The sequence below is a fragment of the Allobosea sp. LjRoot237 genome (assembly GCF_964253285.1).
GTDB lineage: Bacteria > Pseudomonadota > Alphaproteobacteria > Rhizobiales > Beijerinckiaceae > Allobosea.
Genome location: NZ_CAXUQP020000001.1, coordinates 1118670 through 1229438, shown reverse-complemented (window position 1 = coordinate 1229438; position 110769 = coordinate 1118670). Strand labels below are relative to the sequence as shown.

Annotated in this window: 106 protein-coding genes (2 of these 106 running past the window's edge); 46 read left to right on the top strand and 60 right to left on the bottom strand. The window is 67.1% G+C overall.

Annotation, left to right across the window (positions count from 1 at the left end; all coding sequences use genetic code 11):
- The 5 genes from ACSQ24_RS05895 to ACSQ24_RS05875 all read right to left on the bottom strand — a co-directional run.
- On the bottom strand, positions 1-1700 hold the 5' portion of the coding sequence (locus ACSQ24_RS05895; RefSeq protein ID WP_436093786.1) for a methyl-accepting chemotaxis protein. It extends 271 nt beyond the left edge of the window; only the first 1700 of its 1971 coding nucleotides appear in the window; it begins with the start codon at positions 1698-1700; its stop codon lies off the left edge, out of view.
- A gap of 114 nt (positions 1701-1814) precedes the next feature.
- Positions 1815-2543, bottom strand: a complete 729-nt coding sequence (locus ACSQ24_RS05890; RefSeq protein WP_436093785.1) for a TetR/AcrR family transcriptional regulator — start codon at positions 2541-2543, stop codon at positions 1815-1817.
- Positions 2544-2735: 192 nt separating this feature from the next.
- The gene (gene proC, locus ACSQ24_RS05885; protein ID WP_436093784.1) at positions 2736-3551 is read right to left on the bottom strand and encodes a pyrroline-5-carboxylate reductase; all 816 of its coding nucleotides are present in this window, start codon (positions 3549-3551) and stop codon (positions 2736-2738) included.
- Positions 3552-3634: 83 nt separating this feature from the next.
- Entirely contained in the window at positions 3635-4141 is a 507-nt protein-coding gene (locus ACSQ24_RS05880; protein ID WP_110488800.1) for a YbjN domain-containing protein, read from the bottom strand.
- 288 nt (positions 4142-4429) lie between these two features.
- Positions 4430-4684 carry an accessory factor UbiK family protein gene (locus ACSQ24_RS05875; RefSeq protein WP_436093783.1) on the bottom strand — a complete coding sequence of 85 codons (255 nt, stop codon included), beginning with the start codon at positions 4682-4684 and terminating at the stop codon, positions 4430-4432.
- Positions 4685-4882: 198 nt separating this feature from the next.
- Between ACSQ24_RS05875 and ACSQ24_RS05870 the strand changes: the two genes are divergently transcribed.
- The 7 genes from ACSQ24_RS05870 (at position 4883) to pth (ending at position 11433) form a co-directional block, all read left to right on the top strand.
- A complete protein-coding gene (locus ACSQ24_RS05870) occupies positions 4883-5422 on the top strand; it encodes a hypothetical protein (protein ID WP_436093782.1) in 540 nt (179 codons plus the stop codon).
- A 213-nt stretch (positions 5423-5635) separates the two neighbouring features.
- Positions 5636-6580: a ribose-phosphate pyrophosphokinase gene (locus ACSQ24_RS05865; protein ID WP_284172832.1), complete on the top strand. Its 945-nt coding sequence runs from the start codon at positions 5636-5638 to the stop codon at positions 6578-6580.
- Between the two features lie 165 nt (positions 6581-6745).
- Positions 6746-7474 (top strand): 7-cyano-7-deazaguanine synthase QueC, encoded by a 729-nt coding sequence (queC, locus tag ACSQ24_RS05860; protein WP_436093781.1) that lies wholly within the window; start codon positions 6746-6748, stop codon positions 7472-7474.
- Entirely contained in the window at positions 7464-8027 is a 564-nt protein-coding gene (locus ACSQ24_RS05855) for a VUT family protein (protein WP_436093780.1), read from the top strand. Before queC ends, ACSQ24_RS05855 begins: the two co-directional genes overlap by 11 nt.
- A gap of 92 nt (positions 8028-8119) precedes the next feature.
- Positions 8120-9976 carry a putative bifunctional diguanylate cyclase/phosphodiesterase gene (locus ACSQ24_RS05850; RefSeq protein WP_436093779.1) on the top strand — a complete coding sequence of 619 codons (1857 nt, stop codon included), beginning with the start codon at positions 8120-8122 and terminating at the stop codon, positions 9974-9976.
- Between the two features lie 141 nt (positions 9977-10117).
- A complete protein-coding gene (locus ACSQ24_RS05845) occupies positions 10118-10735 on the top strand; it encodes a 50S ribosomal protein L25/general stress protein Ctc (RefSeq protein WP_436093778.1) in 618 nt (205 codons plus the stop codon).
- Positions 10736-10821: 86 nt separating this feature from the next.
- Positions 10822-11433, top strand: a complete 612-nt coding sequence (gene pth, locus ACSQ24_RS05840) for an aminoacyl-tRNA hydrolase (RefSeq protein ID WP_436093777.1) — start codon at positions 10822-10824, stop codon at positions 11431-11433.
- Positions 11434-11442: 9 nt separating this feature from the next.
- On the opposite strand, the gene ACSQ24_RS05835 is transcribed toward pth, so the two are convergent.
- Entirely contained in the window at positions 11443-12045 is a 603-nt protein-coding gene (locus tag ACSQ24_RS05835) for a hypothetical protein (protein ID WP_436093776.1), read from the bottom strand.
- Positions 12046-12244: 199 nt separating this feature from the next.
- Here ACSQ24_RS05835 and ychF point away from each other — a divergent pair, with 199 nt between their 5' ends.
- Together ychF and ACSQ24_RS05825 are read left to right on the top strand one after the other, a co-directional pair.
- Entirely contained in the window at positions 12245-13342 is a 1098-nt protein-coding gene (gene ychF, locus ACSQ24_RS05830; RefSeq protein ID WP_436093775.1) for a redox-regulated ATPase YchF, read from the top strand.
- A 130-nt stretch (positions 13343-13472) separates the two neighbouring features.
- A complete protein-coding gene (locus tag ACSQ24_RS05825; RefSeq protein ID WP_436093774.1) occupies positions 13473-14489 on the top strand; it encodes a MaoC family dehydratase in 1017 nt (338 codons plus the stop codon).
- Between the two features lie 11 nt (positions 14490-14500).
- Here the strand turns inward: ACSQ24_RS05825 and ACSQ24_RS05820 are convergent, their stop codons facing one another.
- The 10 genes from ACSQ24_RS05820 to ACSQ24_RS05775 form a co-directional block, all read right to left on the bottom strand.
- Positions 14501-15808, bottom strand: a complete 1308-nt coding sequence (locus tag ACSQ24_RS05820) for a diguanylate cyclase domain-containing protein (RefSeq protein ID WP_436093773.1) — start codon at positions 15806-15808, stop codon at positions 14501-14503.
- Between the two features lie 53 nt (positions 15809-15861).
- On the bottom strand, positions 15862-16506 hold the full coding sequence (locus ACSQ24_RS05815; RefSeq protein WP_436093772.1) for a class II aldolase/adducin family protein: 645 nt from the start codon (positions 16504-16506) through the stop codon (positions 15862-15864).
- Positions 16503-17612: an S-methyl-5-thioribose-1-phosphate isomerase gene (mtnA, locus tag ACSQ24_RS05810; RefSeq protein ID WP_436093771.1), complete on the bottom strand. Its 1110-nt coding sequence runs from the start codon at positions 17610-17612 to the stop codon at positions 16503-16505. The genes ACSQ24_RS05815 and mtnA overlap by 4 nt, the downstream gene beginning before the upstream one ends.
- A 4-nt stretch (positions 17613-17616) precedes the next feature.
- Complete coding sequence (locus tag ACSQ24_RS05805; RefSeq protein ID WP_126109306.1) at positions 17617-18162, bottom strand: adenine phosphoribosyltransferase; 546 nt, start codon at positions 18160-18162, stop codon at positions 17617-17619.
- Positions 18163-18369: 207 nt separating this feature from the next.
- On the bottom strand, positions 18370-18591 hold the full coding sequence (locus ACSQ24_RS05800; protein ID WP_436093770.1) for a hypothetical protein: 222 nt from the start codon (positions 18589-18591) through the stop codon (positions 18370-18372).
- Positions 18592-18679: 88 nt separating this feature from the next.
- Complete coding sequence (locus tag ACSQ24_RS05795; protein ID WP_436093769.1) at positions 18680-19555, bottom strand: S-methyl-5'-thioadenosine phosphorylase; 876 nt, start codon at positions 19553-19555, stop codon at positions 18680-18682.
- 150 nt (positions 19556-19705) lie between these two features.
- The gene (locus ACSQ24_RS05790) at positions 19706-20584 is read right to left on the bottom strand and encodes a cytochrome c1 (RefSeq protein WP_436093768.1); all 879 of its coding nucleotides are present in this window, start codon (positions 20582-20584) and stop codon (positions 19706-19708) included.
- A gap of 4 nt (positions 20585-20588) precedes the next feature.
- On the bottom strand, positions 20589-21860 hold the full coding sequence (locus tag ACSQ24_RS05785) for a cytochrome b (protein WP_436093767.1): 1272 nt from the start codon (positions 21858-21860) through the stop codon (positions 20589-20591).
- 57 nt (positions 21861-21917) lie between these two features.
- Positions 21918-22469 (bottom strand): ubiquinol-cytochrome c reductase iron-sulfur subunit, encoded by a 552-nt coding sequence (gene petA / locus ACSQ24_RS05780; protein WP_436093766.1) that lies wholly within the window; start codon positions 22467-22469, stop codon positions 21918-21920.
- A 192-nt stretch (positions 22470-22661) separates the two neighbouring features.
- Entirely contained in the window at positions 22662-24527 is a 1866-nt protein-coding gene (locus tag ACSQ24_RS05775; protein WP_436093765.1) for an ABC transporter ATP-binding protein, read from the bottom strand.
- A 355-nt stretch (positions 24528-24882) separates the two neighbouring features.
- Here ACSQ24_RS05775 and ACSQ24_RS05770 point away from each other — a divergent pair, with 355 nt between their 5' ends.
- From ACSQ24_RS05770 to ACSQ24_RS05750, 5 genes are all read left to right on the top strand, one after another.
- Complete coding sequence (locus ACSQ24_RS05770) at positions 24883-25341, top strand: RidA family protein (protein ID WP_436093764.1); 459 nt, start codon at positions 24883-24885, stop codon at positions 25339-25341.
- Positions 25342-25406: 65 nt separating this feature from the next.
- The gene (locus tag ACSQ24_RS05765; RefSeq protein WP_436093763.1) at positions 25407-26819 is read left to right on the top strand and encodes an aminotransferase class V-fold PLP-dependent enzyme; all 1413 of its coding nucleotides are present in this window, start codon (positions 25407-25409) and stop codon (positions 26817-26819) included.
- Between the two features lie 299 nt (positions 26820-27118).
- Positions 27119-27592 (top strand): tRNA (cytidine(34)-2'-O)-methyltransferase, encoded by a 474-nt coding sequence (locus ACSQ24_RS05760; protein ID WP_436097829.1) that lies wholly within the window; start codon positions 27119-27121, stop codon positions 27590-27592.
- Positions 27593-27605: 13 nt separating this feature from the next.
- Complete coding sequence (hemF, locus tag ACSQ24_RS05755) at positions 27606-28529, top strand: oxygen-dependent coproporphyrinogen oxidase (RefSeq protein ID WP_436093762.1); 924 nt, start codon at positions 27606-27608, stop codon at positions 28527-28529.
- Positions 28530-28543: 14 nt separating this feature from the next.
- Complete coding sequence (locus ACSQ24_RS05750) at positions 28544-28990, top strand: GNAT family N-acetyltransferase (protein WP_436093761.1); 447 nt, start codon at positions 28544-28546, stop codon at positions 28988-28990.
- 26 nt (positions 28991-29016) lie between these two features.
- On the opposite strand, the gene ACSQ24_RS05745 is transcribed toward ACSQ24_RS05750, so the two are convergent.
- The 4 genes from ACSQ24_RS05745 to ACSQ24_RS05730 form a co-directional block, all read right to left on the bottom strand.
- Positions 29017-30246, bottom strand: coding sequence for a CCA tRNA nucleotidyltransferase (locus tag ACSQ24_RS05745; RefSeq protein WP_436093760.1), 1230 nt, complete (start codon positions 30244-30246; stop codon positions 29017-29019).
- Positions 30243-30515: a DUF6111 family protein gene (locus tag ACSQ24_RS05740; RefSeq protein WP_436093759.1), complete on the bottom strand. Its 273-nt coding sequence runs from the start codon at positions 30513-30515 to the stop codon at positions 30243-30245. The genes ACSQ24_RS05745 and ACSQ24_RS05740 overlap by 4 nt, the downstream gene beginning before the upstream one ends.
- A 166-nt stretch (positions 30516-30681) precedes the next feature.
- Positions 30682-31350 carry a CoA pyrophosphatase gene (locus ACSQ24_RS05735; RefSeq protein ID WP_436093758.1) on the bottom strand — a complete coding sequence of 223 codons (669 nt, stop codon included), beginning with the start codon at positions 31348-31350 and terminating at the stop codon, positions 30682-30684.
- Positions 31350-31955, bottom strand: a complete 606-nt coding sequence (locus ACSQ24_RS05730) for a DUF1285 domain-containing protein (protein ID WP_436097828.1) — start codon at positions 31953-31955, stop codon at positions 31350-31352. The genes ACSQ24_RS05735 and ACSQ24_RS05730 overlap by 1 nt, the downstream gene beginning before the upstream one ends.
- 162 nt (positions 31956-32117) lie before the next feature.
- On the opposite strand from ACSQ24_RS05730, the gene ACSQ24_RS05725 reads away from it, so the two are divergent.
- From ACSQ24_RS05725 to ACSQ24_RS05710, 4 genes are all read left to right on the top strand, one after another.
- Complete coding sequence (locus tag ACSQ24_RS05725; RefSeq protein ID WP_436093757.1) at positions 32118-33134, top strand: AAA family ATPase; 1017 nt, start codon at positions 32118-32120, stop codon at positions 33132-33134.
- Between the two features lie 10 nt (positions 33135-33144).
- Positions 33145-34059: a DUF58 domain-containing protein gene (locus ACSQ24_RS05720; protein ID WP_436093756.1), complete on the top strand. Its 915-nt coding sequence runs from the start codon at positions 33145-33147 to the stop codon at positions 34057-34059.
- Positions 34060-34281: 222 nt separating this feature from the next.
- Positions 34282-37104, top strand: a complete 2823-nt coding sequence (locus ACSQ24_RS05715; RefSeq protein WP_436097827.1) for a DUF4159 domain-containing protein — start codon at positions 34282-34284, stop codon at positions 37102-37104.
- A 270-nt stretch (positions 37105-37374) separates the two neighbouring features.
- Entirely contained in the window at positions 37375-39462 is a 2088-nt protein-coding gene (locus ACSQ24_RS05710; protein WP_436093755.1) for a hypothetical protein, read from the top strand.
- A 121-nt stretch (positions 39463-39583) separates the two neighbouring features.
- On the opposite strand, the gene ACSQ24_RS05705 is transcribed toward ACSQ24_RS05710, so the two are convergent.
- The 5 genes from ACSQ24_RS05705 to ACSQ24_RS05685 all read right to left on the bottom strand — a co-directional run bounded on the left by ACSQ24_RS05705 (position 39584) and on the right by ACSQ24_RS05685 (position 43666).
- Complete coding sequence (locus ACSQ24_RS05705; protein ID WP_436093754.1) at positions 39584-40084, bottom strand: GNAT family N-acetyltransferase; 501 nt, start codon at positions 40082-40084, stop codon at positions 39584-39586.
- Between the two features lie 52 nt (positions 40085-40136).
- Positions 40137-40976 carry an SAM-dependent methyltransferase gene (locus ACSQ24_RS05700; protein ID WP_436093753.1) on the bottom strand — a complete coding sequence of 280 codons (840 nt, stop codon included), beginning with the start codon at positions 40974-40976 and terminating at the stop codon, positions 40137-40139.
- Positions 40973-42025, bottom strand: a complete 1053-nt coding sequence (locus ACSQ24_RS05695) for a glycosyltransferase family 4 protein (RefSeq protein ID WP_436093752.1) — start codon at positions 42023-42025, stop codon at positions 40973-40975. The genes ACSQ24_RS05700 and ACSQ24_RS05695 overlap by 4 nt, the downstream gene beginning before the upstream one ends.
- A 196-nt stretch (positions 42026-42221) precedes the next feature.
- Positions 42222-42623, bottom strand: a complete 402-nt coding sequence (locus tag ACSQ24_RS05690) for a 6-pyruvoyl trahydropterin synthase family protein (protein ID WP_436093751.1) — start codon at positions 42621-42623, stop codon at positions 42222-42224.
- A 50-nt stretch (positions 42624-42673) separates the two neighbouring features.
- Positions 42674-43666, bottom strand: coding sequence for a zinc-dependent alcohol dehydrogenase (locus ACSQ24_RS05685; RefSeq protein WP_436093750.1), 993 nt, complete (start codon positions 43664-43666; stop codon positions 42674-42676).
- A 56-nt stretch (positions 43667-43722) separates the two neighbouring features.
- On the opposite strand from ACSQ24_RS05685, the gene mdoH reads away from it, so the two are divergent.
- Together mdoH and ACSQ24_RS05675 are read left to right on the top strand one after the other, a co-directional pair.
- Positions 43723-45531: a glucans biosynthesis glucosyltransferase MdoH gene (gene mdoH / locus ACSQ24_RS05680; RefSeq protein WP_436093749.1), complete on the top strand. Its 1809-nt coding sequence runs from the start codon at positions 43723-43725 to the stop codon at positions 45529-45531.
- The gene (locus ACSQ24_RS05675) at positions 45528-46286 is read left to right on the top strand and encodes an FkbM family methyltransferase (RefSeq protein ID WP_436093748.1); all 759 of its coding nucleotides are present in this window, start codon (positions 45528-45530) and stop codon (positions 46284-46286) included. Before mdoH ends, ACSQ24_RS05675 begins: the two co-directional genes overlap by 4 nt.
- A gap of 28 nt (positions 46287-46314) precedes the next feature.
- Here the strand turns inward: ACSQ24_RS05675 and ACSQ24_RS05670 are convergent, their stop codons facing one another.
- On the bottom strand, positions 46315-46773 hold the full coding sequence (locus tag ACSQ24_RS05670; protein WP_436093747.1) for a DUF3237 domain-containing protein: 459 nt from the start codon (positions 46771-46773) through the stop codon (positions 46315-46317).
- 92 nt (positions 46774-46865) lie between these two features.
- Between ACSQ24_RS05670 and ACSQ24_RS05665 the strand changes: the two genes are divergently transcribed.
- The 7 genes from ACSQ24_RS05665 (at position 46866) to ACSQ24_RS05635 (ending at position 53086) form a co-directional block, all read left to right on the top strand.
- Positions 46866-47723 carry a LysR family transcriptional regulator gene (locus tag ACSQ24_RS05665; protein ID WP_436093746.1) on the top strand — a complete coding sequence of 286 codons (858 nt, stop codon included), beginning with the start codon at positions 46866-46868 and terminating at the stop codon, positions 47721-47723.
- A gap of 109 nt (positions 47724-47832) precedes the next feature.
- On the top strand, positions 47833-48123 hold the full coding sequence (locus tag ACSQ24_RS05660; RefSeq protein ID WP_436093745.1) for a hypothetical protein: 291 nt from the start codon (positions 47833-47835) through the stop codon (positions 48121-48123).
- Between the two features lie 28 nt (positions 48124-48151).
- The gene (locus tag ACSQ24_RS05655) at positions 48152-49135 is read left to right on the top strand and encodes a hypothetical protein (protein WP_436093744.1); all 984 of its coding nucleotides are present in this window, start codon (positions 48152-48154) and stop codon (positions 49133-49135) included.
- Between the two features lie 221 nt (positions 49136-49356).
- Positions 49357-50109, top strand: coding sequence for a sulfite exporter TauE/SafE family protein (locus ACSQ24_RS05650; RefSeq protein ID WP_436093743.1), 753 nt, complete (start codon positions 49357-49359; stop codon positions 50107-50109).
- Positions 50110-50214: 105 nt separating this feature from the next.
- Positions 50215-50994, top strand: coding sequence for a 2-oxo-tetronate isomerase (gene otnI / locus ACSQ24_RS05645; RefSeq protein WP_436093742.1), 780 nt, complete (start codon positions 50215-50217; stop codon positions 50992-50994).
- Positions 50991-51995, top strand: a complete 1005-nt coding sequence (locus ACSQ24_RS05640; RefSeq protein WP_436093741.1) for a glucokinase — start codon at positions 50991-50993, stop codon at positions 51993-51995. Before otnI ends, ACSQ24_RS05640 begins: the two co-directional genes overlap by 4 nt.
- A 44-nt stretch (positions 51996-52039) precedes the next feature.
- Positions 52040-53086, top strand: a complete 1047-nt coding sequence (locus ACSQ24_RS05635; RefSeq protein ID WP_436093740.1) for an acyltransferase family protein — start codon at positions 52040-52042, stop codon at positions 53084-53086.
- Between the two features lie 167 nt (positions 53087-53253).
- Here ACSQ24_RS05635 and ACSQ24_RS05630 read toward each other — a convergent pair whose 3' ends face one another.
- The gene (locus tag ACSQ24_RS05630; RefSeq protein ID WP_436093739.1) at positions 53254-53610 is read right to left on the bottom strand and encodes a hypothetical protein; all 357 of its coding nucleotides are present in this window, start codon (positions 53608-53610) and stop codon (positions 53254-53256) included.
- A 111-nt stretch (positions 53611-53721) separates the two neighbouring features.
- Here ACSQ24_RS05630 and ACSQ24_RS05625 point away from each other — a divergent pair, with 111 nt between their 5' ends.
- Positions 53722-55533, top strand: a complete 1812-nt coding sequence (locus ACSQ24_RS05625; RefSeq protein ID WP_436093738.1) for an ABC-F family ATP-binding cassette domain-containing protein — start codon at positions 53722-53724, stop codon at positions 55531-55533.
- A 322-nt stretch (positions 55534-55855) separates the two neighbouring features.
- The gene (locus tag ACSQ24_RS05620; protein WP_436093737.1) at positions 55856-56602 is read left to right on the top strand and encodes a glucose 1-dehydrogenase; all 747 of its coding nucleotides are present in this window, start codon (positions 55856-55858) and stop codon (positions 56600-56602) included.
- Positions 56603-56724: 122 nt separating this feature from the next.
- Here the strand turns inward: ACSQ24_RS05620 and ACSQ24_RS05615 are convergent, their stop codons facing one another.
- Entirely contained in the window at positions 56725-57624 is a 900-nt protein-coding gene (locus ACSQ24_RS05615; RefSeq protein WP_436093736.1) for a metallophosphoesterase family protein, read from the bottom strand.
- A 387-nt stretch (positions 57625-58011) separates the two neighbouring features.
- Here ACSQ24_RS05615 and ACSQ24_RS05610 point away from each other — a divergent pair, with 387 nt between their 5' ends.
- Positions 58012-58479: an NUDIX domain-containing protein gene (locus ACSQ24_RS05610; protein WP_436093735.1), complete on the top strand. Its 468-nt coding sequence runs from the start codon at positions 58012-58014 to the stop codon at positions 58477-58479.
- Between the two features lie 3 nt (positions 58480-58482).
- On the opposite strand, the gene ACSQ24_RS05605 is transcribed toward ACSQ24_RS05610, so the two are convergent.
- Complete coding sequence (locus ACSQ24_RS05605) at positions 58483-59067, bottom strand: cytochrome b (protein ID WP_436093734.1); 585 nt, start codon at positions 59065-59067, stop codon at positions 58483-58485.
- A 261-nt stretch (positions 59068-59328) separates the two neighbouring features.
- Here ACSQ24_RS05605 and ribA point away from each other — a divergent pair, with 261 nt between their 5' ends.
- Together ribA and ACSQ24_RS05595 are read left to right on the top strand one after the other, a co-directional pair.
- Positions 59329-60456, top strand: a complete 1128-nt coding sequence (gene ribA / locus ACSQ24_RS05600) for a GTP cyclohydrolase II RibA (protein ID WP_436093733.1) — start codon at positions 59329-59331, stop codon at positions 60454-60456.
- Between the two features lie 249 nt (positions 60457-60705).
- A complete protein-coding gene (locus ACSQ24_RS05595) occupies positions 60706-63069 on the top strand; it encodes a hypothetical protein (RefSeq protein WP_436093732.1) in 2364 nt (787 codons plus the stop codon).
- 112 nt (positions 63070-63181) lie between these two features.
- On the opposite strand, the gene ACSQ24_RS05590 is transcribed toward ACSQ24_RS05595, so the two are convergent.
- The 4 genes from ACSQ24_RS05590 to ACSQ24_RS05575 form a co-directional block, all read right to left on the bottom strand.
- On the bottom strand, positions 63182-64042 hold the full coding sequence (locus ACSQ24_RS05590) for a TIGR01459 family HAD-type hydrolase (RefSeq protein WP_436093731.1): 861 nt from the start codon (positions 64040-64042) through the stop codon (positions 63182-63184).
- Positions 64039-64971 (bottom strand): sugar kinase, encoded by a 933-nt coding sequence (locus ACSQ24_RS05585; protein WP_436093730.1) that lies wholly within the window; start codon positions 64969-64971, stop codon positions 64039-64041. The genes ACSQ24_RS05590 and ACSQ24_RS05585 overlap by 4 nt, the downstream gene beginning before the upstream one ends.
- 90 nt (positions 64972-65061) lie before the next feature.
- On the bottom strand, positions 65062-66309 hold the full coding sequence (locus tag ACSQ24_RS05580) for a hypothetical protein (RefSeq protein WP_436093729.1): 1248 nt from the start codon (positions 66307-66309) through the stop codon (positions 65062-65064).
- Positions 66310-66395: 86 nt separating this feature from the next.
- Positions 66396-66968: a DUF1134 domain-containing protein gene (locus tag ACSQ24_RS05575; RefSeq protein ID WP_436093728.1), complete on the bottom strand. Its 573-nt coding sequence runs from the start codon at positions 66966-66968 to the stop codon at positions 66396-66398.
- A gap of 320 nt (positions 66969-67288) precedes the next feature.
- Here ACSQ24_RS05575 and ACSQ24_RS05570 point away from each other — a divergent pair, with 320 nt between their 5' ends.
- Entirely contained in the window at positions 67289-67669 is a 381-nt protein-coding gene (locus ACSQ24_RS05570; RefSeq protein ID WP_436093727.1) for a YHS domain-containing (seleno)protein, read from the top strand.
- 22 nt (positions 67670-67691) lie between these two features.
- On the opposite strand, the gene ACSQ24_RS05565 is transcribed toward ACSQ24_RS05570, so the two are convergent.
- Positions 67692-68534 (bottom strand): 3'(2'),5'-bisphosphate nucleotidase CysQ family protein, encoded by an 843-nt coding sequence (locus ACSQ24_RS05565; RefSeq protein ID WP_436093726.1) that lies wholly within the window; start codon positions 68532-68534, stop codon positions 67692-67694.
- A gap of 274 nt (positions 68535-68808) precedes the next feature.
- Here ACSQ24_RS05565 and chpT point away from each other — a divergent pair, with 274 nt between their 5' ends.
- From chpT to ACSQ24_RS05535, 6 genes are all read left to right on the top strand, one after another.
- Positions 68809-69447: a histidine phosphotransferase ChpT gene (chpT, locus tag ACSQ24_RS05560; RefSeq protein WP_436093725.1), complete on the top strand. Its 639-nt coding sequence runs from the start codon at positions 68809-68811 to the stop codon at positions 69445-69447.
- Positions 69448-69570: 123 nt separating this feature from the next.
- Entirely contained in the window at positions 69571-72186 is a 2616-nt protein-coding gene (locus ACSQ24_RS05555) for a chemotaxis protein CheW (RefSeq protein ID WP_436093724.1), read from the top strand.
- On the top strand, positions 72183-72686 hold the full coding sequence (locus ACSQ24_RS05550) for a chemotaxis protein CheW (RefSeq protein WP_436093723.1): 504 nt from the start codon (positions 72183-72185) through the stop codon (positions 72684-72686). Before ACSQ24_RS05555 ends, ACSQ24_RS05550 begins: the two co-directional genes overlap by 4 nt.
- 29 nt (positions 72687-72715) lie before the next feature.
- Positions 72716-73081 (top strand): response regulator, encoded by a 366-nt coding sequence (locus tag ACSQ24_RS05545; protein WP_110488743.1) that lies wholly within the window; start codon positions 72716-72718, stop codon positions 73079-73081.
- A gap of 47 nt (positions 73082-73128) precedes the next feature.
- A complete protein-coding gene (gene cheB / locus ACSQ24_RS05540; protein WP_436093722.1) occupies positions 73129-74247 on the top strand; it encodes a chemotaxis-specific protein-glutamate methyltransferase CheB in 1119 nt (372 codons plus the stop codon).
- Entirely contained in the window at positions 74244-75140 is an 897-nt protein-coding gene (locus ACSQ24_RS05535; RefSeq protein ID WP_436093721.1) for a CheR family methyltransferase, read from the top strand. Before cheB ends, ACSQ24_RS05535 begins: the two co-directional genes overlap by 4 nt.
- 153 nt (positions 75141-75293) lie before the next feature.
- Here the strand turns inward: ACSQ24_RS05535 and ctrA are convergent, their stop codons facing one another.
- On the bottom strand, positions 75294-75995 hold the full coding sequence (ctrA, locus tag ACSQ24_RS05530; protein ID WP_114829414.1) for a response regulator transcription factor CtrA: 702 nt from the start codon (positions 75993-75995) through the stop codon (positions 75294-75296).
- Between the two features lie 389 nt (positions 75996-76384).
- Between ctrA and fliI the strand changes: the two genes are divergently transcribed.
- The gene (gene fliI, locus ACSQ24_RS05525) at positions 76385-77677 is read left to right on the top strand and encodes a flagellar protein export ATPase FliI (protein ID WP_436097826.1); all 1293 of its coding nucleotides are present in this window, start codon (positions 76385-76387) and stop codon (positions 77675-77677) included.
- Between the two features lie 5 nt (positions 77678-77682).
- Here the strand turns inward: fliI and ACSQ24_RS05520 are convergent, their stop codons facing one another.
- A complete protein-coding gene (locus ACSQ24_RS05520) occupies positions 77683-78246 on the bottom strand; it encodes a TlpA disulfide reductase family protein (RefSeq protein ID WP_436093720.1) in 564 nt (187 codons plus the stop codon).
- A gap of 128 nt (positions 78247-78374) precedes the next feature.
- Positions 78375-79523: an MFS transporter gene (locus ACSQ24_RS05515; protein WP_436093719.1), complete on the bottom strand. Its 1149-nt coding sequence runs from the start codon at positions 79521-79523 to the stop codon at positions 78375-78377.
- A gap of 404 nt (positions 79524-79927) precedes the next feature.
- On the opposite strand from ACSQ24_RS05515, the gene fliJ reads away from it, so the two are divergent.
- Positions 79928-80332, top strand: a complete 405-nt coding sequence (fliJ, locus tag ACSQ24_RS05510; RefSeq protein WP_436093718.1) for a flagellar export protein FliJ — start codon at positions 79928-79930, stop codon at positions 80330-80332.
- A gap of 10 nt (positions 80333-80342) precedes the next feature.
- Here the strand turns inward: fliJ and ACSQ24_RS05505 are convergent, their stop codons facing one another.
- The 4 genes from ACSQ24_RS05505 to ACSQ24_RS05490 all read right to left on the bottom strand — a co-directional run bounded on the left by ACSQ24_RS05505 (position 80343) and on the right by ACSQ24_RS05490 (position 83059).
- Complete coding sequence (locus tag ACSQ24_RS05505; RefSeq protein ID WP_436093717.1) at positions 80343-80957, bottom strand: GNAT family N-acetyltransferase; 615 nt, start codon at positions 80955-80957, stop codon at positions 80343-80345.
- 66 nt (positions 80958-81023) lie between these two features.
- On the bottom strand, positions 81024-81707 hold the full coding sequence (locus ACSQ24_RS05500; RefSeq protein ID WP_436093716.1) for a TetR/AcrR family transcriptional regulator: 684 nt from the start codon (positions 81705-81707) through the stop codon (positions 81024-81026).
- Positions 81708-81987: 280 nt separating this feature from the next.
- Entirely contained in the window at positions 81988-82203 is a 216-nt protein-coding gene (locus ACSQ24_RS05495; RefSeq protein WP_436093715.1) for a hypothetical protein, read from the bottom strand.
- A 58-nt stretch (positions 82204-82261) separates the two neighbouring features.
- Entirely contained in the window at positions 82262-83059 is a 798-nt protein-coding gene (locus ACSQ24_RS05490; RefSeq protein ID WP_436093714.1) for an NAD(P)H-dependent oxidoreductase, read from the bottom strand.
- Between the two features lie 93 nt (positions 83060-83152).
- On the opposite strand from ACSQ24_RS05490, the gene ACSQ24_RS05485 reads away from it, so the two are divergent.
- Entirely contained in the window at positions 83153-84073 is a 921-nt protein-coding gene (locus ACSQ24_RS05485; RefSeq protein WP_436093713.1) for a LysR family transcriptional regulator, read from the top strand.
- A gap of 7 nt (positions 84074-84080) precedes the next feature.
- Here ACSQ24_RS05485 and gpmI read toward each other — a convergent pair whose 3' ends face one another.
- Positions 84081-85595: a 2,3-bisphosphoglycerate-independent phosphoglycerate mutase gene (gene gpmI / locus ACSQ24_RS05480; RefSeq protein WP_436093712.1), complete on the bottom strand. Its 1515-nt coding sequence runs from the start codon at positions 85593-85595 to the stop codon at positions 84081-84083.
- Between the two features lie 232 nt (positions 85596-85827).
- Here gpmI and ACSQ24_RS05475 point away from each other — a divergent pair, with 232 nt between their 5' ends.
- Positions 85828-86571, top strand: a complete 744-nt coding sequence (locus ACSQ24_RS05475) for a haloacid dehalogenase type II (RefSeq protein WP_436093711.1) — start codon at positions 85828-85830, stop codon at positions 86569-86571.
- Between the two features lie 22 nt (positions 86572-86593).
- On the top strand, positions 86594-87280 hold the full coding sequence (locus tag ACSQ24_RS05470) for a glutathione S-transferase family protein (protein ID WP_436093710.1): 687 nt from the start codon (positions 86594-86596) through the stop codon (positions 87278-87280).
- A 152-nt stretch (positions 87281-87432) separates the two neighbouring features.
- Here ACSQ24_RS05470 and ACSQ24_RS05465 read toward each other — a convergent pair whose 3' ends face one another.
- Positions 87433-88200, bottom strand: coding sequence for a glucose 1-dehydrogenase (locus tag ACSQ24_RS05465; RefSeq protein WP_436093709.1), 768 nt, complete (start codon positions 88198-88200; stop codon positions 87433-87435).
- 122 nt (positions 88201-88322) lie between these two features.
- On the opposite strand from ACSQ24_RS05465, the gene ACSQ24_RS05460 reads away from it, so the two are divergent.
- Positions 88323-89360: an L-idonate 5-dehydrogenase gene (locus ACSQ24_RS05460; RefSeq protein ID WP_436093708.1), complete on the top strand. Its 1038-nt coding sequence runs from the start codon at positions 88323-88325 to the stop codon at positions 89358-89360.
- A 121-nt stretch (positions 89361-89481) separates the two neighbouring features.
- Here the strand turns inward: ACSQ24_RS05460 and ACSQ24_RS05455 are convergent, their stop codons facing one another.
- Both ACSQ24_RS05455 and ACSQ24_RS05450 read right to left on the bottom strand, forming a co-directional pair.
- Positions 89482-91233, bottom strand: coding sequence for a sensor domain-containing diguanylate cyclase (locus tag ACSQ24_RS05455; protein WP_436093707.1), 1752 nt, complete (start codon positions 91231-91233; stop codon positions 89482-89484).
- A 325-nt stretch (positions 91234-91558) separates the two neighbouring features.
- On the bottom strand, positions 91559-93232 hold the full coding sequence (locus ACSQ24_RS05450; RefSeq protein WP_436093706.1) for a formate--tetrahydrofolate ligase: 1674 nt from the start codon (positions 93230-93232) through the stop codon (positions 91559-91561).
- Between the two features lie 229 nt (positions 93233-93461).
- On the opposite strand from ACSQ24_RS05450, the gene ACSQ24_RS05445 reads away from it, so the two are divergent.
- On the top strand, positions 93462-94058 hold the full coding sequence (locus tag ACSQ24_RS05445; protein ID WP_436093705.1) for an intradiol ring-cleavage dioxygenase: 597 nt from the start codon (positions 93462-93464) through the stop codon (positions 94056-94058).
- A gap of 3 nt (positions 94059-94061) precedes the next feature.
- Here the strand turns inward: ACSQ24_RS05445 and ACSQ24_RS05440 are convergent, their stop codons facing one another.
- From ACSQ24_RS05440 to tolA, 15 genes are all read right to left on the bottom strand, one after another.
- Positions 94062-96044: a hypothetical protein gene (locus ACSQ24_RS05440; protein ID WP_436093704.1), complete on the bottom strand. Its 1983-nt coding sequence runs from the start codon at positions 96042-96044 to the stop codon at positions 94062-94064.
- A gap of 92 nt (positions 96045-96136) precedes the next feature.
- The gene (locus ACSQ24_RS05435) at positions 96137-97378 is read right to left on the bottom strand and encodes an RNA polymerase sigma factor (protein WP_436093703.1); all 1242 of its coding nucleotides are present in this window, start codon (positions 97376-97378) and stop codon (positions 96137-96139) included.
- Positions 97371-97742: a YciI family protein gene (locus tag ACSQ24_RS05430; RefSeq protein WP_436093702.1), complete on the bottom strand. Its 372-nt coding sequence runs from the start codon at positions 97740-97742 to the stop codon at positions 97371-97373. Before ACSQ24_RS05430 ends, ACSQ24_RS05435 begins: the two co-directional genes overlap by 8 nt.
- A gap of 110 nt (positions 97743-97852) precedes the next feature.
- On the bottom strand, positions 97853-98266 hold the full coding sequence (locus tag ACSQ24_RS05425; RefSeq protein WP_436093701.1) for a low affinity iron permease family protein: 414 nt from the start codon (positions 98264-98266) through the stop codon (positions 97853-97855).
- 76 nt (positions 98267-98342) lie between these two features.
- Entirely contained in the window at positions 98343-99455 is a 1113-nt protein-coding gene (locus tag ACSQ24_RS05420; protein ID WP_436093700.1) for an S-(hydroxymethyl)glutathione dehydrogenase/class III alcohol dehydrogenase, read from the bottom strand.
- A gap of 31 nt (positions 99456-99486) precedes the next feature.
- Positions 99487-99762 (bottom strand): metal-sensing transcriptional repressor, encoded by a 276-nt coding sequence (locus tag ACSQ24_RS05415; RefSeq protein ID WP_436093699.1) that lies wholly within the window; start codon positions 99760-99762, stop codon positions 99487-99489.
- A gap of 83 nt (positions 99763-99845) precedes the next feature.
- A complete protein-coding gene (locus ACSQ24_RS05410) occupies positions 99846-100742 on the bottom strand; it encodes a hypothetical protein (protein ID WP_436093698.1) in 897 nt (298 codons plus the stop codon).
- 304 nt (positions 100743-101046) lie between these two features.
- Positions 101047-101907, bottom strand: coding sequence for an outer membrane protein (locus ACSQ24_RS05405; RefSeq protein ID WP_436093697.1), 861 nt, complete (start codon positions 101905-101907; stop codon positions 101047-101049).
- Between the two features lie 162 nt (positions 101908-102069).
- Positions 102070-103413: a phosphoglucosamine mutase gene (glmM, locus tag ACSQ24_RS05400; RefSeq protein ID WP_436093696.1), complete on the bottom strand. Its 1344-nt coding sequence runs from the start codon at positions 103411-103413 to the stop codon at positions 102070-102072.
- Between the two features lie 199 nt (positions 103414-103612).
- A complete protein-coding gene (gene ftsH, locus ACSQ24_RS05395; RefSeq protein WP_436093695.1) occupies positions 103613-105544 on the bottom strand; it encodes an ATP-dependent zinc metalloprotease FtsH in 1932 nt (643 codons plus the stop codon).
- Between the two features lie 111 nt (positions 105545-105655).
- Positions 105656-106714 carry a tRNA lysidine(34) synthetase TilS gene (gene tilS, locus ACSQ24_RS05390; RefSeq protein WP_436093694.1) on the bottom strand — a complete coding sequence of 353 codons (1059 nt, stop codon included), beginning with the start codon at positions 106712-106714 and terminating at the stop codon, positions 105656-105658.
- Positions 106711-107646: a tol-pal system protein YbgF gene (gene ybgF, locus ACSQ24_RS05385; protein WP_436093693.1), complete on the bottom strand. Its 936-nt coding sequence runs from the start codon at positions 107644-107646 to the stop codon at positions 106711-106713. The genes tilS and ybgF overlap by 4 nt, the downstream gene beginning before the upstream one ends.
- A 129-nt stretch (positions 107647-107775) precedes the next feature.
- Entirely contained in the window at positions 107776-108276 is a 501-nt protein-coding gene (pal, locus tag ACSQ24_RS05380; RefSeq protein WP_436093692.1) for a peptidoglycan-associated lipoprotein Pal, read from the bottom strand.
- Positions 108277-108453: 177 nt separating this feature from the next.
- On the bottom strand, positions 108454-109812 hold the full coding sequence (gene tolB / locus ACSQ24_RS05375) for a Tol-Pal system beta propeller repeat protein TolB (RefSeq protein WP_436097825.1): 1359 nt from the start codon (positions 109810-109812) through the stop codon (positions 108454-108456).
- A 5-nt stretch (positions 109813-109817) separates the two neighbouring features.
- Positions 109818-110769 carry the 3' portion of a cell envelope integrity protein TolA gene (tolA, locus tag ACSQ24_RS05370; RefSeq protein ID WP_436093691.1) on the bottom strand. 170 nt of this gene lie beyond the right edge of the window, so the window shows 952 of its 1122 coding nt (coding positions 171-1122); its start codon lies beyond the right edge, outside the window; it ends in the stop codon at positions 109818-109820.

The window sequence follows — 110769 nt, the reverse complement described above, 5'->3', positions numbered from 1 at the left end:
ATCTCGTTGACCGCGGTGTTGACCTCCTGCAGCCCGGTCGCCTGCTCCTGCGCGGCCAAGGCGATCTCGGCGACCAGCGAGGTGGCCCGGGTGATCTCGCCGGACATCCGCTCCAGCGCCGTTCCGGTCTGCCCGACCAACGCGACGCCCTTCTCGACCTCGATCGAGGAAGCCGTGATCAGCCCCTTGATCTCCTTGGCCGCGTCGGCCGAGCGCTGGGCGAGCGCGCGGACCTCGGAGGCGACGACCGCGAAGCCCTTGCCGGCATCGCCGGCTCGGGCCGCCTCGACCGAGGCGTTGAGCGCGAGCAGGTTGGTCTGGAAGGCGATCTCGTCGATGACACCGACGATCTGCGAGATCTCGTCGGAGGATTTCTCGATGCCGCTCATGGCGGCGACGGCCTCACGGACGATCTGGCCCGACTGCTCGGCTTCGCCCTTGACCTGGGTCGTCGCATGGCTCGCCTGGCGCGCGCCCTCGGCGGTCTGGCGCACGGTCGCGGTCAGCTGGTCGAGCGCGGTCGCGGTCTCCTCGACCGAGGAGGCCTGCTGCTCGGTACGGCTGGCGAGGTCGTCGGCCGCCTGGCTGATCTCGCCCGCGCCCGCCTTCATGCTTTCCGTATTTGTCGCGATCTGACGCATCGTCTCTTCGAGATGCGCCATCGCGGCGTTGAAGTCGTCCTTGAGCTTGGCGTATTCGGCGCTGAACGCAGCCTCGATCCGGTAGGTCAGGTCGCCCTCGGTCAGGCGCTCGAGCCCGGCGCCGAGTGCATCGACGACGACGGCCTGCTTCTTCGCCTCCTCGCCGCGCTGCGCCTCGTTGAGGCTCCGCTGCGTATCGGCTGCCCGGCGCTGCTCGCCGGCATCAGCTTCGGCCTGGGCCTTCTCGGCCTCGACCTGCTCCTTCATCAGCGCCGCGTCGCGGAAGACCACGAGCGCACGAGCCATGCTGCCGACCTCGTCCTGGCGTTCCTGATAGGCGATCGGGGCCTTGAGGTCGCCGGCTGCCAGCGCGCTCATATTGCCGGCGATCGCGTGCAACATCCCGGAGGCGCGGCGGCTCAGCACGACGACGAGACCGAGCAGCAGCAGCGCCAGAGGCACCAGCACGATCGCGACATCCTTGATCATGCCGTAGAAGGCCGCGTCGACGGCGTGGACGTGCATGCCGGTGCCGATCGCCCACTGCCATTTCGGCACGCCGGCCACATAGGAGATCTTCAGCGAGGGATCCTTGTCGCCAATCTTCACCCAGATGTAGTCGGCGAAACCAGCGCCCTTCAGCCGCGCGGTGTCGGTCAGTTCCTTGACGAAGAGCTTGCCGGTCGGGTCCTTGAGCGCCGACATGTCGGTGCCGACCAGCTTCGCGTTCGCATGGGCGATGTTGGTGCCGTCATAGCGGATGACGAAGAAGTAGTTGCCGTCGTCGAAGCGGGCATTGGCAATCGCATCGAGCGCGAGCTTCTGCGCGTCGGCGTCCTTGAGCTCGCCCTTCTCCACCTTCGCCACATAGGCGTTCACTGTGGAGGCGGCGGCCTCGACCGCATTCTTCACCTCAGCCCGCTTGAGGTCGAGCATGTCGATGCGTGCCTGCCGAAGCGTCACGGCAACACTCGCGATCGCGACGACCGCGGCCAGGATCGCGACCAGCCCGAACGAGCGGCTGATCGACAGCGCAGTAAGCTTCTTCAACAATGACATGAGCGCCCCTCACGAACGTGATTCCTCACATTCGTCAGAAGCGGCTAATACTCGCTTAACGCTGCCACGATTTTGCCGCAATCTCTGGTTGCCAGTGACAACCAGAGATTGTCGTCAGATCGCCGGCGCGTAGTCGTCGCTCTCCTCGCCGCTCATGCGCTCGCGCCGCGGCGTGCGCCGGACGCCCGAGCAGAGCGAGCGGGCAAGCCCGCGCAGTGGCGCCGTCAGCCGGTGGACGTCCTCGACGCGCGCCATGATCTGGCCTGCCGTCTTCAGCTCGCGGTCGAGCTTCGCCATCGTGCGCGAGAGCTCGGGTTCGTCGTCCTCGAGCCAGGTGTCGAGCACGCGCGCCATCAGCAACGTCGCGCCGCGGACACGGACGGAGCCGAGGTCGTCCTCGGTCGGGATTCCAGCCGAAGCGAGCAGATAGCGCCAGGAATTCATGGAGTTGCGCCCGAGCGCGGCGAGCGCCAAAGGCTGGCGCCGCAGATGCGGCATCAACGCCTTCAGGCCGGCCTTGTAGGGTGCAAGCGCATCGAGCCGGCGCATCACCAAGTCGAAGACCCGTTCCTTATAGGATTCCTCCATCAAATCTTCGGAGCTGCCGGCGAGGACTGCATCGTCGAGAATGCGGCCGAGGCCGCCGAGGATCGCGAGCTTGGAGGGGAAGAGCCCGCGCAGCTCGGCGAGGCTGATGCCGGCTTCGCGGGCGATCGCCGGCAGTTCGATCTCGTCCCAGCCTTGTGTCGCGGCCAACCGGAACAGCGCATCGACCACGGCGCGCCGCGGATCTGGCTTCGCGGCGGGTTTGTCAGCTTCGGGTGAAACGGGTTTGCGCGCCATCGGGGTCTCTCCTGTCGCGAGCTGCTAGAGCAGGATGCGAAAAAGTGGGAACCGGCTTTTTCGCAAGAATCCTGCTCTAACTTTTTGATAAGAGACGGATTCCGACTTCAGATAGCATCGCTTTACGATGTCATCTGAAGTCATCCGGCTCTAGAGAAGCTAGGCCTTGCACGGGCTGGTTGAAAGGCCGTCTCAGCCGGAAAGCTCCTCGGCGCGGCGTTTGGCGGCAGCGACCGCGCGTCGCATCAGCGGCGCGAGGCCGTTATCGGCCATCAACACCTCCAGCGCTGCAGCGGTCGTGCCGCCGGGCGAGGTCACGTTCTGGCGCAGCGTCGCCGGCGGCAAAGGCGACTGGAACAGCATCTCGCCCGCGCCTTCGACGGTGGCGCGTGCCAACCGCTCGGCGAGGTCGGCAGGCAGGCCGGCGGCGGTGCCAGCCGCGGCCAGGCATTCGACCATGTTGAAGACATAGGCCGGCCCGGAGCCCGAGACGGCGGTGACGGCGTCGATCAGCCCTTCATCCGAGAGCCATTCGACTTTGCCGACACCGGCAAGCAGTGCATCCGCCAGCTGCCGCTGCCCCTCGCTGACGCCCTGCCCCGCCGCAGCAGCGGTGACGCCACGCCTGACCGCGGCCGGCAGGTTCGGCATGGCGCGGATGATCGCACTGGCATTGGGCAGGCGAGCCGAGAGATCGCCGAGTGTCTTGCCGGCGAGGATCGAGATCAGGAGCGTCTTCGGGCCGATCAGCGCCTGGACGGACGGTGCGGCCGTGTCGAGCATCTGCGGCTTGGTCGCCAGCACGACCACCTCGGCGGCAGCTGGCGCAGGTGGGTTGACTGTCATGCCCTCGGCCGCGGCAAGGGCTTGCATGTCGTCCGAGATATGCGGGTCGATCAGCGTGATCCCCGCCCCTTTCACGCCGATGCGCAGCCAGCCCTCGAGCATGGCGCCACCCATCTTGCCGGCACCGACGAGGGTGAGGGTTTGCGGAAGCGGGCTGGGCATGGCGTCTCTCCGGTCGATGCGCGGTTACGCACGGACCTGAACCGCCAAGCGCGGCCCGGGTCAAGCCCGGGCCCCGCCGGGCTTCACGCTTCGCCGACCGTCTCCAGCAGCGCGCCTTCGAGTGCCTCTCGCGCGCTCTTGCCGGCCCAGACCACGAACTGGAAGGCCTGGTAATAGCGCTCGCAGGCGTCGATCGCCGCCTTGATCAGCCCGGCGGCCTGCTCCTCGGTCGGCTCGGCTCCCCCGGAAAGCAGCAGCGCATGGCGATACATCACCACGTTCTCGCGGCTCCAGAGGTCGAAGTGCCCGAGCCAGAGCTGCTCGTTGACGAGGCTGACAAGGTTCATGACCTCGTTGCGCCGTCGATCCGGCACCTTGAGGTCGAAGGCGCAGGCGATGTGGAGCGACTCCACTTCCGAGAGCCAGGTGATCGCGACATGATAGTCGGCCCAACCGCCGGTGACGGAGACGGAGAGCTCGTCATCGCTGTCGCGATCGAAGCTCCAATCGTTCAGCGAGGCGAGGCGTTCGATGAGGTCGAGGGGATTGGAGGGGCGTTCGGTTTCGGTATCCAGGTCAAGGTCCATCATGCCCAAGGTCCAACAGCCGGCATCTGACCTTCAAGGCAGGCGCGGCTTGTCTGAGAACGGGTACACGGCGACTGGAAAAGCGTAAGGCACACAACCCGACAAGAAAGCCGCTAAGCGGCCTCCATTCCGTCGAACCACCCCTAAGGCAGGGCCGAACGACGAATCACCTCTCTTCATCGACGATAGCGCAGGCCGGTTAACCCGCCCACAACGCGATGCAGGCTCTGCGGATTCGGACGTCGGCTCAATCCCTCCGTGCGACTGTCCACAGCGCGCACCGGAATGACCTCACTCTTTTGCCGCGCGCGCCTCGAGCGCCGCCAGCCGGGCCGCGAGCTTGTCGTTCTCCTCGCGCGCCAGCAGCGCCATCTCGCGCACCGCCTCGAATTCCTCACGCGTCACCACATCGAGATCGCGCAGCAGCCGCTCAATCTGGGTCTTGACCACGGTCTCGACCTCGCGACGCACGCCCTGCGCCGCGCCGGCCGCATCGGTCGCCAGCCGGGCGATGTCATCGAGGATACGGTTGGACGTGCTGACCATCGAAGCTCTCCGGCGGGCGCCCCATGCGCCTGCCGGAGATATGGCGAAGGAGCGTCCACAGCGCAATCACCGTGGCACGACGGGCTCGTCTTTGCCCTCGCCTGCCCTATCTGGACCTGACCGATCGTTGCGCCTACAACGAGCGCCGCAGGGAAGACCAGCAATCCGAGCCCAAACAAAAGGGCGGGAGGCGTCACAATGTCGGTTCGTTCTTACGGCCTCGTTCTGGGGCCGCTCGTCGCGCTTGCGCTCGCAGGCTGCCAGGAAACCACCACCGTGGCGCGGCCGCGCGTCGATGCGCCGGGCGTCCCGGTCTCAGTGCAGAGCATCTCGGGCGCGCCCGACCAGGTGACGGCGCATTTCGCCGGCCTGCTCGGCGAGGCAGCGGCCGAGCGCAAGATGGAGATCGTCCCCGGCGACAAGCCAGCCCGCTTCCGGGTGCGCGGCTATCTTACCGCCCAGCCGACCGAGGACGGACAAACCGCCCTCGCTTTCGTCTGGGACGTCTATGACGAGAGCAAGAAGCGGGCGCAGCGCGTCCAGGGCGAGAGCCTCGGCCGCCGCGGCGGCAGCTCCGATCCCTGGGCCGGCATCGACCAGACCATCGTCGCCAAGGCCGCGTCCGAATCGGCCGACGCGATCGCGAGTTTCCTGACCACGGCACCGGTGCCCGAGCCGAAGCCTGAAGCAAAGAGCAAGACGCGCACCGCCCAGGCAGCTCCCGACAAGAAACGCTAGAAGTCCGGCTCCCGGCACAGGCACGCCTTCGGCGTCGAACGCGCCGCAGATGTCCCGCGCAACGTGCATCGCCTCCGGTGCAGTGCAGCATTTGCATGGGGACGCCGCGCCTCCTCGGTCGACTCGGCGTCATCACGCTGTTATGAGCCCTTCGAAACTGAGCCGCCCCCGCTCGGACGGCTCGCCTTGACCCGCGTTTCTGGTGCGCCCGGCATGCCCTCTACCTTCAAAGTCGTCGCCGGCAATTCCAACCGCGCCCTCGCCGAAGCCATCTGCGGCCATCTCGACGTCCCACTCGCCCGGGCCCAGGTCCGGCGCTTCGCCGACATGGAGATCTTCGTCGAGATCCAGGAGAACGTCCGCGGACAGGATGTCTTCATCATCCAGTCGACCTCGTTCCCGACCAATGACCACCTGATGGAGCTGCTGATCATCACCGATGCGCTGCGCCGCTCCTCGGCGAGACGCATCACGGCGGTGATCCCCTATTTCGGCTATGCCCGACAGGACCGGCGCGCCTCAGGCCGTACCCCGATCTCGGCCAAGCTCGTCGCCAACCTGATCACCCATGCCGGTGTCGACCGCGTGCTGACGCTCGACCTGCACGCCGGCCAGATCCAGGGCTTCTTCGATATCCCGACCGACAACCTGTTCGGCGCCCCGCTGATGGCGCGCGACATCAAGGACCGGCTCGACTGGAAGAACGCCATGGTCGTCTCACCGGACGTCGGCGGCGTCGTTAGGGCGCGCGCGCTCGCCAAGCGCATCGACGCCCAGCTCGCCATCGTCGACAAGCGCCGCGACCGGCCGGGCGAATCCGAGGTGATGAACATCATCGGTTCGGTCGAGGGCCGCTCCTGCATCCTGCTCGACGATATCGTCGATTCCGGTGGCACGCTGGTGAACGCCGCCGAGGCCCTGCTCGATCAGGGCGCCAAGGAGGTCTACGCCTATATCACCCATGGCGTTCTCTCGGGCGGCGCCGTGGCGCGCATCGCCTCCTCCAAGCTGAAAGAGCTGGTGATCACCGACTCGATCATGCCGACCGAGGCGGTGAAGGTCGCGCGCAACATCCGCGTCATCTCGATCGCCGGGCTGATGGGCGAGGCGATCGAGCGCACGGCGAGCGAGTCGAGCGTCTCCAGCCTGTTCGACTGAGCGACGGAGGCCCTCTGCCGTGATGTCATGGCTCGGAAACGCGCCGTCATCCCGGGCGGCCGAAGGTCGACCCGGGATCCATCGTAGAACTCCGCGCTCTACGATGGATCCCGGAGCTCCGCTGCGCTGCGTCCGGGATGACGCCGCTGTGTTGGCTGAACTCACATGAACGAAACCCGCGCCCTCGTCCTCTTCTCAGGCGGCCAGGATTCCACCGTCGCCCTGGCCTGGGCGCTGGAGCGCTTCGCCGCCGTCGAGACCGTCGGCTTCGACTACGGCCAGCGCCATCGCATCGAGCTTGCCTGCCGCGAAACGATCCGGATCAGGCTTCCCGGGTTGTCATCGGTCTATGCCGAACGGCTGGGGCCGGATCATCTTCTCGATCTCAAGACGCTCGGCGCGATCTCGGACACCGCGCTCACCAGCGAAAGCGAGATCGCCTTCACTGATGCCGGCCTGCCGACGACCTTCGTTCCCGGCCGCAACCTGATCTTCCTGACCTTCGCGGCGGCGCTGGCCTACCGCCGCGATTGCAAGCACATCGTGCTCGGCGTCTGCGAGACCGATTACTCCGGCTATCCCGACTGCCGCGACGACACGATCAAGGCGATGCAGGTCGCCCTTGGTCTCGGGCTCGACCGCCGGTTCGTGCTGCACACGCCGCTGATGTGGCGCGACAAGGCCCAGACCTTCGCCCTGGCCAAGGAGTTGGGCGGCGAGGCGTTGCTCGACCTTGTGGTCGAGGAGAGCCATAGCTGCTATCTCGGCGATCGAACGAAACGGCATGCCTGGGGCTATGGCTGCGGCCATTGCCCGGCCTGCGACTTGCGAGCCAGGGGCTTTGCGGCCTATGAGACCGCGCCGAACGACAGCGGACCGAACCATGACGATTGATCGGCAACGCCGTATAGAGGGCCTCATCGCCCTCGCCCTCTTCACCCTCACCATCCCGCTCGCCAACTGGCTGATCGGCAATGTCGGCACGGTCTGCGTGCCGGGTGGCCCCTGCCTCGTCCCGGTCGCTCCCGGGATCAAGGCACCGAGCGGCGTGCTGATGGTCGGGCTCGCGCTCGTCCTGCGCGACATCGTCCAGCGTCGCCTCGGACCACTGGCAGGCCTCGGCGCGATCGCGATCGGCGCCCTGATCTCCGGGCTGCTGGCGCCGCCCGCCATCGTCCTGGCCTCGACGGCCGCCTTCCTGCTCTCCGAACTCGCCGACTTTGCGATCTATACCCCGCTCCAGCGCCGTAATTTCGTCGCCGCCGTCGCTGCCTCGAGCGTTTTCGGCCTCGTGGTCGACAGCTTCGTCTTCCTCTGGCTCGCTTTCGGCAGCCTCGACTTCCTGACCGGCCAGATCATCGGCAAGGCCTGGATGGTGCTGCTCGCGCTGCCGCTGATGCATTTACTGCGTCGGCGTGACGAGCGGATCGGGCTCGCTCCCGCCTGAAGACTGCAAAAGCCGACAATTCGATCTAAGGGCGAAACTGCGGTTTCACGCCCCTGCGGCATGATGGCGCCTCCCGTCCGCCGAGTGCCACGATGCGCCGTCACGATTCCGTCGAGCGTCTGCAATCCCTGCAAAACGCCATCCTGGAATCGATCGCGCGCGGTGAGGAACTGGCGGCGATCATGACGACGCTCTGCGAGCAGGTCGAAGTGCTCGCGCCTGGCGTAGTCTGCTCCGTCGTCGCCATCGACGACGCGTTCAGGCTGCGCCCGCTTGCTGCCCCCAGCCTGCCGCATTCCTATGGCGAGGCGATCAACGGCATACCGATCGGCCCGCACGTCGGCTCCTGCGGGACGGCGATCTATCGCAAGCATCCGGTCGAGGTGACCAACATCGCCACCGACCCGCATTGGGAAGATTATCGCGAACTCGTCCTGCCGCTCGGCCTGCGCGCCTGCTGGTCGAGCCCGATCGCAGCGCGCGACGGCCGGGTCGTCGGCAGCTTCGCCTTCTATTATCGCGAGCCGCGCGGCGCGACGCCGTTCGAGCGCCGGATCGTCGAGACCTGCGTCCATCTCTGCGCCATCGCGATCGAGCACGAGGAGGTCAATGCCCGTAATCACCGCCTCGCCTATTTCGATACGCTGACCGGGCTGCCGAACCGGGCCCGCTTCAACGAGGCGATCGCCAAGGCAACGAGCCGGTCCCGGCCCGGCTTCGGGCTGATGTTGATCGACATCGATCACCTCAAGGCGATCAACGATACGATGGGTCATGCCGTCGGCGACTTGCTGATCGAAGCCGTCGGCTCGCGGCTTGCTGCGGTGGCGCCAGATGGAACGGCATTCAGGATCGGCGGCGATGAATTCGCCGTCCTCCTGCCCGGCTGCGACAAGGCCGGGCCATTGCGCGGCGTGGCCAGCGCTATCCTCGGCGCAATGCAGGGGCCGCTCGACTGCGAGGGGACGACCATCGTCCCCAGCGTCACGATCGGCGGGGCCATCGCCGGGGAAGACGGCGCCGACAGCGTCACCTTGCGCCAGAATGCCGACTTCGCGCTCTACCACGCCAAGGAAACCCGGCGCGGTGGCTATGTCCGTTTCAAGGACGGCCTGCGCACCGCGATGACCCGCCGGATCCAGACGGTCCGAACCGTGGACGAGGCGCTGAGCGCAGGGCGCCTCATACCCTACTATCAGCCCGTCATCCGGCTCGACACCGGCGAGATCACCGGTTTGGAGGCCCTGGCGCGACTGCGTCTCGACGACGGCCGTGTCGTGGCGGCCGGCGAATTCCAGGATGCCCTGCTCGACCCCAAGCTAGCCTATCGCATCTCGGGCCAGATGCTGGCCGCGATCACGGTCGACATGGCGCAATGGCTGCGCGAGGGCCTGCCCATCCGCTATGTCGGCATCAACGTCACCTCCGCCGACTTCCAGAAGGGCGACCTTGTTCAACGCATCGTCAGGGCTTTCGAGCGGGTGCAGATTCCACTGGAGCATCTGGTCGTCGAGATCACCGAGCAGGTGATCATGGGCGGACGCCGCGACGGCGTCGCGCGCACCATGGCGGCCTTGCGCGAACGCGGCATCATGGTCGCGCTCGACGACTTTGGCACCGGTTTCGCCTCGCTCACCCATTTGCTCGACTTCCCGGTCGACGCGATCAAGATCGACCGTTCCTTCGTCGGGAGCATCGATGGCGGAAAGAGAAGCGCTGCGATCGTCGAGGCGCTCATCGGCATCGCAGGCCGGCTCGGCATGCGGCTCGTGGCGGAAGGCATCGAGACCGAGAGCCAGGCACGGCGCCTGGCCACGATGGGTTGCCCGCTCGGCCAAGGCTATCACTATTCACGGCCGATGCCGGCCGAAGCGGTCGCCGCCTTCGTTCGCAGCTTCGCGCGCCCGGCGCCAGTCGCCATCTCGCATTCGGCCGCCACGGCGGCCTGAATCGGCCTGCGGGCTTGAGATTGTCCGCGGTTTCGCCTATGAGCCTGCTCGCGTCCCACTGACACCCTTGGAGGCAGGGACGCGAACCGCAATGGCCGCCCGCTGGCGGCCATGTCTTTTAAAAAGCTAAGGATCAAACACATGACCGCCGTGAAGCAGATTCAGGCTTCGGCGCGCGCCCAGGTCGGCAAGGGGGCCGCCCGGGAAGTTCGTCGCCAGGGCCTCACTCCCGCCGTGATCTATGGCGCGGGCGAAACGCCCCTGGCCATCGCGCTCGATGCCAACAAGACCCGCCAGATGATCTACGCTGGTCACTTCCTGACGACGCTGTTCGAGATCGACGTCGACGGCAAGAAGACGCGCGTCATCCCGCGCGACTACCAGCTCGACCCGGTCAAGGATTTCCCGATCCATGTCGACTTCCTGCGCATCGCTGCCGGCCAGACCATCAAGGTCGAGGTTCCGCTGCACGTCGTCGGCCAGGAGCAGTCGCCGGGCCTGAAGAGCGGCGGCACCCTCCAGATCGTCGAGCACTCGCTCGAGATCGAAGTCGCCCCCGAGAGCATCCCCGAATTCATCGAGGTCTCGGTTGCCGGCCTCGAGGTTGGTGATACGCTCCACAGCGACGCGCTCAAGCTGCCGGCGGGCGTCAGCCTGACCTCGACGAAGGATCGGACCCTGGTCACGATCATTCCGCCGACGGTCGAGGCCGAGGAGCCTGCCGCTGCCGAGGGCGAAGCCGAAGCCGCCAAGGCCTGAGCTTTACGTTCCCCGCGGAACGAACGCTTGCAGACGGCCGGGCATGCCCGGCCGTTTTGCTATGACAACCGGTGCGGAACCGAACGATGCTGATCTTCGCCGGCCTCGGCAATCCGGGCTCACGCTACGCCCGCAACCGCCACAATATCGGCTTCATGGCGGTCGCGGCGATCACTCGCGCCGCCCGTGCAGCGCCTTGGCGTGCTCGCTTTCAGAGTCATGCCTGCGAGGCGACGATCGGCGGCGAAAAGGTGCTGCTGCTCATGCCACAGACCTACATGAACGAATCCGGCCGTGCGATCGGCGAAGCCGCGCGCTTCTTCAAGGTCGCGCCGGCCGACGTCATCGTCTTCCATGACGAACTCGACCTGCCGCCGGCCAAGTTGCGGGTGAAGCTCGGCGGCGGCAATGCCGGCCATAACGGCCTGCGCTCGACCACCGCTGCGATCGGCAACGAGTATCGTCGCGTGCGGATGGGCATCGGCCATCCCGGCGACAAGGCACTTGTCCACCCCTATGTGCTGAACGATTTCGGCAAGGCTGAGGAGGCCTGGGTCGAGGATCTCTGCACCGCCTGCGCCGACAATGCGGCCCTGCTCGCCGCCCATGACGATGCCGGCTTCCAGAACAAGGTCCACCTGTTCATGGAAGCACGCGGCCACGGCGCCGTGAAGCGCCTCGGCGAGAAGGCGGATTAGGGCTCGCTCTCAGAGCGGCAGCTGCGCGCCCTGCTTGGCGATCGTGACACGGCTGCTGCGCAGGCTGCCATCGGCCTGCCGGCTCGCGGTCATCGCCACCTGCGCCCCGGCGACGAGGTCGCCCGCCTGTGCCGGCGCCGCCATCATGATGTTCGCCTCGGGCGGGATCGCGATCTTCTGCTCGCCGCCGGGATAGGTCAGCGTGACGCTGCCGCCTTCGACCTGCGAGACCGTCTCGGCCACCGTCGCGTTCGTCATCGTCGAATCCGGCAGGACGCCCCAGGGCTTGTGGCCCTCGCCCGTGCCTCGCATCGCCTCGGGAAAAATGAAGACCTGCACGGCCATGAGCGCACCACCGGCTTGCGGCCGGGCGCCGACGCCGATGAAGCTTCCCGTCTTGATATCCGTCATCGAGGCCTTGACCACGGCACCGATGGAATAATTGGGCGCGAGGGCGACCGTCATCACCGCACCCTCCGGCGTCTTGACGGTCAGGGACTGGCCTTCGAGACGTTCGACCGTGCCGCGGACACGGGTCTGCGGCGTCTGCGCCTGTGCACCGGCTGCGAGGACCATGACGAAGCCGATCAGGGCGAGCGAGGCGAGGCGCATCAAGCAGCTCCGGTTGTCGATCTTTCTGTCGTGCTTCACTCGTGCCCGCTGACGAATCGCGCCGCCATGCACTTTCGCGTGATCCGCGCTCGCGCCCGCCATCTTGTCTTTTGCTGCTCCGCACCCAATAAGGCCGGGGAGAACCGAGAGATCTTCCGCGGAGGCCGCAGCCGGCCCGCGATGCACTGGACGAGCAAGCATGGGCTTCAAATGCGGTATCGCCGGCCTGCCGAATGTCGGCAAGTCGACCCTCTTCAACGCGCTGACGCAGACGGCGGCCGCGCAGGCGGCGAACTATCCGTTCTGCACGATCGAGCCGAATGTCGGTGACGTCGCCGTGCCCGACGATCGGCTGGAGAAGCTCGCCGCGATCGCCGGCTCGAAGGAGATCATCCCGACACGGCTGACCTTCGTCGACATCGCCGGGCTCGTCCGCGGCGCCTCCCGCGGCGAGGGCCTCGGCAACCAGTTCCTCGCCAATATCCGCGAATGCGACGCCATCGCCCATGTCGTGCGCTGCTTCGAGGACGGCGACATCACCCATGTCGAGGGCAAGATCTCGCCGATCGACGATATCGAGACGATCGAGACCGAGCTGATGCTCGCCGATCTCGACAGCCTCGAGAAGCGCGTCCTGCCGCTGGAGAAGAAGGCGAAGTCCGGCGACAAGGAAGCCAAGGAACTGGCCGACCTGATGAACCGCTGCCTCGTGCTGCTGCGCGAGGGCAAGCCGGCCCGCCTCGTCAAGGTCGCGGCCGACGAGCGCCGCGCCTTCGAGACGCTCGGCCTGCTCTCCTCCAAGCCCGTGCTCTATGTCTGCAATGTCGAGGAAGCCAGCGCCGACAAGGGCAACGCCTTCTCCGAGCAGGTCAAGGCTCGCGCTGCCGAGGAAGGCGCGGTCGCCGTCGTCGTCTCGGCCAAGATCGAGAGCGAGATCGCCGTGCTGCCGGCGGCGGAGCAGACCGATTATCTCGAAGCCGTCGGCCTCGAAGAGCCCGGCCTCAATCGGGTGATCCGCGCCGGCTATGCGCTGCTCCACCTCGTCACCTATTTCACCGTCGGCCCGAAGGAGGCCCGCGCCTGGACGATCGAGAAGGGTACCAAGGGCCCTGCCGCCGCCGGCGTGATCCATACCGATTTCGAGAAGGGCTATATCCGCGCCGAGACGATCGCCTATGACGACTACATCGCCAACAAGGGCGAGAGCGGTGCGCGCGAGGCCGGCAAATTCCGGCTCGAAGGCAAGGAATACGTCGTCGCCGATGGCGACGTGCTGCATTTCCGCTTCGCCAACTGAGCCAGCACCACCGGAGCGGAACCCGCTCCGGCGCTATGCGTGGGCGGCTTTCGGAGTTTGCGCGTTTTCCGCTCGATCATCAGCGATCCCGCGAGCAGGATGCGCGCCCGAGCAATGAGATGGGCTACCGATGCTCTATTTCGAGGACTTCGTCGCCGGCTCCGTGACCGAGTATGGCGCGCTTCCCATCTCGCAGGACGAGATCATCGCCTACGCCGGGCGTTTCGACGCGCAGGACTTCCACATCGATCCCGACAAGGCCAAGGCGAGCTTCGTCGGCACGCTGATCGCGTCGGGCTGGCACAGCTGCGCCCTGCTGATGCGGCTGGCAGCCGAAGCCTTCTTCCTCGACTCGACCTCGATGGGCTCGCCCGGCGTCGAGGAGGTCAAATGGCTGCGGCCGGTCAAGCCGGGTGACGTGCTGACGCTGCGCTGGACGGTCAGCGAGACCAAGGAGTCGCGCTCCAGATCTGAAATGGGACTCGTCAAGTTCCGCTTCGAGCTGCTGAACCAGCGTGGCCAGCCGGTGGTCGAACAGAACAACTGGGTGATGTTCGGCCGCCGCGGCTCCGGCTTCGAGGCGGCAGGCGGTGACTGGCTCGGGCATTCGGTGAGTTACGAGCCACCACACGCGACCGTCACTGTCGAGCCGCCCGCTCTGCCGACCGCCCCGCCTGGCTTCTTCGACGAGCTGACGATCGGCGAGACCTATGAGCTCGGCAGCCTCGTCTTCACGCCGGAAGAGATCGTCGCCTTCGCCCGCTCCTTCGATCCACAGCCCTTCCACATGGACGAGGAGGCGGCGCGCAAGAGCTCCTTCGGCAGCCTCTGCGCCTCCGGCTGGCATACGGCGGCCGGCTGGATGGCGGCGATGGTCAGCCACCGCCGCCGCCAGGAGGCCGCGCTCGCGCCGGCCGCAGCGCCCCGGCTTGGCCCCTCGCCCGGTTTCAAGAATCTACGCTGGCTGAAGCCGGTCTATGCCGGCGACCGCATCACCTATCATTCGGCCGTCGCCGACAAGCGCCCAAGCCTCTCGCGTCCAGATTGGGGCCTGTTCTTCCACCACAACACCGGCGTCAACCAGAACGGCGAGACGGTCTTCAGCTTCGACGGCTGCGTCTTCATCGAGCGCAAGAACCGGATTTGAGGTAGCGCCGATCAGCCGGCGACACGCCGCGAAGCCGCCGGCGGGCTCGCCATCTCGATGCGGTCGCGGCCATTGCGCTTGGCGGCATAGAGCGCCTCGTCGGCACGAGCGTGGAGGCTCTTGCCGTCCAACGGTCCTTCTCCTGCGCAAAGTCCGATCGAGACAGTCACCCCTGTCAGTTCGCCATGAAGCAGGCGCCACGGCACCCGCCGCAAGGCACGGCGGATGGTCGTCGCCGCCTCCCTGGCCGCCTCGATCGGCGTGTCGCCGAGCAGGACACCGAACTCCTCGCCGCCGACCCGGGCAACCAGCGCCGAAGCCGACGTGATCTGAGCCGCAATGACTTCGGCAATGGCCTTGAGGCAGGCATCACCGACGAGATGGCCGAAACGATCGTTGATCGCCTTGAAGTGATCGGCATCGATCATCAGCAGCGAGAGCGGCTCTGGTCGGGCCGACGCATCGGCCAGTCGCGCAATAAAGCGGCGGTGATTGGCAAGGCCGGTCAGCCCGTCCGTCTCGGCGAGCTCAGCCAGCGCCACATTGGCCCGGCGCAGGGCCTCCTGCGCCTCCAGCAGCTCGTTCTGCTGGCGCTTGGCGGCTGTGATGTCGGCATGGGTGAAGAAGCTGACGCCGCCGGTGCTGTGCCGCGCGATCAGCCGGAGCCAGCGCTGGCCCGGCAACTCGATCTCGAAGGGCACGCCGTCATAGCGCAGGCCGTTGCTGATCGCCGCCCGCCAGGCGCCGGCCGGCGAGGCTTCGCGCCAGCACCAGGCGATGATCTCGTCCAATGTGCGGCCGACCACCGGCGTGCCTTTCGGCAGATCATAGAGCCGCCGGAACGCGTTGTTGGCGGCGATCACCCGCTCCTTCGCATCCAGAATGCTGGCGCCGTCCGGGATGAAGCGGAGCGCGTCCATGACCGGCAGCACCAGCTCGGGGGCGGTTTCGGAATGGCTCTCGACATCCAGCCGTTGCCACAGCCGCACGCGGCCGCCATCCGGCGCCCGCAGTGAGGACGCGCGCAGCTTGCGGCCGTTATGGATGAATTCGAAGGGTTGGGTCTGGTTCTCGTGGCGCGTCACGCCTTCTGCGACGTGTCGCGCAATCTCCGGCATCTCTTCCGGCGAGAGACGGCGCTGATAGAACCGCACCAGATTGTCCGCATAGGGCTCGCCGACGTAGATTTCGCCTTCGTCCTCAGGGAAGAGTTGCAGGAAGGTCTGGTTCCAGCACAGAGCCCTCATCTGCTCATCGTATTCGCAAACGCCTATACCGAGGGCGTCGAGCGAATCGAGCAGATAGCGCGAGAGCTTCATCCCGCCGTCATTAGACGAGAGCCGTTAACAACCGGTGAGATCGGCCTTTAAGATCAGCCGACCTTTCCGTAACCCGCGAACCTGGCCGAAACACGCTCCATCTCGGCCGCGTCGAGAATGATCGGCTCGAGCCCGGAGGCCAGCAAGTCGAGATACTGCCCGGCGAGATTCTCGACCTCGGCGACGATGGTATGCGCGCCGGCGAGCGTCGCGCCGAGCGCGATCACGCCGTGATTGGCGAGCAGCACCGCCTTGCGGCCATCCAGCGCCCTGACGGCGTTCGCTGCCAGCTCCGGCGAGCCGAAGGTCGCGTAATCGGCGCAGCGGACATCAGCACCGCCGCACAGCGCGATCATGTAATGGAAGGCCGGGATGCCACGACGCGCGCAGGACAGCGCCGTGGCGCGCGGCGAATGCGTATGGACGATCGCCTGCGCATCCGGGCGCGCTTTATAGATCTCGACATGGAACGGCCATTCCGAGGACGGCTTGCGCTCGCCCGAGAGCATCGTGCCGTCGAGCGACAGATGGATCAGATCCTCCGGCTTCGTCTTCGCATAAGGCAGCCCCGACGGCGTGATCAGCAGCCCGCCTTCGAAACGGGCCGAGACATTGCCCGATTTCGACGGGCAGAAGCCGGCACGGTCGATCGCTTGCGCGACCTCGACGATCTCCTGCCGCAACGCCTGCTCGTTCATGCCGCCTGTCCCTGCACGAGATCTGGAAAGAGCCGGGCCAAGCCCTCGCGGCTCGCCGGCGCGATACCGCGCTCAGTGATCAGGCCGGTGACAAGCCGCGCCGGTGTCACGTCGAAGGCCGGATTGCAGGCCGGGCTACCAGGTGCAGTGACCTGGAAAAAACCGGTGCGACCATCTTCGCTCTGGCCGAACAGATGCGTGACCTCGCGTTGGCTGCGCTCCTCGATCGGAATCTCCTTCTGCCCGTCCCGCAGCGTCCAGTCGATCGTCGGCGACGGCAGCGCCACATAGAACGGCACCTCGTTGTCCCTGGCCGCCAGCGCCTTGAGATAGGTGCCGATCTTGTTGGCGACGTCGCCGCTCGCCGTGGTGCGGTCGGTACCGACAATCACCATGTCGACCTGGCCGTGCTGCATCAGGTGGCCGCCGGCATTGTCGACGATCACGGCATGCGGCACGCCATGACTGCCGAGCTCATAAGCCGTCAGCGCTGCGCCCTGGTTGCGCGGCCGGGTTTCATCGACCCAGACATGGACGGGGATGCCGGCATCATGCGCGAGGTAGATCGGCGCCAGCGCCGTGCCCCAGTCGACGGTGGCGAGCCAGCCGGCATTGCAATGGGTCAGGATGTTGACCGGTTCGCCCGCCGGCTTCTTCGCCGCGATCTCGCGGATCACGCCGAGCCCGTGCTCGCCGATGGCACGGCAGAGCGCGACATCCTCGTCGCAGATCGCCGCCGCTTCGGCATAGGCTGCCGCGACCCGTTCGGCTTCCGGCAGGTCGATCAGGCGGCGTCGCATTCTGGTCAGCGCCCAGTGCAGATTGACCGCGGTCGGCCGGGTCGCGCCGAGCAGCGTCAGCGCCTGCTCAAGCGCCGCATCCGAGGCATCGACCCGCAGCGCCAGCGCTACGCCATAGGCCGCCGTCGCGCCGATCAGCGGCGCGCCGCGCACCGTCATGTGGCGGATGGCATGGGCCGCCTCCTCGGCGGTCGCGAGCCTCACCGTCTCGAAATGGAAGGGCAGTCGCGTCTGGTCGATGACGCGCACGCCCCAGCCGTCTTCGTCGAGCCAAATGGTCCGATAATGCCGCCCGTGGATCTTCATGGCGTCAATGTCCAGCGAAGGAGACCAGCGTGCGCACCGGCACGCCGAGCCGCCTGATCTTGTCGGCACCGCCGAGATCCGGCAGGTCGATGATGAAGCAGGCGGCAACCACCTCGGCACCAAGCGAGGAGAGCAGCTTCACCGCCGCCTCCGCCGTACCGCCGGTGGCGACGAGGTCATCGACCAGCAGGACGCGCTCGCCGCGCGAGACAGCATCCTTGTGCACCTCGATCTCGTCGGCGCCGTATTCGAGCGAATACGGCATGCCGACCGTCTCATGCGGCAACTTGCCCTTCTTGCGCACCGGTACGAAGCCGGCCGAGAGCTGATGCGCCACGGCGCCGCCGAGGATGAAGCCGCGTGCCTCGATGCCGGCGATCTTGGCGATCTTCAGCCCGGCGAAGGGCTGGACCAGCTCGTCCACCGCCCGGCGGAAGGCGCGCGCATCGCCGAGCAGCGTGGTGATGTCACGGAACTGGATGCCGGGCGCCGGATAATCGGGAATCGTCCGGATCGCATTCTTCAGATCGGCGAGCGCACTGCGGTCCATGACATCGTCCATCGGCTAAGGCGCTCCCTCTTAGCGTATGGCGCAGCCGGCGGGAACGGCGCTGCGGACCGGGCAGTGCCGCCTGCTCAGCAGCTAGAGCCCGTTCCGATCAGCTTGCATAGCAAGCCGATCGGTAAAACGGTCTCTAAACTCAAAGTGAGAGACGGATTCACCGATCAGGTTGAAACAACCTGATCGGATCCGGCTCTAGTCGCGCCAGTAGCGGCGCGGCGCGCGCCACTCACGCTCGTCGCGATAGATCCGGCGCTCATAGACGCGCCGGCGGCCGCGATCATCGTCGCGGATGATGGTGTCGACGCGGGTGTGAACGCCATTGGACGAATTCGAGCTCGAATTCGACGAGGTGTTGCCGGCGAAGGCCGGGCCGGCGGCGCAAAGAGCGATGAAAGCCAGGGTGAGCGATCGCATCGGTCAGCTCCGTGGTTGGCATCGAGAGGCGCCATATGCCGCCCTTGAGCCTGAACGTCGGCTGACCGCCTCCGTTCCTTCGAGGCCATCAGACTTTCAGCACCCTCCCAGCCACTGCATCGAGCTTGGCCATGAGCTTGGGCTCGCGGAACTCCGGCGCAGTCACCATCGCGAAGTCGAGCGCGTTGTGCGAACCGGCTGGGCAAGGCTCGCGCTCGCGCGGGAAGTCGGCGGCGAGCCGAGCCACCAGCCGGCGCGCCTTGTCGGCATTGGCGTGCAGCACGGCGATGACAGAGGCGACGTCGACCGCGCCATGCTCCTCGTGCCAGCAGTCGTAGTCGGTGACCATCGCGACGGTGGCGTAGGTGATCTCGGCCTCGCGTGCGAGCTTGGCCTCCGGCATCGCCGTCATGCCGATCAGGTCGTAGCCGAGCCCCTTATAGGTCAGCGATTCCGCCAGCGTCGAGAACTGCGGCCCCTCCATGGTGACGAGCGTGCCACCTTGCACGAAAGGCAGATCCTCCGCCGTCGCCGCCGCCGCAATCCGCTCCTGCAATCGGGGCCCGACCGGATGCGCCACCGAGACATGGGCGACGCAGCCCTTGCCGAAGAAGGAGCTGGCGCGGCCGGAGGTGCGGTCGACGAACTGGTCGACCAGCACGAACAGGCCGGGGTAGAGCTCGGCCTTGTAGGAGCCGCAGGCCGAGAGCGAGACGAGGTCGGTGACCCCTGCCCGCTTCAGCACGTCGATATTGGCGCGGTAATTGATCTCGGAGGGCGGGATCGCATGACCGCGGCCATGACGCGGCAGGAAGACGATTCTGGTCTCCCCCATCCGGCCGATCCGCAGCACGTCGGAGGGCTCGCCCCAGGGGCTCTCGATCCGCTCTTCGCGCAGATCGCTGAGCCCCGGCAGGTCGTAGATGCCGGAGCCGCCGATGATGCCCAGAACCGCTTCAGCCATGTCGCCTGCCCTCGAAAGCTTTCCCGGCCAAGGATCAGAAGTTTGTGACGCCTGCGCAACCGCGGACGGCTGCAGCACACGCTGATCCACAGCCTTGGCCGCAAACGAAAAGGGCCCCGTTTCCGGGGCCCCTTCTGATTTCAATTCTGCTCAGTGCACCGAGGCGTGGTCGGGCAGGCGCGACCAGATCTTCTTCTTGGTGAAGTAGAGCAGGCCGGCGAAGAGCGCGAGGAAGAGCATGACCTGCAGGCCCATGCGCTTGCGTGCCTCGAGATGCGGCTCCGCCATCCACATCATGAAGGCGGTGACGTCCTTGGCGTATTGATCGACCGTCTCGGGCGCCTGCGGCTTGCCGTCTGCCGCCTTCGGATACTCGACCTGGCCATCATTGAGCGGCTTCGGCATCGCGATCAGATGGCCAGACATGTATTCGTTGTAGTTCTGGCCGGGCAGCAGCGCCGGGAACCCTTGCGGCGGATCCTTGTAGCCGGTCAGGAGCGCGTGGATATAGTCCGGCCCGTTCTCCTGATACTGCGTGAAGATGTCGAAGATGAACCAGGGGAAACCGCGCTCATAGGTGCGCGCCTTGGCCAGCACCGACATGTCGACCGGATAGGCCCCACCATTGGCCGCGCGCGCCGCCAGCTCGTTCGGGAAGGGCGACGGGAAACGATCGGCCGGGCGGCCGGGACGCTCGAACATCTCGCCCGCATCGTTGGGGCCGTCTTTGATCTGATAGGTCGCGGCCAGCGCAGCCACCTGGCCGCGCGAGAATTCCGGCCCGCCGGGCTCGGCAAGATTGCGGAACGCGACCAGGCTGGCGCCATGGCAGGCGGCGCAGACCTCTTTGTAGATCTTGAAGCCACGCTGCAATTGCGCGCGGTCGAACGTGCCGAACGGGCCGGCGAACGACCAGCTCACGCGCGGCGGCTTCGGCGCGCCTTCAGCGGCCAGAACCGGCGAGGCAGCAGCGATGGCGAGGCCGGTGACGAGGCCCGTCAGGGCGCGGCGAAACGAGGTGGTCTTCATCTCGTCAACCCTTGACGTTCGGTTCGGAAGCGGTGGCGTGGGCCAGGCGGGCGCCCGAGCCGCCGAGCACCGAGTCGGCAATGGAGGTCGGCAGCTGCGCCGGCTTTTCGAAAATGCCGATCAGTGCCAGCGCCGCGAAGAAGCCGAAATACAGCACGGTCAGGATGCGCGAGATGGTGACATAGGGCTCGTCGGCCGGCATGGCGCCGAGATAGCCGAGCCCGATGCAGACCAGCACGAACATCCAGAAGAACTGACGCGCGATCGGCCGATAGGTCATCGACTTGACCTTGGAGGTGTCGATCCAGGGCAGGAAGGCGAGGATCACGATCGCGCCGCCCATGGCGAGCACGCCGCCGAGCTTGTCGGGGATGGCGCGCAGGATCGCGTAGAACGGCAGGAAGTACCATTCCGGCACGATATGGGCAGGCGTCGCCGCCGGGTTGGCCGGAATGTAGTTGTCGGCATGCCCCATGAAATTCGGCTGGTAGAACACGAACCAGGCGAAGACCAGCATGAAGCAGACCATGCCGAACAGGTCCTTGATGGTCGCATAGGGGGTGAACGGCACGGTGTCCTTGCGGACGTCCTTCACCTCGACGCCGGTCGGATTGTTCTGGCCGACATGGTGCAGCGCCCAGATGTGCAGCCCGACGACGCCGGCGATCATGAACGGCAGCAGGAAGTGCAGCGAGAAGAAGCGGTTCAGCGTCGGGTTGTCGACCGAATAGCCGCCCCACAGGAAGGTGACGATCGTCTCGCCGATCACCGGCAGCGCCGAGAACAGGTTGGTGATGACGGTCGCGCCCCAGAACGACATCTGGCCCCAGGGCAGGACGTAGCCCATGAAAGCGGTCGCCATCATCAGGAGGAAGATGATGACGCCGAGGATCCACAGCACCTCGCGCGGCGCCTTGTACGAGCCGTAATAGAGGCCGCGGAAGATGTGGACGTAGACCGCGACGAAGAACATCGAGGCGCCGTTGGAGTGCAGATAGCGCAGCAGCCAACCGAAGTTCACGTCGCGCATGATGTGCTCGACGGAGTTGAACGCCATCGTCGAATTCGGCGTGTAGTGCATCGCCAGGATCACGCCGGTGATGATCTGCGCCACCAGCATGAATGCCAGGATGCCGCCGAAGGTCCAGAGATAGTTGAGGTTGCGCGGCACCGGATAGGAGATCGCCGAATCGTGCACCAGCCGCACGATCGGCAGGCGCGCATCGAGCCAGCGCTCGATCCCCGTCTTCGGTTGGTAGGTGCTGTGACCGCTCATGCTGCTCGCCTCAAGCTCTCTCAAATCCGCCGATGCCGTCTTCGCCTGCTTGGAGGCTCAGCCGATCTTGATCTTGGTGTCCGCGGTGAACGCATAGGGCGGCACCGGCAGGTTCAGCGGCGCAGGACCCTTGCGGATGCGGCCGGAGGAATCGTAGTGCGAGCCGTGGCAGGGGCAGAACCAGCCGTCGAACTCGCCCTTCGGCTCGCCGGGTGCACTGCCCAGCGGCACGCAGCCGAGATGGGTGCAGCTGCCATAGACCACGAGATACTTTTCGTGGCCGGCCTTGGTGCGCTGCTGGTCGGTCTGCGGATCGCGCAGCGTCGCGATGTTGACGGCGAGCGCCTCGTCGATCTCCTTCTTGGTGCGGTTGCGCACGAAGATCAGCTTGCCGCGCCAGAACAGCTTGATCGCCTGGCCTTCCGCGATCGGGGTAAGGTCGAGATCGATCGGCGCGCCGGCAGCAACGGTCTGCGCATCAGGCGCCAGCTGGCCAACCAACGGCAGCAGCAGCGAACCGGCACCGACCACGCCGACCGCGGCAGTGGTCAGGAACAGAAAATCGCGGCGGGTGGGTTCGGTGCCAGTCGTCTCTGTCGCGTGCGCCACGATCCAGTTCCCTGCTCGGCTGCCGGCCTGGCCGGCTCAATCAAAATCACGCGCCCTCATAGGAGCGCGGGCGCAGAGCCACCTTCCGGCGGCGCGTCGCCTGCCGCGCTCTTTGGCATGCAGTTTTGACGAAGTCTACTGTTCCCCGTGCCGCAGCCCACCGCATCGCAGCAAGGCCGCCGTGCGGTGGGCTCAGGCCGGAATCCTGTCGCTGTCGGCGAGCGCCAGGAAGCCACCAGACTGCCGCGCCCACAGCCTTGCGTAGAGGCCTTGGCGCCGCACCAGCTCGTCATGGCTGCCCATGTCGACGATCCGTCCCTTGTCGAGCACGATCAGCCGGTCGAGTGCAGCGATGGTCGAGAGCCGGTGCGCGATCGCGATCACGGTCTTGCCTTCCATCAATGTGGAAAGCTGCGCCTGGATCTCGGCTTCGACCTCCGAATCGAGCGCCGAAGTCGCCTCGTCGAGGATCAGGATCGGCGCGTCCTTGAGCAGGACCCGTGCGATCGCAATGCGCTGGCGCTGGCCGCCGGAGAGCTTGACGCCGCGCTCGCCGACGCGCGAATCGAAGCCCTTGCGCCCGTCCTGGTCACTGAGGCCGAGGACGAACTCATGTGCGGAGGCACGCATGGCCGCCGCCGCGATGTCATCCTGGGTCGCGCCGATGCGGCCATAGGCGATGTTGTCGCCGATCGAGCGGTGCAGCAGCGAATTGTCCTGCGTCACCATGCCGATCTGACTGCGCAGCGATTCCTGCGTCACCCGGGCGATGTCCTGCCCGTCGATCAGGATGCGGCCCGAATCGAGCGGATAGAGCCGCAGCAAAAGGTTGACCAACGTCGACTTGCCGGCCCCGGAGGGGCCGACCAGCCCGATCTTCTCGCCCGGCCTGATCTCGAGGTCGAGGTCCTCGAACAGCCCCAATGGCCGGCCGTAGTTGAACCGGACATGCTCGAAGCGGACGCCGCCCTGCGCGACCTTGAGCGGCACCGCGTCGGCTGCGTCAGGCAGATCATGCGGCTTGGCGATCGTCTCCATGCTCTCCTGCACCGAGCCGATATTCTCGAAGACGCCGCGCACCAGATGGATCAGCCAGCTCGACATCTGCACGAGGCGCAAGACGAGCCCGATCGCAGCGGCGACCGCACCCGGCGTCATCTCGCCTTGACTCCACAGATGCAGGCAAAGCCAGGCCGTCGCCACGACGAGCAGGCTGTTCATCGTCTGCAGGATGACGCTGACGCCGGTGATCAGCCGCGACAGGCTGAGGAAGGAGGCGTTCCAGCGCGTCAGTGCGTCTCGCACCGCCGAGCGCTCGGCATCGGCGCGGGCGAAGAGCTTGACGGTCAGGATGTTGGTGTAAGCGTCGACGATCCGGCCCGTCGTGCTCGATCGACCGAGCGAATTCGCCTCCGAGCGCTTCTTGGCCCGCGGCACGAAATAGATCAGCAGCACGACATAGGCCGCGAGCCAGACGATCACCGGCATGGCGAGCCAGATGCTGGTCGAGCCGAAAAAGCCGAGCGCGACCGAGGCGAAAATCAGCGCGTACCAGAGATCGTCGATGACCTCGATCGTCGCGCCGCGGATCGCCTGGCCGGCCTGGATCACCCGCGATGAGAGCCGGCCGGCGAAGTCGTTCTGGAAATAGGAGAGCGCGTGGCCGAGCGTGTAGACATGGTTGCGCCAGCGGATCTGGTTGGTGATCTGCGGCACCACCACCTGGTCGACGATGGCGTGATTGGCGAAATAGATCAGCGGCCTGAACACCGTGACGAGGATGGCCGCACCGATCAGCAGCCCGCCATGCTCGCTGAAGACCTGCTCCGGCGAGTTCTTCGCCAGCAGGTCAACGAACCAGCCGACCATCAGATACATCGCCGCCTCGATGCCGGAAAAGCCGAGGCCGGTCAGCATGATCAGGGCCATCCAGCCCTTCACGCCCTTGATGTGGTGCCACATGAAGCGGAACACGCCGGTCGGCGGCGTCTTGCGCTCGTCGAACGGCGCGAAGACGTCGATGCGGCTTTCAAGAAAACGGAAGAGCGGGGCAAACATGAAGGGGCCGCCCTCCTCGGATCGGTCGATACCGATATGGGGCGCATCGCGCGCCGTGGCCAGAGCTTGTGGCGCCTTCCGGTCAGGTCATGACAGCAGCGCATGGCGAATGGGAAATTGGCGGTCGGAAGGCCGCGGGTCGCGGATCGTTCAGGCACTCGCGCAGGCAATGCGGGAAAGTAGAATAAAATTCTACTTAGACGAGTATTTTTAGAATAATGTTACCGACAGTCGTACAACAAAGGAATGACTACTTCCGCATGGCGGAGTGCACACCTGCCTCCTTGCCTGCGTGCTCCGGCCCCGCCGAGCATGCCTCCACGCCGTGCGTGACAGCGGCGCTTTGGAGGCGACAATGACCAAGATGCTTTGCGGGCTCGCTCTGGCGGGCGCGCTTGCCCTGCCGATTTCCGTGCAGGCCCAGACCACCGGCAAGACGGTGATCGCGACGCCGAACGCCCCTGAGGCGATCGGCCCCTATTCGCAGGCGATCAAGGCCGGAAACACGGTGTTCCTGGCCGGACAGATCCCGATCGACCCGAAGACCAAGCAGCTGATGAAGGATGCCAGCATCGAGGATCAGACCAAGCTCGTCCTCGACAATCTCAAGGCGGTGCTGGAAGCCGACGGCCTGACGATGGACAACATCGTCTCGACGAGTGTTTTCATGAAGGACCTCAACGAGTTCGGCAAGATGAACGAGGTCTATGCCACCTATTTCAAGACCGCTCCCCCGGCGCGCGCCACGGTCGAGGTCGCCCGCCTTCCGAGGGATGTGAAGGTCGAGATCGGCGCCATCGCCGTCCGCCCCTGAGCTGCCGCGCCACTCGGCAGCTCACCACCCGACAAGAGGATTCCTCGCAACCATGGAGTAGGCCCATGCAAGCCTCGGACGAGAAGACACTCGCTTTCGACCCGAACCGCCGCGCCTTTATCGGCGCCCTCGCTTCCTCCGCCGCCTTCGCCGGTTCGCTGGCGAGCTTCGTGCCGACCGGCGCCAGCGCTCAGGCGCCGGCGGCCGCAGCCCTCGCCAATGACGCAGCCTTCTGGACGGATGTCCGCAAGCTCTTCGATCAGAAGTCCGGCGTCCGCTACATGAACATCGGCACGGCAGGCTCCATGCCTGTCGAAACGCAAGCCTTCCTCGACGCCGAGACCCGCCGGCACGCCCGAGAGTCGATGAGCGGCTACGGCAATTATCTGCCGCAGCGCCAGGCGCTGGCGAAGAGCTTCGGCTGCGACGCCGACGAGATCGTCATGTCGGGCAACACCTCGGACGGCATGTGCCACGCCTTGCTCGGCATGGTCTGGCGCCCGGGCGACGAGATCGTCACCACCAACCACGAGCACTCCGGCGGCAACGCACCGATGGCGCTGTTGCAGGATCGCTATGGCGTGGTGATCAAGCGCGTCATCCTGCCGGTCGGCAACAAGCAGAAGGCGGAGGACTACGTCGAATTGTTCTCGGCCGCGATCGGGCCGCGCACCAAGGCGCTGGTCTTCTCGGCGCCGACCTACAAGACCGGCACCCTGCTGCCGGTCAAGATGCTGGCCAAGCTCGCCCAGGACAAAGGCATCGTCAGCATCTGCGACGCCGCGCACCTACCGGGCATGATCAACATCAACATGCGCGACCTCGGCGTCGATTTCCTGGCCGGCGCCGGCCACAAATGGCAGTGCGGGCCGCTCGGAACCGGCATCCTCTATGTCCGCAACAAGGTGCTGCCGCAGTTCAACCCGCTGCCGCTGCCGGACTATTTCCCGGTCGTAACCAGCGCCTATCCGGCGTCGGGCGGCCTGCCCCCGCGCACCAGGACGGCAAAGGAAACCGACGACCTCGCGGCGCGCATCCAGAGCACCGGCAGCCGCAATGCACCCGTCTACCTGGCGCTCGCCAAATCGGTCGAGATCTGGGACCGGATCGGGCGCGACAAGATCGCGACCTACACGGTCGGCATGGCGCAGCATCTCAAGGAGAAGATCGCGGCGAAATGGGGCGTCGACTCCCTCTATTCGCCGAAGGACGATCCGCGCCTGGTCTGTGCGCTGACCGCCTTCAACCCGTTCCGCAATCCCGAGCATATCAAGGACAAGGCCAAGTCCGACGCCTTCGTGAAGCGGATGCTCGACGAATACGGCTTCGTCATCCGCAACTCGAACTTCCCGATCGCCGGCCAGAAGGACGAGCATTACGGCGTGCGCGTCTCGACCCATCTGTGGAGCAACATGGGCGATGTCGACCAGCTCGTCGACGCCATGTGGGAGCTCGCCGGCAAGATGCACTCGGTCTGATGCGTAATCCGCCTGCCGATCCGAGCTTCGAGTCGGCAGCAGCGCAATCACTTAAAAGCGGCGTTCATCCCCTTCCCCCCGCTTGCGGTGGGGAAGGGTTAGGGATGGGGGGCCGCAAAGCAGGGCTCGACAGTTCTTCAACGTGGAGCCAAGCGGCACTGCCCCCCACCCCAACCCTCCCCACCGCAAGCGGGGGGAGGGCTTGAGCCCGCCTCATAGTGCGAGAAAGCTTTCAAGCGATTGCGCCGGCAGGCGGCGAAGCTTGACGATGGCGGGCGAGGCGCAGCATGACGCTCGCCATGCTGCGCCTCGCCCTCTACCAGCCCGACATCCCGCAGAACGCCGGCACGATGATCCGCCTGGCCGCCTGCCTCGGCGTCGCCGTCGACATCGTCGAGCCCGCCGCCTTCGACGTCTCCGACCGCAATTTCCGCCGCTCCGGCATGGACTATCTCGAGCGGGCAGCGGTGGCGCGCCACGACAGCTTCCGCGCCTTCGAGGCCTGGCGGCGGCAGGCCGGCCACCGCCTCGTCCTCGCCGAAACCGACGGCGCCATCGCCCACACCGATTTCGCCTTCCAGCCCGGCGACATTGTCATGGTCGGGCGCGAGAGCGCCGGTGTGCCACCGGACGTCTACGCTGCGGCCGAAGCCAGCGTGCACATCCCGATGCGCCGCGATTTGCGCTCGCTCAATGTCGCCATGGCAGCGGCGATGGTCGTGGGCGAGGCGCTGCGTCAGCTTGGCGCCTATCCCGGGCCGGCCGATATCTGACAAAGAGGCCGCCATGACCGGACAAGCCACCGAGACCGCCGCCTTCGATCCCGCTATCGTCGAAGCGCTGAAGCCGCGTACGAGCGCCTGGTTCGAGAGCCTGCGCGACCGCATCTGCGCCTCCTTTGAGCAGATCGAAGACGAGGCGAGGGGGCCTTTCCCGCCCGAAACCGACAAGCCCGGCCGCTTCGTGCGCACGCCCTGGCAGCGCACCAACCATGACGGCGCTTCGGGTGGCGGCGGCGTCATGTCGCTGATGTCGGGGCGGGTCTTCGAGAAGGTCGGCGTCCACGTCTCGACCGTGCATGGCAGCTTCGCGCCGGAATTCGCCGCGCAAATCCCAGGCGCCGCCGAGGACCCGCGCTTCCACGCCACCGGCATCTCGCTGATCGCCCATCCCTGGAACCCGCACGCGCCGACCGTGCACATGAACACCCGCTTTGTCGTCACGACAAAACCCTGGTTCGGCGGCGGCGCCGACCTGACCCCGGTGCTTGACCGCCGGCGTTCGCAAGACGATCCCGATACGCTCGCCTTCCACGCCGCGATGCGCACGCCCTGCGAAGCCCATGCCGGCATCGCCGACTATCAGCGCTTCAAGACCTGGTGCGACGAATATTTTTTCCTCAAGCACCGCAATGAGCCGCGCGGCATCGGCGGCATCTTCTACGACTATCTCTGGTCGGGCGATCCGGACGCCGACCTCGCCTTCACCCGAGCTGTCGGCGAGGCCTTCCTCGACATCTATCCGCGCATCCTGCGCGCCAACCTGGCGAAATCCTGGACGGAAGCCGAGCGCCATGAGCAGCAGGTCCGTCGCGGCCGCTATGTCGAATTCAACCTGCTCTACGACCGCGGCACGATCTTCGGCCTGAAGACCGGCGGCAATGTCGCCTCGATCCTGTCCTCGATGCCGCCGACGGTGCGCTGGCCGTGAGGCCTTGGATTCGCATGCGGCGCGAGCTGGCGGTGCACGTCCCGGCGCCGGTCTGGCCTGCGGGATATCGCCTCGCACCGTTCGCTATCGCCGACCTGCCGGCGCTTCACGCGTTGCTCGCCCTCGGCTACAGCCTCGGCGGCGGTCGCGTCCCTCCGTTCGAGGACTGGCGGGCTGCCCTTCTGGTTGACAGCGGTTTCGATCCGGCACTGGTCTTCGTCGCCCAGGACGCCAGGGGCGCCGTCGCCGCGATCTGCCTGTGCTGGAGCTCCGCCTTCATCAAGGACCTGGTGGTCCACCCCTCAGTGCGGCGGCTGGGTCTCGGGGAGGCTCTCCTGCGACAGGCTTTCCTCGCCTTCGCCGCCCGCGGCGCCGATGCCGTGGATCTCAAGGTCGAGATCGACAACCCGACCGGAGCAAGACGGCTTTACGAACGTGCGGGGATGAAAGAGGTCGCCTGACCGCCGGCTGTTCGAAGACCTTCGGGTCAGCCATTCGCTCCCGCCGCGGCCTCGCCCAGCATCCGCAACTGCACCTCCCGCCCGGCCGGACATCCGGCCTCGATCCAGGCCTCCCGCGCCATCTCGAGCGCTTGCCCAACCCTCGGGCCGGCGCCGACGCCGAGCGCCAGCACATCCTTGCCGGTCAGCAGGAAGGGCGGCGTCCGCGCCAGCTCGGCGATCAGCGCTTGAGTATCAGCCGATCTGCCGGCCGTCCCCAGCAGCGCCAGTCCCCCTGCGACCGCGTCGGTTCCGATGCGGTGAGCCAGGCGACGCAGGCGCGCGATCTCCTGCGGCACTCCGCTTCCCGACAACGCCTCCAGCGCTGTGGCGATACCGGAAATCCGCTCGAACTCGGCATTGGAGAGCCGCAACCGCTCGCGCAGCCTGAGCGCATCCTCATTGGTCACGACCGCCAATGCCGCCAGCCGGAAGGCAGGATACACGCGCTCCCCCGGCCCATCGGCGATCGCAGCGAAGCGCGAGAGGCGGGGCACGCCGCCGATCACCGGCATCAGCAGCCCGGCGCCTGCCATCGCTTGCAGCGTATGTGTGGCACGCGGCGCAACGAGCAACTTGCGAAGCTCCGTCCAGATCCGCTCGCGCGACAGCCCCTCCAGCCCCGCACGGCCTGCGATGCAGGCATCGAGGGCTCTGGGGTCCGGCTCGCCTACGCCATACCGTGCATGGAAGCGGAAGAAACGCAGGATGCGCAAGTAGTCCTCGGCGATCCGCTCGCTTGCCGCGCCGATGAAGCGCACCTGCCTTGCCGCGAGATCGGCGAGCCCGTCGGCATAATCGTGCAACACGCCTGCGGCATCGAGCCCGAGCGCATTGATGGTGAAATCGCGCCGCAGCGCGTCCTCGCGGAAGTCGCGGCCGAAGGCGACGACGGCATGGCGGCCGTCGGTCTCGACATCGCGGCGCAGCGTCGTGACCTCGAAGGGCGCGCCGTCGATCACGACGGTGACGGTACCATGCTCGACCCCGGTCGGGATCGCCTTGAAACCGGCAGCGCGCGCCCGCCGCATCGTCTCGTCGGGCAGGCAGGTCGTCGCGAGATCGATATCCGCGACCGGCTCGCCGAGCAGCGCATTGCGCACGGCGCCGCCGACGATGCGGGCCTCCTCTCCATCACGGTTCAGCGCGGAAAGAAGCGCTGCGACATCAGCCCGCGCCAGCAATGCGGCGAGATGCTGCCGCTCGATTCCGGTCATGGCTTCGGCCGGTCCTCGAAATAGCCGGGAACCAGCCGGCCGTTCTCGACATGCGGCGGCACGAAGGCGCCGGTATGCCGCTGCGCCACCGAGCCAGCATAGATGAAGGAGACGATGCCGAGCACGAGCCCGGTCACCGACAGCCAGAACACATGGCCACTCCAATGGTCGACATCGAACGGATTGCGCCGCCGGATCACGAGATAGCCCGCGAACAGGCAGAACGGCAGGACGAAGAGCAGGAACTCCTCGATCAGCGTGCGCAGCATCGGGCCAGTCCAATCCGTCCAGTCTGAGTGTCCGCTCTAGAATTCGTCAGGGCGTGGCGAGACTGGGATTTTTCGAGCATCGGAGCGCAGCGTACGGAGGTACGTGAGCACCGAGGCGCAGAACAATGCCAGTCGCAGTCCGCCATCACGAATTCCCGAACGGACACTAGCCGGTGAGCCGCTCGTAGAGATTGCGGATCATGCCGGCCGTCGCTCCCCAGATATAGCGATCGCCATGCGGCATCGCATAGTAGGTGCGGTAGCGTCCCCTGAATTCGCGGCCATGGCGCTGGTGGTTGGCCGGGTCGAGCAGGAAGGCGAGCGGCGTCTCGAAGGCCTCGTCGACCTCGTGCGGGTTGATCGTCAGCGCTAGCGGCGGCTCGACCAGCCCGACCACCGGCGTGACGCGATAGCCGGTGCCGGTGAGATAGGCGTCGAGATAGCCGACCGTCCGGACCTTGTCGGGCGCAAGCCCGATCTCCTCCTCTGCCTCGCGCAGCGCCGCAACCAGCGGCGAGCCGTCGGTGGCATCGATGCGTCCGCCCGGAAAGGCGATCTGAGCAGAGTGGCTGCGCAGCGCCGCGGCGCGCAGGGTCAGGAGCACAGTCGGTCCGTCCGGGTGCAGCACGATCGGGATCAGCACCGCCGCCTCGATTGCGTTCGCTTCGTCGGGGATATCAGTCGGCTCGGGCTGGAGGTCGTGGTCACCGCGCGGCCGCGCGATCAGGTCGCCGAGGGCTGGCGGCTCGGTCCGAAGGCTGCGGAGCAGCAGCGCCTCAAGGTCGCCGCCGTTCCAGAACGCCGTCTCGGCAAGCCGCTTCGCCGGATGCTGCATCACAGTCCCTCGATCTCGCTGGCCGGCGCGACGATGTGGAAGGCACCGCCGGCCATAACGCCGAACTGCGGCTCCCCGTCGCCGTCGCGTATCTCGCCGAGCGCCAGGAGATCATAGGTCAGCGCCCGCGTGAGCCGGGCCCAGAGCCCGCGCCGGACATGCACATAGGGCTTCACCCCCTCGTTTGCAGCCCTGGCGAAACGCAGAGCGTTGTCCGGCCCGACCGTCACCAGATCGTCGGTCCGGGTCCGGAAGGCGATGCTGCGCCTATCCCCCTCACCTTCCACGGCCATCTCGACCGCCTGGAGCGGCGCGTCCTCGACCTTGATCCCGACCTTCTCGACCGGGGTCACGAGAAAGTAATCGTCGCCTTCGCGCTTCAGCACCGAGGAGAACAGCTTGACCAGCGCCGGCCGGCCGATCGGCGTGCCCAAATAAAACCAGGTGCCATCGGCAGCGATACGCATGTCGAGATCGCCGCAAAAGGACGGATTCCAGCGCTCGACCGGCGGCAAGCCGCGTGAAGGACCGGTCCCGAGCGCGCTCAGCAGGCGATTCATCGCGCCACCCGCCTCGGTCGTCACCTCACCTCGCGCTTTCGTCATCGGCATGCCGGTTGCATCGCTCTCTCGCCTTGAACTCTACATAATCGTGAAGCGGACTGTTGTGCACCGCCTGCCTCTGCCCCTTGAGCATGTTCCGCGCGAGGGTCAGAGTCTGGAATCGGACAGGAAGGCCGCGCAACGGCGCGGCTGAAGGAGATCGACATGGTGGCGCAAGCCCGTGATGCCAACGCCCCGATCAACCTCGACACCGGCGTGGTCGAGGCAGCCGAGACGGCCCTGGCCGCCATCGGCGCCGCCCGCACCGAGATCGGCCAGGTCATCTTCGGCCAGCAGAAGGTCGTCGATCTCTCGCTGATCACCTTGCTCGCCGGCGGCCACGGCCTGCTCGTCGGCGTGCCCGGCCTCGCCAAGACCAAACTGGTCGAGGCGATGGGCACCGTGCTCGGCCTCTCGGCCCGCCGCGTCCAGTTCACGCCCGATTTGATGCCATCAGACATCCTCGGCTCCGAGGTGCTCGACGAGAGCGAGGGCGGCAAGCGCCATTTCCGCTTCATCAAGGGCCCGGTCTTCGCCCAATTGCTGATGGCGGACGAGATCAACCGCGCTTCGCCCCGCACCCAGTCGGCCCTGCTGCAGGCGATGCAGGAGCATCACGTCACCGTCGCCGGCGAGCGTCACGACCTGCCGGCGCCCTTCCATGTCCTCGCTACCCAGAACCCGATCGAGCAGGAAGGCACCTATCCGCTGCCGGAAGCCCAGCTCGACCGCTTCCTGCTTGAGATCGACGTCGGCTATCCCGACCGCGAGGCCGAGCGCCGCATCCTGCTCGAGACCACCGGCGCCGCCGAGCACAAGCCGGTGCAGGCGATGACGGCCGAGACCCTGATGTCGACGCAGCGCCTGGTGCGCCGCCTGCCGGTCGGCGAGGCCGTTGTCGATTCGATCCTCGATCTCGTCCGCTCTGCCCGCCCCGGCGACGGCGAGAAGGCGATCACCGACAAGCTCGCCTGGGGCCCCGGCCCGCGCGCCAGCCAGGCGCTGACGCTCGCCGCCCGCGCCCGTGCCCTCGTCGAGGGCCGGCTCGCCCCCTCGGTCGACGATGTCGCCGCGCTCGCAGCGCCGGTCCTCAAGCACCGCATCGCGCTGACCTTCGCCGCCCGCGCCGATGGCGAGACGGTCGAGGGCATCGTCGCCAAGCTGGTGGAGCGCCTGGGTTGAGGAAAAGCTGATGCTGCGCACGCGCGTCCTCGGCCAAGCTGAACGCCAGCCGGGACAGCCGGTCCTCAAGGCTTCCCTTGATCTCGCCGCGCGACTGCCTCGGCTGGTGCTGGAGGCGCGGCGGGTCTCGGCGAGCGTGCACGGCATCCATGGCCGTCGGCGCTCCGGCCCCGGCGAGACCTTCTGGCAATATCGGCCGCTGGTCACGGGCGAGGCCGCCTCGCGCATCGACTGGCGCCGCTCGGCCCGCGACGGCCACCTTTTCGTACGCGAGCGCGAATGGGAGGCCTCGCACGCGATCTGGCTCTGGATCGACCGCTCGGCCTCGATGGGCTTTGCCTCCTCGCTCGCGCTGGCGAGCAAGGTCGATCGCGCGCTGATCGCCGGCTTCGCGTTGGCCGAAGCGCTGGTCGAGGCCGGCGAGCGCGTCGGCCATCTCGGCCTGACCCGTCCGATGGCCTCGCGCCGCATCGTCGAATTGCTGGCGCAGGCGATCCTGGCCGATCGCCGCAATGGCGAGGCCGACCTGCCGCCGGCAGAGCCGCTGCCGCGCCTCGCCGACGCGATCCTGATCACTGACGGACTGACGCCGGTCGCAGCGCTGGCCAAGCGCATTGCCACGCTGGCGAGCAGCGGCGCCAAGGGCCATATCCTTCTGATCGCCGACCCGATCGAGGAGACCTTCCCCTTCTCCGGACAGGCCGAATTGTTCGACCTGGAGGATGGCCTCTCGCTGCGGGTCGGTGATGCCGGCAAATGGGGCGAGGATTATCGCGAGCGGCTTCAGGCTCATCGCGACGCCATCCGCGAGGCCTGCCGCCATGCCGGCTGGACGTTGACCCTGCACCGCACCGACCGCCCGGCGAGCGAGGGGGTCCTGCGCATCGCCAGCCTGATCGCCGCCTCGCGCGGCGTTGGGAGCTAGTCCGATGTCGGTCCTGAGCACTGCGCATGCGGTTCTTCCCTTCTCCCCTTGCGGGAGAAGGTGGCCCGAAGGGTCGGATGAGGGGTCGCGCAGGTCTGGAAAGCTTCGGAGAACGCAGCGGCGCACCAGCGACCTGCGTCGTGCGACCCCTCACCCTAACCCTCTCCCGCAAGGGGAGAGGGGATATCGCGCGCCATCCCCGCGAAAGGATGCGAGCCGATGCTGAGCTCTCTCCCGATCGCCTTCTCCGCGCCGCTGGCCCTGATCGCGCTGGCCGTCCTGCCCGTGCTCTGGCTGATCCTGCGGGTGACGCCGCCGCGGCCGAAGCGGATCGATTTCCCGCCGCTCAAGATCATGCGCGACCTGATCCCGCAGCGCGAGACGCCGGCGCATACGCCCTGGTGGCTGCTGGCGCTGCGCATGGCGGTGGCGGCACTGGCGATCCTCGCCGTCGCCGGCCCGGTCTGGAATCCGGTACGCGACGCCGCAGCCCTGCGCGGCCCGCTGCTGCTGCTGGTCGACAACGGTTTTGGCGCGGCGACCGACTGGACCGAGCGCCAGGCCATCGCCGAGAGCCGCATCGCCGCGGCCACCCGCGAGGGCCGGCCCGTCGCCGTCGTCGGCCTCGCCGAGGCACCAGCCGAGATCGCGCTGTCGCAGCCGCAGGGCGCGCTCGAACGCCTGCGCGCCCTCGCCCTCCAGCCGCACGCGCCCGATCGCGGCGCCCATCTCCAGCGCCTCGAAGCCTTCTGGCGCGCCCAGCCCCAGGCCGAGACGGTCTGGGTCGCCGACGGGCTCGGCATTGGTGGCGGCGATGCCGAGTTCCTTGCCCGGCTGAAGCAGGAAGCCGGCGCCAATCGGCTCTCGATCCATGCCGGCCCGGCCGACCAGCGTGCGCTCACCACGCCCGAAAATCTCGCCGGCGCGCTGACCGTCAAGGTGCTGCGCCCGACAACGAATGCCGCGGCAAGTGGCCAGGTCCGCGCGCTCGACCTCAAGGGCCTGCCGCTCGGCGATGCGCCCTTCGTCTTCGGCGGCAACGAGCTCGCGACCACCGCGCGGCTGACCTTGCCGATCGAAGTCCGCAACGCCGTCTCCCGGCTCGAGATCACCGGTGAGCGCAGCGCCGGTGCCGTCGCTTTGCTCGATGACCGCGCCAAGCGCCGGCGCGTCGGCATCGTCTCCGGCGCCACCGCCGACACCGCCCAGCCGCTGCTGTCGCCGACCTATTACGTCTCGCGCGCGCTCTCGCCCTTCGCCGAGATCCGCGAGCCCCGCTCCGGCTCGACCGACCCTGTCGGCGAGCTTCTGGCGCAGAACCTCTCCGTCCTCGTCCTCGCCGATATCGGCGCGCTCGACAGCGACACTGCGGCCAAGGTGTCAGCTTTCGTCGAACGCGGCGGCGTGCTGCTGCGCTTTGCCGGCGCGCGGCTCGCCGCCGCCTCGGACGAACTGACTCCGGTGCGCCTGCGCCGTGGCGGCCGCACCCTCGGCGGCGGCCTCTCCTGGGAGACGCCGCGCAAGCTCGCGCCCTTCACCCGCGAGAGCCCGTTCTTCGGCTCGTCCCTGGCCGAGGACGTCCGCGTCACCCGCCAGATCCTGGCCGAGCCGGAGCCTGACCTCGCCCGCAAGACCTGGGCGGCACTGGAGGACGGCACGCCGGTCGTCACCGGCGAGCGGCGCGGCGACGGCGTTCTCGCCATGGTCCATGTCACCGCCGACACCACCTGGTCGAACTTGCCGCTCTCTGGCCTCTTCGTCGACATGCTGCGCAAGGTCGTCGCCATGTCCGGCACCAGCGCGACCGAGGGACAAGGCGGCGAGGTCAGGGTCGAGACCCTCTCGCCGACGCGCGTGCTCGATGGCCAGGGCGCCTTCCGCAGCCCGCCGGCGACCGCGCAGCCCGTGGCGCGCAACTTCGCCGGGCGTGCCACGCTCGCCCATCCGCCGGGCATCTACGGCCCGACTGACGGCGCCATGGCGGTCAATACGCTGGCTCCTGCCGACACGCTGACCGCGCTCGATCTCGCCGCGCTCGGCGCAACCGTGCTGCCGATCGACCAGCCGGTCGCCCGCGATATCCGCCCGCAGCTCCTGGTTCTCGCGCTGATTTTGCTCGTCGCCGATACGCTGGCGACGCTCTGGCTCGGTGGCCGGATGAATCTCGCCCGCTTCCGCCGGGCGGCACCGGCGGCATTCGTCTTCGCCATTGCCCTCGCAGCGCTACCTGTCCCGGACACGGCGCAAGCGCAGCAGCCGGCGCCCCCTGCTCCGCCGGCCGATCAGCGTCCCCCGGTGACCCGCGATATCGTCACGGCCGCGAGCGCGACCCGGCTTGCCTATGTCGTCACCGGCGACAGGGGGGTCGACGACATGTCCAAGGCTGGCATGGCCGGCCTCAACATCGTGCTCGGCGCCCGCACCGCGCTGGAGCCGGGCGAGGCAGCCGGTGTCGACGTCGCCCGCGACGAACTCGCCATGTACCCGATCCTCTATTGGCCGGTTGTCGCCGGCCGGCCGATCCCCCCGGCCGAGACGCTGCGCAAGCTCGAAGCCTATATGAAGGGCGGCGGGCTGGTGATCTTCGACACCCGCGACGCGATGAGCTCCCGGCCCGGCGGTGGCACCACGCCGGAGGGCGACCAGCTCCGCCGCATGCTGCAGACGCTCGATATTCCCGAGCTCGAGCCGATCCCGCGCGACCACGTCCTGACCAAGACCTTCTACATCCTCGACGGCTTCATCGGCCGCTATGACACCGGCACAACCTGGGTCGAGGTCTTGCCCCCCGCCACCGAGGATGGCCGCCGCCCGGCCCGCGCCGGCGACAACGTCTCGCCGATCGTGATCACCTCGAACGATCTCGCCGCCGCCTGGGCTGTTGGGCGGCGAGGCGAGGCGCTCGTGCCGATGTCCGGCTCCGATCCGCGCCAGCGCGAGATGGCGCTGCGCGCTGGCGTCAACCTCGTGATGTACGCGCTGACCGGCAACTACAAGGCTGATCAGGTCCATGTCCCGGCCCTGCTGGAGAGGTTGGGGCAGTGATGGTACTTCGCTTGAAAGCCGGAAGCGGTGGCCTGTCCTCTCCCCCCTTGTGGGCGAGAGCTAGAGAGGGGGGTATGCCACCCTCGCCATATGCCCAGCTTGGCGCGGAAAGGGTTGCGCATGCGATACCCCCCTCCCAACCCTCCCCCACAAGGGGGGAGGGCTCCCGCGCCCCGACCAATGCAGGCCGATCTTTCGTGCAATTCTCCTGGAGGGAATTCGCTCGCTCCATGACCAGATTCAGGTGTCTGGCAAGAGGATCCTGAACCCATGTGGAGCCTGACCTTCGCCCCGCTCGTCCCGCTGCCGCTGCTGATCGGCCTCGCCGTTCTGGCCGCGGTCGCTGCCGGCATGGCGCTGGTCTTGGCCGGGCGCAGCGCGATCCTGCGCGCGCTGGCGCTCGCCGTGCTCGCCGTCGCTTTGGCCGACCCGTCGCTCGTCTTCGAGGATCGCGAGCCGGTCAAGGACGTCGTCGCCGTCGTCGTCGACAAGTCCGCCTCCAACCGCCTCGCCGATCGCGCCCAGCAGACACAAGCCGCCCAGGCCGAGGTCGAGCGGCAATTGCGCGGCATTTCCGGCGTCGAGACGCGGACGATCGAGGTCACCGACCAGCAGGGCGCCGGCGACGGCACCCGGCTGTTCGAGGCGCTCGCTTCCGGTCTCGCCGACGTGCCGTCCGAGCGCGTCGCCGGAGCGATCCTGCTGACCGACGGCCTTGCCCATGACGCCCCCGCCACGGCCGAGGCGCTCGGCCTGCGAGCGCCACTGCATGTGCTGACCACCGGCCGCGAGCGCGAGATCGACCGGCGCATCGTGCTGGTCGATTCGCCGCGCTTCGGCATCGTCGGCAAGGAGCAGAACGTCCGCCTGCGGGTCGTCGACAAGGGCGGTCCCGGCCGCGCCGCGATCACGGTGCGCCGCGACGGCGAGATCATCGCCCGGCGCGAGGCGATCACCGGCGAGACGATCCAGGTTCCCGTCCGCATCGATCGCGGCGGCCCGAACGTGATCGAGATCGAGGCGGCGCCGATCGCCGACGAATTGACGCTCGCCAACAACCGCGCCGTCATCACCATCGAAGGCGTCCGCGACAAGCTGCGTGTGCTGCTGGTCTCCGGCGAGCCACATCCGGGCGAGCGTACCTGGCGCAACCTGCTCAAGGCCGACGCCAATGTCGACCTCGTCCATTTCACCATCCTGCGCCCGCCGGAGAAGCAGGACGGCACGCCGATCAACGAGCTCTCGCTGATCGCCTTCCCGACGCGCGAGCTGTTCCAGGTCAAGATCAAGGATTTCGACCTGATCATCTTCGACCGCTACGCCAACCAGTCGATCCTGCCGCTGGTCTATTTCGACAACATCGTCCGCTATGTCCGCGATGGCGGCGCGCTCTTGATCGCGGCCGGGCCGGAATATTCCGGCGCGCAGTCGCTGGCACGGACCCCGCTCGGCCAGATCCTGCCGGCACAGCCCGATGGCAGCGTCATCGACGAGGCCTATCGCGCCCGCGTCAGCGAGCCGGGCAAGCGCCACCCCGTCACCCGCGACCTGCCGGGCTCTGAGACCGAGCCGCCGCGCTGGGGCGAATGGCTGCGCCTGGTCGGCGCCCGCGCCCGCTCGGGCTCGACCGTGATGACCGGCCCCGGCGAGCGCCCGCTCCTCCTGCTGGCGCGAGAGCAGAAGGGCCGTGTCGCGCTCTTCCTCTCCGACCATGCCTGGCTCTGGGCTCGCGGCTTCCGCGATGGTGGCCCGCATCTCGACCTGCTGCGTCGACTCGGCCACTGGCTGATGAAGGAGCCTGACCTCGAGGAAGAGGCGCTGCGCGCCTCGGCACGCGGCCGCAACATCGAGATCGAACGCCAGACGCTCGGCGATAACCCGGCACCCGCGATCATAACGGCGCCCGATGGTTCGACCCGCACCGTGCCCTTCGAGGCTGGCCGCCCCGGCCTCTTCGTCGCCCGCACGGCGGCGAGCGAGTTCGGCCTGCACAAGATCACCACCGAGAATCTCACCGCCTTCGCCAGCATCGGCCCGGAGAACCCGCGCGAGCTGATGGAGGTGGTCAGCGACCCCGGCAAGCTCCAGGCGCTGGCTGAGGCGACCGGCGGCTCCTCGCGCCGGATCGGCCAGGAGAACGGTTCGGGCGTCACCATCCCGCGCATCGTGCCGGTCCGCTCTGGGCGGCAGTTCGCCGGCGCCGACTGGATCGGCCTGCGTATCAGCGATTCCGGCATCGTCCGCGGCGTCTCGATCTCGCCGCTCTTCGTCGGGCTGATCGGACTCGCCATCCTCTTCGGTGCGCTAATCGCTGGCTGGATCGGCGAGAGCGGGCGCAGGTTCAAGCGCGAGGCGTAGATATCCTCGTCATGCTCGGGCTTGACCCGAGCAACTCAGGCCGGAGGAGGCTCCGGTCCGCGCCTTCTCGTCAGGAGATTCTCGGGTCTACGCTTCGCTTCGCCCGAGAATGACGCCCTGGTCAGCGCAGCGCCGTAACCGCGCCACTGCGCTGCGCCAGCACACCCGCGCTGAGCTCCAACGCCAGGAAGCGCCCCGGATCGGCCGGGCCGGGCAGGGCGAGCTGGCCCGGCCTCACCGGCTTGAAGCCGAAGCGGGCGTAATAGGGCGCGTCACCGACCAGCAGGATCAGCTCGTGGCCATGCTCGCGCGCCGCCTCGATCGCGGCGTTCATCAGCGCTGCCCCGATCCCCCGGCCTTCGAAGGCGGGATCGACCGTCAGCGGGCCGAGCATCAACGCTGGCGCGCCACCGGCCAGGATCGGCGTCACCCGGACCGCGCCGACCAGGAAGGTGCCGACATGGCTGGCAAAGGACAGCGCCGGATCGGGCGGCGCACCCTCACGCAGACGGAAGGCCGTGCGCGCAAAGCGTCCCGGCCCGAAGGCGCGCTCGTGCAGGCGTTCGATCGCCGCGGCGTCACCAGGCAATTCCTGGCGGATGGTGAGGGGAAGCGAAGTCATGGTCGGGATCGCGGCATGGCCGAATTCGGCGCGAATGGCAATGGCGCCGGCTTCAGACCGGCCTTGCCCAAAGGTCCTGATGGCCGACGCGGACGGAGGCAGCGCTGCGCTTGGCCTCCAGCCAGCCCGCGATCGCCTCCGGCGCGACATGCCCGGTCTCGGCCACGGCGGCAGCGATCCCGGCCGCCAGCTCGCGGATCAGATCGGGCTGGCCTGCTCCGAGCTGCCACGGGCTTTCACCGACCGTAACTGCTGTACCAGCCTTGCGGAAAGCCTGCGCCAACGCTTCGGTGGCATCGGGCCCAGCCGCCGGGCCGAAGCCCTTATCGCTGCGCTGGTGATGGTGGAAGGCGGCCAGCATGCGCTGGTCGTCGGCATGCGTCGGCTCCCAGCTCTCGCGCCCGTCATAGGTCAGCACGGTGTAGAGCGGCAGCCGCATGCTGACGAGCGAAGCGGCGAAACGTTCGAGCCAGCGGGCCGAGGCGAGATCGAACAGCGCCGCAGCCGTGACCAGGTCCGGCTGCCAGCCGAGCACCCATTCGAGCTCCTTGTTCAGGTCCGCCTGCCGGAAATCCACCGTCAGCGTCTTGTCGTCCTTGCGCAGGACGAGCTCCTCGCCCTGCTCCTGCGCCGCGTCCGCCCATTCGGCGAGCTTGCGCCGCGCGACGGACAAGAGGCGCGAATCGGCGTCGACCAGCGTCCAGTGCTGGCGGACAGGCAGCGCGCTATAGCTGCCGCGCAGGTTCGAGCCGGCACCGCAACCGAGATCGACGACCGCTAGCGATTGCCGCCCGGCGAAGGTGGAGCCGACCGCGGCGAGCACCTGCGGATTGCGCGCAGCATGGTCGGCCGGTTCGCGCAGAGCGAGCCAATCGGGGGAAAATCCGCTCATGGAATAACCTTCGCACAAACTTCGGCGACGATCGTCGCAGTCCGCCGCCAGCGCGGCAATGCGCCGGCCGCATGCCAGGCCGCGTCGGCACGGCGTCGACGCTCATCCCTATCATCGAACAACTGTGCCAGCCCGGCGCGCAAGGCCGCCACATCGCCCGGAGGCACCTTCAGCGCAGCTTCGTTCGGCGCCGTCTCGGCCGCGGCTCCGCCGGTCGTGCACAGGATCGGTAGGCCGCGCGCCAATGCCTCGGTCAGCACCATGCCATAGCCCTCGAACAGCGAGGGCATGACGAAGAGATCAGCCTTGGCATAGGCAGCGTCGAGCTCCGCCTGCCCGAGCGCACCGGCAAGCCTGATCCGCCCGGATAGCCCGGTGGCGGCGATCTGCGCCTTCAGGGCAGCCGCGGTGGCAGGAGCGCGGTCATCCGCGCCAACGATGGTGAGACGCCACGGCTTGTCAGCCAGTCCCGCCAGCGCCGCGATCAGAACGTCATAGCCCTTGCGCGGCACGAGCGAGCCGACCGCCAGCAGTTCGACCATCTCGCCACCACCGGAGCCGGCCGCCTGCGCCGCCGGATCGACGCCGGGCTCGGCCACGGTGATCCGCTCCGCCGGCACGGCGAAGTCGACGGCGAGCAACCGCTTGGTCGTCTCGCTGGTCACGACGACCGCAGCCGCATAGCGCAGGGCGGCGGTCTCGCGCCTGACGAACTCCGCCGCCTGCGCCGGTGACAGTCCCGTCTCCAGCCCGAGCGGATGATGCACCAACGCGACGACGCGTCCGGCGAGCCCGGCTGCGATGCTCTCCGGAAAGGCGCCATAGGCGAGGCCGTCGATCAGCAGCACGCTGTCATAGGGCTGCGACAGGATCGCCCGGCCGGTCTCGGCGAGATCAGTCTCGCTCGGATTCGGAAAGCCTCTCGGCAGCGGCAAATGCCGTGCCGCAACGCCCATCTCGCACCATTCCGCCAGGAGCCGCCGATCGTAAACGTAGCCGCCAGTCGGCAGCGACAGATCGCCTGGAATGGCGAAGACGATCTCGCTCACGACCTTTCGCCCAGACCAAGCGCGATGCAAAGCCCTCCCCCCTTGCGGGGGAGGGTTGGGAGGGGGGTGACTGGGTGAGCGGCGTCGAGACTTCGCCAACAATCAGCCGCACGGCTGACTACCCCCCTCTCCAACTCTCCCCCACAAGGGGGGAGAGGGTAGGTCGAGCCATCCGACGCTTCTACCCGACCGGATATCACGCGAGCGCGCCCTCATAGCTCGCCCGTGCCAGGTCGGTCTCGTGAAGCGTCACTCGAATCTTGGCGAGATCGGTGGCATCGGCGCCAAGCTTGCCGGAGCGGGCCGCGGCCGCCATCGCGTCGAAGATGTATTTGCAGAGGAATTCGGTGGTGGTCAGCACGCTCTCGAACTGCGGCAGGGCATCGAGGTTCTGGTAGTTCAGCGGCTTCAGCGTCTGGTTCAGCACGGAGAGCGCCGCGCCGATATCGACCACCACGTTCTGGCGGGTCAGGTTCTCGCGGAAGAAGGCGACGTCGACGACGAAGGTCGCGCCGTGCATCGCCTGCGCCGGGCCGAAGAACGGATCGGGCAGCGAATGGCCGATCATGATGCGATCGCGGACTTCGACGGAAAACATGGACGGTCTCCTTCAGCGCGCGCAGTCTTGGCGAAGGCCGGTGCGCGACGTCAATAGCGCAGAACCGCCGTCAGCCCTGCGCCGGCGAACAGCGCCGGCAATCGCGCAGGCGCATCCTTGAACGCGATCTCGTCGGTGATCAGCGCATCGAGCCGTGCGTCGGCGAGCAGCGCCAAGGCGGCATTGGCACGTCGCGCATAGTCGAAACGCACCCGCCGCGACGGCGAGACCTGCCCGACCTGCGAGGAGACGAGTTGCAGGCGCCGGGCATGGAAAGCGCCGCCAAGCGGTGCCGCCACATTGCCCTCGCCATACCAGCTCAGCTCGACGATCCGTGCTTCGAAGCCGGCTGCGCCGATCGCCGTGGCAAGGCCGCCGGCGCTGGCGCTGGCATGGAAGACGAGGTCGGCATCCTGCGGGCAGTTCGGCGGCAGCGCGAACCGGCAGCCCAGCGCCTGCGCGAGCCCCGCTCTGCTCTCGTCGAGATCGACCAGCGTCACCTCCGCACCCGGCAGCTTCGCCGCGATGAAGGCAGTGAGCAGGCCGAGCACGCCGCCGCCGACCACGACGATGCGATCGGCCGGGCCGGAGCCGGCATCCCAATGCGCATTGAGCGCGGTTTCCATGTTCGCGGCGAGCACGGCGCGCCTTGCCGGAATGCCTTCGGGCACCACGGCCACGCGGCCCGCCGCGACGACGAAGCGGTCCTGATGCGGGTGCAGGCAGAACACTCGCTTGCCGAGCAGCTCGGCCGGCCCCGCATCCACCATGCCGACGGCGCAGTAGCCGTATTTCACCGGAAACGGGAACGCGCCCTGCTGAAAGGGAGCACGCATGCGCTCATATTCGCTCTCGGGCACGCGGCCTTCGAAGACCAGCCGCTCGGTGCCGCGGCTGATGCCGCTCCAGAGCGTGCGGACAAGGCAGTCGCCCGGCCCCCGCTCCGGCAGTTCTTCGGTGTTCAGGACGCATTCACGCGCGGCGGCATACCAGAGCGCGGTCGCCTGCGCGCTTGCTTCGTTTGCAATTGCCGGCTTTACCACGCATCGCCCTCCGCGCCGTTCCCCGCCAGCCTTGTGAGCCCATGACGGAAACCGCCATGAACCAGCGTCCCGCTCCGACCACGTTCCAGGCGGCGGCGCAAGAGGACACCCGGCTGACGCCGGCTGGGCTGCAGTCGTTTCGGGCCTTGCGGACGCGGCGCTGGCTCGTCGCAACCCTGAACCTCGTCACGCTGGCGGCACTGCTCTACGGCCTGTCGCGTGTGCTCGCAGCCGGCGGCTGGAGCCTTGCCGATATCGCGATCTTCATCGCCTTCCTGTTCGGCGCGCCCTGGACCGTGCTCGGCTTCTGGAACGCCGTGATCGGACTCTGGCTCCTGCATGGCACTCAGGATGGGCTCGATCAGGTCGCGCCCTTCGCTGCCGCCGGAGAGGCCGACACACCGCTCACAATCCGCACCGCCGTGCTGATGACGCTGCGCAACGAGAACCCGGCCCGCGCCTTCGCGCGACTGCGCGTCGTCAAGGACAGCGTCAACGCCACCGGCGAGGGCGGCTGGTTCGATTACTTCGTGCTTTCCGACACGAATGACCCCGCGGTCGCGGCGCAGGAAGAGGCGCTTGCCGCACAGCTCACGCGCGATGCAGGCGAGGATTGCACCGTCGTCTACCGCCGCCGCAGCGACAATGCCGGCTACAAGGCCGGCAATGTCCGCGATTTCTGCGAACGCTGGGGCGACCGCTACGAATTGATGCTGCCGCTCGACGCCGACAGCGTCATGTCCGGCGACGCCATCGTGAAGCTCGCCCGGATGATGCAGGCCTATCCGAAGCTCGGCATCCTGCAGAGCCTCGTCGTGGGCATGCCGAGCAAGTCGGCCTTCGCCCGCATCTTCCAGTTCGGCATGCGCCACGGCATGCGGCCCTACACCATGGGCTCGGCCTGGTGGATCGGCGAATGCGGCCCGTTCTGGGGCCACAATGCCATGGTCCGGATCGCGCCCTTCCGCGATCACTGCCATCTGCCGGTCGTGCCCGGCGGGCCGCCACTCGGCGGGCCGATCATGAGCCACGACCAGGTCGAGGCGACATTGATGCGCCGCGCCGGCTACGAGGTCCGCGTGCTGCCGGTCGAGGCGGGCAGCTGGGAAGAGAACCCGCCGACCATGCTCGAATTCGCCCGACGCGACCTGCGCTGGTGCCTCGGCAATCTGCAGTACCTGAAAATACTCGATATCCCGGGCCTCAAGGCGATGAGCCGCTTCCAGCTCGCCTGGGCGATCCTGATGTTCATCGGCCTGCCGGCCTGGACGCTGATGATCGCGCTCTTGCCGTTGAAGGTGCTGGAGGATCGCGCCGTCGCCGATTACCCCGCCGGCTTCGCGGCCTTCCTCTATGTGCTGTTCTTCGCGATGTATCTCTCGCCGAAGCTCGCCGGCTTCGCCGATATCCTGCTGACCAAGGGGGGCACGCAGCGCTATGGCGGCAGCTTGCGCTTCGTCGTCTCCTCGCTGATCGAGATCGTCTTCGCCTTCCTGCAGGGCGCGGTCTCGACCTTCCGGACCACGCTGTTCATGATCGGCCTCGCCTTCGGCAAGGCCAGGATCGGCTGGAACGGCCAGACGCGCGATGCCCACGCGCTCTCCTTCGCCACCGCTTTCGCCGGGCTCTGGCCGCATCTACTCTTCGGTCTCTACATCTTCGGCACGCTCGCCGAGCTCTCGCCGACCGTGCTGATCTGGTCGCTGCCGCTGACCGCCGGCTATGTGCTGGCCATCCCCTTCGCCATGCTGACCGCCGCGCCGGCGCTGGGCGCCCTCTTCGTCCGCTCGGGCCTCTGCGGCGTCCCCGAGGATTTCGACCCGCCGGCCGAGATCGTCGCGATCCAGGGCGGCGGCGCCCGATGAAGCCGGTCGCCTACCCGAAGGGCACCGCGAAGAGCCTTGGGCGCTCGCTGCGCGTCTACCATGGCGACCATGTCCGCAAGGTCGCCATGGATTCGCTTTACGCCCGCTTCCTGCGCCCCGGCGATCTTGCCTTCGACATCGGCGCCCATGTCGGCGACCGCATCTCCTCCTTCCGCCGGCTCGGCGCCCGCGTTGTCGCCCTCGAGCCGCAGCCCGGCCCGGCCAGGGCGCTGCGCCTGATCCATGGCCGCGATCCGAAAGTGACGCTGGTCGAGGCGGCCTGCGGCGACAGCGTGGGCACCGCGACGCTCCGGATCAACAGCGCCAACCCCACGGTCTCGACGCTTTCCGGCGAGTTCGTCGATGCGGCACAGGGCCAGGATGGCTGGCGCGAGCAGGTCTGGGACCGCGAGCTCACCGTGCCCTGCACCACGCTCGACGCACTGATCGGCCAACACGGCCTGCCCGCTTTCATCAAGATCGACGTCGAGGGCTTCGAGGCGCATGTCCTCGCCGGCCTCAGCCAGACGCCGCCCGCCCTCTCCTTCGAGTTCACCACGATCCAGCGCAATGTCGCGCAGGCGTGCCTCGATCGGCTCGCCGCGCTCAGCCCGTACCGCTTCAACGTCGCGCTGGGGGAGAGCCAGGCATTGGTCTTTTCGGAGCCGGTCGAAGCGGAAGCCATGCACAGCCATCTCCGCGACCTCCCGCACGAGGCGAATTCCGGCGACGTCTACGCGGTCATGCAAGCCTGATACACGGCCTGCGGACAGGGATGGGCAGTCAGAGAACCTCGAAGACCTCGTATTCGACGCCACCTGGACAGCGACCACCTTTTGCAACGGCGACAATGCCGTTGAGCCATCCATGTGCAGGTGCGGCGGTTTCGAAATAGGGCGTCGTGCGCAGATAGTATTCGGAGGCATCGACCGCTTCACCGCGTGCCAAACGCTCGGCCACCACCTGCGACGCCCGCCTGACACCGCGATAGGTCATGAGGATGAGGCCGCCGTCATCAGCGACCAGAAGAAGCCTGACATCCTGCTGGGATGTCCCGTCGGCGCGAGCGAGCAGGAGATCGGAGCCGGCCAGCGGCGATACCTCTCCTCTCAGCCGCTCACCGTCGAAACGCCCGCCCGAGACCGGGAAGATGCGCCGGCCGCCAGCCGGCGTCTGCCCCAGCTCCAGCGTCGGATGAAGCGAGATGAAGAGCGTAAACAGATGCTGCGATTGCAGGGCCACGGCAGACCTCCTAATTTTCGGCCCAACACTGCTCCCGAGCGCTCCCTCTCCAAAACGCGCTTTGCTTGTCGTCACCACAAGAGAAACTAGCCATGCGGCCCTCCCTGGAGTCTCTGCGGGTCCTGGAAACATGCGTCTCGGCCGGCAGCTTCGCGCGCGCGGCCGAACGCCTGTTTCTGACGCCGGCAGCGGTCAGCCTGCGCATTCGCACCCTGGAACGCGAACTCGCTCAGCCGCTCTTCGTGCGCGTCGGCCGGCGAGTCATCCCGACGGAGGCTGCCACCAAGCTGGCCAACCGGGTTCGAGAGGCGTTGGCCGATGTCAGCGAGGCGCTCGGCGAGTTTCGGGCTGCCCTGCCGCCGCTCAGGGTCACGGCGCCGCCGACATTCGCGTCGCGCTGGCTTGCGCAGCGGCTGGCGCGCTATCCCACGCCGGGAGCTCTCGGCATCGAGCTCGACGTCTCGACGGATATACGTGACCCGGACGCATTCGATGTCGTCATCAGAACGGGTCGCGGCGGATGGGCCGGGCATGAGGAGTACGCGCTCTCTCCCGTGGAAGTGACGCCCATGTTGGCGCCCTCCCTGCTCGGGACGCGGACCCTTTCCACGCCCGGTGCACTGGCCGGCTTCGAGCTCTTGCCGCACCGCGACTGGGAGCGCTGGTTTACCGAGGCCCAGGGCGAAGTACCGGCTGACCTGCGCTTTGCCGCGGTCAACTATCCGACGCATGAGTTGAACGCCAACGCCGCGCTGACCGGCGCCGGCGTGGCGCTGCTGTCACCCTCGTTGTTTCAGCCGCTCTTGCGCGCCGGCCTGCTGATCGCGCCGTTCGCTTGTGTGCTGAGCGGGCCGGCCTGGCATTTTGCGCTGATGCGCGCGAACGACCCCCGCCCGGGCCCGCGGCATTTCTGTACGTGGCTTTGCGAGCAGGCGCGCCAAGTCGCATAATCCAGACCCCGCGTAGCGGCCGGACGAGAGCAACTGGCGGTGTCCGGCGCGGCGCCCCACCGCCCCTGCCGCTCATACACAGGTGCCAATTCGCCCAGAGGATCCGCAGATGCCGCTGACGCAAGGGCTGCGGCGCGAGCAGCGGCACGATCGTCCGCGCTCGCAATCGCCCGAAGATCAGGATTTCGCCGAGTGCGGGATGGACGACGCCGATCAAGGTCATCAGCACGCCGGCGGCCAAAAGCTGCATCTGCATCGACGACCACCCCGCATCACGCCATGCCGATATGAGCGTGCTTTCATCGATCGCGGAAGCGGCGCCGTTGTCGCGCTTTCATCCCGCGCCGGTCGGCTCTATGACGCAGCTCAGCCTGCGTTCATCTCGCCCGGCCCAGGCTGATCGCGAACCCGCCTGCTCAAGGATGGCCATGCTCAGTCTCGCCCGCCCGCTCGCTTTGTCGTTCGCCCTGCTCGTCTCCTCCATCGCGGCCCATGCCGCCGGCGACGTTGCCGTCGAGATCAGGAACGAGTCTGAGCAGGTCGCCTGCGCCGAGAAGGACAACGTCAGCATCAAGGCGATCTCGCCCGAGGTCCGGCGCTTCCGCATCGAGGCGGCGCACCCGGCCTATATCGCCGGCCTGCTGCGCGACAACTGGGACGCCGACTGGACCGATTGCGACATGACCGGCGATCCGGTCTTCAAGGCACCGGTGCCGCCGCAGCGCATCACCTTCTACGAGAGCATCGAGTACTGGCTCGTCGGCTACACCTTTGAGAGCTTCTGGCGCCCGGCTGAGACGACCTTCCGGGTCGGCGACCGCGTCGAGAAAGGCCTGCATCTCGTCCAGCTCTGGAAGCTCGGCAAGACCGGCTCCTACGAGGTGCTCGTCGTCTATCCGCAGGATGGCTACTGGCGTGTCCGGCCGCTGCCGCCGCAGCAATTGTCGGCCGCTGCCTATGGCTCCTCCTTCCTGTTCGGACCGGTCGAACAGGACGGCGCGCGGCCGGTGGTGAACATCAAGGAGATCGCGTTCGATCCCAAGACGCTCTCCTTCAAGCTCGCCTTCAAGGACGGTTCCTCCGGGACGCTCAAGCTCGACAGCGTCGACGAGAACCGCATGGTGCTCGACGCCGTGCTCGACAAACCGGTCACCGGCGGCAAGGCCTTCGCCGCGCTGCGCTCGATGTACGTCACCGAGTTCAACAACGACGTCGCCCGCATCGCCATCCGCGAGCCCGGCGCCAAGGGCTGGCGCGAGGAGGCGCTGATGCCCTTCACCGGCGGCAAGGCGACCGATGTCTGGATGGGCCGCACCACCCATTCGCGCCACAACACCTCCTCGCCCGACATGGTCTTCCGCAACTTCTCCAGGGATCCGAACCCGCCGGCCAAGCCGGAAGCGAAGAAGTAGTCTTCCGCCCCTATCGCTGGCCGCTGTTCCCTTCTCCCCTTGCGGGAGAAGGTGGCCCGCAAGGGTCGGATGAGGGGTCGCGCAGGTCTGGAAAGCTCCGGGAACGTCGCGGTGGGCTTACGGCAACGTCGCGAGCCCCCTCATCCCAACCTTCTCCCGCAAGGGGAGAAGGGGTTCCCGCGCACCTGTCCCGTCAGTTAGCGTCAGCTAGAAGCCTGTTCATGGACACCTCCACCATCATCACCCTCGCACTGGGCGCCGCTCTCGCCGGCTTCGTGCAGGGACTGTCCGGCTTTGCCTTCAGCCTCGTCGCCATGTCGGTCTGGGCCTGGACGCTCGATCCGAAGCTCGCAGCCGTCATGGCCGTGTTCGGCGGCCTGACCGGCCAGAGCATCGCAGCGCTGACCGTGCGCCGCGGCTTCGATCTCGCCCGGCTCTGGCCTTTCCTGCTCGGCGGCCTCGCCGGCATCCCGGTCGGCGTCCTGCTGCTGCCGCTGGTCGACGCCAACCTGTTCAAGCTCGGGCTCGGCATCCTGCTGGTGACGTGGTGCCCGATCATGCTGTTCGCCCCGCATCTGCCGCCGGTCCGCGCCGGCGGGCGCCTGGCGGATGGCGCGATCGGCCTCATAGGAGGCATCATGGGCGGCTTCGGCGGCTTCACTGGGGTGCTGCCGACGCTGTGGTGCAGCTTGCGCCGCATGGACAAGGACGTGCAGCGCTCCATCGTCCAGAACTTCAACCTGACGATGATCGCCGCCACCATGCTGGGCTATGTGCTGGCCGGAAACGTCACGCGCCCGATGTGGCCCGCCTTCGCCATCGTCGCGCCGGCGATGCTGATCCCCTCGCTGCTCGGCGGGCGGCTCTATATCGGGCTCAGCGAGCAGGCCTTCCGCCGCATCGTGCTGAGCCTGCTGACATTGTCCGGCGTCGCGTTGCTGGCTTCGTCGCTGCCGCGCCTGCTCGGCGCCTGATGGAGTGCCGGAGTTCGGAACGTCCTGCGCCCACGCAGGTTACCAATGACGTGCCCACCCGAACGGGCTAGCTTGCCGTCCACAATCTGACTGACGAGACTGCCCATGCCGCGTTTTGCCGCCAATCTCTCGATGATGTTCCACGAGTGGGATTTCCTCGACCGCTTCAAGGCGGCCTCCGAGGCCGGCTTCGAGGCGGTGGAATTCCTCTTCCCCTACGAGCACGCGCCGGAGAAGGTCGGTCTCGCGCTCGCCGGCGGCGAGCTCGAGCAGGCGCTGTTCAACCTGCCGCCGGGCGACTGGAACAATGGCGAGCGCGGCATGGCCGCCCTGCCCGGCCGCGAGGAGGAGTTCCGCAAGGGGATCGAGACCGCACTGGCCTATGTCCACGAGACCGGCGTCAAGCGCCTGCACATGATGGCGGGTCACGCCGATCCGAACGATCCGGCGGCGCAGCAGGCCTATCGCGCCTCGCTCGTCTATGCCGCCGACAAGCTCGGCGAACATGGCGTTGACCTCTTGCTCGAGCCGATCAACGGCAAGGACATGCCGGGCTACTTCCTCAGCGATTTCGACCAGGCGGCGGCCTATGTCCGCGAATCCGGCCGGCCGAACGTCAAGCTGCAGTTCGACATGTATCATTGCGAGCTGATCCACGGCGATGTCGGCACCCGCCTCGAGGCGCTCTACCCGCTGATCGGTCATGTCCAGATCGCCAATGCCGAGGGACGGCACGAGCCCGACGGCACGCGGCCCGACTACCCCGCGCTGTTCGCCCAGCTCGATTCGCTCGGCTATGCCGGCTTCGTTGGCTGCGAATACCGCCCGCGCGGCGGCACGCTCGAAGGCCTCGGCTGGTTCTCGCCGTGGAAGAAGCACGCGTGAGCGGCTCGAGATTCCCCCATCCGGTCCTCGTCGCCGATATCGGCGGCACCAATAGCCGGCTCTCGCTGGTACAGACGCCCGGCGCGCTGCACGAGCCGCTGGCGCGGATCAGCACCGGCGCGCATCCGACGCCCGAGGCGGCGCTCGGCGCGGTGCTCTCGACGCTGACGGTGAAGCCACGCTCGGCCATCCTCGCCGTCGCCGGCCCACTCGACGGCCGCAAGGCGCAACTCACCAATGCCAGCTGGCATTTCGACGGCCCGGTGCTCGGCCGCGCGCTCGGCTTCGAGCAGGGTTTGCTGGTCAATGATTTCGAGGCACTTGCCGCCTCTCTGGCCGTGCTCAGGGATAGCGACCTGGTCAATCTCGTCCGCGGCCAGCCGGAGCCGGAAGGCCCGCGTCTCGTGCTGGGTCCGGGCACCGGATTTGGCGCCGCCGCCCTGCTGAGGCGTGGCGAGACCGGCATGCTGGTGCCGACCGAATCCGGCCATATCGGCATCGGCCCCGAGGACCCGACCGAGGTGAAGCTCTGGCCGGCCCTGGCCGAGGGCTTACCGCGCGTCACCGTCGAGGAACTGCTCAGCGGCAGCGGCCTCATCCGCTTCCACCGGGCCATCATGCGCCAATCCGATGTGGCGGAGCCCGATGTCAGCGCCGCCGACGTCTCCGCACTCGCCCTCGACGGCAATCCCGCGGCACTGATGGCGGTGGTCTGCTTCTGGCGGCTGCTGGGACGCGTCGCCGGCGACCTTGCGCTCGGCTTCAAGGCGACGGGCGGGGTCTACCTCGCCGGCGGCATCGCCCCGCGCATCCTGCCGCTCGCCGACAAGGCGACGATCCACGCCGTCTTTGCCGGCAAGCCGCCGGTCGAGGATCTCGCCGCCCGCTTCGCCCTCAACGTCATCACCTGCGACGACCCGGCCGAACAGGGGTTAGCCGCCATTGCCGCGGCGCCGGCGCGCTTCGGCCTCGACGATCCCGCGCGCTTGTGGTTTGGCTGAGCGCAGCCGCGCTCACCCGACCTCTTTCGAAGACGATTCCCGCCTTGCCCCAGCTCTACGGCATTCAGGTCCTGCGCGCGCTCGCGGCGCTGATGGTCGCTGTCCATCACGTCCAGGGCGATGCCGGCTTCCTCGCGGCAAAGGCCGGGATCGCCTTCACGCCCTCGCAGGCCTTACCCTGGACCGCCGGCGTCGACCTGTTCTTCGTCATCTCCGGCTTCATCATGGTGCACTCTTCGGCGGGGCTGTTCGACCGACCGGGCGGGGCGCGATTGTTCATCGCCCGGCGCATCGCGCGGATCGTGCCGCTCTACTGGGCCGCGACCGCTCTCTTCCTTGCGGTGCTCCTCGTCTCGCCTGCGCTAGTGAACTCCGGAGTTCCAAGTTTCGCGCAGATCGCCGCTTCCTACCTGTTCTGGCCGATGCCGAACGCGGCAAACCAGCTTCAGCCGATCTACTCGCTCGGCTGGACGCTGAATTACGAGATGCTGTTCTACGTCCTATTCGGCGCCGCCCTGCTCGCCCCCGGACGGCTGGTCGTGCCGCTGGTTACCGTGATGCTCGCCGGGCTGGTCGCAGCACAGGCCTTCGCCGGGCCGTTGCCCCTGCCCTTCGGCTTCTGGGGCCAGCCGATCGTGCTCGAATTCGCCGCCGGCATGGCGGTCGGCCTGCTCCGCCGCAATGGCCTCAGGCTCGATGGCCGCCTGCGCTGGCTGATGGTGGCCGCCGGGATCGCACTGCTTGTGCTCGCCTCCGGCGATGGCTGGGCCCAGACCCCCTGGGGCGCCGTTGCCCTGCGCGGGCCGGCGGCGCTGCTCCTGGTTTCGGCCGCGGCCTGCGGCCGCAACGTCACTGCCCCTTCGGCGCTGGTGCGCTCGCTTGCCCTCCTGGGCGATGCTTCCTACGCGCTCTATCTCGTCCACCCCTTCGCCATGCGGGCGCTGCGCGAGGTCTTCGCCCGGCTCGCCCCAAGCGCGACCGGCTTGTTCATCGTGCTGGCGCTGGTGGCGGCCGTACTCGCGGCTCTCGCGGTCTATCACTGGTTCGAGCGGCCGATGACGAAGGCGGTGCGGCGGATGTTGCGGGCCTGAGTGAGGCGTCCCCTTCCCTTCTCCCCTTGCGGGAGAAGGTGGCCCGCAGGGCCGGATGAGGGGTCGCGCAGGTCTGGAGAGTTTTGGAAGACGCGCGTACGATCAGCGTCGCGAGACCCCTCACCCTAGCCCTCTCCCGCAAGAGGAGAGGGAACAGGTCGCGCCCACTACTTCTTCAGCCGCATCCCCTTCAGGGACTGCCCGACCACGCCACCATCGCGCCGGCGCTGGGGCCGTTTGGCGACGATCGTCTCGACATGTTCGACCTGCGGGAAATAGCCGCGCTCCAGTACTTCGAGCGTGTACTCCTCATAGGTCAAGCCGAGCGCCTCGGCCCGTTCCTGACGCCTGAGCGCGATCTCGCGCGGCTTCTTCCAGGCTTTGCGATGGGCGAAACGCCAGTCGAAAGACCGGCCGATCTCGCTTTTGTCGGTTGCCGGCTTGCGCTTCTTTTCTTCCAGCGGCGGGCCGCCATTGTCGCCGATGCGGGCGGTACGGGGCTTGCGCAGAGCCGGCTGCCTCATGAACATCATCCACTATGAGATACAAATCGCATCTCATAGTGGATCAGCTCGCGCCACCCGGCAAGGCCCTGCAGGGTGACAGGCGCGCCGCCGCAGTCTATCCCGCGCTCCATGGCTCCTCTCCTTCATCTTCGCGACGTCGCGCTCACCTTCGGCGGCCAGCCCTTGCTGGAGGGCGCGGAAATTGCCATCTCGGCCGGCGAGCGGGTCTGCCTGGTCGGCCGCAACGGCTCCGGCAAGTCGACCCTGCTCAAGATCGCGGCCGGGCTGGTCGAGCCCGATAGCGCCGAGCGCTTCGTCCAGCCGGGCGCGACCATCCGCTATCTGCCGCAGGAGCCCGACTTCTCCGGCTACAAGACCTCGCTCGCCTATGTCGAGGCGGGGCTCGGCCCCGGCGACGATGCCTATCGCGCGCAGTATCTGATCGAGGAACTCGGCCTGACCGGCGAGGAAGACCCCGCCAGCATGTCGGGCGGCGAATCGCGCCGCGCCGCACTCGCACGCGTGCTCGCGCCCGAGCCCGACATCCTGCTGCTCGACGAGCCGACCAACCATCTCGACCTCCCGGTGATCGAATGGCTCGAGCAGGAGCTGAAATCCTTGCGCTCGGCCATGGTGCTGATCAGCCACGACCGCCGCTTCCTGAGCTCGCTCTCGCGCGCCACGATCTGGCTCGACCGCGGTGTGACCCGGCGCGTCGAGCGCGGCTTCGGCGAGTTCGAGGCCTGGCGCGACGAGGTCCTCGCCCAAGAGGAACTCGACCGCCACAAGCTCGATCGCAAGATCGCCCGCGAGGAGGACTGGTTGCGCTACGGCGTCAGCGCAAGGCGCACCCGCAACCAGCGCAGGCTCGGCGAGTTGCATGGCCTGCGCGAGCAGCGCCGCACCGCCCGCCAGGCCGTCGGCTCCGTCCGACTCGAAGCGAGCGAGGCGCAGGCCTCGGGCAAGCTGGTAATCGAGGCCGTCGACGTCGCCAAGGCCTATGACGGCCGGCCGGTGGTCAAGGACTTCTCGCTGCGCGTCGCGCGCGGCGACTGCATCGGCATCGTCGGCCCCAACGGCGCCGGCAAGACGACGCTGATCAACCTGCTCACCGGCGCGCTCAAGCCCGACTCAGGGAAGGTCAAGCTCGGCGCAACGCTCGAAATGGTGACGCTCGACCAGCGCCGTGAAAGCCTCGATCCGGCGACCCCGCTCGGTGACGCGCTGACCGGCGGCGGCTCCGACCAGGTCATGGTCGGCGGCACGCCGCGCCACGTCATCAGCTACATGAAGGACTTCCTGTTCCAGCCGATCCAGCGCGGCACCGCGGTCGGCGCGCTCTCCGGCGGCGAGCGCGGCCGGCTGATGCTGGCCCGCGCTCTCGCCAAGCCATCCAACCTCCTGGTGCTCGACGAACCCACCAACGATCTCGACATCGAGACGCTCGATTTGCTGCAGGAGCTGCTCGCCGACTATGCCGGCACCGTCCTGCTCGTCAGCCATGACCGCGACTTCCTCGACAGGGTCGTCTCGTCGACCCTGATCTCGGATGGCGACGGCGTCTGGACCGAGTTTGCCGGCGGCTATTCCGACATGCTGGCCCAGCGTGGGCGCGGCGTCGGCGCCAAGGCCCGCGCCGTTCCGGTGAAGGCCGCCGCAGCGGAGCCGCAGAAGCTCACCTCAGCGGCGGGCGCGGCCAGCTCCAGGCGCAAGCTTTCCTTCAACGAGCAGCATGCGCTGAAGACCCTGCCGCAGCAGCTCGAAAAACTGCAGGCCGAAGCCGGCAAGCTCAACGCGGCACTGGCCGGGGATCTCTATACCCGCGATCCCAAGCTCTTCGCCAAGGCGACGGCAAGACTCGACGAAGTCACGCGCGAGATCGCGCAGACCGAGGAGCGCTGGCTCGAGCTCGAGATGCTGCGCGAGGAGATCGAGGCGTAAAGCGCGGGGAACCCCTCTCCCGGATGGGAGAGGGGCGGGGGTGAGGGACCGCCGCTGATTATTGAAGCGATGCAGGGCCGCTGTACCTTCTATGGATAGGGCAGGCCCTCATCCCTGCCCTTCTCCCACACGGGAGAAGGGTTCCTCGCGCCCTTCATTGCGCCGTCTCGTCCTGAGATTTTCTCGGGTCTGCGCTTCGCTTCGCCCGAGAATGACGCTGCCGCCCATACAATTCCGCTATCCGGCCAATCGCGAAAGCGTATTTATCTCGGCCGCCAAATCGCCCCACAGTCATCCGGCACAAAGCATCCGAGGGAACACCATGAGACTGAAGGGCAAGACCGCGCTGATCACCGGCGCGGCGCAAGGGTTCGGCCTCGGCATCGCCGAGACCTTCGTGCGCGAGGGCGCCCGCGTCGCCGTGCTCGACATCAACGGCGATAAGGCAAAGGAAGCGGCGAGAGCGATCGGCCGCAAGGCCTTCGCGGTCGCCTGCGACGTCGGCAAGGGCAAGAGCGTCGACAGCGCCGTGGCGAAGGTGATCGCGCGCTTCGGCCGGCTCGACATCGTCGTCAACAATGCCGGCATCAGCCATCGCAACCAGCCGATGCTCGATGTCAGCGAGGCCGAGTTCGACCGCGTCTTCGACGTCAACGTCAAGTCGATCTACCTGATGGCCAAGGCGACGGTGCCGCATTTCCGCGAGCATGGCGGCGGCGTCATCCTCAATATCGGCTCGACCGCGGGCGTCCGGCCCCGCCCCGGGCTGACCTGGTACAACGGCTCGAAGGGCGCCGCGAACCTGCTCTCGAAGTCGATGGCGGTCGAGCTTGCGCCGGACCGCATCCGCGTCAATGCCATCGCCCCGGTCGCCGGCGAGACGCCGCTGCTTGCGACCTTCATGGGCGAGGACACGCCGGAGAAGCGCAAGGCCTTCACCGCGACGATCCCCTGGGGCCGCTTCTCGACGCCGCAGGACATCGCCAACGCGGCGCTGTTCCTGTGCTCGGACGAGTCGGAGATGGTGACCGGCTCGGTGCTGGCGGTCGACGGCGGCCGCTGCGTCTGACGGCTCGAACAGGCGTCATGCTCGGGCTTGACCCGAGCATCTCAGGCAGGATGAGGCTCCAAACTGCGCCTTCTCGTCCTGAGATTCTCGGGTCTGCGCTTCGCTCCGCCCGAGAATGACGCTCAGACCATTCCCCCGCCCGTCAGCGGCAGCAGCTGCAACTGCTTGACCGTGCCGTCGAGATCGAAGGCACGGCGCTCCAGGCTGATGATCGGGGCCGTCGGCGGCCCCTCGATGCGCAGGAGATGCCAGCAGGCGAGCTCGCCATGGTCGCCGCGCGGGCCGATCGAGGCCGAGGGCACGCCGACGATCGGCACGTCATGATCGAGGCCAGGCCGCCAGGCCAGCGAGAAGCGGTGGTTGTGGCCGTGCAGGACGAGCTCGGCCCCGGCCCGGCGCAGCATCGCCTCGAAGGCATCGGCGTCGAGCAGTTCGCGTGTGCGCCGCGCGCCGCCGACATAGGGCGGATGGTGGATCAGTACGACGCGGATCAGCCCCTCGGCCTTGGCCCGCGCCAGCAGTTTCTCGGTCGCGGCGATCTGGGCCGAGCCGACGCGCCCGGTCGCCATCAGCGGCATAGTCGGGATGCCGGTGTTCATCCCGATCAGCGCGACCGGCCCTCGCTTGCGATACCAGGGATAGCCGGCCTCGCCACCGTCACTGGCGCACCAGGGCGCAAGTTCGCGCGCCAGCGCCGAAAGCGACGAGCGCGCATAGCAATCGTGATTGCCCGGCACGAAGCTGACGGTGTCGCGTGGGCCGAGCGTGTCGAGGAAGGAGAGCGCCGTCTTGAACTCGGTCGGCAGGCCGATATGAGAGACATCGCCGGTGCAGGCGATATGGTCGGGCTTCTGCGCCAGGATATCGGCGACGATCAGCCCGAGGATTTCCATGTCATGCGCATGGCGGCGTTTGCGTCGCCAGTTGACATAGCCCGTCGCGCGCTTGCCGATCAGCTCGCGCAGCGAGAACTTGGTCAGCGGCCCGAGATGCGGGTCGGAGAGATGCGCGAGCGTGAACACGCTCCAGCGCTTGCCTGCAACGCCCGCGCCGCGTCAAGCGCGACGGCGGCAACGGGCGAAGATGACGCAGCCTGAAAGGCTCAGTTGGCCGAGCCCATCAGCTCCGAGACGATGCGCGGATCGGTCAGGGTGACGGCCGGCTTCCAGACGAAGCGGGGCTTGGCGTTCAAACGGGCAGTGATGAAGGCGAGAAGCATGACAATTCCCCAGCGGTGATGCGAAGTTTGTAGCCCTCATTTAAGGCGCGTTTGTGTTATAGCGAGAGGCAGAATGGAGCTCTGATATGCACATACTGCATGAGCAGGTAATCCGACACCGGGACTTGCCTAAATCGTGAGCAACGAGGATGGATCCGGCCCGCGCGCCGGCACGACGGGAATAGAGCGGGTGCCGCAATCCCTCCGGCGCCTGGCCGGCCGCGGCCTGCACCTCTATTTCCGCCTGCGCCGCGGCATGACCCTCGGCGTGCGCGCCGCCGTGCTGAGCGAAGCCGGCGAAGTCCTGCTGGTGCGCCACACCTACACGCCCGGCTGGCACTTGCCCGGCGGCGGCGTCGAGCCCAACGAGACCTTGGCCGACGCGCTCGCCAAGGAACTGCAAGAGGAAGCGAACATCGCGCTGACCGCTCCAGCCGTGCTGCACGGCGTCTTCCTCAACCGCCATGTCTCCGACCGCGACCATGTCGCCGTCTTCGTCGTACGTACCTTCACGCAGACGGCAGTGAAGCAGCCCGATCGCGAGATCGCCGAGGCGTGCTTCTTCCCGCTCTCGGCCTTGCCGGACAAGACCACGCCCGGCACCCGCCGGCGGCTGGCGGAGATCATCGGCGGGATGGCACCGCCGGCGGAATGGTAAGCGCTATCTCAGCCCGGGCAGCATCCGGCGCAGCACCCCGTCCTTGCGGATGAAGTAATGAAAAAGCGCGGCCGCAATATGCCCGCAGACCAAAAGCGCCAGCAGGATGGCGAGCCAGCCATGGACGAAGAGCACGCGCTTGGCAGCCTCTTCATTTGGCGCGGCCAGCGCTGGCAGGTTGAACAGGTTGAACAGCGTCAGCGATGGAAACAGCGAGATGCCGATCCAACCGAGCAGCGGCACGATCAGCAGCAAGCCGTATAGAGCCCAGTGCACGATGTGCGAGCCGGCCTTCTGCCACCATTCGAGGGTCGGCTCGTCCGGCGGCGCGCCATGCACCAGCCGGTAGATCAATCGGCCGGCGCTGAGCCAGAGCACGAGGAAGCCGGTCAGCTTGTGCGTGGAATAGAGCGCATCGGTCAGGCCGTCCCAGATGTTGAGCGTGTTGCCGCGATAAGTCATGGCGAGCCCGAGCGGGACCATCACGAAGACCGCCGCGGCCGTGATCCAGTGCAGGGACCGCGCCATCAGGCTGTAGGCGTCGGCGCGTCCCGCGCTGGTCGTCACCTGGTCATGTCCCCGCGTCATGTCGCTTCGGCGCTCCCAATCACCATATTAGGCCAGGGCCCGCTGCTGCGACTATTCATCTGGTGTTCAATCTCGCGCTTTTATAGGCCAGTCTGCAATCCGCTGACGATAAGGTGGATTGCAGGCACTATCCTGGGAACCACGCAGAAACGGGCACGTTGTAGGAACGCGATATTGCATCGGATGCATCCGTCCGGGTGAGACGCGCGTAACAAGCACACTTCCTCCGCCGCTTTCGGGCGCAATCTGACGGACTTTCCGATGCCTCAGTCGCGTACGCTTTTCGGCCGACCGGGTGAAACCGATCTGGTCACCGTCGACCGCGCTCTCGCCGAGTTCCGCGCTGCCCGCCCCGTGCTGCTGCGTCATGGCGGTGACCTGGCGCTGGCGCTGTCGGCCGAGCTCGCGGAGGCCGATCTCGCCACGCGCCTCGACGACCTTTCCGCTGGCCATGCCCGCCTTGTGCTGAGCGCTGCACGCCTGCGCCGTCTCGGCGCCAAGGGCCGTGCGGAGACCGGCATCCTCGCCATGCCGGTGATCGACCTAGAGCGCATCGAGGCACTTGCACTGAAGCTCGACGCCCGCGTCGATGCGCCTGTCGGCCCGGCCGGCCCGCTCGACAATGCGGCGCTCGAACTGGCGCGCCTCGCACTGGTTCTGCCCGCGGCGATCCTCGTCCCGGTCTCGGCCGGCCAGATCGCCGGCGAGCCGTTGATCGAAGTCACCATCGAGGCCCTCAATGGCTACCGTGCCGCCCAGGTCGCACGGCTTGCCATCGTCGGCCGTGCGCCGGTGCCGCTAGAGGGCGCTCCCGACACCGAATTCGTCGTCTTCCGTGGCGGCGAGGGCCTGCGCGACCAGGTCGCGATCATCGTCGGCAAGCCGGATCTCTCGACTGCCGTGCCCGTTCGGCTGCACTCGGCCTGCCTGACCGGCGACCTGTTCGGCTCGCTGAAATGCGATTGCGGCGACCAGCTGCGCGAGACCGTGCAGTGGATGGCGCAGAACGAGGGCGGCATCCTGCTCTATCTCGACCAGGAAGGCCGCGGCAACGGCATCTCCAACAAGATGCGCGCCTACAAGCTGCAGAGCCAGGGCTGGGACACCTACGATGCCGACGAGGTGCTCGGCTTCGATCTCGACCAGCGCCATTTCGACTTTGCCGCCGCCATGCTGAAGCAGCTCGGCGTCTCCAGCGTCACGGCGCTGACCAACAACCCACTCAAGGTCGGAGCGATCAAGGCCGCCGGGCTCGAAGTCGCCGCGACCCAGCGCGTGCTCGGCCGTCCGAACGTCCACAATGTCCGCTATCTCGCCTCCAAGCGCGATCGCGCCGGGCATTTCATCGACATGGACGCGCTCATGGCGCGCGCTGCGCCCAAGGATTGATTCCAGGGCATCGCTTGAAGGAAAGCTTCGCCGTTCATGGCGAGATCAAGCCCTCCCCCCGCTTGCGGTGGGGAGGGTTGGGTGGGGGGCAGTGCCGCTCGGCACCTCACTGGGAGAAGTCCCGCGTCCTGCTTTGCGGCCCCCCATCCCTAACCCTTCCCCACCGCAAGCGGGGGGAAGGGGACGAGCCCCACCCCAAGCAACAGTTCAAGGATTGATCCCGCGCTGGGCCTAGGGCAGGAAGCCGCCATGTCCGAGCAAGCCCCTCCGGAGCACCTGGCGATCAAGCCACCCTGGCCAACCGCCAGGGTGATGCTGCTCGTCTGCGCCGGTTGGCTCGCGCTGTCCTGGCCCTGGCTCTCCGGCGCCGTCACCATACCTTGGGACGCCAAGGCGCATTTCCACCCGCAGCTGCAGTTCCTCGCCGCCGCCCTGCACAAGGGTCTCTCGCCGTTCTGGACGCCCTTCGTCTTCGCCGGCTCGCCGCAGGTCGCCGATCCGCAATCGTTGATCTTCTCGCCGCCCTTCTTCCTGATCGCCCTGCTCAACCCGACACCGGATTTCCGCTGGAGCGACGGCGCCCTGCTCGGCTCGCTGCTCGTCGGCGCGCTCTGCCTCGTCCTGCTCTTCCGCGATCGCGGCTGGCACCCTGCCGGCGCTGTCGTCTGCGCCCTCTCCTTCGCCTTCGGCGCGGCCGCCGCCTGGCGCATCCAGCATGTCGGGCAGGTGCTGAGCCTGTCCTATTTCGCGGTGACGCTGCTGCTGCTCTCCCGCGCGCTCGAGCGCAGCTCCTGGCGTTACGGTTTCGCGGCCGGCCTTGCGGCCGGCTTCATGGTGCTGGGGCGCGACCAGGTCGCGCTGCTCGGCGTCTATGTCCTCGCCGGGCTGGTGCTCGCCGCCATCGCCATGGCGGACAAGCCGCTCGCGGCACTGCGGGCGAGCGTCATACCGCTGCTGCTCGGCGTGCTCGGTGCCACGCTGGTCGCAACGGTCCCGATCCTGCTCACCGCCGTCCTGGCGGAGGAATCCAACCGGCCGGTCATCGATCTCGCCGGCGCCGGAAAGGGCTCGCTGCATCCGGGCTCGCTGCTGACCGGGTTGATCGCCAATCTCTACGGCGCGTCGGGGCCGCTGGAGAATTTCTGGGGCCCGCCGAGCCCGGCCTGGGAGAAGCGCTTCGGCCCGCTCGACCTCTACCTCGCCCGCAATATGGGCGAGCTTTATCTCGGCTTGCTGCCGATCCTGCTCGTCGCCAGCGTCGGCATCGTCCGCGGCGCCCTGCTCCGGCGCGAGATCGTCGCCCTGAGCGCCGCCGCGCTGATCGTGCTGGTCTTCGCACTCGGCCGCTACACGCCGGGCTTTTCCCTGCTCTTCCATTTGCCCGGTATCGATTTCTACCGTCGCCCTGCGGACGCACTCTTCATCCTCGGCGCGCTATTGGCTATCCTCGGCGGTTATCTCACCCATCTCGTCCTGACCGACACCGCACCACGGCCGCGCCGCTGGCAGATCGCGCTCGAGACCCTCCTGCTGCTCGCGGCTTTTAGCCTCGCGATCTGGCTGGCCTGGACGGTCGGGCGCCTGCATGTCGCCTTCGTGCCGCTGGTGACCGCCGTGCTCTGCCTGATGCTGGTCGCGGGCGCGCTGGTTGCGGCGCGGGGGCTCGCTCTGCAGGGCGCCGGCATGGCCGCGACGATCATTCTCGCGATCGCCATGGTCGTCGATCTGTCGGTCAATAACGGGCCGAGCGAATCGACCGCGCTGCCGGCCGGGCACTACGAGGTCCTGCGCGCCGACAGCAGCAACGAGACCATCGCGCTGCTGAAGCGCGAGACCGCCCGCACAGCCGGTCCCGACCGGCGCGACCGCATCGAGCTCGCCGGTATCGATTTCCACTGGCCGAACGCCAGCTTGGTGCACGGGCTCGACAACACGCTGGGCTACAACCCGCTGCGGCTCGGCCTCTACAGCCAGGCGACCGGCGCCGGCGATCATGTCGCCCTGCCCGACCAGCGGACCTTCTCGGCGCTGATGCCGTCCTATCGCTCCCTGCTCGCCGACATGCTGGGCCTGCGCTTCATCGCGACCGGCGTCCCCGTCGAAGAGATAGACAAGCGGCTCAAGCCCGGCGACCTCGTTCAGATCGCGCGCACCAAGGACGCCTATGTCTACGAGAACCCGCGCGCCTTGCCACGCGTGCTCCTCGTCACCGAGGCGCAACAGGTCGATTTCGGCGCGATCCTGAAGAGCGGGCAATGGCCTGCTGGCTTCGATCCGCGCCGCACCGTCCTGCTCGACAAGGCGGCGCCACCCTTGCCGACCGGCCCGGCACAGGCGGGCAGCGTGCGCATCCGCAATTACGGCACGACCGAGGTGCTGCTGGAGGCCGACGCGCCGCGCGGCGGCTTCGTCGTGCTCAATGATGTCTGGCAGCCCTGGTGGCAGGTCGAGGTCGACGGCAAGCCGGCCGAGCTCCTGCGCGCCAACGTCATCTTCCGCGCCGTCCAGGTGCCGCCCGGCCGCTCGACGATCCGCTTCGTTTTCCGCCCGCTCGACGGGCTCTATCACGCGATCGGCGAGCGGATCCGCAAGGCGAACCCGCCGCCGGTGTGAGACGCAGGACGCTTCTCGTCATTGCGAGGAGCAAAGCGACGAAGCAATCCAGGGAGACGTAGAGTTCTGCCGCCCCTGGATTGCTTCGCTGCGCTCGCAATGACGAAGCAGCTTACCCCAGCGCCGCCATCGCCGCGACCGGCAATGGCCGGTGCGCAGCCAGCACTCGGGCGAGCCCGTCGGGAACGACAGCGCCATCCCGGATCGTCTCGTCGCGGTGGATGCCACCTGCGATGAACAGGCTGTCGAAGCCCATCATCTTCGCGCCGGCCAAATCGGTGCGCACCGCATCGCCGATGACCAGCACGCGCGCGGGATCGACATCGCGTCCGCCCCGCGCCTCGCGGGCGGCCGCGAGCGCGAGATCATAGGCCGGGCGGTGCGGCTTGCCGGCCCAGGCGACCTGGCAACCGAGTTCCTCGTAGATCGTCGCCAGCGCTCCGGCGCAAGGCAGGAGATCATGGCCGACATGGACGACGAGATCGGGATTGCCGCAGATGAAGGGCAATCCGCGCGCAGCGAAGCGCGACAGCAGCGGCCGGTACTGTTCCGGCGTCTCGCGACGATAATCGTTGAGCTCGGTCGCGACGACGAACTCGGCTTCGGCCTCGCCGACGAGCTCGATGTCGAAGCCCGCGAACACCGCCCGGTCTCCGTGCTCGCCAATATGATAGACCTTGCGCAGATGGGTCTCGGCGATCAGCGCCCGCGTCACATCGCCCGAGGTCACCAGCCGGTCCCAGGCGGCGCGTGGCACGCGCTTCTCGTCGAGCACGCCGGCAATCTGCGCCGAGGGCCCCGGCGCGTTCGAGAGCAGCACCACCGTGCCGCCTCCATCGCGATAGCGCATCAAGGCGTCGCAGGCCGGCCCGAGCGCCAGCACGCCGTCATGGACGACACCCCAGACATCGCTGATCAGCACGTCGTAGCGGGCGAGCAGTTCGCCCGCTTCCATCAGGACAGGAACGCTCATGCCCGGCCAGCCGCTTCCTTGGCGATGCGCGCCTCGACTTCGGCCCGTCTTGGCAGTGGTGCAACCGCACCATAGTCCTGCGTCGACAGCGCCGCCGCGACGTTGGCATAGGCGCCGGCCGTGAAGGCATCGCCGGTGCGGATGTATTCGGCGAGGAAGGCGCCGTCATAGCAATCACCGGCGCCGGTCGCGTCGATCGCATCGACCTTGATCGGCACGAAGCGCTGGCGGCTGGAAGGGGTCGCGACCAGCGAGCCCTCATGGCCGAGCGTCAGCGCCACGACCTTGGCGCCGAGCTTCAGGTAGAAATCGACGATCGCATCCGGCTGCTCCAGCCCGGTGAGCAGCTTCGCATCGCCATCGCCCGGCAGGACGATGTCGGCCATCTCGCAGGCGGCATGGATGATCGCCCGCGCCCGTGTCAGCGGCCAGAGCTTGAGCCTGAGATTGGTGTCGTAGGCGGTCAGCACGCCGTTCTCACGCGCCGTCGCGAAGGCCTCGAACACCGCATCGCAGGCGCTCGCCGAGATCGCCTGACTGATGCCGGAAGCCTGGATCACCTTGGCCGAGGCGATGACATCCTTCGGCAATTGCGCCGGGCCATAGAGGCTCGCAGCCGAGCCAGCCCGCAGATAGGAGAAGACGTGGCCCTGCGGGCCATGCGCGACGAAATAGAGCCCGGTCGGCGCGGAAGGGTGCGTCGAGACATGCCTATCGTCGACGCCCTCCTGCGCCCACAGCGTCCGGAATGAACGGCCCGGCTCGTCATCCCCCAGTGCGCCGATATAGGCGACGCTCGCGCCCTGCCGGGCTGCCGCGATCGCACAATTGGAGGTGTCGCCACCCAAGCCGAAGCGATAGGCACCGGCCTCGCCTCGTGTCGCGTTGAACTCGCCGAGGGGCTCACCGATACAAACGATATCCGTCATCATCCCAACCGAAACCGCCGGCCGCGAGCGCGGCCCGGTCCTCCCTAGAACATGTTCGGCAAAAGTGGAAAGGCCTCGCCGAACCGGCGCCTATTCCGCGGCCTCGCGCCTCTCCGACGCCGTCAGCAGCGCATCGGCCAGCCGCACGATCTCCTGACGCAGGGCCGCTTCGCCGGCAGCCTTGCCACCGCTCTGCTTGCGCAGCGCCGCGAGTTCGCGCTTGAGCCCGGCCCGGTCGGCCCGTGCCTGATCGCGGGCGCCCTGGACGGTGCCGAGCTCGGCATGCAGTGCCTCGACTGTCTCGTCGCGCTCGCGCAAGGCCTCGCGGTGAGCCGCCGCTTCGCTGGCCAGCTGTCCCTTCAAGCGGGCCTCGGCCGCAGCAGCCGCTTCGATCTTGCCTTCGAGCGCCTTGATCCGGGCCAGCGCCTCGGCGTGCTCCAAGGATGCCTGCGTCACGGCCGCCTCCTGTCGTGCGATCTCGGCGCCGAGCTTGACGGCGTTCGCATCGGCAGCACGCAGCGAGGCCTCGGCCTCGCTCGCGCGTGTCGAAAGTGCATCGGCGCGCAGCCTCTCGCTGTCGCGGTCCAGCGTCATGCCGGAGAGGCTCGCACGCGCTTCGGCGAGCGCCGACTCGGCCATTGTCAGCCGCGCCGACAGGTCGTCCCGCTCGGCGTCCAGCGTCAGCCGCAATGTGCCTGCCTCGATCAGTGCGACCCGCTGGCCATCGGTTTCGCCGCGCAGCACCGTGAGCGCCTGGTCGCGTTCGGCGAGCTTGGTTTCAAGCTGGGTGTGAAGCGCCCGGAGCTCGGCGAGTTCCTGGCTGCGCGCCGCCAGATCGGCAGAGCTGCCCTTGAGCGCCTGGCGGGTCTCGGAAAGCCGGGCCTCGATGGCGGCCAGATCAGAGATGCGGGTCGAAAGCGCCGCCTGCGTCGTCTGATGCCCGGTGCTCTCCCCGGCCAGCGCCTCGCGCATCTCCGCGAGTTCCTGCGTCCTCTGCGCCAGCTCGGTTTCGAGATCGGCGATCTTCCGCCGTCGCTCGGCCAGGTCGGTTTCGAGCCGGCCTATCGTCATGTCGCGCCGGCCGAGCTCGCTCATCGCGCTGGCCCTGGCGACGAAATCGCTTTCCGCCTTCTGCTCCAGCGCCCGCTCGCGGATCGCCTGCTCCGCGCGCAAATGGTCGCGATCGGCTGCGATTTCGGCGAGCGACAGCGGAAACGCGGTCTCCGCCCGGCGCCGAGCCAGCCGATCGGCCCGGCGGCTCAGAGCCGGCAACGCCGAGAGGGCGAGCAGGCTGGCCGACAGAAAGCCGAGCGCCACGAGCATGACGGCTTCGATCAAGGCAGGGCAGCTCCAGTTTCTGCGGTCAGCCCGAGATCAGGCTGCCATGCCTTGCAAGATAAGACCAGCAGCGCCGAATTGTCAGATCAGAACGGGTTCCAGGTCGCTTGCGGCGTGAATTTCAGGTAACCGAGATTGACACCGAGGCGCCAGCCGACGCCGGTGCGGATCGGCACGACCGTCACGCCGCCAGCCGTCAGCGCGGTGAAACCGAAGCCGCCGACGAAATAGACCGAGCCGTCGACTCCGCCGAAACGCTGATAGAGCGCGCCCACGCTCGGCAGATTGTAGATCAGCATCATGGTGCGGGCGCCATCGCCGCCGAAATCGAAGCCGACGGACGGTCCCTGCCAGTACACCTTGCGGTCTCCGGCATTGCGGGTGAACAGCGTGCCCTCGCCATAACGCAGCCCGCCGACGAAAGCGCCGGACGCTTCCTGGCCGAGGACATAACCGTTCGGCTCGCCCCAGCGACGCACCGCCTCCTCGATGGTGAGGGCAAGACCGCGCGAGACATTGCCGAAGAACTGGTGGCCGGAGGTGACCAGCTCGTTCTGCGAAAAGGAACGCTCGTTCTGCTGAGCGGCGGCAGGACCGACGGCGAAGCCTGCGCCGAGCAGCAGGGCGCTGGCGAGCAGGGTGCGGCGGGTATGGTTCATCTCATCGTCTCCAGGCAAGCGCCGGGCATGGGCATTCGGCCTCCTGCCGGGTGGCGTCGACGGTGGGTCGTGCGAATCCTCGTGACCACGGTAACCTCCTGGATACGCTGTATGTGTATCCAAGCGGTGAACCGCGACGCAGAACGCGCCGTGACGCGACTTGAAGCCAAGGATTGGTGTCGATGAAGGCCGCAGCAAGGCATGCCGGGATCGTCCTCGCCGGCATCGGATTAAGCTGTGCGCTTCCCTTCGCAGCCGTAACGAGCTCTGCCTCAGCCCTTCCCCCGGGGTTGCCGCAACTGCCGAGCCTCGGTGAGACCATGCAGCGCGACAACCGCTCCGGCTTCGCGCTCTCCGGTTTCGATCCCGTCGCCTATTTCCTGAACGACGCCGCGGTGCCGGGGCTGCCCGAGTACGAACTGATCTCTGACGGAACCGTCTGGCGCTTTGCCAGCGCCGCCAATCGCGATGCCTTCCGCGAGGCGCCGGAGGTCTATACCCCGCGCTTCGGCGGCTTCGATGCCAGCGGCGTCGCGGAGGGGCGTGTTGTCGATGCCGACCCGCGCCGCTTCGCCGTCATCGGATCGCGCCTCTATTTCTTTCGCAGCGACGAGAATCGCCAGCGCTTCCTCACCGAGGCGACATTGCGGGCGAAAGCCCAGGAACGCTGGCCTGCCGTGACGGTCTCGATCGCACGCTGAGCCCGCGCAGCGGCAGCATATTCTAGCAGCGGCAGGTCGCCGCCTTCTCGATCGCAAGCCTGGCCAGCCTCTCGCAGCTCGCAGCGACGAAGGGCGGGTTGCGGAAATCGCGATCGACATTGCCGTAGACGGGCTTTTCGCCGTCGAGGGTCAGCACCACACCGCCGGCAGCTGCAAGGATCGCATCGCCCGCGGCAATGTCCCATTCCATCGTGGCGCCGCCGCGCACATGCAGGTCAGCCTCGCCGCTGGCGATGAGCCCGAACTTCACGGCCGAGGACACCGGCGCGCCCTCCCCCTTCGCAATCGCGGCCGCGACACCGGCGCTCACCGTGTCGCCGTGGAAACGGCTGACCAGCATCAGCGGCCCGTCTGTCGGCTCGGTGCGGACATGGACTTCACGCGCTGCACCCAGCGGCGCCGCTTCTGCGTCCAATGCCTGGGCGAAGCTCCGCTCTCCGCCATACCAGAGCCGGCCTATAGCGGGGGCTGCGAGCGCCCCGGCGAGCGGCCGGCCATCGCGGATCACGGCGATGGCGACGCAATAGCTGTCTCCGGAGGCCAGGAACTCGCGCGTGCCGTCGAGCGGGTCGAGCAGGATGAAAACTGCCGACGGTGCCACGTCGCCGACACTCTCCTCGCTGATCACCGGAAAGCCAGGCAGCAGCTCGGCCAGCGCCTGCTTCGCGGCAAAATCCGCGGCGAGGTCGGCAGAGCAGACCGGCGAGCCGTCCGCCTTGAGCTTGACGTCGCGCGCCGCCCGCTTCGCCAGCAGGACGGCCGCCGTGCGCCGCGCCGCTTCGCCGAGCGAGCGTGCAAGCCCATCCCGATCGCTCAGGCGTGGATCATCGTAAGCGATGGTCATCGTCGAACCAGTCTCGCCGGCGCCGTGTGCTGCTCTTCATCCCATGCCGGGCGGCGCCTCCGGCGATTTCATCACCCTAGGTAGTGTATCGCGCGCTAAAGAAAAAGCCGGCTCGCCTTCTGGCAGCCATCTTGCCCCGGCATGCCGGAGCGGAATGCTCCGACCGCAGGACCCTCCCGGCTATGGTTAACCAGCTGCAAACCAGCGTGGCGCATGCTGCACCATCGACATTGGGCGCGTACCGCCCTGATTCTCTTGACCGCAGGACCAGATCATGACCGCCATCTCACTCGAGCCGCTCGATCTGGCCGCGCTTCTCTGCAGCCGCGTCTGCCATGACGTGATCAGCCCGGTCGGCGCGATCGTCAACGCGCTCGAAGTGCTCGAGGAAGACGATCCCTCGATGAAGGATTTTGCGCTCGACCTGATCAAGAAGAGCGCGCGCAATGCCTCCGCCCGCCTGCAGTTCGCGCGGCTCGCCTTCGGCGCGGCTGGCTCGGCCGGAGCGATGATCGATCTTGGCGACGCCGGCGCTGTCGCCAACGGGTTTCTCAACGACGAGAAACTCTCGCTCGACTGGGAGGCGCCGCGCGCCCTCCTGCCGAAGAACCAGGTCAAGTTGGTGCTCAATTTGCTCGTTCTGGCGACGCAGGCGATCCCGCGCGGCGGCAAGATCACTTGCCGGGCCACCGTCACCGGCGAGCAGGGCAGCTTCGCCATCACCGCTACGGGCTCGCATGCGCGCATTCCCGCCCATGTCGAGGAGCTGATCGCCGGGCGCTCCGAAACTGGCGTCATCGACGCTCATGCGGTCCAGCCGCTCTATACCGGCCTGGTCGCCCGCGCCGCCGGGATGAAGATCGCCTTCGCGATCGAGGGCGATACCGTCGGCATCAATGCGGAAGCCGCCTGAGCGCCAGGAAAACAGCATCTGGTGAATGTAATATTGCGCGGTTTCCGCTCGCTCTCAACTGATCATAAACCCTTGCACCGCACTATCCGGGCCAAATCCGTGATGTAAGTGAGCAGTCCGTGCATGGACGAGTTGCTGCAAGAGTTTCTCGGCGAGACCGGCGAGCATCTCGATATGGTCGATCGGGAGCTCGTCCGCTTCGAGCAGGAACCCAATAACGGGGATATCCTGCGCAACATCTTCCGGCTCGTTCACACGGTCAAAGGCACCTGTGGCTTCATCGGGCTGCCGCGGCTCGAAGCGCTGACGCATGCGGCCGAATCCGTCATCGGCCAGTTCCGCGACGGCGCGAGCGTCTCCTCGACCGCGGTCACCGCGATCCTCGAGACCATCGACCGGATCAAGGAGATCATGGCCGAGCTCACCGAGAAGGGGCAGGAGCCGCCAGGCCATGACGGCCAGCTGATCGACGAATTGCGCGGCCTCGCCCAGCGGGCAAAGCAGGAGCTTGCCGCCCGGCAGATGCAGCCGCCCCTCGATCCGGTCGCAGCCTATCTCGCGCGCACTTCAGGAACCCGCTCGCCCGAACCTACATCCCCGCTCGCTGCGAGTGCGGCGACGGACGAGATGGATCTGGTGTTCCGGGCGGCGCCAAGTCCGCTCGATCAGCCGGGGCAGGTCCATGGCGACGCCATCCGGGACGCGAAGGCAGTGGGCCCGGCGACGCTGCGCGTCAATGTCGACACGCTCGAGCATCTGATGACCATGGTCTCCGAGCTGGTGCTGACGCGCAACCAGCTGCTCGAGATCGCCCGCCGGCAGGAGGATGCCGGTCTGAAAGGGCCGCTGCAGCGGCTCTCGCTCATCACGGCCGAATTGCAGGACGGCGTGATGAAGACGCGCATGCAGCCGATCGGCAATGCCTGGTCGAAGCTGCCGCGCATCGTCCGCGATCTCTCCACCGACCTCGGCAAGAAGATCGAGCTGGTGATGGAAGGAGCCGACACCGAGCTCGACCGGCAGATCCTCGAACTGATCAAGGACCCCCTCATCCACATGGTCCGCAACTGCGCCGACCATGCGATCGAGGAACCACAGGAGCGCGTCGCGCTCGGCAAGCCCGAAATGGGCACGATCCGGGTATCGGCCTATCACGAAGGCGGCTCGGTCACGATCGCGATCACGGACGATGGCCGCGGCATGGACACCGCCCGCATCCGCCGCAAGGCGGTGCAGCGCGGGTTGGTCGGTGAAGCGGAGGCAGAGAAGCTGAGCGAGGCCCAGGTCCTGCGCTTCATCTTCCATCCGGGCTTCTCGACGTCAGACACGGTCACCGCCATTTCTGGACGCGGCGTCGGGATGGATGTCGTCAAAGTCAATGTCGACGCGATCGGCGGCATGATCGACCTCGCCAGCATCGCTGGCACAGGCACCGCCATCACCATCAAGATCCCGCTGACGCTGGCGATCGTCTCGGCTCTGATCGTGGCGACAGCAGGCCAGCGCTTCGCCATCCCGCAGGTGGTGGTTCGTGAGCTGGTGCGCGTCAAGGCCGAGGGCGAGCACCGCATCGAACGCATCAACGACGCACCCGTGCTGCGCCTGCGCGAGCGGTTGTTGCCGATCATCGCCCTCGCCGGAGTGATGGACAGAGCGAGCAAAGCGACCGTCGATGATGGCTTCATCGTCGTGACGCAGGTCGGCGAGCGCCAGTTCGGCATCCTCGTGGAGTCCGTGTTCCACACCGAGGAAATCGTCGTCAAACCGATGTCGACTCGGCTACGCCATATCCCGCTGTTCTCGGGCAACACCATTCTCGGCGACGGCGCCGTGGTGCTGATCGTCGATCCCAATGGGGTGGCGCGCCTGGTCGGCGTGTCGGCGCCTCAGGACGAAGCCGCCTCGGACATCTCGGCCGAAGCTGCCCTCCCCGTCGAGCGCACCACGATGCTGGTCTTCCGCACCGGCAAGGATCGGCTGAAGGCCGTGCCCCTGTCCCTGGTCACGCGGCTCGAGGAAGTCGATGCCGGGCTGTTCGAGAGCGGCGGCGGGCGCACGCTGCTCAACTATCGCGGCCGGCTGATGCCCGTCGTCCCCGTCGAAGAGGTCCAGCTCCGGCAGAGTGGCTTGCAGCCGCTGGTGATCTTCTCGGAAGGCGACTTCAGCATGGCGCTGGCAGTCGACGCCATCGTCGATATCGTCGATGAAGTGCTCGACATCGAGATGCTGGCCATGCCCGAGCAGGGAATGCTCGGCTCCGCGATCGTCAGAGGCCGCGCGACCGAGATCCTCGACCTCGCGCATTACCTGCTCAAGGCCAATCCCAATTGGCTGCATGTGCGCCGCAGCGACACCGGCGGACCACGCGTCCTGCTGGTCGAGCCGTCCGAGTTTCTGCGCGAGATGCTTGCTCCCGTGCTGAGGGCCACCGGTCTCCAGGTGATCCATGCGGCGGACCTCGCCATGGCGGCCGGTCTCGCCTCCGGCAGCACCGAGCTGAACGCCGTCGTGATCGATCTCGACCGCGACGCCGAGGCTGCCTTCGCGCTCGCCGCCCGGCTGCGCGCCGAAGCCCGGCACGCCAATCTGCGTATCATCGGGCTCGCAAGCTTGCCGACGCCCGAGCTGCACGTCATGGCTGCACAGGCGGAGTTCGACGAAGTCGTCGCCAAGTTCGATCGGCGCGCGCTGATTGCGGAGCTCGCCGAAACCCGGCCCAAACTGAGGCGAGCCGCATGACCGGCACAGGCAACGATAGCGAATCCGGCGTCGCGGCTTTCGAGGATTCGCTCGACTACGTCACCGTCACGGTCGGCGGGCAACTGCTTGGTCTGCCGATCGCGCGCGTCCAGGACGTCTTCATTGCCACCCGCGTCACACCGGTGCCGCTGGCGCCGAGCGAAATCGTCGGCCTCATCAATCTGCGCGGGCGCGTCGTCACCGCGATCTGCATGCGCCGCCGGATGGGTCACGCCGACGCCTACGCGGCGCCCGTCGGCGCTGACGGGCGCGAACTTACCGCAGTCGGCATTGACCAAGGCGGCGAAGCCTTCGCGCTCATTGTCGACACGGTCGGCGAAGTGATGCGCCTCAGCCATACGACCTTCGAGCCCGTGCCGATCCATCTCGATCGTGCCTGGGCTGCCCTCGCCAAGGGTGTTCACCGTCTCGACGATCGTCTTCTGGTCGTGATCGACGTGGATGCCGTCCTCAACATCGAACTGCCGGTCGCCGCCTGACGGCAACCGCCGCTGCCTGGAGTCACGTCATGAAATATTGCCTCGTCGTCGATGACTCCGCCGTCATCCGCAAGGTTGCTCGCCGTATCCTGGAAGGGCTCCAGTTCCGCATCGCTGAAGCCGAGGACGGCGCGCGCGCGATCGACGCCTGCAAGGGCGAGATGCCGGACGCGATCCTGCTCGACTGGAACATGCCGGTCATGGACGGCTACGACTTCCTGCGGAATCTGCGGCAAATGCCCGGTGGCAAGCGCCCGAAGGTCGTGTTCTGCACGACCGAGAACGACATCGCCCACATCGCCCGCGCCATGCATGCCGGCGCTGACGAATACATCATGAAGCCGTTCGACAAGGAGATCGTCGCCTCGAAATTCCATCAGGTCGGCCTGCTCTAGAAGTCGCACGGCACACGACATCCCCGCACTCGGGCCACAAAATCGCAATGATCACGGTGCCGAACCTAAACAACCAGGCCGGCCTGCGTCCGAGCACGGTCGTGATCGCCGACGATTCCATGGTTGTGCGGGGACTGTTCGCGCGCTGGCTCGGTGAAAGCGGGCGCTTCCATGTCGTCGGCGTCGCCGGCGACGGGGAAGCGGCGATCGAACATGCCGGACGCCATCATCCAGACCTCATGGTGCTCGACCTCGACATGCCGGTGCTCGACGGCGTCGAGGCCTTGCCCAGAATCGTCAAGCAGAGCCCCAGAACCGCTATCCTGCTGACGACCACACTCACCGAGCGCAATGCGCAACTCGCGCTGCAATGCATGAGCATGGGTGCCGTCGACGTCCTGCCCAAGCCGGACAGTCGCAGCGGCCTGACACTGTCGCTGGATTTCCGCAGCGAGCTCCTGGGCAAGCTGGGCAGCATCGCACAGACCCGTATGCGTCACGGCGATATCACCGCCGAGGCAGGCCATGGCGCCTCGCCGCCGAGCAGCATCGCCGACCTGCGCCCGCTGGTGTCGGCCATGCCACGCTATCTGGTGATCGGCGCCTCGACCGGCGGCCCCCGTGCCGTCGCACGCGTCCTCAGCGATCTCGGCGATGCCGCGGCCAATCTCGTCACACTGGTCGTCCAGCATATGCCGCCGCTCTTTACCGCCTCTTTCGCCGAGCAGATCGCCGGGCAGCTCGGCTTGCCGGCGCGCGAGCCTTATGACGGCGAACGACTCGCCCGCGGCACGATCTATGTCGCGCCAGGAGGACGTCATCTCGGCATCGAACGGAAACTCGGCCATATCGTCGCCAGCATCAGCGACGGCCCGCCGGTGCATTTCTGCCGGCCGGCGGTGGATGTGCTGTTCAATGAAGCCGCGCGCCATCTCGGCCCGGCCGCACTCGGCCTGATCATGACCGGCATGGGCAGCGACGGCACGGAAGGGGCGACCGCTCTGCGCCGTACGGGCGCCGCCATCATCGCGCAGGACGAGGCCTCGAGCACGGTCTGGGGTATGCCGGGCTCGGTGGTGCGCGCCAGGCAGGCGAGTGCCGTCTTGCCGCTCGGCACGATCGGACCGGCAATCCGGGCGCTCGTCGGTGGGGCCCATCCCACATGACCGAGCTGGATTTCGATTTCCTGCGCGTGCTCCTGCAGCGGCGCTCAGGCCTCTTTCTCAGCATTGAGAAGCGCTACCTCGTCGAGAGCCGGCTCGGCATGCTCTGTCGGCGGCGCGCAATCGCAGGGATACCGGCGCTGGTTGCGCAATTGCGCACCTGCCCCGCTTCCGAGCTCGAAGCCGCCGTCGTCGACGCGATGACGACCAACGAGACGCTGTTCTTCCGCGACCGCACGCCCTTCGACCTGTTCCGCGATATCATTCTGCCCGAGAAGCTCGCCGCCAACGCGCAAAGCCGGACGCTGCGCATCTGGTGCGCCGCTGTCTCGACCGGTCAGGAAGCCTATTCGCTCGCCATGCTGCTCGACGAGGTGGCCGACCGCCTCGCCGGCTGGACGGTCGAGATCCTCGGCACCGACATTTCCGCCGACGTCCTCGAGCGGGCGCGCCAGGGGCTTTACAGCCAGTTCGAGGTGCAGCGCGGCTTGCCGATCCAGCTCCTGCTCAAGCATTTCCGGCAGGAGGGCGACAAATGGCGCCTGTCCGAGCGCATTCGCGACAAGGTCGACCTCAAGCAGCACAATCTGCTGGAGCCGAACCATCAATTCGGCCAGTTCGACATCATCTTCTGCCGCAACGTGTTGATCTATTTCGATGTCCCGACCAAGGCGCGCGTGATGGCCGCCCTCGCCGGACGGCTCGCGCAGAACGGCGCCTTCATCCTCGGCGCGGCCGAGACCGTCATCGGCATCACCACGACCCTGGTGCCGGACCCGCAATATCGCGGCGTCTACCGCGATGCCGCTTCGACTGCACAGGCGCGGCGACCGGGCTTTGCCGCGACAGCAGAGCGCAGCAGCGCGCTTCCCCCGCTCAAGATCGTCCGGACCTGATCGCTGGACGATTTCACCGGCTTCGACAGAACCAGCGTCGCCGACAAACAAAAACCCCGCCTCGCGGCGGGGTCCCCGTTCACCTGTCGTGTACATCCGACGATCAGGCGATCAAACTCTTAGGCGTACACGATGACGCCGGGATGACAGGTCTCAGGCCGGGATGCGTTCTTCGACCTCGGTCGGCTCGCGCAGCACATAGCCGCGGCCCCAGACCGTCTCGATGTAGTTCTTGCCGTCGGAGGCGTTCGCGAGCTTCTTGCGCAGCTTGCAGATGAAGACGTCGATGATCTTCAGCTCCGGCTCGTCCATGCCGCCATAAAGGTGGTTCAGGAACATTTCCTTGGTCAGCGTCGTACCCTTGCGGAGCGAGAGCAGCTCCAGCATCTGGTATTCCTTGCCGGTCAGATGCACCCGGGCTGCATCCACTTCGACGGTCTTGGTGTCGAGGTTGACGACGAGGTCGCCGGTCGTGATCACCGACTGGGCATGGCCCTTCGAGCGGCGGACGATGGCGTGGATGCGGGCGACGAGCTCGTCCTTGTGGAACGGCTTGGTCAGATAGTCGTCGGCGCCGAAGCCGAGGCCCTTCACCTTGTCCTCGATGCCGGCGAGGCCGGAGAGGATCAGGATGGGCGTCTTGACCTTGGCGACGCGCAGGGAGCGCAGCACCTCGTAGCCCGACATGTCGGGGAGGTTCAGGTCGAGAAGGATGATGTCGTAGTCGTAGAGTTTGCCGAGATCGACGCCCTCTTCGCCGAGATCGGTCGTGTAGACGTTGAAGCTCTCGGACTTCAGCATCAGCTCGATGCTTTGAGCGGTCGCGCTATCGTCTTCGATCAGCAGAACCCGCATGTCACGTCCCCAATTTCGCCCCGAGGCAGCGATCCCGTTCATTCCCCCAAAACCCTCGTGGTCCTGGAGACGAACGCTTGCCCGATGAAACGCCACGCGACACGCTACGGGGAAATGGTTAACAAACCCTGATTCCCGGGCGCAAGTGCTTCTTGGCGAAAGGTTGACGATCCTTGTCGAGGTGAGTCGAATTTGACACGGATCGTACGAGCTTCAGCCGCGAAAGCACCTTTCGCGTAAGCTCGCGTCGAGGAATCAGGCGAGAATCACCCAGAACTTCGACACGGCTTCGAAACGTAGTGTTAATCACTCGGGTAAACGAAAGGTTTACGGCAGGGATCATGAGCGGCGCGGCGCCTGGCCAGGACCGGTTATCCACACTCGCCGCGATGATCGGCGAGCTTGAGGCCACCTCGGTCTATGGCCGCGTCACCGCAGTTCGCGGCCTGCTGGTCGAGGTCTCCGGGCCGATCAGCGCGATGAGCCTCGGCGGCCGGGTCGGCATCGAGATCGCGTCCGGGATCCGGGTTCCCTGCGAAGTCATCGGTTTCTCCGGCGAAAAGGCGCTGGTCATGCCCTATGGTGGGCTCGACGGCGTCCGCCGCGGCTGTCCAGCCTATGTCGACCGCACCGTTGCGGGCCTGCGCCCGACCATGGCCTGGCTCGGCCGCGTCGTCGATGCGCTCGGTCGGCCGGTCGATGGCGGCCCGCCACTGCCGCAGGGCGAGCACACCATCCCCTTCCGCAACGATCCGCCGCCTGCCCATGCCCGTCGGCGCGTCGGCGCGCCGCTCGATCTCGGTGTACGCGCCCTCAACACCTTCCTGACCTGCTGCCTCGGCCAGCGCATGGGCATCTTCGCCGGCTCCGGCGTCGGCAAATCGGTGCTTTTGTCGATGCTGGCGCGCTATGCGAGGGCCGACGTCAACATCATCGGCCTCGTCGGCGAGCGCGGCCGCGAGGTCCAGGAGTTCCTCCAGGACGATCTCGGGCCGGACGGCCTTGCCCGCTCGATCGTCGTGGTCGCGACCTCCGACGAGCCAGCCCTGATGCGAAAGCAGGCGGCACTGACGACGCTGACCCTCGCCGAATTCTTCCGCGACCAGGGCCTGCAGGTGATGTGCCTGATGGATTCGGTCACGCGCTTCGCCATGGCGATGCGCGAGATCGGCCTTGCCGCCGGCGAGCCACCTACGACCAAAGGCTATACCCCGACCGTCTTCGCCGAACTGCCTCGCCTGCTCGAACGCGCCGGGCCCGGCATCGGCGACGGCGCGATCACTGGCCTCTTCACCGTGCTGGTCGATGGCGGCGACCATGACGAACCGGTCGCCGACGCGGTGCGCGGCATCCTCGACGGTCATATCGTCATGGAACGCTCGATCGCCGAGCGCGGCCGCTACCCTGCGGTCAACATCTTGAAATCGGTGTCGCGCACCATGCCGCGCTCCTGCGACCCGCTCTATTATCCGGTGGTGCAGAAGGCGCGCGCCACGCTCGCGACCTATGCCGACATGGAGGAACTGATTCGGCTCGGAGCCTATCGCCAGGGAGCCTCCGCCGAGGTCGACGAGGCGATCCGGCTCAATCCCGAGCTCGAAGCCTTCCTGAAGCAGGCCAAGGACGAGGCGACCGGCCTCGCCGACGGCTACTCCCGGCTCGCCCGGATCATGGGGATGTGAGCGGCCTACAGCCGCCCGACATAGTCGAGCAGCGCCGTCGCCTGGGGCGACGCCCAGTCCGTTTCGCCGAGCATATAGCCGCGCACGCCGCCGCGCCGGTCGGTGAGATAGACCACTGGCAGCCCTTCAGCGGTCGACAGCGGCTGCCCCGCCCCGGATGCCGCAATAACCTTGCCGGCCCGATCGCAGAAGACCCGCAGCCGCTTGATGCCGAGCCGCGCCAGATATTGTCGGACATGCGCCAGCTCGCGCTCATCGGTGCTGATGGTCACGAGCTCGACGTCCCTCGCCTTGAAGTCGGCGAGCTGCCGCTCGAAGCGCGGCAGGGTGATTCGGCAGATCGGGCACCAGGTCGCCCAGAGATAGATGAGGCAGACCTTGCCAGGCACCGGCCGGGCGATGGCGGGCTTGCCGTCGAGCCCCTGCAAGGAGAGCGGCGCCATCGTCTCGACCGGATCGAGCTCGATGAACTGGTAGCGCGCCGTGCGGAATTGCGGAAACGGGGTTTCGGCTCGCCCCGGTGCTGCAAGCAATCCGAGCGTGGCCTGGAGGACAAGGCGGCGGGTCAATGAACAGGGCGGCATCAAATCTTAGGCTCGGTCTCGTCAGGAAGGCCGCGTGATAGGTCGACGCGCGCCATGCCCCTACGCACGATCGCGTCAGTGACGCAGCCGACCATGTCGTTTCCGAGACGGCGCTAGCTCCTGAGTCTACGCACCAGCACGATCATGGCGAGCAAAGCCATGCTCTGTATCGCCGCCGACACCACGAGCGTGCCCGATGCGCCCAGCCGCTCGACCATCAGCGCGAACAGCAGCGGCGCCGCGGCGAAGGTCAGGTTCTGCGGCACGGTCAGCCGGCCGAGCATCGCGCCGAAGCCGTTGCGGCCGAACAGCGCCAGCGGCAGGGTCGCCCGCGCGACCGCGATCACGCCCATCGCGGCACTGAACAGCAGGACGAACGCGGCCGCGACGGCGCTCGATCCCGGCGCCAGCGCCATCAGCAGGCAGGCCGCGGGTCCGAGCGCGAGCCCGGCCAGGGCCACGCGCTCGACCGGTAGACGCTCGCCCGCAACAGCGTCGACCGCCCGCGCCATCAGGGTCGCGGGGCCGCTCAGCGAGGCGATCGTCACCGCACTCACCGCACCAATGCCTGCGCCCTGCATCAGCCCGATGATGTGCAGCGGCAGGCCCCATGACACGAGCCCGCTCGCCGAGAAGCTCAGCGCCAGCAGCCAGAATATCGGCCGCCGCTCGCCGAGTGGCACCCTGCCCTGCTCTTCGGCAGGCATGGCGGACGGGCCGGGCTCGGCCAACGGCTTGGCGCGATAGGCCGGGATGGCAAGATGGATCGGCAGCACGATCACGAGCTGGATCGCGGCGAAGACCATCAGGCAGGCGCGCCAGCCATAGTCGGCGCTGAGCCAGGCGGTCAGCGGCCAGAACACGCTGGAGGCAAGGCCCGTCACCAGCATCATCAGTCCGATCACGCGGCGGGTGCGCTCACCCATCAGCTGCGCCACCGTGACGTTGCCGGTGTTGGCGAGCTGCATCGCATGGCCGATGCCGATCACGAACCAGGTCGCAAGATAACTGACCGGCCCCTGCGCCAGCGCCAGCAGCGCCAACCCCAGCCCCGAGATCACGGCGCCCAGCGCCATGGCATGCCGCGTGCCGCGCCGGTCGAGATGGCGCCCGAGCAAGGGCGCGACCGCAGCTCCGATCACCAGCAGGATCGTGATCCCGCCGAAGATGACCGCAGGTCCGAGCTTGAGCTCGCGATCGAGATAGGCCGCCAAGACCGAAGGCGAATAATAGATCGAGCCCCAGCCGATGATCCGCGTCATGGCGAGTCCGCTCAGCAGCAGACTGTACTCGGGAAGGCGGCGCGAAACGGGCAAGGATATGTCCGGCGCGCTGGCACGCGCGCCCCTTGTTATTGATTCGCCCCACGCTAGCGTGAGCTGTGCCCAGCCGGGAGAGCCCGGGACGCACCCGTTGCATGCATCGAAAGCGAGCGATCCTGGTAAGGAACGATCAACCTCCTTGGGCCATTGTGCTTTTCGTCTCGCGGAGTGTTGCGGTGGCGAGCCGAGGGGTCGGCTCATCGCCAGAGCCGGATCCGATCAGGTTGAACCAACCCGGTCGGTGAATCCGTCTCGGAACGAAAGTTGGAGACCGTTTAACCGGCGAGCTTGCAGTGCAGGCGGACTGGAACGGGCTCTGAGCGTAATCAGGAGTTGGGCACGAGATGAAGTCGCGAGAGACCCTTTTGCGTCTCAAACGCTTCCAGGTGGACGAAAAGCGCCGCCGGGTAAGCCAGATTGAGATGATGATCGCGGAATTCAACCGAATGGCTGGAGATCTCGACCGCGAGATCCAGAATGAAGAAACGCGCGCCGGCATCTCCGATCCGGCCCATTTCGCCTATCCGACCTATGCCAAGGCGGCACTTGGGCGTCGCGACAATCTGCGCCAGTCCGCCGACAACCTGCAGGGCCAGCTCGACGAGGCCAAAGGCGAGCTGCAGGAAGCCTTCGAGGACATGAAGAAGGTCGAGATCCTCGACGATCGCGAACGCGCCTCCGAGCGCGCCGCCGAAGCCGCCCGCGATCAGGCGATGATGGACTCGATCGGCCTGCGCTCGCGCGTTTGAAGACGGGCGTCTATTCGATCACCGGATGATGCGGAACGGCGCTGCGCGCCATCGCCCCGTGCAGGCGTGGATCGTCGTCGACCTCGACGCCACGCTTGAATGCCGTGAAGCCCGAACGCTGATAGAACTCGACCGCGCCCTGGTGGTCGAGCGTGCAGGTGTGCACCCAGAATCGGCCGATCGGCCTTGCCCAGGCGCGCTCCAGCGCCCGGTTCATCAGCCAGCGCCCGGCCCCCTTGCCGACGACGCTCTCATCCAGGCCGAAGAAGGCGAGCTCGCCCTCGCCTTCAACCCTGAAGTCGAGCTCGAGCAGTCCGACGTCACGCCCGTCGAAGCGCACCGCAAAGAAGTCGACGGCGGGGTCAGAGAGGATCGCCTGGAGCTCTTCCACCGGCTTGACCAGCCGGCTGAACCACATCCAGCGCTCGCCGAGCAGGCGATAGACCGAAAGATAGCGCGCCACGTCCTCGCGCCCGATCGCCTCCAGCGAGAACCCCTCGACGCTTGGCGGATCGGGCCGTCGCTCCGGCGCTGAGAACATCTCGAGCGAGGTTACGACCGCGGCGATCTTGCCGGCCGGCAGGTCGGTGGTGCCGTTCAGGCTGATGGCGAAGGTTTCGGGCATGGCTTCCGGCGAGGCTGACGGGGCATGATCGGTTGCGCGACTCTCATCACGCGACCGCCCTCCGAACTACTGCCTGGCGCCGATTCCGTCGAGCAGGGTTGCGGTTGCGAGCGCTGCGATCTGCTCGCTGCCGGCGCCGCTGGTGCGGATCCATTCCGGCACCCGATTCAGCCCGCCCAAAAAATACGGCACCAGCAGGCGCAGATCGTGTCCGCCATCGATCTCGCCGCTCGCCACGCCCTTGGCGAACACCTCGTACCAGAGCTGAGCGTATTTTTCCCGCATCTTGCGGCTGCGCCGCCTGATCGCCGGCGGCAAATGTTCGTAGACATGCATGTATTTCTGGTCCTTGCCGACCAGGCTGGCGACATGCATCCCCACCGCGGTCGCGAGCCGCTGCGCGAATGGCGTCTCCTTTGGCATGTCTCGGACAGCCTCCGCCACCCGGGCATAGAGCGTCTCGATCCCCTGATTCAGGATCTCCTCGACGATCTCGTCCTTCGACCTGAAATGGTAATAGAGGCTGCCGGCCTTCATACCGACCAGCGCCGCCACCGCCCGCATCGTGCAGGCGTCATAGCCCTCGCGAACGATGATCTCCGCCGCCGCGTCGAGGATCTCGTCCCGCATTGTCCGTTGCTTTACCGACTCCACCGTACCGGCCAGAGCCGGCCTTCTCGCATTGCGCGCTCTCATCCTGGATCCGCCCGTCCCCGGCATCCCCGACGACCCGCCCCCCAGGTCGCTCATGCGCCCATCCGGAAGCGCATGATTGCCGTCACTACTTTCACTTGCGCGAGGGATCAAGGCGACAACCTTGCCGTTCAGCGTGAAATCTCATAGTCATCGCATGAATATTAAACCAAACGATAGTTCGGATTGACTTGCAGCGATGGTTTCCGGCCGATTTCGGACTCGCCGAAACCACCGTGATCTGCTCGCAATCAGCGGATGTACCTGCGCATAATCGGCCGCCAGCGCGAGATGTGGCAAGGTGTCTCGATGATCGCCCCCGTCGCGTCTCTACCTGTCAGCGCTTGTTGGTTTTCTCATTCCGCTCGTGCTTGCCGGCAGCCAGGCCTTCTGGATCATCGGGCTCATAGGGGGCATGCGGTCCGGTTGGATGAGCCGAGCGCGGATTCGGTCCGGCGCGCCGCTGCTCATGCGCGCCGGACTGACCGGGGCGCGGCGCAGTCACGAAGGCAGCGGGCGTATCGGTCAGGTGGTCGCGGCGTGTGTTCGGCATGACTCTGTCCTCTCTCGCCGAACAACCGCCGCGCACCGCAGGAGTTCCGCGCCTCCAGCTAGTCTACCGCTCCGACGCCGTCGACATGCAGGCTGAAACCACGGGCTGCCGGCTCGCCCAAGCCCGGGCGTAGCGTCATCTCCGGGATGACATAATCACCGAAGTTCTGGCGCCGATATGGAATCGGCCCGGTGGTCTCCAGCGTGCGCATACGCTCGCGCAATTGTCCTGCGACCCGGTCGAAATCTGCCTGCTGGAACCGGTCCACCCTGTAGACGACGAAGGACGGCAGCACGTCATAGCCAGGATAGTGGAGGATGCCGCGATTGATCGGGAACAGCAGATCGTCGATCGGCCCGTTGATGCCGCGGGCTGAGTAATGCTCCTCCCAGCCGCCGGCCGTAACGATCAGCATGGCGCGCTTGCCTGCGAGTGTGCCCTCGCCGAAGCGGTCGCCCCAGCGCCTGTCGCTGTGCTCACCGACGCCATAGGCAAAGCCATAGGCATAGACCCGGTCGACCCAACCCTTGAGGATCGCCGGCATCGTGTACCACCAGAGCGGAAACTGCAGGATCAGCATATCGGCCCAGAGCAGCTTCTCGATCTCGGCCTTGACGTCGCCTGTAAGATTGCCTGCCTCGAAGCTTGTCTTCGAAGCTGCACCGACGCGCAGTTCCTTCTCCTGCGGCCAGTTCGGGAAGTCGGCGCGATCGACATGCGCCTTCCAGCCTTCGGCATAGAGATCGGTGATGCGGACCTCGTGCCCTTGGGCTTCGAGTTCGGCGACGGCGACGTCGCGCAGCGCGCCGTTGAGCGAACGACGCTCGGGATGGGCGAAAACCAGCAGAACCTTCATGGGAGAGCCTTTCCGGATGAGAACCGGCTTCCGAATTAGGCGCTGTCTCAGTTCTACACTATAACGCAGTAATGCATATGATTATGCCGATAAATGGATAGATCTGACATCACACTGGAGCGCATGCGCAGCTTCGTCCGCGTTGCCGAGCGCGGCAGCCTGTCGGCCGTCGCGCGCGAGCTCGACCTCGGTCAATCGACGGTGACGCGACATCTCAACGAGCTGGAGGAGGCACTCGGCGTCCCTCTGCTCAGCCGCACGACCCGGCGCGTGACGCTGACCGACGAGGGCAGCCGCTATTACCAGAACTGCCTCGCCATCCTGCGGCTGGTCGAGCTGGCGGGTGACGAGGTCCGCAGCACCCGCGACGCCCCTGCCGGCACGGTGCGCGTCTCCTGCACCGCCTCTTTCGGCGTCTTGCACATAACGCGGCTGATCTTCGCCTTCCAGGATCGCCATCCCGGGATCGATATCGACCTCAGCCTCAGCGACGAGCGGATCGATCTCGTCCGCGAGGGCGTCGACATCGCCATCCGCCTCGGCCCGCTCGCCGACAGCACCATGAAGCTCAGATCACTCGGCCGATCGCACCGGTTGTTCGTCGCTGCGCCGCACTATCTTGCCCGGCATGGAACACCGGCCTCGCCGGATGATCTCGCCGGGCATCAGGGAATTCGCATGACGAACGTCGCCGGCAGCGCCCTGCTCGCGCTCGAGGGTACCGGCGACAAGCACTACAGCGTCCCCTTCGACGGGCGATTACGGGTCGATCACGGATTGGCTGTGCGCGAGGCACTCCTCGCCGGGCGCGGCATCGCCCCGACCCATCGCTGGCTCGTCGACGATCTGCTGGCGTCTGGCCAGCTGGAGCCGATACTGACCGACTATGCCTTGCCTGCCGTGCCGCTCAGCATGCTGATCGTCCCGGAGCGGGCGCCCGTCGCCCGCGTCCGTTTGCTCATCGATTTCCTGGCTGCAGAGATCGCCGGCATTCCCGGCATCACGCCGGCCTGACCGCCGCTCAGCGCAGCAGGGACTGCCCGGTCATCTCGGCCGGCTGTTCCAGCCCGAGCAGCGCGAGCAAGGTCGGCGCGACATCGGCGAGGCGGCCCTCGGCCAACCCAGTCGCCTGCCCGCCGATCAGCATGACCGGCACTGGGAAGGTCGTATGCGCGGTGTGCGGATTGCCGGTGACCGGATCGACCATCAGCTCGGCATTGCCGTGGTCGGCGGTCACGATCAGCGCCCCGCCCTTGGCCAGGATGGCGTCGGCGATCTGGCCGAGGCTGGTATCGATCGTCTCGACCGCCTTGATCGCCGCCGAGAGCACGCCGGTATGGCCAACCATGTCGGGATTGGCGAAGTTCAGCACGAACAGGTCGTACTGCCCGCTCTCGACCGCGGTGACGACCTTCCCGGTCAGCTCCGGCGCCGACATTTCCGGCTGCAGGTCATAGGTCGCGACCTTCGGCGACGGCGTCATGCTGCGCTCCTCGCCCGCGAACGGCTCCTCGCGCCCGCCATTGAAGAAATAGGTGACGTGCGGGTACTTCTCGGTCTCGGCGAAGCGGATCTGCCTGAGGCCTGCCTGCGACGCCGTCTCGCCGAGCCCATTGGCCAGGCTCTGCGGTGCGAACAGCGCCGGCATGATCGGATCGAGTTCGGAGCTGTAGGAGGTCATCCCGACCGCGCTGACGAGCTTGGGCATGCGCGGGCGCGGGAAACCGCTGAACTCGGCAAAGAGCAGCGGCGCCAGGATTTCGCGGATGCGGTCGGCGCGGAAGTTGAAGCTGAGCAGGCAGTCGCCATCTTCCATGCCGCTGTAGTCGCCGATCACCGCCGGCTTGATGAACTCGTCGCTGACATTGGCGGCATAGGCCGCTTCGATCGCCGAGCCAGCATTCGGCATCCGCTCACCCTCGCCCAGAGCCAGCGCCTTCCAGGCGAGCTCGACGCGCTCCCAACGATTGTCGCGGTCCATCGCGTAGTAGCGGCCGCTCACCGTCGCGATCTTGACCTGCGGCGGCAGCGCCGCCTCCAACGCAGCGACATAGTCCTTCGCCGAGCGTGGCGGCGTATCGCGCCCATCGGTGAAGACGTGGATGAGCGCCGGCACGCCCGCCGCGACGACGAGCTTCGCCAGCGCGACCGCATGATCCTGATGGGCGTGGACGCCGCCGGGCGAGACCAGGCCGAGGATATGGCAGGTACCGCCACTGGCCTTGAGCCTGCCGATCAACCCGCTTGCATCCAGCGCCTGCTTCAGCGTGCCGTCCGTGATCGCCTGGTTGATGCGCGGCAGGTCCTGCATCACGACGCGGCCGGCGCCCAAGTTGAGGTGGCCGACCTCGGAATTGCCCATCTGCCCCTCGGGCAGGCCGACATCGAGCCCGGAGGTGCGCAGGAAGGCATGCGGCGACGACGCCCAGAAGCGGTCGAAATTCGGCGTCTTCGCCAAGAGGACCGCGTTGTTGTCCCTGTCGTCGCGCCAGCCCCAGCCATCGAGGATCATCAGCATGACGGGGCGGCTGGACATTCGCGTATCCTGTGCATCTGCGAACAAGTGCTTGTGCGGATATCATGCTCCACGCGGCCAAGGCGAGCGCTAAGAATAGCGCTGCAGTTCCGCACAGCCCTCATCCTGAGGAGGCCCGCAGGCCGTCTCGAAGGATGCTCCAGCTGGTTCCGGAGCCTCCTGAAGCATCCTTCGAGACGCAGCCTACAGCTGCTCCTCAGGATGAGGGCCGAGTTGAGAAGGGAAGATTGCCATGCCGATCAAGGCCGTCGTCTTCGATGCCTATGGAACCCTGTTCGACGTGCAGTCGGTCGCCGGCGTCACCGACGCCGCCTTCCCCGGCCATGGCGAGACCATCACCCAGATCTGGCGGCTGAAGCAGCTCGAATACACCTGGCTGCGCGCGCTGATGGGCCGCTACGAGGACTTCTGGAGCGTGACGCAGGCCTCTCTCGACTTCACGCTGAAGACGCTCGGGCTCGAAGCCACACCCGATTTCCTCGCCCGCATCGCCGCGGCCTATGACGCGCTGGCGCTCTATCCGGAAGCGCTGGCGGCGCTGCACGGCCTCGCCCCGACGCGCCTCGCCATCTTCTCCAATGGCAGCCCGGCCATGCTGATCAATCTCACCCGGCAGGCCGGCATCGACAAGCTGCTGGAGACCGTGGTCAGCGTCGACGAGATCGGCACCTACAAGCCCGATCCGCGCGGCTATCGCCTGGTCGAGGAGCGGCTCGGCCTGACGCGCGACGAGATCCTGTTCGTCTCCTCCAATGGCTTCGACATCGCCGGCGCCAAGGCCTATGGCATGACGGTTGCGCGCATCGAGCGTGTAACCTCGCAGGCCCTGCGGGACGAACTTGCAGGCGCAGCGACGATCGGGCCGAAGAGCCTGTTCAAAGCGCTGCGCATGCAACCGGAGCAGCTCGGTGCGGGTGCCGATCTCACCATCTCGGCCCTGACCGATCTCGTCCCTTACGTCGCCGCGCGCCGCTGAGCGCTTCCACCGGAGAGCATCGATGATCCGCTTCTACTACCACCCCTCGCCCAACCCGGCGAAGATCGCGCTCTTCCTGGAGGAAGCCGGCCTGCCCTATGAGCTCGTCCCCGTCGACACCCGCAAGGGTGACCAGTTCAAGCCGGACTTCCTTGCCATCAATCCGAACGGCAAGACCCCGGCTCTGACCGATGGCGATGTCAGGATCTTCGACAGCAACGCCATCCTGCTCTATCTCGCCGAGAAAACCGGCCAATTCCTGCCGCCGGATACGCCGCAGATGCGCGGCCAGATGCTGTCATGGCTGATGTTCGTCGCCACCGGCATCGGCCCCTATACTGGCCAGTCCGTGCACTTCTCCCGCATGGCGCCGGAGAAGGTGCCCTACGCGATCAACCGCTACGCCCGCGAGGCCGAGCGGCATTGGAGCCTGCTCGACGATCAGCTCGGCAAGCACCGCTATATGCTCGGCGACGACTACACGCTGATCGACATGGCGGTCTGGGGCTGGGCGACGCGTGCGCAATTCGCGCTCGGCGACGAAGCTTTCGCCAAGATCGCAAACGTCAAGCGCCATCTCGACGAGATCTCGGCCCGGCCGGCGGCGCAGCGCGCCGTGGCGCTCAAGGACAGGTTCACCTGGAAGACCGAGATCGACGAGGAAGCGCGGGAAATCCTCTTCCCGCAGAATGCGTTTCTGAAGGGCTGACCCGGCAGCCGATACCAGGCTCCGTCATTCCGGCCGCAGCGAAGCGGAGTGCCGGAATCCATCGTAGGGAACTGCGCTCTACGATGGATTCCGGAGCTGCGCGGCTTCGCCGCTTGTCCGGAATGACGGCAAGGGTTGGTGAGGCGATAACCTCACACCACCGCGGTCAGGCCGCCATCGACCATCAGCAGATGGCCGCTGACATAGTCGGAGGCTTCCGAGGACAGGAAGATCGCCGCACCCGCCAATTCCTTGGTCTCGCCCCAGCGGCCGACCGGGGCGCGGCTCTTCACCCAGTTCGAGAAGGTCTCGTCGGCGAGCAGAGCCTGGTTCAGCTCGGTCACGAAATAGCCGGGGCCGATCGCGTTGACCTGAATGTTGTGCTTGCCGAGCTCGGCCGCGAGCCCCTGTGTCATCAGGCTGACGGCCCCCTTCGACGCCGTGTAGGGCACGATGCTCGGCCGGCCGAGCTTGCTCATCACCGAGCCAATATTGACGATCTTGCCACGGTTGCGCGGGGCCATGCGCTTGGCCACCGCCTGACTGACATAGAACACCGAGTGCAGGTTGGTCGCCATCAGGAAGTGCCAGTCCTCGGCCGGGAAGTCGACGAAGGCGCCGCGCTTCTGCGTGCCGGCATTGTTGATCAGGATGTCGATCGGCCCGATCTCGGCCTCGACCTTCGCGACGCCGGCCTGGACTGCCTTCTGGTCGGTGACGTCGAAGGCGGCGATCGAAGCCTTGTGGCCGGCTGCCGCAATGGCGCTGCGCGCCTTCTCCAGCTTGCCGGCGTCGCGGCCGTTCAGCACGACATGAGCGCCGGCAGCGGCGAGGCCTTCGGCGATGGCGAGGCCGATGCCCTGGCCGGAGCCGGTGACCAGCGCGATGCGCCCGTCGAGCTTGAACAGATTGAGCGACATCCTATCCTCCCGGTCCGTGGCCCGACTTGCGGCTTGTTAGCGTCTCAAGGGTTGGGTAAGCGGTTTAAAACGATTAGACAATGCCGTGGCCGCATGGCTACCGCTCACAGGAGACTTTCGCCATGCGTGCCGTCGTGATCCATGCCGAGAAGGACCTGCGGGTCGAGGACGCCGCTGTTCCGGAGCTCGGCCCGCTCGACGTCAAGGTCGCGATCAAGGCCGGCGGCATCTGCGGCTCCGACCTGCACTACTATCTCCATGGCGGCTTCGGCACGATCCGGGTGCGCGAGCCGCTGATCCTCGGCCACGAGATCGCCGGCATCGTCGAGGCGGTCGGCGGCGAGGTCAGCCGAGTCAAGCCGGGCGATCTCGTCGCGGTCAATCCGAGCCGGGCCTGCGGCCGCTGCCGCTACTGCCAGGCCGGCCAGCAGCAGCACTGCCTGGACATGCTGTTCTATGGCAGCGCCATGCGCTTCCCTCATGTCCAGGGCGGCTTCCGCGAGGTTCTGGTCATCGAGGAGCGCCAGGCGGTGAAGCTGCCCGGCCATGTCGGCGCGGCCCAGGCCGCCTTCGCCGAGCCGCTCGCCGTCTGCCTGCATGCGGTCAAGCGTGCCGGCGCCCTCCTCGGCAAACGCGTCCTCGTCACTGGCTCCGGCCCGATCGGCGTGCTGACAGTGGTTGCGGCCCGCGCCGCCGGCGCCAGCGAGATCGTCGTCACCGACGTGGTCGACGGCCCGCTGCCGGTCGCCCTCAAGATGGGCGCGACAGCTGCGATCAACGTCATGGCCGAGCCGGAGCGACTGAAGGCCGATTACGGCGCGCAAAAAGGCGCCTTCGACGTGATGTTCGAATGCTCGGGCAACCAGCACGCGCTGACCGGTGCCTTCGACGCGCTGCGCCCCGGCGCGGTCATCGTCCAGATCGGTGTCGGCGGCAATTTCACGATTCCGATGAATGTCGTCGTCGCCAAGGAATTCGACCTGCGCGGCTCGTTCCGCTTCCACGAGGAGTTCGACTGGGCGGTCGAGTTGATCTCGTCGGGCCGCATCGACCTCTCGCCGCTGCTCACCGCCTCGATCCCGATCGAGCGCGCCGTCGAGGCCTTCGAGCTCGCCGCCGACAAGTCAAAGGCGATGAAGGTGCAGCTGGTTTTCGGTTGAAGAACCACGTCGTGCTCGGGCTTGACCCGAGCATCTCAGGCAGCATGAGGCTCTCTTGATGCCTTCTCGTCCTGAGATTCTCGGGTCTGCGCTTCGCTGCGCCCGAGAATGACGCCCAATCTCAGACTACCCGCCGCAACATCGCCCCCGATTGCGGCTCGTCGATCGCGACGCCGTCGCGGCCATTGCGCTTGACCTGATAGAGCGCCGCATCGGCGCGCGCGGCGGCATCGGTCAGGCTGTCCTCAGGCCGAGCCATGGCGGCGCCGAGGCTCGCCGTCATCGGCACTGCCCGGCCATCGCTGAGCGCGACCGGCGCCTCGCGCAGCAGCGTCGCGATCTTGCTCGCGGTCGTCGCAAGCGACTCCGCCGAGCAATCGCTGATCAGCAGGATGAACTCGTCGCCACCCCAGCGGGCGCAGGCGTCGTAGCTGCGCAAGGTCGAGAGCATCCGTCGGACGCAGGCGATCAGCACCTCGTCGCCGGCATGGTGGCCGTAGTCGTCATTGACCAGCTTGAAGCGGTCGAGATCGACGATGACGAGGCCGCAGGCCTTGCCATCGCGCCGGGCGCGGTTCTGCTCGCGCGCGAAGACCTCCTCGAAGCCGCGGCGGTTGAGCACCGAGGTCAGCGGGTCGTGCTGCGCCAGCTGTTCGAGCTTCTGCGTGCGCTCGGCGACCATCGCCTCGAGCCGGCCGGTATTGTCGCCGACGGCCTGGGCCATCTCGTTGAAGGCGCGCGACAGCCGGGCGATCTCGTCGTTGCCGTCCTCCTTCGCCACGGCGGTGAAGTCGCCGGCGCGGACTCTGGTGACGCCTTGCTCGACCCAGGCCAGCCGGTCGAGCACCTTGCGTTTGAATAGGAAGGTCATCAGCCCAGCGGCCACGATGACGATCGCCACCATCAACCCGGCGATCGGCGCGAACAGCTTGCGGTCGATGATGGCGTCGACATCCATCACCGTGACGTTGAACCAGCCGAGCCGGTCGAGGAAGCCGACGCCGACCAGGACCTCGTGCCCGTCCATCCGCATGAAGCGGGACAGGACCAGCGCCTCGCCCTTGGCGACGCGCTGCATCATGTCGGCGAGGGCCTTGCGGTCGCCCTCCTCGTCGAGCAGCCGGAAGATCGTCTTCTTGGCCGCCGCGTCCTTGGTCAGGCTGTGGAAGTCGACGACGCGCGGATCGCGATGCGCCTGCACCGCGCCTTGCAGATCGACAAACATGCTCTGCACCCCGGTCTGCGGGAATTCGACGACCTCCTTGATGAACTGGGTCAGGTCGACGCCGGTGCCGATCAGGCCGAGGACCTTGCCGTCCTTCTGGATGATGCAGTTGATCCAGACCTTGGTGACGGAGAGCACCTCGTCGCGGTTGACGTTGAGATGGCAGCCCGTGCCGAGCGCGCGCGTCTTGAAGTACCAGATGTCCTGCGGAGCATTCGGCGAGACGGTGTAACGCAGCCGATTGGGCTCGTAAGCATTGTCCTTGTCGTTGAAATAGTAGTTGCCGCTCTTGTCGACGACGGCAAAATAGCTGCGGTCGGTGAAGGACAGGCGGTAATGCTCGAGCTCGGCGAGGCCGCGCCTGGCCTTCTCCGGATCGGTCTCGTCCTGCGCCCATTCGACGATCACCGGCGCGCGCGCCACCGTCTCGGCCAGCGAGACCTCGCGCATCAGCGCTTCGAGCCCACGATAGCGGTCGAACAGGATCTGCTTCTCGGCGAAGAGCGTGCCGAGCTTCACCACCGTGCCGTTGACCATCCAGAGGAAGATGCCGGAGGCCGGCACCGCGATCGCAACCAGCGTCGCCAGGACGAGCATGAGCACACGCGCCTTCAGGCCCGAATTGGTCCAGGCGGTCAGCAAACCCATCGCGTCGGCATCTCCCGCGCCTTCCGACATGTTCGGAATCGCACGGGCCCATGGTGGCCGCGATATGGTTTACACTTCGTTGACGAATGTGGCCGGGCTAGAGCGTCATTCCGGGGCAGGCCATAGGCCTGAGCCCGGAAGCCATGAACACGCCCTCACCGTCATGGTCGGCCTTGTGCCGACCATCCACGCCTTCACTGATCGAAAGTGGTGTTCAAGACGTGGATGCTCGCCACAAGGGCGAGCATGACGAACTGGGGTAACGCCGTAGTCATGGGTTCCGGGCTCGTTGCTGCGCAGCGCCCCGGAACAACGACGAAACGGGCTAGAACAGCCCCTCGATCTGGCCGTGCGCGTCGATGTAGATGCGCTCGGCAGCAGGCTGGCGCGGCAGGCCGGGCATGGTCATGATGTCCCCGCAGATCGCGACGACGAAGCCTGCGCCGGCCGAGAGCCTGAGCTCACGCACCGGCACGATATGGCCCGAGGGCGCGCCGCGCAGGGTCGGGTCGGCCGAGAAGGAATATTGCGTCTTCGCCACACAGATCGGCAGGTTGCCATAGCCGGCCGCTTCGAGCTCGGCGATGCGGGCCGTCACCTTGGCGTCCATCGAGACGCCGGCGGCACCATAAATCTCGTGCGCGATCGTCTCGAGCTTCTGGCGCAGCGGCATCGCGTCCGGATAGAGCGGCGCGAAATCGGCCTCGCCGCTTTCCGTCAGCTCCGCGACTTTGGTCGCGAGTTCGGCGGTGCCCGCCCCTCCTTCAGCCCAATGCCGGCAGATCACCGCCTCGACGCCGAGATGGTTGCGGCAGAAATTCTGAATCAGTGCGTGCTCGGCCGGCGTATCGCTGGTGAAGTGGTTGATCGCGACGATCGCCGGCACGCCGAACTTTCTGACGTTCTCGACATGGCGGGCGAGGTTGGACAGGCCCGCCTCCAGCGCCTTGAGGTTCTCGGTGCCGAGCAGGTCGCGCGCAACGCCGCCATGCATCTTGAGAGCCCGCACGGTCGCGACCACCACCGCGACATCCGGCTTCAGGCCCGCCTTGCGGCACTTGATGTCGAAGAACTTCTCAGCCCCGAGATCGGCGCCGAAACCGGCCTCGGTCACGACATAATCGGCGAGCTTCAGCGCGGCGCGCGTCGCGATCACCGAATTGCAGCCATGGGCGATGTTGGCGAAGGGGCCGCCATGGACGAAGGCAGGCGTGCCCTCCAGCGTCTGCACCAGGTTCGGCATCAGCGCATCGCGCAAAAGCACGGTCATCGCGCCCTGGGCGTTGAGCTCCGCGGCCGTGACCGGGCGCTTGCTGCGGGTGCGGCCGATGACGATGCGCCCGAGCCGCTCCTCCAGATCGGCAAGATCATTGGCGAGGCAGAAGATCGCCATCACCTCGGAGGCGACGGTGATGTCGAAGCCGTCCTCGCGCGGGAAGCCGTTCATCGCGCCGCCGAGCGAGGAGACGATCGAGCGCAGCGCCCGGTCGTTCATGTCGACCACCCGGCGCCAGGCGATATGGCGTTCGTCGAGGTCGAGCCCGTTGCCCCAGTAGACGTGGTTGTCGAGCATCGCCGCCAGCAGATTGTGCGCGCTGGTGATGGCGTGGAAATCGCCGGTGAAGTGCAGGTTGATCTGCTCCATCGGCACGACCTGGGCATAGCCGCCGCCGGCCGCCCCGCCCTTCTGGCCGAAGCAGGGACCGAGCGAGGGCTCGCGCAGCGCGATCATGGTGCGCTTGCCGAGGCGCTTCAGCCCGTCGCCGAGGCCGACCGTCGTCGTGGTCTTGCCCTCGCCAGCCGGCGTCGGACTGATCGCGGTGACGAGGATGAGCTTGCCGTCGGGCCTCTCGGCGAGATCCGGGATCGCGTCGGTTTCGATCTTGGCGATGTATTTGCCAAAAGGGTGCAGCGCCGCCTCTGGGATGCCGGCTTCCTCGGCGACGGTGCCGATCGGCTTAAGCGTCGCCGCGCGGGCGATCTCGATATCGGTCGACATGCCGTCCCTCAGAGCCTGCTTAAACGGGACGCCTCGCCCCCCCGCGGGCGCGACTATTGCCGAAAAACGCGACCGGTCGCCAGCGCGCCGGCACATGGATGCAATGTGCCCACAGGAGACTTCCCAGCCTCAGCCACCATCACAGTTCGGCGAGGCGTCGCCTTCGCCCGAAATCGGACATGGCTCCTGTGGCAAGAATGGCGGCGCCGCAGGCGTGAGGAGGGAAACCATGTCAGACGCTCCAAGCCGCCGTGACCTGCTCGCGCGCCTCTCGGCCGCAGGCTTCGCAGGCCTCACCCTCCCCGCCGATGCATTCGCACAAAGCGTCAACCTGCCGGCGACCCCAGCCTGCGAGGGACACGCCACCGCGACGCCACGCCAGACCGAAGGCCCGTTCTTCACCCCGTCCTCTCCCCAGCGCGCCGATCTGCGGGCCGACGGCACTGGCACCTTACTGGTGCTGAGCGGCTTCGTGCTGACGCGGCAATGCCGGCCGGTACCCAGCGCCCTGCTCGACTTCTGGCATGCCGATGCCGGCGGCCAGTACGACAATCGCGGCTTCCGCTTCCGCGGCCATCTCTTCGCCGACCAGCAGGGTCGCTACCAGTTCATCACCCGCGCGCCGGGGCTCTACACCGGCCGCACGCGCCATCTCCATGTGAAGGTGCGTGCCGGCACGCAGAGCCCGGTGCTGACTACACAGCTCTATTTTCCCGACGAGCCCGGCAATCGCCGCGACGGCCTGTTCGACCAAAAGCTGCTGATGAGCCTGCGCCCGGCCGACGGCGGCCAGCTCGGCCGCTTCGACTTCGTGCTGGCAGGATAAGCGCTACAGCCGCGCTTGCGGGTCGGGATGGCCGTCGATGCGCATCTGGAACAGGAAATAGGTCGGCGAGCAGAAGCCGTAATCCTTCACCGTCGTGGTCGCACCGGGCACGTCGTCCGGAATCGCCTGGCACATGTAGTCCTCGCGGCAGAAGCTCGTCGCGCTGCAGGTGCCGCGGTTGCCGCGCGTCACCGCCTTCGACAGGCACTCGTCGAAGCGGTTGGTCGCAACGCAATCGTCGAAGGCCTTGCCGCCCGCGAGCCCGCAAATCTCGTCCGGCACCTTGCCATTGGCGAAACCGGCGAAGACACGATCGGCCGGCGTGCACTGGCGATAGGCCATTCCGGCCGGAACGCCGATCTTGGCCGGCCGGCAATTGAAGGCGGTCTGCGAGAAGCCCGTGGCGAACGCGCCGAACTGCCCGGTCTTGCGATAGCGGTCGAGATAAGGCTTGCCGACGGCGGTGCTGATCGCGCCGGTCAAGCAGGGCTGGCCCGAGAAGTTGCGGGCTTCGTCGAGCCTGATGCACTGGCCGAACTCGATCCCGACCGCCTTGCTCTCGACCAGCGGCTTGCAGACCGAGCCTGCTGCACAGGCCCAACCCTCGCCGAAGGCTTGGGCGCTCTCGCCCGTCAGGCAAGGCATGGTCAGCGCGGCCGGATTATAGGCGAAGGGCCGCCCCGCCTGCCAGTTCGCCGGCGGCGCGAAGGACGGCGGGCGATAGCGCTCCGGCTCCGTACCGGTTGCGACGGCTGCGGCATAGGCCGCGCGCCGAAAACCCTCCGCGTAGAGATGCGGCGAGATGCCGGTCTTGATCCGGTTCAGCGCCGAGGTCGCGCCGTCGTCGAGCCCGAACATGTGGAAACCGGCGGTGGCGCCGGCCTGATGGCAGCCCATGCAGGAGCCATTGTCGAGCCGCTCCAACAGCGCTTTCTCGTTGCGCACCAGTCGGGTCGCGCCGAAATCGAGCCCGGTCAGCGCGGTAGCCGGCACGGCCTCGATGAAGGGGTGGTTCGCCTGCCGGGCGCTGCCGAAAGTCGAATAGGAGACCGCCTTCGTCGCCAGGAAGCGCTCGGGCAGCTGATAGACGCCCCGGTCGATCGCCGGGAGATTGCTTCTGACGTAATCGATCAGCTCCTGCCGCAGCGCCGCATCCGACTTCAGCCGGGCCACATCAGGCGTGTTCTCCAGCGGCTTCGGCTTGAGTACGAAACCACCTCCACCTTTGGACGCCGCAAAGACGCGCTGCAGATAGGCGGCCTGCCCGCCGAACTCGGTCTCCATGCCGGATGGGAAGCGCACGATCTGGGCGTTGACCTCGACCTGCTTGAGGCTGATCCGCTCCTTCGCCAGCGGTCCCTCGGCGAGCTGTCGCGCCAGCATCGCCGGGTCGTCGCCGGGCGCGATCAGCCAGGCTTGCGCGGCCTCGCGGCAGGAGCCGCCCTCGCCCGCCCTGACGCTGAAGACCGCATTCAGCGTGAACGGCAAACGCGAGGCCAGCCGGCGCTTCAGCCTCGCATCGTCGAAGGCATAGGCGAGCCGGTAGATCAGGCGCACCTCGCCACAGCCGGCCTCGCCGGACAACGCTGCAAAGTCCTGCCGGTCGAGCCGGTTGACCACCGCGGTCAGCTGGAACCGCGCGATCGGCGAGCGCAGCCAGCGCAGGTCGATGACCCGGCCGACATTGCCGTCGGTGACCTCGTAGAGCTTGCGGCCATTGGCCAGCATCTCGGCGCGCAGCGCGCTGACGTCCTCGCCCACATGGCTGGCGATCGTGCGGAAGGCAACGCTATCTCGAGCCAGTGCGGCAGTGCTGTCGCCCCTGCCGGCGCCGAGCACATCAGCCAGCGCATAGCCTGTCGTTTCGAGGCGGCGCAGCGTCGCGACATCCTGGACATCGAGCAGCGGTTCGGCCGCAACGACGGCCGTGCTGGCGAGCGAAAGCAGCATCGCCAGACCAGGCGTCCGCCAACCTGCGCCCCGCATGGTGTTGCCCCCAGCCGATTCGCACCGCGGCGGGCGCGCTGCGGCAAAGGATAGCGTGACGCCGGCCGGCGTCCAGCCGGGTCAGCGTGCGGCTAGCCGCCCACTCGCTCGCGCGCCTGGTCGAGGAAGCCGCGCACGGCGGGGTCCTCGGTCAGGCCGATAGCCCGGGTATAGGCTTGTTTGGCCGCAGCAGCTTCACCCACCCGAACGAGCAGATGCGCCTTCAGCGCCCAATAGGGTTGGTACCCAGCGGTTTGCGCTTCCGGCAGCTCCGCCAGCAGCGCAAGACCACGCTGCGGCCCGAAGGCCTCGGCGAAAGCGGCGGCGCGGCCGGTCAGCGCCCCAAGGCTCGGTGCAAGCTGCGCCAGCCCTTCATAGAGTTGCGCCAGCACATGCCAGTTGGTGCGCCCGTCGTGAGCCCGCTGGGCATGGACGGACTGGATCGCCGCCTCGAGCTGAAAGGGGCCGAGGCTCCCCGATCGCGAAGCCTCGGCCAGTTCGCGCTCGGCCTCGGCGATCAGCTCGCGCGACCAGAGCCGGGTATCCTGATCGGACAGCGCCACGAATGCCCCACCGGCATCGCGCCTCGCCGCGCGGCGCGCCTCGCAATGCAGCAGGAGCGCGAGCAGGCCGCGTGCCTCGGGCGCGCGCGGCAGCAGGCTCGCGACCAGTCGCGCCAGGAAGATCGCCTCTTCGGTGAGACCCCGGCGCTTGGGATCAGCACCAGCGACATCCTCCCAGCCGCTGCCATAGGAGGCGTAGATCGCCTGCAGCACGCAATGCAGCCGGCCTGGCAACTCCGCCTGCTCCGGCACTGTGAAGGCAAGGCCGGCGTCGCGGATTTTCGCCTTGGCGCGAACCAGCCGCTGGCCGAGCGTTGCCGGCGAGGTCAGGAAAGCGGCGGCGATGCGCCCCGCATCGAGGCCGAGCACGATCTGCAGCATCAGCGCCGGCCGCACCGCTGCGTCGATCGCCGGATGGGCGCAGACGAAAAGCAGCTTCAGGCGCTCGTCCGGAAAGAGGCTGGCATCTGCAGCCTCGTCCGCTTCGGCCAGCAGCGCGAGCGTCGGCGCCGCATCGCTGCGCACCCGGCCACGGCGGACACCGTCGATCAGGGTGTTGCGGGCACTAGCGAGCAACCAGGCCTCCGGCCGCGTCGGCACCCCCGACACCGGCCAATGCTCCAGGGCGGATCGGAACGCGTCGGCAAGGGCATCCTCGACCGCAGCAAGATCGCGCCATTGCTGCGCCAACGTGGCGACGAGCCGCCCATAGGAATTGCGGGCGGCCTGTTCGGCCGCCGCCCGCGCTTCATCCGGTCGCCTCTCAGGCAAATTCGGCCGTCTCAGGCACGATCAGGATCGGCCTGATCTCGACCGAGCCCTGGCTCGCCGCCGGGCTGCGCGCCGCCCAGTCGAGAGCAGCGTCGATATCGTCGACCTCCAGCACGTAATAGCCGCCGAGCTGTTCCTTGGTGTCGGGATAGGGTCCGTCCTGCACCTGCCGCCGGCCATCGCGGACACGCACCGTCGTCGCCGTCTGGGGCGGCTGCAGCCCACGGCCGCCGACGATGACCCCCGCCTGAGTGAGCGCGCCGATATAGGCCTTCCACGCGCCGTAGTAGGCCTGCGCCTTCTCGGGATCGTTGCGCGGATGCTCGCCTTCGGAAGGCTCGCGGAAGATCAGCATGTACTGCATGGCATGGCTCCTCGCGGCTCGCGGCCGCTGCGGGAGGAAGGACCGATTTCCCTCTTCCGCCACCTCGACGCGCGGCGAGCCGCGATTTCGACAGGAGCGGCGAAAAATTCTCAAGCCGAAGTTCGCTTGTCATGCAGCGCGCGCGCTTTCCGCGCCAGTGCCTCGAACTCCGCCCGCATCTCCTCGAGCTTGTCCTCGTCGAGTTCTTCCAGATCGAGCAGTTCCTCGCGCGCCCCTTCGATCTTGTTGATCAGCTCGTCGAGCTTGATCTGCATAGCCGCAGTGTCGCGATTCTGGCTGTTCTGGATGATGAACACCATCAGGAAGGTGACGATCGTCGTCGAGGTGTTGATCGCCAGCTGCCAGGTGTCGTCGAAGCCGAAGAACGGTCCTGACACCGCCCAGACGACGATCACCGAGAGCGCGACGAAGAAAGCCTGCGGCTTGCCGGCCCAGTGCGAGACGACGTGCGACAAACGGGTGAAGAAGGAGCGGCTGCCCCCCGCCGCGATCTTGATGGCCATGGCTGCCCTCCCGGTAGGCCTGCACCGATCAACACCGATCGCGTGCAGGCGTTCCCAAAGGGCGAGAGACGCTGCGTCAGTAGACGACCACGGAGCGGATCGACTTGCCCTCATGCATCAGATCGAAGCCGTGATTGATCTCGTCGAGCGAGAGCTTGTGGGTGATCAGATCGTCGATGTTGATCTTCCCCTCCATGTACCAGTCGACGATCTTCGGCACGTCGGTGCGGCCCCTCGCACCGCCGAAGGCGGTGCCCTTCCAGACCCGGCCGGTGACCAGCTGGAACGGCCGGGTCGCAATCTCCTTGCCGGCCTCGGCGACGCCGATGATGATCGATTCGCCCCAGCCGCGATGGCAGCATTCCAGTGCCTGGCGCATCACATTGGTGTTGCCGGTCGCGTCGAAGGAGAAGTCGGCGCCGCCGCCGGTCAGGTCGACGATCGCCTGCACCACCTTGTCGTTGCCGACTTCTGTCGGGTTGATGAAGTCGGTCATGCCGAACTTCTTCGCCATCTCCTGCTTGCCCGGGTTGATGTCGACGCCGATGATCTTGTCGGCGCCGACCATGCGGGCGCCCTGGATGACGTTGAGGCCGATCCCGCCGAGGCCAAAGACCACGACGTTCGCGCCGGGCCAGACCTTGGCGGTGTAGATCACCGCGCCGATACCGGTGGTCACGCCGCAGCCGATGTAGCAGATCTTGTCGAAGGGCGCGTCCTCGCGGACCTTGGCCAGCGCGATCTCGGGCAGCACGGTGAAGTTCGCGAAGGTCGAGCAGCCCATGTAGTGGAAGACCTCTCCGCCATCGCAGGAGAACCGCGAGGTGCCGTCCGGCATCAGCCCCTGCCCCTGCGTGGCGCGGATCGAGGTGCAGAGGTTGGTGCGGCGCGACAGGCAGGATTTACAGCTGCGGCATTCAGGCGTGTAGAGCGGGATGACGTGATCGCCGGCTTTAAGCGTCGTGACACCCGCGCCGACCTCGCGCACGATGCCGGCGCCCTCATGGCCAAGGATCGCCGGGAACTTGCCCTCTGAATCCAGTCCCGACAGCGTATAGGCGTCGGTATGGCAGATACCGGTCGCCATCACCTCGACCAGCACCTCGCCGGCCTTCGGCCCGCCAATCTCGATGGTCTCGATTGTCAGCGGCTTGCCGGCCTCCCAGGCCACGGCGGCACGTGTCTTCATCGGGCGTTTCCTTGTGATGGTATCGCGGGGATCATCTGAGATAGGTGCGAACGACGCGCATGGTTCGCGCGATCTCATCCGGCTGCGGCGCGCCTGCCGGGAAACCCGCCAGCATCGTCTCGCGCAGATGGCTTTCCAGCACCTCCGCCATCAGCCCGGTCGCGGCGCCGCGCAAAGCCGAGAGCTGCTGCAGCAGCGCGCCGCAGTCCTCGCCGCGCTCGACGGCGAGAATCAGGGCATCGGCCTGCCCGCGAATGCGGCGCAGCCGCGTGACCGCGCGCTTCTTTTCTTCAGGGGTATGCGGCATGCGCTTGATACTGGGGTAGAGTATTACTCTCCCAGATTTAGGGCGCCGCCGCGTAGGATGTCAACGCGCCGCCCCAGGGCAACCTAGAACGTCCAGCCGATATCGACCTGAACGAGGTGGCGGCTGAAATTGGTCAGGTCGAGCGGGCCGTGGCGGCCGCGCTCATGGCCGGTGACCTGGACATTGTAGGCGACGGATAGCGCCAGCCGTTCGGTCGCCTGCCAATAGACGCCGGGACCGACGAAGGTGGCGTGGCCGGCATGGTTGCCGAAGCCGAGCGAATTCTGCTGGCGCAGGTGCCGAACCTCGCCGCTGAGAAAGACGCCGTCGACGACCTGCCAGGCCAGGGCCGCGCCGGCGGCGAAGGTCGAGGCCCGTGCGAACGGCTCGGTCCCGTTCCAGACCATGTTGTGCGAGACGTTGACGGCGGCGTAGAGCGTCTCCGAGATCAGGACGCGGTCGGCCAGCAGCCTGAAGCCGGTATTGTAGCTGTCGAAGCGGCCCGTCTGCTTATCGTCATTGCGTTCCGCGCCGACATCCATGCCGAAGGTCAGGCCGAAACCGTGATGGCTGTGATTGAGCAGGCGGTAGCGCATTTCCAGGCCGGCGCCATGGCTCCTGTCCTTGAGCCTGTCGCGGGCTATGACGGAGCGCGTCGTGCCGCCGAACAGCGACGCGCCGATCTCGAGGCAGGGCAGGATACCGTAGGAGCCTGTCAACGTGGCGCCGCGGCTGAGCGAGCGCCCCTCGCGGACACCGGCATTGCCGCCCAGCGTCAGGCCAAGGCTGCCGCCGCCGAGGTCGGCGATGCCCGAGCTGTCGGTGAAGCCGAAGGCGTCGGTCGGCGCGTCGTCGGAACTATCGCAGACCGAAGCGGCGCCAGGTCGCGGCTCTGCCTCGGTCGCCGAGACGGGAGCGCCCCAACTCGGTGCGATCACGGCAAAGGCAACGGCCGACCGTGCCAAAAGGCTCAGTGTCATATGCAAAATCCCCCCGGCTTGCTGCCGCCAGCGAAGCAGGAGTGGCTTAAGTGCTCATGAACAGGTTGGGCGGGGCCGGTCGATCTTTGGCGCCGAGCTTAACCCAAGGTAATTTCGGCCGTCTGTTTTGAAGCTATCCGCTCGGTGTCGCGGCCTGACGCAGCCCGGTGTCTCGGCAAAAGCACCGGTTGAAGATTGGAGCGGAGCACAGCTTCCTCATGCCCACCGACACACGGGGACGCTCAAAACCAACGACGCGGTCTTCCGACCGCGCCGCCAAAATCGTCCAAGGCTGGTAAGCCGTTCAGTACTTGCGCACGACCGGAGCCGGCGCGTAGGTGACAGGGCGTTCGACCGGGCCGCAGCAATCGGGGTCGCCGAAGTTCCAGCGCATGCCGATGCGGAAATCGTGGCTATCGATATCCTTGACCTTCAGCGGCGAGTAGGTCTCGTTCAGGAAGGCGTTGCGGATACGACCCGAATGGGCGTCGCCGAGATTGAGGTAGCGGTAGCCCACTTCCAGCGTGAGGTTCTTGTTCACCTCATAGCCGACGCCGGCCATCAGCGCCCAGGCCATACCCGACTTGTCGCCATTGCCTGCCGTACCCAGTGTGCCGGCGCCGGTGAACTGCAGGCCCTGGTCGGTCAGGCCGCTGATGCGGTTGGTCGCATAGCCGATACCGGCGCCGATATAGGGCGTCAGGCAGTTCCAGGTGCCGAGATCGACATAGGCGTTGAACAGGGCGACGATCGAAGAGAGGTTACCCTTGTATGTGTTGGTCTGATTGCCGCCGATGAAGGGGTTGAACACCACGTCGGTGGCGCCGATCGTGGCTCCGCCGCGATATTCCAGCGTGCCGTCGACGCGGAACCAGTTGTTGAAGCGATAGCCGATGCCCGCCCCGGCGAAGTAGGAGTTGGACCTGTCCTCCTTGGTGACGAAGCTCCCGCCGAACTCGGTGATCTCCGCTTGGCTGTAGTTGCCGTAATTCGTGACGCCGACGCCGATATCGCCGCGCAGATAGATGCCCGAGCTGATCGTGCCGCGCAGTTCCGGCGGCGGAGGGGGCGCAAGCGGGGCAACCGGAAAGTCTGCGGCCCGGGCGATGGCGGACGCGCTCACGGCCATGGCGCCTGCAAGCGCAAGGGTTTTCAGGCTGCGCATGGCAGGCCCCTTCGAGTTTGCGTGCAGCTGGACTCGAGCGCACGCGAGTTACCGATGGGGAAACCTTGCCACGGATTTCTTAAACGAGACTTAACCCTAAAAAACAACCCTACCGACCGGTAAACGGCGCTTTGCGGGCCTGGAGAACGCGAAGGCGCCCGCTCAGGCGGCCGCCTTCGTCACCGCCTCGACCACATCGTCGACAGCGCGCATGACGAGATCGCGGTCGTCGCCCTCGGCCATGACCCGGATCACCGGCTCGGTGCCCGAAGGACGGATCACCAGGCGCCCACCTTCGCCCAGCATCAGCTCGGCCGCCTTGATCGCGCTGACGACGGGCTTTTCCTCCAGTGGGCGGCCCTGCTTGTAGCGGACGTTCTTGAGAATCTGCGGCAGCGGCTCGAAGCAATGGCAGACCTCGGAGACCGGCTTCTCCTGCCGCTTGACCACGGCGAGCAATTGCAGCGCCGCGACCAGCCCGTCGCCGGTCGTGCCATAGTCGGAAAGGATGATGTGGCCGGACTGCTCGCCGCCGAGATTGAAGCCGTTGGCGCGCATATGCTCCAGCACATAGCGGTCACCGACCGCGGTGCGGGCAAGAGACAGGCCGAGGCCCGCCAGATAGCGCTCGAGCCCGAGATTGGACATCACGGTGGCGACGATGCCAGGGGCGGAAAGACGCCCGTCCTCCTGCCAGCTGCGCGCGATCACGCCCATCAGCTGGTCGCCATCGACGACCTGGCCCTGCTCGTCGACGATCAGGACGCGATCGGCGTCGCCGTCGAGCGCGATGCCGAGATCGGCGCGCAATTCACGCACCTTGTTCGACAGCGCCTGCGGCTTGGTCGAGCCGACATCCTTGTTGATGTTGAATCCATCAGGCTCGTCGCCGATGGTGATGACCTCGGCGCCGAGTTCCCAGAGCGCCTCGGGCGCGACCTTGTAAGCGGCGCCGTTGGCGCAATCGAGCACGATGCGCAGGCCGTCCAGGCCAAGATTGCGCGGCAGGGTCCGCTTGGCGAACTCGATATAGCGCGCATGGGCGCTCTCGACGCGCTTGGCCCGGCCGAGCATCGCCGAGGGCGAGAGCTGCTTGCCGAGATCGGAATCGATCAGCCGGGTGATCTCCGCCTCGACCTCGTCGTTGAGCTTGTAGCCGTCCGGTCCGAACAGCTTGATGCCGTTGTCTTCATAAGGGTTGTGCGAGGCCGAGATCATCACGCCGAGATCGGCGCGCATCGAGCGGGTCAGCATCGCCACCGCCGGCGTCGGCATCGGGCCGAGCAGCAGCACGTCCATCCCGACCGAGGTGAAGCCCGCTACCAAGGCGTATTCGATCATATAGCCCGAGAGCCGGGTATCCTTGCCGATCACCACGCGGTGGCGATGGTCGCCACGGCGGAAGGCGATGCCCGTCGCCTGGCCGACACGCATGGCGAGGTCCGGCGTGATGACGCCGTTGGCGCGCCCACGAATGCCATCGGTACCGAAGTATTTGCGTGTCATGGTCGTCCCCGGAGCCTTGCCCGGCTCATTGCTTTTGCAGCTCATACAGGCGTTTTGCCCGCTCAGCTTCTCACAAATTGTGTCGGATCGTATCCGTCAAGCACCGCCCATCCCCCCCTTGGCGTGAATTACGGGGACGAGCATGACAAAGGGCGGCCCGAGGCCGCCCTTTGATCGTCTTCTGCAGTCTTGTGCCCGCTCAGGCCTGCGGCTGCGGCTGTGGCTCCAGCCCGGCATCGGGCTCGTCGCGCTTGCGGCCCTTGCCGGCGCTCGGCACAGCCGAGCCGCGCGGAGCATGCGGCGCGTCGTCGGCATCGCGCGACGGGCGCTTGCCCGCGATCAGGTCGCGGATCTCGTCGCCGGTCAGCGTCTCGAACTCGAGCAGCGCCTCGGCCACCGCGACGAACTCGTCATGGTGCTTGCTGAGGATTTCCTTGGCGTCGACATAGCCCTGGTTGACCAGCCGACGCACCTCGCTGTCGATCTTCTGCGCCGTCGCCTCCGACAGGCTCTGCGTACGGCCCATCGACATGCCCAGGAAGACTTCCTCCTGGTTGTCGCCATAGGCGACCAGGCCGAGCTCGTCGGAATAGCCCATCTGCGTCACCATGGCCTTGGCCATCTTGGTGGCTTGCTGGATGTCGCCGGTGGCGCCGGAGGTGATGTTCTCCTTGCCGAAGGTGATCTCCTCCGCGACGCGTCCGCCCATGGCCACCGCGAGCTGCGAGGTGAACTCCTTGAACTTCATCGAGTAGCGGTCGCCCTCCGGCAAGAACTTGACCATGCCGAGCGCGCGACCACGCGGAATGATCGTCGCCTTGTGCACCGGGATGCCGGCCGGGACGTAGAGCCCGACGATAGCGTGGCCAGCCTCGTGATAGGCGGTCAGCTTCTTCTCTTCCTCGGACATCGCCATCGATTTGCGCTCGGCGCCCATCATGACCTTGTCCTTGGCGTCCTCGAATTCGGCATGCGTAACCATGCGCTTGCCACGACGTGCGGCGAGCAGGGCGCCCTCGTTGACGAGGTTCATCAGGTCGGCGCCGGAGAATCCGGGCGTGCCGCGGGCCAGCACCTTGAGGTCGACATCGGGAGCCAGCGGGACCTTGCGCACATGCACGCGCAGGATCTTCTCGCGCCCGGCAACGTCCGGGTTCGGCACGACGATCTGGCGGTCGAAGCGGCCGGGACGCAGCAGCGCCGGGTCGAGCACGTCGGGCCGGTTGGTCGCGGCGATGATGATCACGCCCTCATTCGGCTCGAAGCCGTCCATCTCGACCAGCAACTGGTTCAGCGTCTGCTCGCGCTCGTCATTGCCACCGCCGAGGCCGGCGCCGCGATGACGGCCGACTGCGTCGATCTCGTCGATGAAGATGATGCAAGGCGCGTTCTTCTTGGCCTGCTCGAACATGTCGCGGACGCGGGATGCGCCGACGCCGACGAACATCTCGACGAAGTCCGAGCCCGAAATCGTGAAGAACGGCACGTTCGCCTCGCCGGCGACGGCGCGCGCGGTCAAGGTCTTGCCGGTGCCGGGAGGGCCGACCAGCAGCACGCCGCGCGGGATGCGGCCGCCGAGGCGCTGGAACTTCTGCGGATCGCGCAGGAACTCGACGATCTCCTGCAGGTCTTCCTTGGCCTCGTCGATGCCGGCGACGTCCTCGAAGGTGACGCGGCCATGCGCCTCGGTGAGGAGCTTCGCCTTGGACTTGCCGAAGCCCATCGCCCGGCCCGCACCGTTTTGCATCTGGCGGGACATGAAAATCCACAGGCCGATGAAGATCACGAAGGGCAGCGAGTTGACGAGCAGTGCCATGAACCAGGGCGTGCCCTCGGAGGGAGCGCGGGCCGAGACCTGCACGCCCTTCTGCGCCAGCGTCTTCAGCAGGGCCGGATCGCCATAGGGCGCATAGGTGACGAAGCTGCGCCCATCGGAGAAGGTCCCGGTGATCTCCTGTCCGGCGACCACGACATTCGCGATGCGGCCGGCCTCGGACTCGTTGATCAGCTGGCTGTAGGGAATTTCGTTGGTGCTGGCGCGCTGGCTCGGGCTCTGGAACAAGGTGACCAGCGCCAGGACCAGCAGGAAGATCACCACCCAGAGGGCGAAATTGCGGAAGTTCGGATTCATCAGGGTTCCGATCCGCTCGTCGGCGGAAGTGCCGCGCGAGCCTGTGGTTTTCGCTGCTTAATCTAGGGCTGTCATGCCCCCTTGCCAAGGGAAGGCTAGCTCTTCTTCTCGTTATACCGTCGCAGGGTGAACGCCTCGGCGCCTTTCGCCTTCGCGCATCAGCGTCAGCACCCCGTCGCCGGCGAGCGACAGGCGGAAGCCACCGAGCGTGCGGCGCAGCGCCCTGCCCTCGCGTGCGGCGGCGATCAGGGCCTGCGCGCAATCCTCCAGCCGCGCCAGGCGCAGCGGCACATCGGTTTCCTCGTCACTGTCCTGCGCCGCGGCAAGCGCAAGAGCCAGGCCCCGGATGACGATCTCCTCGGGCTCGTGGCAAAGCCGCGCGAAATCGAACCAGCGCTCTCCAGCCTCCCCGCCGGCCGGCAAGGCCGCCAGGGCACGGACTGCGAGGACATCCAGCGCCTCGTCGGCCCGCGCCAGCCGGCGGGCGAGCTGACCGAGCCGCTCGGCGGTCAATCCGTCCTGCGCCAGCTCCGGCAAGAGTTGGCGCCAGCGGATGCGTGCGAAGCGCGGGTCGTCATTGGACGGATCGCGCACGAAGGCGAGGCCACGCGCCTTGCAGGTCGCGACGAGCCGGGCTTTCTCGACGCCGAGCAGCGGCCTTGCGAGCACGACTCCATTCACCGAGCTACGGGGAGCCATCCCCGCGAGACCAGCAAGGCCGGAGCCCGCAGCCATGCGGATCAGCAAGGTCTCCGCCTGGTCGTCGAGGGTATGGGCGGTGAGGATAGCAGCCGCGCCGAATGCCCTCGCCTCCTCTGCCAGCAAGGCATAGCGGGCGGCACGCGCCTTCTCCTGCAAGCCGGTCTGCGGCTTATGGCCCAACCAGCGCTTCGTGCGATGCTCGACGCCAAGTCCGGCGCAGAGCCGGGCGACCATCAGGGCTTCCTGCGCCGCTTCGGGTCGCAAGCCGTGATCGACGGTGACAGCCAGGAGCCGCGGACGGCCACGCTCAGCCCATTCGGCGAGAAGCGCAAGGAGAGCAACGGAGTCCGGCCCCCCGGACACCGCGACGACCAGTGCTTCCTCGCCCGCGAGCGGAGTAAACAGGACAGCGGCGTCTGCCGCCGTCAGGGGTTCGTATTCGGCAGTCTCTGGAGGCGTCGCAGTCAAGCGCAGCGGGCGCGCCGCTGCTCGCGCTCCACGCCCTGACGCACTGTGCTGGACGCAGCGGGGTAATCCACGCCGACCTTGGCAAAGGTGGCGCAGGCCTGGTCGCGCGCGCCGAGCCCGTTCAAGGACATGCCGAGCTTGAGCAGGCTGTCGGCGCCCTTGCCGGCCTTCGGATAGTCGCGCGAGATCTTCAGGAACTGCTCGGCCGCCTCGCGGTAGCGCTGGCGCTGGAAATAGCTCTCGCCAAGCCAGAAGGTCGCGTCGGCGGCCAGCCTGTCGCGCGGATAGCTCTGCAGGAACTCGCGGAAGCTCATCTCGGCGCGCTCGTATTCCTTGCGCAGCACATGCGCATAGGCGAGGTCGTAGAGTTCACGCGAGGTGCCTGCCTGCCCGGTCGCAGCGACGCTCGGACCACGCGGCGCCGTCGCCGGCAGCGTGCCTTCCGGCACGGGACGGCCAACCCTGGAAAGGTCCATCGGACCCTGCCCCTGATCGCCGGCGAACTCTTCGTCGATGATCTGACCGAGCTGACGTGGCGCGCCGGCTGAGCCCGGCTGCGCAGCAGGATCGAAAGCGTCGCCCCGGCGTTCGCGCCCTGGCGGTGGCGGAGGATTGGCCGGACGGGTGCCCTGCGGCGCCGGCGCAGCGGTGCTGCGCTGTCCGCCGCGCTCCGACAGACGGAAGTCGACATCTTCCTGGAATTTCCGCAGCTGCTCGGTCAGGCGCCGGTTCTCGAACTGCAATTGCTCGATCTGGCCGGAGAGCTGGCGCAGCTGGTTCTCGAGGCGGCTCGTCCGTACCACGAGGTCGGCCGCATCCTGCGCAGCGGCAGGCTGGATCAGGCCTATCGCCAGTAGCGACAGGCCGGCGAGCAAGGCACGCCGCAACGGGAGCCGCTTCGGGCCCGAGATCGAAATCGTCGCAAAGCTCATGTCAAGCAAACCGCATCGCCCCGGAGGTCAAAAACTATCACACGCGAATACCGCGGCCAAAATATGGAAAAGCCGGCGCTTTCCTTGCGGTAAGCGCCGGCTGCGTCAAGTTCTTGTCGGACGCCTGGATCAGACACCGCCACCGGCATCGAGCACCGTCACGGCGCGCCGGTTCTGCGACCAGCAGGAGATGTCGTTGCAGACCGCCACCGGGCGCTCCTTGCCGTAGGAGATGGTCCGGATGCGGTTGCCCGGGATGCCGCGTGAGGCAAGATAGTCGCGGACCGTCTGGGCGCGGCGAGCGCCGAGCGAATAGTTGTATTCGCGCGTGCCGCGCTCGTCGGCATGGCCTTCGATGGTGAAGGTGTAGCGCGGATAGCGCTGCAGCCAGGCCGACTGCTTGTCGAGGGTCGCGACCGCGGTCGTGGTCAGATCGGTCGAGTCGGTCTCGAAGAAGACGCGGTCGCCGACATTCACGACGAAGTCCTGCGCGCTGCCGGGCGTGGCGGCGCCACCGGCGCCAAAACCATCGGCGTTCTGATCCTTGGCGCAGGCGCCGAGGGCGAGCGCGCCCATCAGGACGGCGGCGAGGCGCAGGTTATGGGCGCTGGCAGCGAAGGAGGCGAGCATGTCAATTCTCTCCGAATGTCGGACGCGGAGCGCGCCGGGCGGCGTCACGCGTTCCCCATCAATGATGTGTCAACCTAAACGAGACCTTGCCAGAACAAGGCGAAGTGGCGGCATTGCGGCGTATGGTTAACCAAATATGGCGGGCAACCGACTGTTCAGCGGTGTTGCATTTCTGCATCAGCGCGCGGCGGTCAGCAACGGCGACCAGGTCGGGTCCGAGGCGAAGGCCGGCGTCGGCACCGGCACTTCGACGCGGCCGGTGATGTCGACCATGTAGAGCTTGCCACCGGACTGCCCGCCGGGGTCGCGGAAGAACATGATGTACTGGCCGTTCGGCGCCCAGTTCGGCGCCTCGTTGTGGAAGCCTTCGGTCAGGATGCGCTCGCCCGAACCGTCCGGCTTCATCACGCCGATCGAGAAGGCGCCACTGCCCTGGCGGGTGAAGGCGATCAGGTCGCCGCGTGGCGACCAGGACGGCTGCGAATAAGAGCCCTGGCCGAAGGAGATGCGCTTGCCCTCCCCGCCGCCGGCGCCCATGATGTAGAGTTGCTGCGAGCCGCCGCGATCGCTCTCGAAGACGATCTGCGAGCCATCCGGCGCGAAGGAGGGCGAGGTATCGATCGCCGCCGTGGAGGTCAGCCGCTGCGTGGTGCGCGAGCCGATGTCGATCGCATAGAGATTGGCGTTGCCGCCCTGCTGCAGGCTGAGCGCGATGCGTGCGCCATTGGGCGAGAAGCGCGGGCTCGTCGTCATGTCGGGGAAATTGCCCACGACCTGGCGCTGGCCGGTCTCGATGTTCAGCACATGCACGCGCGGCTGCTCGCCGGTACGCTGCGCCATATAGGTGACCTCCTGGGCCACCGGCGAATAGCGCGGCGTCACCACCGAAGTCGCGCCATCGGTCAGGTAGCGCACATTGGCACCGTCCTGGTCCATGATCGCGAGGCGCTTGCGCCGAGCCTCCTTCGAGCCGGATTCGTCGACGAAGACGACACGGGTATCGAAGAAGCCGCCGACACCAGTGATCTTGGTGAAGACCGCATCCGAGATGATGTGGCCGACCCGGCGGGAATTGTTCGGGTCGGTGAAGTATTGCTGGCCGTCGATCTGCTGGCCGGCGACCACGTCCCAGAGCCGGAACTCGGCCTTGAGCCGGCCACCCTCGCGCGAGACCCGGCCGATCACCAGCGCCTGCACGCCGGCCGCCTTCCAGGCCTCGAACTGGGGCGCCGCGTCGAAGGGCGGGTTCTTCTCGGGATGGCGCGCCTTCTCGATCGGCAGGAAGTAGCCGCAACGCTTCAGATTGTTGGTGATGATGCCGGAAACCAGCGCGCCGCCCTCGCCGGCGAAATCGGCGACCGCGATCGGCATCGGCTGGAAGGTGCCCTTGCGCAGGTCGATCACCAGCTCGGCCCGCGCTGGAGCAATCAGCGCCGGCAGGAGGAGCGTCGAGCCGGCCAGCAACAGCGCATGCCGGCGGGTCGGCCCGGCGGCCCTGCCAACCGGGTCAAAGGCAGGATGATGGATGCGGTCCATGGCGGTCACAGCACGTCCCTGGCGTCGAAGTTGACGATGACGTCGCGCCAATCGTCATAATAGGAGGCAAATTGCGCGGGAATGCGCAGCGGCGAGCAGCGGCGTGTCGCCGTCAGCGCCGAATCCGCCGCGACCCGGAAGAGCGGGTCTGACGAGGAATTGGTCACGCTCGCCTGACCGATCAGCGAACCGTCGGTGTTGAGCTTCATGCGCACCTGCGGCACCACCGGCTTTTGCGCGCTCTGCAGCGCGATCGGCACGTTCCAGCACTTCTGCAGCTGGTCCTGGATGATGCCCATCAACTGCGCCCTGAGCGATGGCGAGAGCTTCTGCGAGGAGCCGGTCTGGGTGCCGAGCGAGGCGGTGCGGTTGATCTGCGGCGCGCTCGATCCCGAGGATTGCGCCTGCTCCTTCGACTGCAGGAGCTTGGCGATGTCGTTGGGATTGAAGTTCTTGGCGATCTCGGCTTCGCGCTTGGCCTTTGCTTCCGCCTCGCGCTTCGCCTTGGCCTCGGCCGCGATTTTGGCCTTCTGCTCGGCTTCCGCCTTCGCCTTGGCCTCCGCTTCCGCCTTCTGCTTGGCGGCCTTGGCCGCTTCGACACGCGCCTGCGCCTCCGCTTCGGCCTTTGCCTTGGCGGCGGCCTTGGCCTCCTGCTCGGCCTGTTTGGCCTTGCTCTCGCGGTCGGCCTCCTCAGCCAGTTTCGCCAGCTCCTCGCGGCGCTGCTCGTCCTCGCGGGCGGCGGCTTGCTCGGATTTCTGCGGCGGCTGCTTCACCGGTTCGGCCGGCGGGGTCGGCTTGGGGGTCGGACGCGCCGGCGGTAGCGGCGCCGCGGCATTGTCGTCGGCGACCTTGAGCTCCGGCGGGCGCGACGGCGGCGCAGGCGTATCCTGCTTGGCCTCGCCCGCCTCCTTGCGCTCGACGGTCTCGGACTGACGCTCGGCCCGCTGCTGCGGCTGC

Excerpts from the sequence above, each read along its gene's own strand:
- ACSQ24_RS05890 (WP_436093785.1), bottom strand. The coding sequence starts at position 2,543 with ATGGCGCGCAAACCCGTTTCACCCGAAGCTGACAAACCCGCCGCGAAG.
- proC (WP_436093784.1), bottom strand. The coding sequence starts at position 3,551 with ATGCCCAGCCCGCTTCCGCAAACCCTCACCCTCGTCGGTGCCGGCAAG.
- ACSQ24_RS05880 (WP_110488800.1), bottom strand. The coding sequence starts at position 4,141 with ATGATGGACCTTGACCTGGATACCGAAACCGAACGCCCCTCCAATCCC.
- ACSQ24_RS05875 (WP_436093783.1), bottom strand. The coding sequence starts at position 4,684 with ATGGTCAGCACGTCCAACCGTATCCTCGATGACATCGCCCGGCTGGCG.
- ACSQ24_RS05870 (WP_436093782.1), top strand. The coding sequence starts at position 4,883 with ATGTCGGTTCGTTCTTACGGCCTCGTTCTGGGGCCGCTCGTCGCGCTT.
- ACSQ24_RS05865 (WP_284172832.1), top strand. The coding sequence starts at position 5,636 with ATGCCCTCTACCTTCAAAGTCGTCGCCGGCAATTCCAACCGCGCCCTC.
- queC (WP_436093781.1), top strand. The coding sequence starts at position 6,746 with ATGAACGAAACCCGCGCCCTCGTCCTCTTCTCAGGCGGCCAGGATTCC.
- ACSQ24_RS05855 (WP_436093780.1), top strand. The coding sequence starts at position 7,464 with ATGACGATTGATCGGCAACGCCGTATAGAGGGCCTCATCGCCCTCGCC.
- ACSQ24_RS05850 (WP_436093779.1), top strand. The coding sequence starts at position 8,120 with ATGCGCCGTCACGATTCCGTCGAGCGTCTGCAATCCCTGCAAAACGCC.
- ACSQ24_RS05845 (WP_436093778.1), top strand. The coding sequence starts at position 10,118 with ATGACCGCCGTGAAGCAGATTCAGGCTTCGGCGCGCGCCCAGGTCGGC.
- pth (WP_436093777.1), top strand. The coding sequence starts at position 10,822 with ATGCTGATCTTCGCCGGCCTCGGCAATCCGGGCTCACGCTACGCCCGC.
- ACSQ24_RS05835 (WP_436093776.1), bottom strand. The coding sequence starts at position 12,045 with ATGCGCCTCGCCTCGCTCGCCCTGATCGGCTTCGTCATGGTCCTCGCA.
- ychF (WP_436093775.1), top strand. The coding sequence starts at position 12,245 with ATGGGCTTCAAATGCGGTATCGCCGGCCTGCCGAATGTCGGCAAGTCG.
- ACSQ24_RS05825 (WP_436093774.1), top strand. The coding sequence starts at position 13,473 with ATGCTCTATTTCGAGGACTTCGTCGCCGGCTCCGTGACCGAGTATGGC.
- ACSQ24_RS05820 (WP_436093773.1), bottom strand. The coding sequence starts at position 15,808 with ATGAAGCTCTCGCGCTATCTGCTCGATTCGCTCGACGCCCTCGGTATA.
- ACSQ24_RS05815 (WP_436093772.1), bottom strand. The coding sequence starts at position 16,506 with ATGAACGAGCAGGCGTTGCGGCAGGAGATCGTCGAGGTCGCGCAAGCG.
- mtnA (WP_436093771.1), bottom strand. The coding sequence starts at position 17,612 with ATGAAGATCCACGGGCGGCATTATCGGACCATTTGGCTCGACGAAGAC.
- ACSQ24_RS05805 (WP_126109306.1), bottom strand. The coding sequence starts at position 18,162 with ATGGACCGCAGTGCGCTCGCCGATCTGAAGAATGCGATCCGGACGATT.
- ACSQ24_RS05800 (WP_436093770.1), bottom strand. The coding sequence starts at position 18,591 with ATGCGATCGCTCACCCTGGCTTTCATCGCTCTTTGCGCCGCCGGCCCG.
- ACSQ24_RS05795 (WP_436093769.1), bottom strand. The coding sequence starts at position 19,555 with ATGGCTGAAGCGGTTCTGGGCATCATCGGCGGCTCCGGCATCTACGAC.
- ACSQ24_RS05790 (WP_436093768.1), bottom strand. The coding sequence starts at position 20,584 with ATGAAGACCACCTCGTTTCGCCGCGCCCTGACGGGCCTCGTCACCGGC.
- ACSQ24_RS05785 (WP_436093767.1), bottom strand. The coding sequence starts at position 21,860 with ATGAGCGGTCACAGCACCTACCAACCGAAGACGGGGATCGAGCGCTGG.
- ACSQ24_RS05775 (WP_436093765.1), bottom strand. The coding sequence starts at position 24,527 with ATGTTTGCCCCGCTCTTCCGTTTTCTTGAAAGCCGCATCGACGTCTTC.
- ACSQ24_RS05770 (WP_436093764.1), top strand. The coding sequence starts at position 24,883 with ATGACCAAGATGCTTTGCGGGCTCGCTCTGGCGGGCGCGCTTGCCCTG.
- ACSQ24_RS05765 (WP_436093763.1), top strand. The coding sequence starts at position 25,407 with ATGCAAGCCTCGGACGAGAAGACACTCGCTTTCGACCCGAACCGCCGC.
- ACSQ24_RS05760 (WP_436097829.1), top strand. The coding sequence starts at position 27,119 with ATGCTGCGCCTCGCCCTCTACCAGCCCGACATCCCGCAGAACGCCGGC.
- hemF (WP_436093762.1), top strand. The coding sequence starts at position 27,606 with ATGACCGGACAAGCCACCGAGACCGCCGCCTTCGATCCCGCTATCGTC.
- ACSQ24_RS05750 (WP_436093761.1), top strand. The coding sequence starts at position 28,544 with ATGCGGCGCGAGCTGGCGGTGCACGTCCCGGCGCCGGTCTGGCCTGCG.
- ACSQ24_RS05745 (WP_436093760.1), bottom strand. The coding sequence starts at position 30,246 with ATGACCGGAATCGAGCGGCAGCATCTCGCCGCATTGCTGGCGCGGGCT.
- ACSQ24_RS05740 (WP_436093759.1), bottom strand. The coding sequence starts at position 30,515 with ATGCTGCGCACGCTGATCGAGGAGTTCCTGCTCTTCGTCCTGCCGTTC.
- ACSQ24_RS05735 (WP_436093758.1), bottom strand. The coding sequence starts at position 31,350 with ATGCAGCATCCGGCGAAGCGGCTTGCCGAGACGGCGTTCTGGAACGGC.
- ACSQ24_RS05730 (WP_436097828.1), bottom strand. The coding sequence starts at position 31,955 with ATGACGAAAGCGCGAGGTGAGGTGACGACCGAGGCGGGTGGCGCGATG.
- ACSQ24_RS05725 (WP_436093757.1), top strand. The coding sequence starts at position 32,118 with ATGGTGGCGCAAGCCCGTGATGCCAACGCCCCGATCAACCTCGACACC.
- ACSQ24_RS05720 (WP_436093756.1), top strand. The coding sequence starts at position 33,145 with ATGCTGCGCACGCGCGTCCTCGGCCAAGCTGAACGCCAGCCGGGACAG.
- ACSQ24_RS05710 (WP_436093755.1), top strand. The coding sequence starts at position 37,375 with ATGTGGAGCCTGACCTTCGCCCCGCTCGTCCCGCTGCCGCTGCTGATC.
- ACSQ24_RS05705 (WP_436093754.1), bottom strand. The coding sequence starts at position 40,084 with ATGACTTCGCTTCCCCTCACCATCCGCCAGGAATTGCCTGGTGACGCC.
- ACSQ24_RS05700 (WP_436093753.1), bottom strand. The coding sequence starts at position 40,976 with ATGAGCGGATTTTCCCCCGATTGGCTCGCTCTGCGCGAACCGGCCGAC.
- ACSQ24_RS05690 (WP_436093751.1), bottom strand. The coding sequence starts at position 42,623 with ATGTTTTCCGTCGAAGTCCGCGATCGCATCATGATCGGCCATTCGCTG.
- mdoH (WP_436093749.1), top strand. The coding sequence starts at position 43,723 with ATGAACCAGCGTCCCGCTCCGACCACGTTCCAGGCGGCGGCGCAAGAG.
- ACSQ24_RS05675 (WP_436093748.1), top strand. The coding sequence starts at position 45,528 with ATGAAGCCGGTCGCCTACCCGAAGGGCACCGCGAAGAGCCTTGGGCGC.
- ACSQ24_RS05665 (WP_436093746.1), top strand. The coding sequence starts at position 46,866 with ATGCGGCCCTCCCTGGAGTCTCTGCGGGTCCTGGAAACATGCGTCTCG.
- ACSQ24_RS05660 (WP_436093745.1), top strand. The coding sequence starts at position 47,833 with ATGCCGCTGACGCAAGGGCTGCGGCGCGAGCAGCGGCACGATCGTCCG.
- ACSQ24_RS05655 (WP_436093744.1), top strand. The coding sequence starts at position 48,152 with ATGCTCAGTCTCGCCCGCCCGCTCGCTTTGTCGTTCGCCCTGCTCGTC.
- ACSQ24_RS05650 (WP_436093743.1), top strand. The coding sequence starts at position 49,357 with ATGGACACCTCCACCATCATCACCCTCGCACTGGGCGCCGCTCTCGCC.
- otnI (WP_436093742.1), top strand. The coding sequence starts at position 50,215 with ATGCCGCGTTTTGCCGCCAATCTCTCGATGATGTTCCACGAGTGGGAT.
- ACSQ24_RS05630 (WP_436093739.1), bottom strand. The coding sequence starts at position 53,610 with ATGAGGCAGCCGGCTCTGCGCAAGCCCCGTACCGCCCGCATCGGCGAC.
- ACSQ24_RS05625 (WP_436093738.1), top strand. The coding sequence starts at position 53,722 with ATGGCTCCTCTCCTTCATCTTCGCGACGTCGCGCTCACCTTCGGCGGC.
- ACSQ24_RS05620 (WP_436093737.1), top strand. The coding sequence starts at position 55,856 with ATGAGACTGAAGGGCAAGACCGCGCTGATCACCGGCGCGGCGCAAGGG.
- ACSQ24_RS05605 (WP_436093734.1), bottom strand. The coding sequence starts at position 59,067 with ATGACGCGGGGACATGACCAGGTGACGACCAGCGCGGGACGCGCCGAC.
- ribA (WP_436093733.1), top strand. The coding sequence starts at position 59,329 with ATGCCTCAGTCGCGTACGCTTTTCGGCCGACCGGGTGAAACCGATCTG.
- ACSQ24_RS05595 (WP_436093732.1), top strand. The coding sequence starts at position 60,706 with ATGTCCGAGCAAGCCCCTCCGGAGCACCTGGCGATCAAGCCACCCTGG.
- ACSQ24_RS05590 (WP_436093731.1), bottom strand. The coding sequence starts at position 64,042 with ATGAGCGTTCCTGTCCTGATGGAAGCGGGCGAACTGCTCGCCCGCTAC.
- ACSQ24_RS05585 (WP_436093730.1), bottom strand. The coding sequence starts at position 64,971 with ATGACGGATATCGTTTGTATCGGTGAGCCCCTCGGCGAGTTCAACGCG.
- ACSQ24_RS05575 (WP_436093728.1), bottom strand. The coding sequence starts at position 66,968 with ATGAACCATACCCGCCGCACCCTGCTCGCCAGCGCCCTGCTGCTCGGC.
- ACSQ24_RS05570 (WP_436093727.1), top strand. The coding sequence starts at position 67,289 with ATGCAGCGCGACAACCGCTCCGGCTTCGCGCTCTCCGGTTTCGATCCC.
- ACSQ24_RS05565 (WP_436093726.1), bottom strand. The coding sequence starts at position 68,534 with ATGACCATCGCTTACGATGATCCACGCCTGAGCGATCGGGATGGGCTT.
- chpT (WP_436093725.1), top strand. The coding sequence starts at position 68,809 with ATGACCGCCATCTCACTCGAGCCGCTCGATCTGGCCGCGCTTCTCTGC.
- ACSQ24_RS05555 (WP_436093724.1), top strand. The coding sequence starts at position 69,571 with ATGGACGAGTTGCTGCAAGAGTTTCTCGGCGAGACCGGCGAGCATCTC.
- ACSQ24_RS05550 (WP_436093723.1), top strand. The coding sequence starts at position 72,183 with ATGACCGGCACAGGCAACGATAGCGAATCCGGCGTCGCGGCTTTCGAG.
- ACSQ24_RS05545 (WP_110488743.1), top strand. The coding sequence starts at position 72,716 with ATGAAATATTGCCTCGTCGTCGATGACTCCGCCGTCATCCGCAAGGTT.
- cheB (WP_436093722.1), top strand. The coding sequence starts at position 73,129 with ATGATCACGGTGCCGAACCTAAACAACCAGGCCGGCCTGCGTCCGAGC.
- ACSQ24_RS05535 (WP_436093721.1), top strand. The coding sequence starts at position 74,244 with ATGACCGAGCTGGATTTCGATTTCCTGCGCGTGCTCCTGCAGCGGCGC.
- ctrA (WP_114829414.1), bottom strand. The coding sequence starts at position 75,995 with ATGCGGGTTCTGCTGATCGAAGACGATAGCGCGACCGCTCAAAGCATC.
- fliI (WP_436097826.1), top strand. The coding sequence starts at position 76,385 with ATGATCGGCGAGCTTGAGGCCACCTCGGTCTATGGCCGCGTCACCGCA.
- ACSQ24_RS05515 (WP_436093719.1), bottom strand. The coding sequence starts at position 79,523 with ATGACGCGGATCATCGGCTGGGGCTCGATCTATTATTCGCCTTCGGTC.
- fliJ (WP_436093718.1), top strand. The coding sequence starts at position 79,928 with ATGAAGTCGCGAGAGACCCTTTTGCGTCTCAAACGCTTCCAGGTGGAC.
- ACSQ24_RS05505 (WP_436093717.1), bottom strand. The coding sequence starts at position 80,957 with ATGCCCGAAACCTTCGCCATCAGCCTGAACGGCACCACCGACCTGCCG.
- ACSQ24_RS05500 (WP_436093716.1), bottom strand. The coding sequence starts at position 81,707 with ATGAGCGACCTGGGGGGCGGGTCGTCGGGGATGCCGGGGACGGGCGGA.
- ACSQ24_RS05495 (WP_436093715.1), bottom strand. The coding sequence starts at position 82,203 with ATGCCGAACACACGCCGCGACCACCTGACCGATACGCCCGCTGCCTTC.
- ACSQ24_RS05490 (WP_436093714.1), bottom strand. The coding sequence starts at position 83,059 with ATGAAGGTTCTGCTGGTTTTCGCCCATCCCGAGCGTCGTTCGCTCAAC.
- ACSQ24_RS05485 (WP_436093713.1), top strand. The coding sequence starts at position 83,153 with ATGGATAGATCTGACATCACACTGGAGCGCATGCGCAGCTTCGTCCGC.
- gpmI (WP_436093712.1), bottom strand. The coding sequence starts at position 85,595 with ATGTCCAGCCGCCCCGTCATGCTGATGATCCTCGATGGCTGGGGCTGG.
- ACSQ24_RS05475 (WP_436093711.1), top strand. The coding sequence starts at position 85,828 with ATGCCGATCAAGGCCGTCGTCTTCGATGCCTATGGAACCCTGTTCGAC.
- ACSQ24_RS05470 (WP_436093710.1), top strand. The coding sequence starts at position 86,594 with ATGATCCGCTTCTACTACCACCCCTCGCCCAACCCGGCGAAGATCGCG.
- ACSQ24_RS05465 (WP_436093709.1), bottom strand. The coding sequence starts at position 88,200 with ATGTCGCTCAATCTGTTCAAGCTCGACGGGCGCATCGCGCTGGTCACC.
- ACSQ24_RS05460 (WP_436093708.1), top strand. The coding sequence starts at position 88,323 with ATGCGTGCCGTCGTGATCCATGCCGAGAAGGACCTGCGGGTCGAGGAC.
- ACSQ24_RS05455 (WP_436093707.1), bottom strand. The coding sequence starts at position 91,233 with ATGGGTTTGCTGACCGCCTGGACCAATTCGGGCCTGAAGGCGCGTGTG.
- ACSQ24_RS05450 (WP_436093706.1), bottom strand. The coding sequence starts at position 93,232 with ATGTCGACCGATATCGAGATCGCCCGCGCGGCGACGCTTAAGCCGATC.
- ACSQ24_RS05445 (WP_436093705.1), top strand. The coding sequence starts at position 93,462 with ATGTCAGACGCTCCAAGCCGCCGTGACCTGCTCGCGCGCCTCTCGGCC.
- ACSQ24_RS05440 (WP_436093704.1), bottom strand. The coding sequence starts at position 96,044 with ATGCGGGGCGCAGGTTGGCGGACGCCTGGTCTGGCGATGCTGCTTTCG.
- ACSQ24_RS05430 (WP_436093702.1), bottom strand. The coding sequence starts at position 97,742 with ATGCAGTACATGCTGATCTTCCGCGAGCCTTCCGAAGGCGAGCATCCG.
- ACSQ24_RS05425 (WP_436093701.1), bottom strand. The coding sequence starts at position 98,266 with ATGGCCATCAAGATCGCGGCGGGGGGCAGCCGCTCCTTCTTCACCCGT.
- ACSQ24_RS05420 (WP_436093700.1), bottom strand. The coding sequence starts at position 99,455 with ATGAAGACACGTGCCGCCGTGGCCTGGGAGGCCGGCAAGCCGCTGACA.
- ACSQ24_RS05415 (WP_436093699.1), bottom strand. The coding sequence starts at position 99,762 with ATGCCGCATACCCCTGAAGAAAAGAAGCGCGCGGTCACGCGGCTGCGC.
- ACSQ24_RS05410 (WP_436093698.1), bottom strand. The coding sequence starts at position 100,742 with ATGACACTGAGCCTTTTGGCACGGTCGGCCGTTGCCTTTGCCGTGATC.
- ACSQ24_RS05405 (WP_436093697.1), bottom strand. The coding sequence starts at position 101,907 with ATGCGCAGCCTGAAAACCCTTGCGCTTGCAGGCGCCATGGCCGTGAGC.
- glmM (WP_436093696.1), bottom strand. The coding sequence starts at position 103,413 with ATGACACGCAAATACTTCGGTACCGATGGCATTCGTGGGCGCGCCAAC.
- ftsH (WP_436093695.1), bottom strand. The coding sequence starts at position 105,544 with ATGAATCCGAACTTCCGCAATTTCGCCCTCTGGGTGGTGATCTTCCTG.
- ybgF (WP_436093693.1), bottom strand. The coding sequence starts at position 107,646 with ATGAGCTTTGCGACGATTTCGATCTCGGGCCCGAAGCGGCTCCCGTTG.
- pal (WP_436093692.1), bottom strand. The coding sequence starts at position 108,276 with ATGCTCGCCTCCTTCGCTGCCAGCGCCCATAACCTGCGCCTCGCCGCC.
- tolB (WP_436097825.1), bottom strand. The coding sequence starts at position 109,812 with ATGGACCGCATCCATCATCCTGCCTTTGACCCGGTTGGCAGGGCCGCC.